This is a genomic window from Janibacter massiliensis, assembly GCF_900289115.1.
Classification (GTDB): domain Bacteria; phylum Actinomycetota; class Actinomycetes; order Actinomycetales; family Dermatophilaceae; genus Janibacter_A; species Janibacter_A massiliensis.
In genome coordinates, this window is sequence record NZ_LT985196.1 from 1,619,769 (window position 1) to 1,735,111 (window position 115,343).

Sequence of the window (115,343 nt, forward strand, 5' to 3'; positions counted from 1 at the left end):
TCGACAGGACGACGGTGACGGCGACGAGCACGGTGAGCAGGACGTTCGTCGCGAGCACCGGCATGCCGGTGGCGCGGGCGTACTCCTCGTCCTGCGCGACGGCGAAGAACCGGCTGCGCATGACGACGACGGTGAGCACGACGAGGGCCGCGAGCCACGCGAAGGCCGTGAGGTCGGCGTGCGTCACCGTGTTGATCGCCCCGAAGAGGTACGACGCGAGGCTCGCTGATCCGCCGCCCGGCGCCTTGGCGAGGATGACGACGCCGGCGGCGATGCCCCCGTAGAACATCACCGCGAGGGCCAGGTCGCCCCCGGTGCGGCCCGTCCGACGCAGCAGCTCGATGATGACGGCGGCCACGACGGTGGCCAGCAGGGCGGTCCACACGGGGGAGGTCCGTGTGAGAACGCCGATCCCGACGCCCGCGAGGGCCACGTGGCCCATGCCGTCACCGATGAGCGACATCGAGCGCTGGACGAGGAAGATCCCGACCAGCGGCGCCGTGATCCCCACGAGCAGGGCGGCGATGAGGGAGTTGCGGACGAAGTCGAGGGCGAGCAGATCGATGACGTCGATCATCGGACCTCCCGGAGACGGTGGTCGCCGACGATCCGGCCGGCCTCGACCTCGACGACCCGGGTCGTCAGGTCCGTGAAGGCCGCGAGCTCGTGGGTCACGACGACAAGGGTGGCGCCCCGCTCGACGAGACGGGCGAGGACCGCGACGAGGACCGCCTGGTTCGCGGTGTCCACCCCGGCGGTCGGTTCGTCGAGAAGGAAGAGCTCGGGCTCGCAGGCGAGGGCGCGCGCGATGAGGACGCGGCGCTGCTGACCCCCGGACAGCTGTCCCACCTGGGCGTCGGCCCGGTCGCCGAGGCCGACGACTCGGATCGCCTCGGTCACCGCGGTGCGCTCGCCCGCGGTGAACGGGCGCCACGGCGCCCACCACGGGGTCCGCGCGAGGCGTCCGGTCGCGACGACCTCCCGGACGGTCGAGGGGATCGCGGTCGCGACGCTCTGCCGCTGCGGGACGTACCCCACCCGGTGGTGCTCGGTGAACGACCGGCGCGGGGCGCCGAGGATCTCGCACACCCCGCCGGTCTGGTCGGCGAGGCCGAGGATCCCCTTGACGAGGGTCGACTTGCCCGAGCCGTTGGGCCCCGTGACGACGAGGACCTCGCCGCGGGGCACGGCGAGGTCGACGTCGCGCAGGGTCGTCCGGTCGCGGTAGCCGAAGGAGGCCTCACGCAGGACGAGGACCGGTTCACCCGCTGGGGCTGCGGTCACGAGCAGGACTGCCCCTTCACGAGGGTCTTGAGGTTGGAGCGCATGACCGAAACGTAGTCGTCGCCGGCCGACTCGTCCGTCAGCCCCTCGAGCGGGTCGAGGACCGCGACCGTCGCGCCGGTCTCCGCCGCGATCGTCTCGGCCGTCTTCCTCGGGACGAGGGTCTCGGCGTAGACCGTTTTCACCCCGTGCTCCTTGACGTGCTCGACGACCTCCGCCATGTCCTTGGCGCTCGGCTCGGCCTCCGGGTCGAGGGTGATCGACTCCTGCTCGAGCCCGTAGGCATCGGCGAGGTAGCCGAACGCGGCGTGACCCGTGACGAGCTCCTTGCTCCGACAGGTCCTCAGGCCGTCCTCGAACTCCCTGTCGAGGGTGGTGAGCTCCTTGCGGTAGCGCGTGGCGTTGGCGCGGTAGTCGTCCGCGTGCTCGGGGTCGACCTCGGCGAGCCGGGTCGCGACCGCGTCGACGACGTCCGCGTACTTCATCGGGTCGAGCCAGAAGTGCGGGTCCTTGCCGCCCTCCTCGCCGTGCTCGTGGTCGTGACCGTCCTCGGTGGCCGCGAGGTCGAGGTGGGCTGCAGGGGTGACGTCGAACGCCGTGTCGCGCGCCTGCTTCGCCGCGTCGTCGACCGCCGGCTGGAAACCACTCTGGTAGACGACGAGGTCCGCCTTCGCCACGGCGACGGTGTCCCTGGGGGAGAGCTCGAGGTCATGAGGCTCGGCGCCCGGCTTCGTCAGGTTGGTCACCGCGACGTGGTCGCCACCGACCTGCTCCACCGCGTGCTGTAGCGGGTAGAAGGAGGCCATCACGCTCACCTTGGGCGTGCCGTCGGCGGACGTGGTTCCGTCGTCGCTGCCGCACGCGGTGAGCGGCGTAGCGGTGAGGCAGAGGGCGGCGGCGGTCGCGAGAACGGGTCGGAGGCGCATGACGACCACCCTCATAAAAATGAGAGTGATTGTCAAAAGCAGGTGGTGGCCTTCAGCGCGGCACGGCCCGGACGGCGCAGATCGCGACGAGGAGGAAGATCACCGACACCTGCATCAGGCGCTCGGACGGTGACCGCCGACTCCACCCGAGGGCCAGCACCCAGGCGAGGACGACGATGACCGGGACGATGAGCAGCCACCCGGGGGGCGGGAGGAAGGAGCCGGCGAGGACGAGCGCGACGACGATCGCCATGAGGACGAGCGGGTGGATGCTCGTGAGCGCGCGCGCCAGCGGGCCGCTGGCCCGTTCGAAGGAGCTCGGGCCGCCGTGCGGGCACGGCGCGTCGGGGTCGACGGGGGCAGGCGCGTCGTGGGGCTCGGACATCATCCGGCAAGGCTAGCCGCGGCGGTTAGCCTTGCCCGCATGGCCAAGCAGACCTCCACCGTGGACACCGTCGTCAGCCTCTGCAAGCGACGGGGGTTCGTGTACCCCTGCGGAGAGATCTACGGCGGCACCCGCTCCGCGTGGGACTACGGGCCCCTCGGCGTCGAGCTCAAGGAGAACATCAAGCGGCAGTGGTGGAAGTCGATGGTGCACGGCCGTGACGACGTCGTCGGCCTCGACTCCTCGATCATCCTTCCGCGCGAGACCTGGGTCGCCTCGGGCCACGTCGGCACGTTCACCGACCCGCTCGTCGAGTGCCTGCACTGCCACCGGCGGCGCCGTCAGGACCACCTGCAGGAAGCGTACGCCGAGAAGGCAGCGAAGAAGGGTCGAGAGATCGACCCCGACTCCGTCCCGATGGAGGAGATCGTCTGCCCCGACTGCGGGACCAAGGGCCGGTGGACCGAGCCGCGCGACTTCCAGATGATGCTCAAGACCTACCTCGGGGTCATCGAGGACGAGAGCGGGCTGCACTACCTCCGCCCGGAGACGGCCCAGGGCATCTTCCTCAACTTCCTCAACGTCCTGGGCACCTCGCGCCGCAAGCCACCGTTCGGCATCGCGCAGACGGGCAAGAGCTTCCGCAACGAGATCACCCCGGGGAACTTCATCTTCCGGACCCGGGAGTTCGAGCAGATGGAGATGGAGTTCTTCGTCAAGCCCGGCGAGGACGAGGAGTGGCACCAGTACTGGATCGACGAGCGCACCCGCTGGTACACCGACCTCGGCATCGACCCGGACAACCTTCGCCACTACGAGCACGCGAAGGAGAAGCTGTCGCACTACTCCAAGCGCACCGTGGACATCGAGTACCGCTTCAACTTCGCCAGCAGCGAGTGGGGCGAGCTCGAGGGCATCGCGAACCGCACCGACTTCGACCTCTCGACCCACTCGAAGCACTCGGGCACGGACCTCGTGTACTTCGACCAGACGACGGGGGAGAAGTACACCCCCTACGTCATCGAGCCTGCGGCCGGGCTGTCCCGCTCGCTCATGACGTTCCTCATCGACGCCTATGCCGAGGACGAGGCCCCGAACGCCAAGGGCGGGGTCGACACCCGCACGGTGCTGCGCCTGGACCACCGGCTCGCGCCGGTCAAGGCAGCGGTCCTGCCGCTGTCGCGCAACGCCGACCTCTCGCCGAAGGCCCGCGAGCTGGCCGCCCAGCTGCGCAAGAGCTGGAACGTCGACTTCGACGACGCCCAGGCGATCGGCAAGCGGTACCGCCGGCAGGACGAGATCGGCACGCCGTACTGCATCACCGTCGACTTCGACACCCTCGAGGACCACGCGGTGACGATCCGCGAGCGCGACACGATGACCCAGGAGCGGATCGCCCTCGACCAGGTCGAGGGGTGGCTCGCTCAGCGGCTCGTCGGCTGCTGATGACGATCGTCGCCGAGCGGGACGGCGGATCCGCTCCTGCGCCGCTCCTGCCACCCCTACGGATCGGCAGGCACGAGATCGGGTCGCCGGTCGTGCTCGCGCCGATGGCGGGGATCACCAACCGCGCGTTCCGCCGGCTGTGCCGGCAGTACGGGAACGACGGCCTCGCCGCGGGGGGCGCCGGCGGGGCGAGCAGCCTGTACGTGAGCGAGATGGTGACCTCCCGGGCGCTCGTCGAGCGCAGCCCCGAGACGATGCGGCTCATCGAGCACGACGGCGACGAGCACCCGCGCAGCGTGCAGCTGTACAGCGTGGACCCGGCGACGACCGCCGCGGCGGTGCGGATGCTCGTCACCGAGGACCGCGCCGACCACATCGATCTCAACTTCGGCTGCCCGGTCCCGAAGGTGACCCGCAAGGGCGGCGGGTCGGCCCTGCCGTGGAAGCGTGACCTGTTCCGCGCGATCGTCGGTGCTGCCGTGACGGAGGCCGCCCGGCGTGACGTGCCGGTCACGGTGAAGATGCGCAAGGGCATCGACGACGAGCACCTCACGTTCCTCGACGCCGCCCAGGCCGCCGTGGAGGAGGGCGTCGCGGCCGTCGCGCTCCACGGCCGCACGGCCGCGCAGTCCTACTCGGGCCAGGCCGACTGGTTGGCGATCCGCCAGCTCAAGGAGGCCGTCACGAGCGTCCCCGTCCTCGGCAACGGGGACATCTGGTCGGCCGAGGACGCGCTGCGGATGGTCGCGGAGACCGGGTGCGACGGGGTCGTCGTCGGCCGGGGGTGCCTTGGGCGCCCGTGGCTCTTCACCGACCTCGCGGCGGCCTTCGCCGGGACGACGGCCCGGGTGCGCCCGACGCTCGGGGAGGTCACCGACACCCTGCGCCGGCACGCCGAGTACCTCACCGAGTTCTACGACGGGGACGAGCTGCGCGCCTGCCGGGACATCCGCAAGCACATCGCGTGGTACCTCAAGGGGTTCCCCGCCGGGTCGGAGGTGCGCAACCGGCTCGCGCTCGTCGACTCGCTCGCCGCGCTCGACGAGCTCATCGCGACGACGGACCCGGACATCCCCTGGCCCGGCGAGCCCGCCGAAGGGCCGCGCGGGCGCGCCGGGTCCCCGCGGACCGTCGCCCTGCCGGAGAACTGGCTGGCCAGCCGCGAGCTCGACGAGACGCAGCGCGCGACGGTCGCCCAGGCCGAGCTGTCCGTCTCCGGGGGCTGAGGGACGGCGATGGGGTACGAGCCGCGCGACCGGGAACGCTGGGTGGCCGAGGACCCCGTTCACAAGCGCGCGGACCGGGACGATTTCGCCCGGGACCGCGGGCGGCTCATCCACTCCGCGGCACTGCGTCGGCTGTCGGCGAAGACGCAGGTCCTCCAGCCCGGCAGCGACGACTTCGTCCGGACCCGGCTGACCCATTCGCTGGAGGTCGCCCAGATCGGCCGGGAGTTCGGCAGCGCCCTCGGGTGCGACGGTGACGTCGTCGAGGTCGCCTGCCTGGCCCACGACATCGGCCACCCGCCGTTCGGCCACAACGGGGAGAGCGCGCTCGCGCAGGTCGCGGCGGGCATCGGCGGGTTCGAGGGCAACGCGCAGACGCTGCGGGTGCTCACCCGGCTCGAGGCCAAGCGCTTCCATCCGGACGGCCGGTCGGCCGGGCTCAACCTCACCCGGGCGAGCCTCGATGCCGCCACGAAGTACCCGTGGCGCAGCGCGGACGCGCCGGAGGGCAGCGGGAAGTTCGGGGCGTACGACGACGACCTCGACGTGTTCGGGTGGATCCGTCAGGACGCTCCCGATGGCCGCCGCTGCCTCGAGGCCGAGGTCATGGACTGGAGCGACGACGTCGCGTACTCCGTCCACGACGTCGAGGACGCAGTGGCCTCGGGCCTGCTCGACCTGCGCGCCCTGCGTGATCCCGGGGACGTCGACGCCGTCGTCACGGTGGCGGGCGAGGCGTACGCGCCGGACCTGGGCGCCGACGCGCTGGGGGCGGCCCTGGAGCGCCTGCTGGCCACCGGGTGCGTCCCGGCGTCCTTCGACGGCTCCCGGCGGGACCTGGCAGCCCTGAAGGACATGACGAGCCGGCTCGTCGGACGCTTCGTCCAGGCCGTCGAGGAGGCCACGCGCGCCGTGCACGGGCCTGCGCCGCTGCGTCGGTACGAGGCGGACCTCGTCGTCCCCGACACGGCTCGTGCCGAGGTCGCCGTCCTCAAGGCGGTCGCCGCCCACTTCGTCATGCGGGCCGACGCCCGGGCCGAGGTGTACGCGCACCAGCGCGAGGTCGTCCGAGACCTGGCGACGTGGTTCGCGCAGGACCCCCCGGCGCGGCTCGACGCCGACCTCCTGCCCGATCTCGCCGCGGCCGGCGACGAGGCCGGGCGCCTGCGGGTCGTCGTCGACCAGGTCGCCTCGCTCACCGACACCAGGGCGATCGAGCTCCACGCCCGGATCGCCTCGGGGGACTGCTCCCCGTTGACGTCGAAGGCCCGACGGGGTGTGATCGGCGCACAGCCCGAACCGGATGAGGGGGACTGATGGCGGTGGGACAGGGCGCGGATCCGGCAGGTGTCGCGACGGCACCGACTGCCGCGCGCGGAAGGGTGCAGGGGGGATCGATGAGAGCCGTCGGAGCGATCGCGGTCGTGGCGCTCGGTCTGTCGGCGTGCGCCACCGGCGAGTCGCCTCCCGCAGCGACGCCCGCCGGCGCCGTGGTGCTGCGGCAGAACGTCCCGGCGGAGATCGAGACGTCGACCGTCGTCGCGACGAACGTCGACGGCAACGACGTCACTCTCGGCATCAGCGACGGCGGGGCGATCGCGAAGCCCACCCCGACGTCGGAGGGATCGTCGGTGACGATCGCGGGGGACATCTGGCAGGTGCGGGCGGTGTGGTCCGAGGGCGAGCCGGCGGACGCCCCGGGCGCCTCCGCCGGGCGCGTCATGCTCGTCCCCGCCGGCTGATCCGCTCCCCGGCGCCAGGCCTGCCGCGGCCGCCGCCTCCGGTGCCTAGACTCGGCGGGTCGAGCGACGAGGAGGTGCGATGGCTGAGCGGAACGGTCGGATCCGGTCCGAGGACGTCGAGGCCGTCAAGGAGCGCACCTCGATCACCGACATCGTGCGTGAGCACGTCACGCTCCGCCCGGCCGGGCCGGGGTCGATGAAGGGGCTGTGCCCGTTCCACGACGAGAAGACGCCGAGCTTCACCGTGCGCGAGACGGTCGGTGCCTACCACTGCTTCGGCTGCGGCGAGGGCGGGGACGTCATCTCGTTCGTCCGCGCCGTCGACCACCTGAGCTTCACCGAGGCCGTCGAGCACCTCGCGAGCAAGCTCGGCATGGAGCTGCGGTACGAGGAGGGCGCCGGCCCGCGGCGCGAAGGGCTCGGACTGGGTCGACGTGCCCGGCTCGTCGAGGCGCACCGGGCTGCCGAGCAGTTCTACGCCCAAGCGCTCGTCGCCGGGGGAGAGGCGCGCATCGGGCGGGACTTCCTGCGGGGCCGGGGCTTCGACCGTGCCGCGGCGGAGCGCTTCGCCGTCGGGTACGCGCCCCGCGGCGGCGACGACCTCGCGCGGCACCTCCTCGAGCGAGGCTTCACCGAGGACGAGGTGACGACGGCGGGGCTGTGCGGACGCTCGCAACGGGGCCTCTACGACCGCTTCCGGGGCCGGCTCGTCTGGCCCATCCGGGACATCACCGGTGACACGGTCGGGTTCGGCGCCCGGCGCCTGCACGACGACGACCGCATCGCCGCGAAGTACCTCAACACGTCCGAGACCCCGATCTACAAGAAGTCCCACGTGCTCTACGGGCTCGACCTGGCGAAGAAGGAGATGTCCCGCAGCCGCCGGGCCGTCGTCGTCGAGGGGTACACCGACGTCATGGCGGCGCACCTGGCCGGGGTCGGGGAGGCCGTCGCGACGTGCGGCACCGCCTTCGGTGTCGACCACGTGAAGATCATCCGGCGGATCCTGCGCGACGAGGCCGACCTCGCGCCGGCCCGGGTCGTCTTCACCTTCGACGGCGACGAGGCGGGCCAGAAGGCGGCGATGAAGGCGTTCGGCGAGGACCAGCGGTGGGCCAGCCAGTCCTACGTCGCGGTCGCTGAGGCGGGCATGGACCCGTGCGACCTCCGCCAGGCCAAGGGCGATCCGGCCGTGCGCTCGCTCGTCGAGCACGCCGTGCCCATGTTCGAGTTCGCGGTCCGCACGACCTTGGCGCGCTTCGACCTCGCCTCGGCCGAGGGGCGGGTCGCCGCCGTGCGGGCGGTCGCGCCGATCGTCAACGGCATCCGCGACACGGGGCAGCGGACGGAGTACGTGCGCACCGTCGCGGGCTGGGTCGGGGTCGAGCCGGAGCAGGTGCGGGGCGAGCTCGCCCGGGCCGCCCGGCAGGCGCAGACGGGCCAAGACCGGACCGGCCAGCCGCGACCCGGGCAGCTGCGCCCGGGGTCGACCGCCGCCCCGATCGAGCCGGCGGCGCTGCCCCGGCCGGACCTGCGGGACCCGGTCGTCAACGCCGAGCGGCAGCTGCTGCAGGCACTCCTGCAGTTTCCGGCGCAGTTCGAGCCGGCCGCCCTTGACGCGATCGACCCGGCGGGGTTCCACGCCCCGGCGCACCGTGCCGTCTTCGGTGCGATCCGCGCGGTCGGCCCGATCGACCGCGGCACGAGCCACGCCGGGTGGGCCGCGGCGGTCAGCGAGGCCGCGGCCGTGCCGGTGCGCCCGCTGCTCGCGGAGCTCGCCGTCGCCCCGCTGCCCGTCCGCTTCGACGTCTCGAGCGGCCTGCCCCCACGTCGCTACCTCGATTCCCTCGTCAACCGGGTCCGTGAGGTCGGCCTGACGATGCGGATCGGCGACGCGATGTCCACGCTGCGGCGCTTGGACTCCGATCCCTCCGCGGACCGGGCCGAGGCCCGCGCCGCGTCGACCCGGCTCATGGAGCTGCAGCAGCAGCTCGCCCGACTCCGTGCGGAGGTCACCGAATGAGGAACCCGTTCCGTCGCCGCAGCCGGATCGACGGTGCTGCCCGCGAGGCCCTGCGCAGCGCGGGCGCCGGTCGCGTCGTCGCGTGGGCGACCGACGGCTCCGGCGGGGTGGTCGTCGCGACCGTCGCCGAGCTCGCGGTCGTCGACGCCGGCGGCGCGATCTCGCTCACGCCGTGGCACGAGGTGCTCTCGGGGCGGTGGGTGGCTGACGAGGACGCACTCGTCGTGACGACCGTCGACGGGCAGCAGCGGATGCTCGCCGTCGACGAGGACTCGGGTCTGCTCGAGGCGTTGCGGGAGCGGGTCCAGACGTCGGTCGTGACGAGCGAGTCGCTCGCCCGGGGACGCACGTTCGTCGCGATCCGCCAGGACCTCACGACGCGGGCGCTGCTGGAGCAGGTCGTCCGATCCGGCCGGCTCGTGCCTGAGGATCGCAGGAGCCCGGAGGAGCAGGAGATGCTCGCCACCCTCCGGGAGCGCATCGGGGCCCCTGCCTGACCGGCGCACCGGATTCGGAGCCGCGTCCCCCCTTTGCTATCGTTGCCCAGCGCTCGTCGCGATCCCCTGTAGCTCAATTGGCAGAGCAGCCGACTGTTAATCGGCAGGTTGTTGGTTCGAGTCCAACCGGGGGAGCTTCCGTCGACCAAGGCCCCCGCAGCACGACGCCAGCGGGGGCCTTCGTCGTCGGCACGGGGCGGTAGCTCAGTCGGTCAGAGCAGCGGACTCATAATCCGTCGGTCCTCGGTTCAAGCCCGAGTCGCCCCACCGAGCAGGCGTCACCCGTGTGACGGGTGGTGCGGCTGTGCGCTCTCGTGCACAATGGGACTCACAACCGCACACGCTGGTGCTGCAGGCACCGAGCCGCCTCGGGTGGATGGCCGTGGGGAAGACGTCCACCACACCCTGAGGAGCATCGGATGTCCGCACGAAGCACGCAGCACCTGACCCGCGGGGTGGTGTTCGTCCACTCGACCGCGAGCGCGCTCTGCCTTCACATCACGTGGGCGCTGGAGTCGATTCTCGGTACCCGCGTGACGCTCGACTGGTCCCCGCAGCCTGCTGGCCGGGGTCTGGTCCGCACGGAGTTCTCGTGGACCGGCCCGGTCGGGTCGGGCGCGAAGATCGCCAGCGCCCTGCGCGGGTGGGACGACGTCCGGTACGAGGTGACCGAGGAGCCCAGCCCCGGCGTCGACGGGTCCCGGTGGCAGCACACCCCCTCGCTCGGCATCCACCACTCGTGGATCTCCGCCAGCGGCGACGCGGTCGTCAACGAGGACCGGCTCAAGGAGGTCCTCCTCCTGGCCCAAGGGTCGTCGGAGGCGATCGAGGACATGCTCGGTGAGCTCCTGGGCGCCGACTGGGACGCCGAGCTCGAGCCCTTCCGCCACGCCGGCGAGGGTGCCCCCGTCCGCTGGCTGCACAAGGTCGGCTGACCCGGCCTCGCGGTCCCCGAACGCTTCCGCACCGGCTCAGGGACGGTGCGGAGGCGTTCCGTGCTCAGCGTCCCCGCCCGCTCGATCGGCCTGCGTCGCGGTGTCCTGCTGGGCCCGGCGCACCGCCGATACGAGATCGCCCACCGTGCGCGCGCCGTGGATCTCGGCGTCCGTCAGCTCGACGTCGAAGGTCTGCTCGGTGAGCATCGCCAGCGTGAGCAGCCCGAGGTCGTCGAACCCCACGCTCGTGAGGTCGACGTCGTCGCCGAGCTCGTCGGCACCGACCGTGCACTCCCGCTCCGCGGCGCAGAGGGCGCGGATGCGGGCTGCCGGGTCACCTTCGCCGCCGTCCGACGCCGCGGTCTCGTCGGTCGCCGGATCCTCGGACCCGGTGAGGCCGAGGGCGCGCAGCGACTCCGCAAGCGATTCCGACACGTCAGCGAGCCGCCGCGGTCAGTCGGTCCCCGACTCGATCGCGGCCGCGTCGAGCCACTGCTCGCCCTCGGACTCGCTCGCGCCGCCGGTGATCGCGCCCGCACGGCCCGGCTCGAGCTCGCCGATGAGCTGGGTGTGGTTCGCGAGCAGCTGGCCGCGGGAGGCGTACGTCTCGAGCTTGCTCCGGCTGTCGGCGATGTCGAGGTTGCGCATCGTCAGCTGGCCGATCCGGTCGAGCGGGCCGAAGGCAGCATCCGTCGTCCGCTCCATCGACAGCTTGTCCGGGTGGTAGCTGAAGCCCTCGCCGCGGGTGTCGACGATCGAGTAGTCCTCGCCGCGCCGCAGCCGCAGGGTGACCTCGCCGGAGACGACGGAGGCGACCCAGCGCTGGATCGACTCGCGCGCCATGAGGGCCTGCGGGTCGAACCACCGGCCCTCGTACATCAGCCGCCCGAGACGACGCCCGTCGGCGTGGTAGCTGGCGATCGTGTCCTCGTTGTGGATCGCGTTGAGCAGCCGCTCGTAGGTGATGTGCAGCAGGGCCATGCCGGGCGCCTCGTAGATGCCGCGGCTCTTGGCCTCGATGACCCGGTTCTCGATCTGGTCCGACATCCCCAGGCCGTGACGCCCGCCGATGCGGTTGGCGGCATCGACGAGGGCGACCACGTCGCCACCGAACTCCTCACCGTTGATGGCGACCGGGCGGCCCTGCTCGAAGCGAACCGTGACGTCCTCGGTCTCGATCTGCACCGCCGGGTCCCAGAAGCGGACGCCCATGATCGGCTCGACGAGCTCGACGCTCGTGTCGAGGTGCTCCAGGCGCTTGGCCTCGTGCGTCGCGCCCCAGAGGTTGGCGTCGGTCGAGTACGCCTTCTCCTTGCTCGCCCGGTACGGCAGGTCCCGCTCGGCGAGCCACTGGCTCATCTCGTCGCGACCGCCGAGCTCGGTGACGAAGGCCTCGTCGAGCCACGGCTTGTAGATCCGCAGGTCCGGGTTGGCCATGAGGCCGTAGCGGTAGAACCGCTCGATGTCGTTGCCCTTGTACGTCGACCCGTCGCCCCAGATGGAGACCCCGTCCTCGGCCATGGCGCGCACGAGCAGCGTCCCGGTGACGGCCCGACCGAGCGGCGTGGTGTTGAAGTACGTGCGCCCGCCGGAGCGGATGTGGAACGCACCGCAGGCGATCGCCGCGAGGCCCTCCTCGACGAGCGCCGCGCGGCAGTCGACGAGGCGCGCGACCTCGGCCCCGTACTCCTTCGCGCGGTCGGGGACGGACGCGATGTCCGGCTCGTCGTACTGGCCGAGGTCGGCCGTGTACGTGCACGGCACCGACCCCTTCTCGCGCATCCACGCGACCGCGACCGAGGTGTCGAGACCGCCGGAGAAGGCGATGCCGACACGTTCACCGACAGGGAGGGAAGTGAGGACCTTGGACACGAGGGTCAGCCTAGGGCCAGAGCCGCGTCAGCCGTCGGCCGGCTCAGACGTCCTCGCCGCCCTCGTTGCCCGACTCCCCGGCGGTGACGTCGAGCAGGCGGTAGCGCTGCGCGGCCCGGGCCGGGACGTCGGCGTCGATCCACCCGCGCGCGGCGAGCATCTGCAGCGCTCGGACGGTGATCGAGGGACCGTCGACGTGGAAGAACCGGCGTGCCGCGGGCCGGGTGTCGGAGAACCCGAAGCCGTCGGTCCCCAGCGCGGAGAACTCCTCCGGGACCCACGGACGGATCTGGTCCGGCACGGCCTTCATGTAGTCGGTCACCGCGACGACCGGACCGTGGGTGTCCTGCAGCTGGCGGGTGACGAACGGGGTCCGCCGCGGCCGGTCGGGGTGGAGGAAGGCGTCCTCGTCGCACGCCATCGCCTCGCGCCGCAGCTCGGCCCAGCTCGTCACCGACCACACGTCGGCGACGACGCCCCAGTCGTCGCGCAGCAGTCGCTGGGCCTCCAGCGCCCACGGCATCGCGACACCGCTGGCGAGCAGCTGGGCGCGCGGGGGAGTGCCCTCGAGGCCGGCGTCGTCGCCGGGCGCGTAGCGGTACAGGCCCGCCAGCAGGGCGTCGACGTCGAGACCCTCGGGCTCCGCGGGCTGGTGGACGGGCTCGTTGTAGAGCGTGAGGTAGTACATGACGTTGCGCTCGGTCGCGCGCGCCTCGTCGTCCTGCGCGGGGTCGCCGCCGTACATCCGCTCGATGCCCGCCCGCATGATGTGGGCGATCTCGAAGGCCCATGCCGGGTCGTACGAGACGACGGCCGGGTTCGTCGAGGCGAGCAGCGGGGAGTGCCCGTCCGCGTGCTGCAGGCCCTCGCCGGTGAGCGTCGTCCGACCGGCGGTCGCGCCGAGGACGAACCCGCGGGCCATCTGGTCCCCGGCCGCCCACAGGCCGTCGCCGGTCCGCTGGAAACCGAACATCGAGTAGAAGATGTAGACCGGTACGAGGGGTTGCGCGTGCGTCGCGTAGGCCGTGCCGAGTGCGGTGAACGCCGCGACCGACCCCGCCTCGTTGATGCCCGTGTGGACCAGCCGCCCCTCCTCGGACTCCTTGTAGGCGAGCATGAGGTCGGCGTCGACCGAGGTGTAGCGCTGGCCGTGCGGGTTGTAGATCTTCGCCGTCGAGAACATCGCGTCGAGCCCGAAGGTGCGGGCCTCGTCGGGGATGATCGGGGCGATCCGCTCGCCCAGGCCGGGGGTGCGCATGAGGTCCTTGAGGAGGCGCACCCACGCCATCGTCGTCGCCACCTCCTGCTTGCCGGACCCCTTGGCCAGGCCGCGGTAGTCCTTCTCGGCGGGCAGCTCCGGGACCGAGTAGAGGACCCGGCGCTGCGGGACCGCGCCGCCGAGCTTCCGGCGCCGCTCGAGCATGTACTCGATCGTCTCGTCGCCCTCCGGCGGCCGGTGGTACGGCGGGAGGTAGGGATCCTTCTCAAGGGTGGCGTCGTCGATGGGGATGGACAGGCTGTCCCGCAGGCCCTTGAGGTCGGTCAGCGTCAGCTTCTTCATCTGGTGCGTCGCGTTGCGGCCGGCGAACTGCGAGCCGAGCCCGTACCCCTTGATCGTCTTGGCGAGGATGACCGTCGGCTGGCCCGTGTGGCGCACCGCCGCCCGGTACGCCGCGTAGACCTTGCGGTAGTCGTGACCACCGCGCTTGAGCTTCCACCAGATGTCGTCGTCGGACCAGTCCGCGACCATCCGCCGGGTGCGCGGGTCGCGGTCGAAGAAGTGCTCGCGGACGTAGGCGCCGTCGTTGGCGCGGAAGGTCTGGTAGTCACCGTCCGGCGTCTGATTCATGAGGTTGACCAGCGCGCCGTCGGAGTCGGCGGCGAGCAGCGGGTCCCACCCGCGGCCCCAGACGACCTTGATGACGTTCCAGCCGGCGCCCCGGAAGAAGGACTCGAGCTCCTGGATGATCTTGCCGTTGCCCCGGACCGGCCCGTCGAGCCGCTGCAGGTTGCAGTTGACGACGAAGGTGAGGTTGTCGAGCTCCTCGTTCGCGGCCACCTGCAGCAGGCCGCGGCTCTCCGGCTCGTCCATCTCGCCGTCGCCGAGGAACGCCCACACGTGCTGGTCGCTCGTGTCCTTGATGCTCCGGTTGTGCAGGTACCGGTTGGCCTGGGCCTGGTAGATGGCGTTCATCGGACCGAGTCCCATCGACACGGTCGGGAACTCCCAGAAGTCGGGCATGCCGCGCGGGTGCGGGTAGCTGGGCAGACCCCGGCCGGCGCCGGAGGCGGGGTGGCTCTTCTCCTGCCGGAAGCCGTCGAGGTCCGCCTCGGACAGGCGGCCCTCGAGGAAGGCGCGGGCGTACATGCCGGGGGAGGCGTGGCCCTGGAAGAAGATCTGGTCGCCCCCGCCCGGGTGGTCCTTGCCGCGCCAGAAGTGGTTCATCCCCACCTCGTAGAGCGTGGCCGCCGACGCATAGGTGGAGATGTGCCCCCCGACGCTCACCCCCGGCCGCTGCGCGCGGTGGACGAGGACGGCCGCGTTCCAACGGAGGAAGGCGCGGTAGCGGCGCTCGATGTCCTCGTCGCCGGGGAACCACGGCTCGTGCTCGACCGGGATCGTGTTGACGTAGTCCGTGGTCGTCAGCGACGGGACCCCGACGTTGAGCTCGCGCGCGCGCTCCAGGAGCCGGAGCATGACGTATCGCGCCCGCGCGCGCCCGCTGTCGTCGATGAGCCCCGTGAGGGACTCGAGCCACTCGTTCGTCTCGTCCGGGTCGATGTCCGGCAGGTGGGTCGGGATCCCGTTGAGGATCGGCCCCCAGTCGTCGCGGCGGTCGGGCACGTCGTCGTCCTCTCGATCGTCGATCCGCGGCCGGTGGGCCCGCGGCTGACGACGACCATCCTCGCACCCGACGTGTCGCCGGTCACATCGGCCCGGGTGGGCCGCGGGTCGCGCCGGGGCGGGAGACTGAGCCCATGGACGGCATCACGCTCGACGAGGCCGGCGGGGCCGTGCCCTGGCGCCGGGTGCATCCCCGGCTCGCCACGGGCCGCCGGATCGCGGTCCTCCTCGGGCTGGCGCCGGTGCTGCTCGGCGCCGGGGTGCTGGCGTGGGTCCACCCCGCGTGGGGCCTGCCCGTGCTCGCGGGCATCATCGTCGTCCTCGCGTGGGTGTGGTGGCTCGTCGGGCGACAGGTCGCCGCCATCTCGTACGTCGAGCTCGAGGACGACCTCGTCGTGCGCACCGGCCGGGTGTGGCGCACGCTGTCGTCGATCCCGTACGGGCGCATCCAGTACGTCGACCTCTCCGCCGGGCCGATCGCCCGCCGGCTGGGCTATGCGCGCCTCGAGGTCCACACCGCCTCGCCGTCGACGAGCGGGGCCATCCCCGGGCTGCCGACCGCCGAGGCCGAGCGCCTGCGCGCGCGGCTGTCCGACCGGGGCGAGGCCCTCCGGGCCGGGCTGTGACCGCCCTCGGCGCCGACGACCGCTGGCGTCGGTTCCACCCGCTGTCGACGCTCATGCGCGGCGGCCTCGTGCTCTTCGGCGTGCTGGCGTGGGTCGTGGGGACGCTCACGGACGACGTCGTCGGCAGCGCCTCCGCAGGCGAGTGGGACCTCGTCCGGGGGCACCTCGGCCCCGCGGTCGGGGCGCTCGCCCTCGTGCTCCTCGGGGCGATCGGCGTCGGGTCGATCGGCTGGCTCACATCCGCCTACCGGGTCGGCTCCGCCGAGCTCGAGCTGCGCACGGGCATCCTCACCCGCACCGTCCGCCGGGTGCCCTACGACCGGGTCCAGTCCGTCGACCTCGTGCGCCCCGTCCTCGCCCGGCTCATCGGTCTCGTCGAGCTGCGGGTGGAGTCGGCGGGCGGGGCGGACTCGCACGTCAGCCTGGCCTACCTCTCGCGCCGGGACGCCGACGCGCTCCGGGCCGAGATCCTCGCCCGCGCCGGGGACGAGGTCCCACCGCCCACGCCGGGTGCCCGGCCCGACGGCCGCGAGGACGACGGCCTCGAGCGCGACGTCCTCAACCGCGCCCCCGCCGCGCGGGTCCTCGCATCGGAGCTGCTCGACCCGTGGAGCCTGCTCGTCGTCGCGGGCGGCGCGCTCGCCCTCGGGTCGGCGGCCGCGGGACGGCCCGAGGCGCTGCCGGCGCTCGTCCCGCTCGTCGTCGGCGTGGGCCCGGCGAAGGTCCGGGCGTTCCTGCACCGGTGCGGTTTCTCCGCCCGGAGGGGACCCGGGTGGGTGCGGACCTCCTCCGGTCTCACCGACACCCGGACCGCGACGGTCCCGCTGCACCGGGTCCAGGCGGTCGGCGTGGTGCAGCACGCGCTGTGGCGGCCAGCGGGCTGGTGGCGGGTCGAGGCGAACGTCGCGGGAACGGTCGCTCGCGACGACGAGGGGATCGCCGCCTCGATGCTCGCCCCCGTCGCCTCCGGGGCCGAGGCACGACGGACGATCGCGGCCGTCCTCGACGCCGAGACGGCGGGCGCCGTCGACGGCCTCCTCGCCGGTGTCGCGGCGCGCACGGTCGCCACCCCGCGGCGTGCCCGATGGCTCGCGCCCATCACCTGGCGGACCCGTGGCGCCGTCCTGACCCGCTCGGCCGTTGTCGTCCGCACCGGACGCTGGCGCCGCACCGTGGCGGTGGTGCCGTACGCGCGCATCCAGTCCCTCGCCGTCACCGACGGCCCGGTCGGTCGGCGCCTGCGGCTGGCCACCGTGCAGGTCGCGACGACGAGCGGCCCGGTCGCCTGCCGGATCCCGGACATCGACACCGGGGACGCCGCGCGGCTGGAGCGCGCGCTGTCGACCCGCGCGGCGGACGCCCGAGACGCGATGCGCTTGCGCCGGGGGCGGCGAAGGGGTGAACTTGACCCGATGACTGCTCACACGGAGGGAACAGGGGCCGTGCCGGCCGAGGAGACGAACGCGATCACGGACCGTCTCGGCTTCCGGCTCGGTCAGGTCGTGCAGGAGTACGGCTGGGACGACGACGTCGACGAGGGGCTGCGCGAGCAGATCGAGGACGTCGTCGGTGAGCCGTTGGAGGACGAGGACTACACCGGTGCCGTCGACGCGGCGATCCTGTGGTGGCGCGACGGCGACGGCGACCTGACGGACGCGCTCGTCGACGTCCTCGGCACGCTGGACGAGGCCGGGGCGGTCACCCTGCTCACGCCGCGGTCGGGCACCGACGGCGAGGTCGACCCGAGCGAGATCGAGGACGCCGCGAAGACCTCGGGCCTGCGGGTGTCGAGCACGATCAAGGCCGGTGCCGAGTGGACGGCGACCCGGCTCGTCGCGCCGAAGCGCTGACGCTGGCAGGATGGCGGGCATGAGCGACAACGCTGCCCCCGCCGTCGGCCAGGACGCCCCCGACTTCACGCTGAAGAACCAGAAGGGCGAGGAGGTCACGCTCTCCTCGTTCCGCGGCGAGAAGAACGTCGTCGTCGTCTTCTACCCGTTCGCCTTCTCCGGCATCTGCACCGGTGAGCTGTGCGAGATCCGCGACGACCTCGGCGCCTTCGAGTCCGACGACGTCCAGGTGCTCGCCGTCTCCTGCGACCCGATGTTCTCCCTGCGCGCCTTCGCCGACCAGGAGGGCTACTTCTTCCCCCTGCTGTCCGACTTCTGGCCGCACGGCGAGGTCGCCAAGGCCTACGGCGTCTTCAACGAGGACGCGGGCATGGCGATCCGCGGCACCTTCCTCGTCGACCGCGACGGCAAGATCGCGTGGTCCCTCGTCAACGCCCCGGGTGAGCGCCGCGACTTCGCCGGGTACCGCGAGGCGCTCGAGGGCCTGTCCTCCTGAGCGAGTGGGGGCCGGCCCGCCTGTGGTGGGCCCGGCACCGGCTCCTCGGGGCGAGCCAGTCGAGGCGGTACCGCCTCGCGCTGACCTACGAGCTCGCGCGGCGACGCGCGTACGCGCGCGGGGTCGTCCTCGGGGAGCCGTTGCAGATGCTGCGCGACGGCCGGTTGGAGGTCGGGCGCGACGTCCTGCTCGAGCCGTGGGTGTGGCTCACCGGCGGTGAGTCCGGCCGGATCACGATCGGCCGAGGCACCTTCCTCAACCTCGGCGTCATGATCGCCGCGCTCGAGAAGGTGTCGATCGGGCAGGACTGCATGATCGCCAACCACTGCTTCGTCGGCGACAGCGATCACCGCTTCGACGACCCGACCCGGCCGTTCACGGCCCAAGGATTCGTCTCGAAAGGCCCGACGAGGATCGGCGACTCCTGCTGGCTCGGGGTCGGGGCCGTCGTGACGAGCGGGGTGAGCATCGGGGACCGCTGCGTCATCGGGGCGAACGCGGTCGTCACCCGCGACGTCCCCGCCGGAAGCATCGCCGTCGGGGCCCCCGCGCGGGTCGTCGGACGCACCGACGGCACGGTGGACCACCGGCCGACCTGAACGGGGCGACCGCGGTCCGGCCGCGCCTGCCACAATGGGCGCCCACCCTGGGGCCTGTAGCTCAGCTGGTAGAGCACCGCGTTTACACCGCGGGTGTCGTCGGTTCGACCCCGGCCGGGCCCACATGAGCCTCACCCTCGGTGACGTCGTCGCCGTCCTCGACAGGCACCACCCACCCGAGACCGCCCAGTCGTGGGACCGCGTCGGACTCGTCACCGGGGATCCCACCCACCCCGTCCGCCGGATCCACGCCGCGGTCGACCCGACCCTGGCCGTCGTCGACGAGGCCCGGCGGCTCCGGGCCGACCTGCTCGTCACCCACCACCCCCTGCTGCTGCGCGGCGTCCACTCGGTGGCGACGACGAACGCCAAGGGGCGGACCGTGACCGACCTCATCTGCAGCGGGGTGGCGCTCTACGTCGCGCACACCAACGCCGACGTCGCCGACCCGGGGGTGAACACCGCGCTCGCCGACGCGCTCGGTCTGCAGCACGTCGAGCCGCTCGTCGTCGAGGAGGGCCAGCCGCTCGGACGGGTCGGGGAGCTGCCCGCGGGGGAGACCCTGGCGGCGTTCGCCGAGCGGCTCGACACCGTCCTGCCGTCCGCGCCGGGCGGGATCCGGGTCGCTGGCGACCCGGGCGCCGTGGTCCGTCGGGTCGCGGTCCTCGGCGGAGCGGGCGACTCGGCCTTCGACGCCGTCCGGGCGAGCGGGGCCGACGTCTACGTCACGGCAGACCTGCGGCACCACCCGGTCCTCGAGGCGCGGGAGGAGGCGGCAGGCGGACCGCCGTACCTCGTCGACGCCGGCCACTGGGCCACCGAGTCCCTCTGGCTGCGCACCGCGCTCGACCGGCTCGTCGCCGCCCTCGTCGCGGACGGGCATGACGCGGCTACCGTGGAGACCCACGTCAGCGAGGTCCGGACCGACCCGTGGACGTTCACCGTCGGCGCCACCGGGCCCGGCGTGCCGACGACAGGAGAGCACCGATGAAGGCCGACCCGTTCCACCAGGCCCGGCTGCTCGACCTCCAGCGCCTCGACACCCGGCTGGACCAGATCGCCCACGCCCGCACGCGACTGCCCGTCCTCGCCGACCTCGAGAAGGCGACCGCAGCTCATGCCTCGGCCCACGACGACCTCGTGCGCGCCCAGACGGCCCTCGGCGACCTCGAGCGCGAGCAGGCCCGGGCGGACGCCGACGTCCAGCTCGTCCGGGACCGCGCGGAGCGGGACCGCTCGCGCCTGGCCGCAGGGACGGGGACGGCCAAGGACCTCCAGGCCATCCAGCACGAGCTGGACAGCCTCGCCCGGCGCCAGTCCGAGCTCGAGGACGTCGAGATCGAGGTCATGGAGCGGGTCGAGGCGGCCCGGGATCGTGCCGACCGCCTGCGTGCCGTCGCCGACGAGCTCGCCGCGAAGGTCTCCGAGCTGACCCAGGTCCGCGACGCCGAGATCGCCCGGCTCGACGCCGAGCTCGAGGAGGTCGCCGCCCCCCGCGAGGAGCTCCGGGCCGGCATCGACGACGGGCTCGTGGGCCTGTACGAGTCGCTGCGGTCGAGGACGGGAGGGGTCGTCGCCGCCCCGCTCGAGGGCCGGTCGTGCGGCGGCTGCCGGATCCAGCTCAACCCCGTGGACCTGCGCCGCATCGCCGACGCCCCCTCGAACGAGGTGCTCCGCTGCGACGAGTGCGACCGGATCCTCGTCCGCGTGCCGGAGGGCGCGTGATCCCGGGCGCGCCCCGTCTCGACCGCGACGAGGTCCCCGCGACGAGGCCGCACCGGGGCCGTCGCACCCGGGTCCTCCTCGTCCGGCACGGCGTGACGCCGTTCACCGAGCAGTCCCGGCTCGACGGCCGTGGGGGAGCGGACCCGTCGCTGTCGCCGACCGGCCGTGCCCAGGCGCTGCGGGCCGCGGAGATCGTGACGCAGCTCCTGCGGACCGGCGAGGGTCGTGGGACGGCCCCGGCTCGGCTCGTCACCTCGGACCTGGCCCGCGCACGCCAGACGGGTGCGGTGCTCGCCGAGCACGTGGGCGTCGCCCCGGAGGTCGATCGGCGGTTCGACGAGCAGAGCTTCGGGGACTGGGACGGGGTGTCGATCGGGGAGATCCTCGACGGGCCGGACGCGGCGGCCCTGGCGACGATGCGCGTCGACAGCGGGTACGCCCGCCCCGGCGGGGAGACCCACGCCGAGATGACGGCGCGCGTCCTCGAGGCGTACACCGAGGCCGTGGCACCGGGTGGGACCGTCGTCGTCGTGTGCCACCGGAAGCCGATCATGGCGATGCTCGGTCATGTTCTCGGTCTGCCGCTCGAGGCGCAGTGGCGGCTGGCCGCGGACCCCGGGTCCGTCAACGGCATCGACGCATGGAGCGACGGGACGTCGGTGGTCGCCTTCACGAACCGGACCTGACGTGCCGGACTGGGTGCTCCACTGGGGTCTGCTCGGTCTCGTCGTGTACGGCGTGATCTCCGCGTACGTCCCGGTGTTCAACGCCGAGGGCGTCGCCATCGTCCTGGGCCTCACCACCCCCGCGTGGGTCGGGCTCGAGCGTGCGTTCACCACGCCGAGCTGGGTGATGGGGGTGGCCGCGCTGACGACCGGGATCGTCGCCGGGAAGGGGTCGCAGTTCGTCGCCGTGCGGCACGGGGCGCGCTGGGCCTCCGGCTGGCGCAAGGACCGTCCGCAGCGGCAGCGCAGGGAGCCGGGCCGGGTGCGGGCCTGGGCGACCCGCTGGACGGAACGCTCCCTCGCCGTCCTCGACCACCCCGCCCGGGGATCGGGCGTCATCCTCATCAGCTCGGCTGTCGGCTTCCCGCCCGCGGCCGTCGTCGCGGTCGCGGCCGCCACCAGGCGGGTCCCGCTTGCCGGCTTCCTCGGGTGGAGCTGGCTCGGGTACGCGATCCGGCTCGGGGCGTCGGCCGCCCTCGTCGCGATGGCGCGCTGACGCCCGTTCGACACCTGTAGTTCACCGCCCGGACCGTCCCGTGTGGGTCCATGGGGCGGTACGCGAACGTGCGATGACGGGACCACCCATGTGCGACGACCACACCCATGACCACGACCACCGCACCCACCCCGCGCCCACGCCGGGCCTGCGCGCCGAGCTGACCCGGCGCGGCATCCTCAGCGCCGCCGGTTCGGGCCTGCTCATGGCCTCGCTCGGCGGGCCCGCCCTGGGAGCGGTGAGCACGGGAGCGACGCTCGCAACCGGCGCGTCCCGGACCTCGCGGCTGACCCGCGGCACGACCCTGCTGCACGCAGACCTGCACAACCACTCGCTGATTTCCGACGGCGACGGCGATCCCGCCGCCGCCTTCGGCTCGATGCGCGCGGCCGGCCTCGACGTGGCCGCCCTCACCGACCACTCGACGATCTCCGGCAACGACCTGGCCGACGCGATCGCGGCCGGGCTGCCGCCGGAGGTGGCGAAGGTCGGCGGACTCACCCCGACCGCCTGGCGTCGCACGAAGGCGCTCGCCGACGCCGCGGACGAGGCGGGCGCGTTCACGGCGCTGCGCGGTTTCGAGTGGTCCAGCCCCCTGCTCGGGCACGTCAACGTGTGGTTCACCGAGGACTACGTCGACCTGCTCGAGGCGCCGACGATGCTCACCCTGTGGGGGTGGCTCCAGCGCTCCCCGTCGTCGTGGCTGGGCGGCGGAGGGGACGGGATCGCCGGCTTCAACCACCCCGGTCGCGAGCCGCTGCGGTTCGCCGAGTTCATCATGGACCGCCGCGTGCGCGAGCAGGTCGTGTCGATGGAGATCTTCAACCGGGGCCGAGACTTCCTCTTCCACAACTGGTCCAAGGGCGCGTCGTCGCCGCTCGTCGCCTGCCTCAACAAGGGCTGGCGGACCGGTCTGCTCGGGGTCACCGACGAGCACGGCACGGACTGGGGCTTCCCCGAGGGCAAGGGCCGGACGGGCCTGTGGGTCACCCGTCACGACCGCGCGGGTGTCCGGGAGGCGATGCAGGCCCGTCGGTTCTTCGCGACCCGCACCTCGGGCCTGCGGCTCGATGCGACCGCGACCCTCGACGGCAGCACCGCCCGCATGGGCGGGGGTCTGCTCGGGCGTGGGGGCGACGTCCGGATCGACCTCGATCTCGAGCGGGACGCCGAGTGGCGCGACAAGACGCTGCACGCCCAGGTGCTCCGCCCGGGCCCGCGTGTGCCCGAGGTCGTCCACGTCGAGCCGTTCCGTCCGGGCCGGCGGGTGTCCTTCACCGTCCCCATGGACGTCGAGGACGGTCGATGGTTCGTCGTGCGGGTGAGCGACCCGACGGGGGTCAACGCCTCGCCCGGCCCCGCCGGCCACCCGTGCAACGACCTCGGGGTCGCCTACACGAGCCCGTGGTGGATCACGCCCGTCTGAGCGACGAGGCCGTGAGCGCCCCGCCCCCGCCGCCCGCACCGGGCCGGCGGGGGCGGGCCGTTGTGGGAGGGTGACGGCATGTCCCGTGCGACCCCGCTGCGCTCCACCCCCGAGACGATCGAGGCGGCCGCCCAGGTCGGGCTGCCGGCCATCTTCGACGCGATCCGGCGACGGTTCGAGGTCCCCGAGGCCTTCCCGCCGGAGGTGCTCGCAGCGGCCGAGCGGGTCGCCGCCGACCCGCTGGACCTGCCGACCGACGACCTGACCGACGTCCCGTTCCTCACCATCGACCCCCCGGGCTCGATGGACCTGGACCAAGCGATGCACCTCGAGCGCGACGGCGACGGCTACCGCGTGCGCTACGCGATCGCGCACCTCCCGTCGTTCGTCGAGCCCGGCGGCCCGATCGACCTCGAGGCCCGCCGACGCGGGCAGACCGTCTACGCCCCGGACATCCGCACCCCGCTGCACCCGCCGGTCTTCAGCGAGGGCCGCGCCAGCCTGCTGCCCGGGCAGATCACCCCGGCGTACGTCTGGGACCTGCGGCTGGACGGCAACGGCGAGGGGGTGGCGACGTCCGTCCGCCGCAGCCTGATCCGCAGCGTCGACCGCCTCGACTACGCCGGGGTCCAGGCGAGCCTCGACGCGGGCGCCGCCGACGAGCGCCTGCAGCTGCTCGCCGAGGTCGGGCCCCTGCGGCTGGCGCTGGAGCGGGCGCGCGGGGGCGCGGCGCTGCCGATGCCCGAGCAGGAGATCGAGCGGACCGACGAGGGCTTCGAGCTTCGCTTCCGTCCCCAGCTGCCGGTCGAGGACTGGAACGCCCAGATCTCCCTCATGACCGGGATGGCCGCGGCCGAGCTGATGATCGAGGCGCGCATCGGCATCCTGCGGACGATGCCGCCCCCGACGGACGAAGCGGTCGCCCGGGTGCGGCGGCAGGCCCGAGCGCTGGGGGTGGAGTGGCCCGAGACGAGCGGCCACGGCGAGTTCCTCCAGACCCTCGACCGCCGCGACCCCCGCCACCTGGCGGTCATCGACGCCGCGGCGGTCCTCTTCCGCGGAGCGGGGTACACGGCCCTCGACGGCGAGGTCCCGGCTGAACGGGAGCACGCGGGGGTCGCCGCGCCGTACGCGCACGTCACGGCCCCGCTGCGGCGGCTCGTCGACCGCTTCGGCCTCGTCGTCGCCGAGGCCGTCTCGAACGGCCGCGAGGTGCCGGGCTGGGCCCGGGAGGCGCTGCCGACGCTGCCGGAGATCATGGCGGCGTCCGACAAGCGGGCCAAGGGGGTCCAACGGGCCTGCACCGACGCGGTCGAGGCCGCGGTCCTGGCGCACCGGGTCGGGCAGACCTTCGAGGCCAGCGTCGTCGACCGGTCGGAGAAGGGCCCCAGCGCGGTCGTCCAGATTCTCGACCCGGCCGTCGTCGCCACCGCCGAGGGCGACGCGCGTCCCGGCGAGCACGTCACGGTCCGCCTCGCGTCCGTCGACCCGGCGAACGGCCGGATCGAGCTCGTCATCGTCTGAGCGCACCGCGCGGGTGCACCGGGCCCGTACACTTCGGCGGAGGATGAGTCGGCCGGACGGTCGCGTCGGGGTCCGCCCCGCCGAGGAAAGTCCGGGCTCCGAAGGGCAGGGTGGTGGCCAACAGCCACCCGGGGTGACCCGCGGGACAGTGCCACAGAGAACAGACCGCCGACGGACCACCGGGTGACCGGCAGGCGTCGGCAAGGGTGAAACGGTGGTGCAAGAGACCACCAGCGGCCTGGGTGACCAGGTCGGCTCGGCAAACCCCACCCGGAGCAAGCTCAGACAGTGTGCGTCCGAGGGCGGCCCGCCCGAGCACACGGGTAGAGCGCTGGAGGCAGTCGGCAACGGCTGCCCGAGATGGATGGCCGTCACCGCGACGTCGGCAACGACCCGCGGGACAGAACCCGGCTTACAGGCCGACTCATCCCACCCGTCGGCGGAGCCACCACGCCGCGGCGGCGGCCGCGAGGACGGCCAGCCCGGCGGCGACGGACGCCAGTGGCAGGACCGCGGCGACGACGAGGCAGCCGAGCAGGCCGATCGCCGGCAGAGCGCGGTCCGTGGGGGAGGCGGACAGCGTCCACGCGCTCGCGTTGGCGATCGCGTAGTAGACGAGCACGCAGAAGCTGGAGAAGCCGATCGCCCCCCGCACGTCCCCGGCGACCGTGATGACGGCGACGACGAGGGCGACCGCGAGCGTCGCCCGGTGCGGGACGCCGTGGGTGCTGTGGACCGCGCTCAGGCCGCGGGGGAGGTGCCCGTCGCGGGCCATCGCGAGCACGGTGCGAGACACGCCGAGGAGGAGCCCGAGGAGGGCCCCTCCGGCGGCAGCGACGGCGGCGATCCGCACGACCGGGGCGAGCCACGGCCATCCCGTCACCGCGGCGGCGTCCGCGAGCGGCGCAGAGCGTCCCGAGAGCCACTCGGGACCGAGCGCCGTCAGCAGCGCGGCTGCGACAGCGAGGTACACCAGGAGCACGATCGAGAGGGCGACGACCACGGCTCGCGGGATGGTCCGCTCGGGGTCGCGCACCTCCTCGCCCAAGGTCGCGATCCGGGCGTACCCGGCGAAGGCGAAGAAGAGGAAGCCCGCGCCCTGGAGGACGCCGAGTGGCGCGACGGCCTCCCCGAGCGAGGGATCGACGAAGCGGCCCGGCGGGCTGATCAGGAGCGCCGCCACGAGCGCGGCGAGGACCACGAGCACGAGGGCGACGACGAGGCGGGTCACCGCCGCCGACCGCTGGACGCCCAGGTAGTCGATCGCCGCCACGACCATCACCACGAGCGCTCCGACGAATCCCCCGTGGCCGGGCCAGACCGCCTCGCCGACGACGAGCGCCATCGCCGAGCAGCTCGCGGTCTTGCCGGCGACGAAGGCGCTGCCCGCGAGGTACCCCCAGTACGGGCCGAGACGTTCGCGTCCGTAGACGTAGGTCCCGCCGGACTCGGGGTAGCGGGCGGCGAGCCGCGCCGAGGACAGGGCGTTCGCGGCCGCGATCACCGCCGCGATCGCGAGGGCGAGCAGGAGGAGATGGCCCGCCGCCTCGGCGGCCGGGGCGAACGCGACGAAGACCCCCGCGCCGAGCATGGACCCGAGGCCGACGAGGACCGCATCGTGCAGCCCGAGCCGGCGCTGCAGGCGATCACCGGCCGTCGGCCTCGTCATCGTGGTGCTCAGTCCCCGGCGGCGACCGTCGCGGCCCCGATGATCCCGGCGCGGTTCCGGCGTGCGGCGGGGACGATCGGGGTACGCAGGTCGAGCAGCGGGAGGTACTTGTCGGCGTGCTTGCTGACGCCGCCGCCGACGACGAAGAGGTCGGGGGTGAAGAGCCGCTCGACGTGCGCGTAGTACCGCTGCAGCCGGGCCGCCCACTCCGACCACGACAGGCCCTCCGCCTCGCGCACGGAGGCGGCCGCGCGGGACTCCGCGACGGCCCCGTCGATCACGAGGTGGCCGAGCTCGCTGTTCGGCACGAGGACCCCGTCGTGGAGGAACGCCGACCCGATGCCGGTGCCGAGGGTCGTGAGGATGACGAGGCCGTCGACGCCCTTCGCGGCACCGTGGCGCAGCTCGGCGACCCCGGCGGCGTCGGCGTCGTTGAGGAGGGCGACCCGCGTCCCGAGCCGCTCGCCGAACAGGGTGGCCGCGTCCGTCCCGACCCACGAGGGATCGATGTTGGCCGCGGACAGGACCGTCCCGCGCACGACGACGCCCGGGACCGTGACACCGACGGGCAGGCCCGCGGGGACCTGCGGAGCGGCCCGGCGCACCGCGTCGACGACCTCCGCGACGGTGTCGGCGATCGCCTCGGGCGTCGAGGGCCGCGGGGTGGGGATCCGGACCCGGTCCCCGGCGAGCTCGCCGGCCGTGAGGTCGACGAGGGCGCCCTTGACGCCGCTGCCGCCGATGTCGACGCCGATCGCGTGGGTGGTCATGCGGCCTCCTCGTCGAGGGTGAGGATCTCGGCACCGTCGTCGGTGACGAGGATGGTGTGCTCGAACTGCGCCGACCGGCGGCGGTCCTTCGTCACGATCGTCCAGCCGTCGTCCCACTGCTCCCACTCCGGGGTGCCCAGGTTGAGCATCGGCTCGATCGTGAAGGTCATGCCGGGTTCGATGACCGTGTCGTACCCGGGTGCGGCGTCGAAGTGCGGGATGACCAGACCCGAGTGGAACGCCTCCCCGATCCCGTGGCCCGTGTAGTCGCGCACGACCCCGTAGCCGAACCGGGCCGCGAACTTCTCGATGACGCGTCCGATGACGTTGATCTGGCGGCCGGGGCGGACGGCCTTGATCCCCCGCTCCATCGCCTCCCGCGTGCGCTCGACGAGCAGCCGGGACTCCTCGTCGACCTCGCCGACGAGGTACGTCGCGTCCGTGTCGCCGTGGACGCCGCCGACGAACGCGGTGATGTCGATGTTGACGATGTCACCGTCGCGCAGCGGTCGGTCGTCCGGGATGCCGTGGCAGACGACCTCGTTGACGGAGGTGCACACGCTCTTGGGGAATCCGCGGTAGCCGAGGGTCGAGGGGTAGGCGCCGTGGTCGAGGAGGAACTCGTGGGCGACCCGGTCGATCTCGTCGGTGGTCACGCCGGGGGCGATGGCTTCGGACGCGGTCCGCAGCGCCCGGGCCGCGAGGCGTCCGGCGACCCGCATCCGCTCGATCGTCTCGGCGTCCTTGACCTCGCCGCCGCGCCACGGGGCCGGGGCGGGCAGGTCGACGTACTCCGGGCGGGGGATCGAGNGCACCTGAGGATGCTGAAGTGCCTTGGTGTATTTTTCGCGAACTGCGTGTTATGTGGTGCAGGGCGTGGCTGACGAGATAGGAGTTCTCGTGGGCTCGGCATACGAGATAGGAGTCCGTCTCGTGGGCTCGGTGGACGGGAGCATACGGTGAGTCTTGCAGAGCGTCCGGCAGCGCCGGGCGGGCCCGAGGAGACGAGCGAGGACACCGTGAACTACTGGTACGACATCAACACCGGCACCGTCGAGACGGATGACACGAAGGGGCCCTCGGACGACCTCATGGGCCCGTACGGCAGCGAGGCGGAGGCCCGCAACGCCCTCGCCACCGCCCGGGCGCGCACCGAGAAGTGGGACGAGGAGGACCGCGCCTGGCGCGGCGACACCGACGAGGAGACGCCGGCCTGAGGTCCGCCAGGACCGGTTCCCGCAGGGCCGTCAGCCCAGGCTGGCGGCCCTGCGGTGCGTCATCACCACGTAGCCGGCGGTGGGCGACCACGGGTGCCGGTCCCAGGTCGCCCAGCGGTCGGCAGCGGTGAACCCCGCCGCGTGGGCGAGCCGGTCGTAGTCCTCGGGTCGCACACGTGCGGCACCGCGGGGGATCTCCGCGCCCTCGACGCCCCAGCCCGCGACGAGGTGGCCGCCGGGACGCAGGTGCGCCGCGAGCCGCTTGAGCACGGCGTGCAGGGTGCCGTCGGCGAGGTAGGGGACGACGTTGCCCGCGAGCAGCACGAGATCGAAGGCCTGCCCGGGCAGCTCGAGCGTGCTCAGGTCGGCGACGACGTGGGTGGTGGCCGGGTCGGTCTCGTCGGCGACCCCGATCATGTGCGGGTCCGCGTCGACGCCGACGACGTCGCAGCCCGCACGCGTCAGGGTGGCGGCGATCCGGCCCGTGCCGCAGCCGGCGTCGAGGACCCGGGAGGGTGGGGGCGCGAGCTCGAGGACGACCCGTGCCTCGGCGTCGAGGTCGGCCCCGCCGGCGATCATCGCCGCGACCCGCGCGTGGTAGGCGCGGGCGCTCGCCGACGAGGTGCCGAGGGCGGCCCAGCGGGTGTGTGCGTCCATGGGTCCGAGCGTAGGAGCGGGCGCGCCGCGACGCACGAAGGCCACCGCGTCGTCGTTGACGGCGGTGGCCCGGGGCGGCGTCGGATCGACGCGGGGGCGGAGCTCAGGCGGCGCGGCGCGCGGGGCGGCTGGTCCGGGCGGTCCGGCGGCGGGTCGGGCGCGCCTGCGCGAGGGAGCGCCAGCCGTGGCTGCGCATCCGCTGCTCGGTGAGCGGGCGGCCGGAGTCGAGGTCTGCGAGGACGAGGGCGTAGGTGTTCATGCCTCCACGGTGCACCGCCCGACCGTGAAGCACAAGGCGATGATGCTGCACGACACATCAGCGCCGCTGAAGTGTCGATACCCTCCACGCATGATCGACGTCCACCGCCTCCGCATTTTCCGGTCCGTCGTCGCCAACGGGTCGATCCAGGCGGCGGCGGATATCCTCGGCTACACGCCGTCGGCCGTGAGCCAGCACGTCTCGGCGCTCCAGCGGGAGACCGGGATCACCCTGGTCGAGCGGTCCGGGCGCGGGATCCGCGTGACTGCGGCGGGGGAGACCCTCGCGGCGGCCGGCACGGACGTCATGCGTGATCTGGCGCGGCTGGAGGGGGTCGTCGACGACCTGCGCCTCGGTCGGACCTCCCGCCTGACGATCGGCTACTTCTCGAGCGCAGGGCGGGCCTGGATGCCGGGCATCGTCGCGCGGCTGCGTGCGGAGTTCCCCGACGTCCTCCTCGAGCTCGAGCTCAACGAGGTCCCCGGGGAGCAGACGGCACCGGACATCGACGTGACGATCGAGGTCGCGGGCGTCGACGAGCGCGAGGGGTACGAGCGCACCCACCTCGTGACCGACCCGTACGTCGTCGTCGTCCACAAGAGCCATCGGCTCGCGCGACGACGCTCCGTGCTGCTGGGGGAGCTGGCCACCGAGCGGCTCGTCGACAACGACTACGAGGACACCCCGTGGCACCACGTGCTCGACCGCGCGTGCGAGGCCGCAGGGTTCACGCCGCGGTACGTCGTCCAGTCGCAGGACCACCACACGGCGCTCGCGTTCGTCGCCGCCGGGGTCGGTATCACCGTCCTGCCCCGACTGGCCGCGCTCGAGCTGCCCCGCGACACCCGCGTCATCCGGCTGACGCGGCCGCAACCCGTGCGGGAGATCGTCGTGCTGACCCGCGCCACGGTGGCCCATCGGCCGGTCGTCCGGCGGGCCGTGGAGCTGCTGCTGCAGCGGACCCCGCACGACTGAGGCTCACTCGGGGAAGGAGTGCTCCTCGCCCGGGAAGCTCCCGTCGGCGACGTCCCGCGCGTACTGCCGGGCCGCGTCGGTCAGGGTCGTGCGCAGGTCGGCGTACTGCTTGACGAAGCGCGGCATCCGCCCGCCTCGCAGACCCGCGAAGTCCGTCCACACGAGCACCTGCGCGTCGCACCCCGGGCCGGCGCCGATGCCGACCGTCGGCACCCGCAGCGCGTCGCTCACGGCCTGGGCGGCCGGTGCCGGCACCATCTCGAGGACGACCGCGAAGCACCCGGCCTCCTCCAGCGCCCGGGCGTCGGCCACGAGCCGCTGCGCGGCCTCGCCGCGGCCCTGGACGCGGTACCCGCCCAAGGTGTGCTCGCTCTGCGGGGTGAACCCGACGTGACCCATGACGGGGATCCCGGCGCGCACGAGCGTCTCGACCTGGGGGACGACCTCGGTCCCGCCCTCGAGCTTGACCGCGTGGGCCAGGCCCTCCTTCATGAGGCGGGTCGCGCTCGCGAGAGCCTGCTCCGGGCCGGCCTCGTACGTGCCGAAGGGAAGGTCCGCGACGACGAGGGCCCGACGGACCGCGCCGGAGACCGCACGCACGAGCGGCACCATGTGCTCGAGGGTCACCGGGACGGTCGTCTCGAAGCCGTACACGTTGTTGCCGGCGGAGTCGCCGACGAGCAGGACGGGGATCCCGGCCTCGTCGAAGATCGCCGCGGTCGCCATGTCGTAGCTGGTGAGCATCGCCCAGCGCTCGCCGCGGTCGGTCATCGCCTGGAGATGGGGGATCCGGATCCGCTTGGGCCCACCGGCCGGCGGAGCCCCTGCGCCGTAGGGCGCGGTCGACTCGGGCGCGGGGCTCGTCGCGGGGTCCTGGCTCATGCCCGCCAGCCTAGGGGCGAGCGTCGTGTCGCGGGGCGCACGGTCGGGGCCCGTCGGGGTCGTGCGGCAGGATGAGGGTCATGAACCGACAGCAGGAGTTCGTCCTCCGCACGATCGAGGAGCGGGACGTCCGGTTCGTCCGGCTCTGGTTCACCGACGTCCTCGGGATGCTCAAGTCGGTGGCGATCGCGCCGGCGGAGCTCGAGAGCGCCTTCTCCGAGGGGATCGGCTTCGACGGCTCGGCGATCGAGGGGTTCGCCCGGATCTACGAGGCGGACATGCTGGCCAAGCCGGACCCGTCGACCTTCCAGGTGCTCCCGTGGCGGGGCGAGCGTCCCGGCACGGCGCGGATGTTCTGCGACATCACCCTCCCCGACGGCTCCCCGAGCCGGTCCGACGCCCGGCACGTGCTGCGGAGGGCCCTCGACCACGCCTCGGACCTGGGGTTCAGCTTCTACACGCACCCGGAGATCGAGTTCTTCCTCCTCCGCCGAGGGGAGCTCGGCGGCCAGCCGGAGCCCATCGACCAGGCGGGCTACTTCGACCACGTCCCCAACGGCACGGGCCACGACTTCCGACGTGCGGCGATCACCATGCTCGAGTCGGTCGGCATCTCCGTCGAGTTCAGCCACCACGAGGGCGCGCCGGGCCAGAACGAGATCGACCTCCGCTTCGCCGACGCCCTCTCGACGGCGGACAACATCATGACCTTCCGCACGGTCGTCAAGGAGGTCGCGCTCGAGCAGGGCATCTATGCGACCTTCATGCCGAAGGTGTTCGCCCAGCACCCCGGATCCGGGATGCACACCCACATGTCCCTCTTCGAGGGGGACCGCAACGCTTTCTACGAGGCCGGCGCGCCCTACCAGCTGAGCAGGACCGGACGGCAGTTCATCGCCGGGCTCCTGCGCCACGGCCGCGAGATCACCGCCGTGACGAACCAGTGGGTCAACTCGTACAAGCGCCTGTGGGGCGGGGGAGAGGCGCCGGCGCACCTGACCTGGGGCCACAACAACAGCTCGGCGATGGTGCGGGTGCCGATGTACAAGCCGAACAAGGACCAGAGCAGTCGCGTCGAGCTGCGCACCATCGACCCGGCGTGCAACCCCTACCTCGCCTTCTCCGTCGTCCTCGCCGCGGGTCTGAAGGGCATCGAGGAGGGCTACGAGCTGCCGCTGGAGACCGAGGACGACGTGTGGAGCCTCACCGAGCGGGAGAGGCGCGCCGCGGGGATCGAGGCCCTGCCCGCGAGCCTCGCCGAGGCGATCTCCGCGATGGAGGACAGCGAGCTGGTCGCGCAGACCCTCGGCGAGCACGTCTTCGAGTTCTTCCTCCGCAACAAGCGCGCGGAGTGGGAGGCGTACCGCCACCAGGTGACCCAGTACGAGCTCGACCGGCTCCTGCCCCAGCTGTGACCGGTGGCAGGCCCGGCGGCCGGAGGAACGACTCGGCCCAGCGCCGCCTGATCCGGCTCGGGTTCACCGACCCGGGCAGGGCCGCGACGCTGCTGGGGGACCCCTCGCTCGAGGGTCTGGGGATCGCGGACACGGGGACGCCGGACCCGGTGACGGGCGCGCTCGCCACGGTCGCCGGCCCGGACCAGGCGCTGCTCGGCCTCGTCCGTCTCGTCGAAGCCGCCCGGGCGGCCGGGGACGACGTCGGCCCACCCCTGGTCGAGGCGCTGCGGGACGACGCGACGGCCCGGGCCCGGCTCCTGGCCGTCCTCGGGTCCTCGACGGCGCTCGTCGACCACCTCGTGGCGCACCCCCGCCAGTGGCGGGAGGCGGTGACGGCCTCGCACCGACCGGCCGAGTCCCGCGTGACCGAGCTCGTCGACCTCGTCACCGATCCCGGGTCCCTCGACGGGGAGCCGGCGGACCTCTCGCCGCTCGACGCGCTGCGGATCGGCTACCGCCGTCAGCTCCTGGGGATCGCGGCGATCGACGTCGCCTCCGACGACCCGGTGGCGCTCCTGCCGGACACCGCGGCCGCGCTCGCCGACCTCGCCGGGGCCGCCCTCGAGGCCGCACTGCGCATCGCCCGTGCCGAGGTCGAGGGATCCGACGCGTGCCGGCTGGCGGTCATCGGCATGGGCAAGGCCGGCGGTCGCGAGCTCAACTACGTCTCCGACGTCGACGTCATCTTCGTGGCCGAGCCCGCGGACGGCGTCGAGGAGGACGATGCGCTCGCCGCCGCGACGAAGGTGGCGACCCGCCTCATGCACGCGTGCTCCGCCTCCACCGGCCACGGCACCTTGTGGCCGGTGGACGCCGCGCTGCGTCCCGAGGGCAAGCAGGGGCCGCTCGTGCGGACCGTCGCCAGCCACCGGGCCTACTACGAGCGGTGGGCCAAGACATGGGAGTTCCAGGCGCTGCTCAAGGCCCGACCGATGGCCGGCGACCCGGAGGTCGGGGCGGCCTACCTCGAGGCCGTCACCCCGCTGGTGTGGGAGGCCGCCTCTCGTGAGAACTTCGTCGAGGACGTCCAGGCGATGCGGCGCCGCGTCGAGGAGCACGTCCCGGCGGCCGAGGCATCCCGGCAGATCAAGCTCGGCCCCGGGGGGCTGCGGGACGTCGAGTTCAGCGTCCAGCTCCTCCAGCTCGTCCACGGTCGCTGCGACGAGTCCCTTCGTTCCCGGACGACGCTCGACGGGCTCGCCTCGCTCGGGCGCGGCGGCTACGTCGGTCGAGAGGACGCGCGGACCCTCGACGAGGCCTACCGCTTCCTGCGCACGATCGAGCACCGGGTCCAGCTCCACCGGCTGCGGCGGACCCACCTCATGCCGACGACGGACGACGACCTGCGCCGGCTGGGCCGTTCGCTCGGGCTTCGGGAGGCCCCGGCGGACTCGATCGTCCGCCGTCGCCGGGAGGTCTCGCTGCAGGTCCGCGAGGTCCACCAGCAGATCTTCTACCGCCCTCTCCTGGCCGCGGCCGCGCGGCTGTCGGCCGACGAGGCCAGGCTCTCGCCCGACGCGGCGCTCGAGCGACTGCGGGCCCTGGGGTTCCGTGACCCGAAGGGGTCGATGCGCCACCTCGAGCGGCTCACGGGTGGGGTCTCGCGCACCGCGGCGATCCAGCGCCAGCTCCTGCCGGTCATGCTCGGGTGGTTCGCGGAGGAGGCCGACCCCGACGCCGGCCTGCTCGCCTTCCGGAAGGTGAGCGACGCGCTCGGGTCGACCCCGTGGTACCTGAAGATGCTGCGCGACGAGGGCCGCGCCGCCGAGATCCTCGCCCACACCCTGGGACGCAGCCGGTTCACCGGCGAGATGCTGCTCACCGCGCCGGACGCCGTCCGCATGCTCGGGGAGCCCGACGGGCTGGTCCCGCGCGGCCGGGCCGAGCTGCTGGCGCAGATGCAGACGGCGGCAGGGCGACAGGGGAGCTCCGAGGACGCGATGGACGCCGCCCGGGCCATCCGGCGCCGGGAGCTGTTCCGCATCGCCGTGGCCGACCTCGAGGGGGAGATCGGCATCGACGAGGTGGGCACCGCGCTCACCGATCTGACCTCGGCGCTCGTCGACGTCGCGCTCGACCTCGCGTGCGCGGCCGTGGCGACCGAGCTCGGGCTGGACGGCGGACTCGGCGTCGACGTCCTCGTCGTCGGGATGGGACGCTTCGGTGGCCGGGAGCTCGGGTACGCCTCGGACACCGACGTCGTCTTCGTCCACCGCGCCCACGAGGGCACGGACGAGGGGACGGCGGCCGAGCGGGCGCTCGCGGTCGTGACCCGGCTGCGCCAGCTCACCGAACGCCCGGGGCCCGACCCCGCGATCCAGCTCGACGCCGACCTCCGGCCAGAAGGCCGCAACGGGCCGATGACCCGCTCGCTCGAGGCCTTCCGGCAGTACTACGAGCGCTGGTCGCTGACGTGGGAGGCCCAGGCCCTCGTCCGGGCCACGCCCATGGCCGGGCCCCAGGCGCTCGCCGACGCGCTCGTGGCCCTCATCGACCCGCTCCGGTGGCCGGCGCACGGGCTCAAGCCCGAGCAGGTCCGGGACATCCGGCGTCTCAAGGCCCGCATGGAGGCCGAGCGGCTGCCCCGGGGCGCCGACCGCAAGACCCACTTCAAGCTCGGTGCGGGTGGCCTGTCCGACGTCGAGTGGACGGTGCAGCTGCTCCAGATGGAGCACGCCCACGAGCACCCCGAGCTGCGGACCACGTCGACCACGGCGGCGCTCGACGGCCTCGTCGCGACCGGGCTGCTCTCCGAGGCGGACGCGGGTGTCCTGCGCGAGTCGTGGTGCCTGGCGTCGCGGCTGCGCAACGCCGGGGTGCTCTTCCGTGGCCGCCCGGTCGACGCCGTCCCCTCCAACCTGCTCGACATCGACGGGATGGGGCGGATCATCGGTCTGCAGCCGCAGGCGGGCGAGGAGCTGGGGGACCGCTACCGACGCGCGGCTCGGCACGCGCGGGCCGTCGTCGACCGGATCTTCTACGGCGAGACCTGAGCGCTCGCGTCCACGGACGGGACGGCCGCGGTCACCCGGCGCCGCCCTCCCTAGACTCCCGCCCATGCTGAGCACGACCGACCTTCGTGGCACCACGCTGTCGACCGCGGCCCTGCGTGCCGCGATGCCGCGCGGCGGTCATGACGTCGAGTCGGTCCTCGACGTCGTCCGGCCCATCTGCGACGACGTGCGGGACCGCGGTGCGGACGCCCTCCTCGAGCTCGGCGAGCGCTTCGACGGTGTCCGCCCGCAGCGGTTGCGGGTGCCCGCGAAGGTCCTCACGCTCGCCCTCGAGCGGCTGGACCCGGCGGTCCGTGCGGCCCTCGAGATCTCGATCGAGCGCGCCCGGAAGGTGCACGCCGACCAGCGGCGCACCGACACGACGACCGAGGTCGTGCCGGGCGGCCGGGTGACCGAGCGCTGGGTGCCCGTGGCGCGCGTCGGCCTCTACGTCCCCGGCGGCCGCGCGGTGTACCCCTCGTCCGTCGTGATGAACGTCGTCCCGGCGCAGGCGGCGGGCGTCGGGTCCCTCGTCGTCGTCAGCCCGCCGCAGACGAACGCGGACGCCGCGCTCCACGGGTACCCCCACCCGACGATCCTCGCGGCCTGCGCCCTCCTGGGTGTCGACGAGGTGTACGCGGTCGGTGGGGCGCAGGCGGTCGCAGCCCTGGCCTACGGCTTCACCGACAGCACCGCCGACGACCCGGCGACCGAGGTCCCGCCGGTGGCGCTGGTCACCGGCCCCGGCAACATCTACGTCACCGCGGCGAAGCGACTCCTGCGCGGGGTCGTCGGCATCGACGCCGAGGCCGGCCCGACCGAGATCGCCGTCCTCGCCGATGACACTGCCGACCCCGCCCACGTGGCCGCGGACCTCGTGAGCCAGGCCGAGCACGACCCCGACGCGGCGTCGGTGCTCGTCACCCCGAGCGAGGCGCTCGCCGAGGCCGTGCGCGCCGAGACCGCCCGCCGCGCCGCCGCCACGAAGCACTCCGAGCGAGTGACCACGGCGCTGTCCGGAGCGCAGTCGGGCATCGTCCTCGTCGACGACCTCGACGCCGGCGTCCGGGTCGTCGACGCCTACGCCGCCGAGCACCTCGAGGTCATCACGGCCGACGCGGCCGCGGTCGCGGCGCGGGTCCGCAACGCGGGCGCGATCTTCGTCGGTGCCCACTCGCCCGTGAGCCTGGGCGACTACGCCGCCGGGTCGAACCACGTGCTCCCGACCGCCGGCTCGGCCCGGTTCGCGAGCGGGTTGTCGGTCCAGTCGTTCCTGCGCGGGATCCACGTCGTCGAGTACGACGCCGCGGCGCTCGCGGAGGTCGCCCCGCACGTCGTCGCCCTCGCCGACTCCGAGGACCTGCCCGCCCACGGCGAGGCCGTCCGCGCCCGGACGGGGGAGGACGGGTGAGCGCCGCCGCGGAGATCGGGCGGCTGCTGCGCGAGGACCTGCGCGGCCGCACCGCGTACGGCGCCCCGCAGCTGGAGGTCCCCGTCCGGCTCAACACGAACGAGAGCAGCTATCCGGTCCCGCACGAGGTGGTCGAGGCGATCGTCACCGCGGTCCGCGACATCGCCCGGGATCTCAACCGATACCCGGACCGGGACTTCGTCGCGCTGCGCGACGATCTCGCCGCCTACCTGTCGGCCGAGGGGACGCCGGTGCGCGCCGACCAGGTGTGGGCGGGCAACGGCTCGAACGAGGTCCTCCTCCACCTCCTCCAGGCGTTCGGCGGGCCGGGCCGGGTGGCGCTCGGGTTCACGCCCGCGTACTCGATGCACCCGATCATCACGACGACGACGGGCACGACGTGGGTCGACGGGATGCGCGGGGTCGCCAGCGACGGTTCGCCGACCGAGACCCCCTTCGACCTCACCGCCGAGGCCGCCGTCGAGCAGGTCCGGCGCCACCGGCCCTCGGTCGTCTTCCTCTGCTCACCGAACAACCCGACGGGCACGGCGCTGGAGCCCGACGTCATCGAGGCCGTCCACGACGCCGCCCCCGACGCCGTGGTCGTCGTCGACGAGGCCTACGCGGAGTTCCGACGACCCGGTCGGCCCAGCGCGCTCGAGCTCCTCCAGGGACGGCCCCGGCTCGTCGTCACGCGGACGATGAGCAAGGCCTTCGCGCTCGCCGGCGCACGCCTGGGGTACCTCGCCGCCGACCCGGCGCTGGTCGAGGCGCTGCTCCTGGTCCGCATGCCGTACCACCTCTCGTCGCCGACCCAGGCGGTCGCCCGCGCCGCGCTCGCGCACGCCCCGCGGATGCTCGCGACCGTCGAAGCGATCAAGGCCGAGCGGGACCGGATCCTGCAGTCCCTGCCGGGCCTGGGGTTCGCACCCGTCCGGAGCGACGCCAACTTCGTCCTCTTCGGCGGCGTCCGTGACGCGGCCGCGACGTGGCAGGCTCTCCTCGACGCGGGTGTGCTCGTCCGGGACGTGGGCATCGCCCACCACCTCCGGGTGACGGCGGGCACCCCCGCCGAGACGACGCGGTTCCTCGACGCGCTCGCCGCCCTCCCCGCCGACCACCGCGGCGGACCGACCCGAACGGAGCTCCCGTCATGACCGCCAGCCCGGGCAGCCGCACGGCGACCGTCACCCGCACCACGTCCGAGAGCTCCGTGGAGGTCCGCGTCGACCTCGACGGCACCGGCCATGGGGAGGTCTCGACCGGCATCCCGTTCTACGACCACATGCTCCTGTCGCTGGCGAAGCACTCGCTCATCGACCTCGTCGTCCGGGCCGACGGGGACACCCACGTCGACGCGCACCACACGGTCGAGGACGTCGCGATCGTCCTCGGCCAGGCCGTCCGGCAGGCCCTCGGCAGCAAGGCGGGGATCCGTCGCTTCGGCGATGCGACCGTCCCGCTCGACGAGGCGCTCTGCCTCGCCGTCGTCGACGTCGCCGGCCGTCCGTACGTCGTCCACGAGGGCGAGCCCGCGGGCCAGGAGCACGTCATCGTCGGCGGGAGCTTCGTCGGCTCGCTCACCCGTCACGTGCTCGAGTCGTTCGCGTTCAACGCGCAGATCGCGCTGCACGTGCGGGTCCTCGCCGGCCGCGACCCGCACCACGTCATCGAGGCCCAGTTCAAGGCGCTCGCCCGTGCCCTGCGTGCGGCGATCGAGCCCGATCCGCGGGTCGAGGGCATCCCGAGCGCCAAGGGAGCGCTCTGAGATGACGGCGTCCCCCCACGGCATGCTCCTCGTCCGGGGGGCTCCCGACGCCGCGACGGCGTGGGCCCGTCGCGGTCTGTCGGCGACCCGGGTCGAGCGGCTCGGCGACTGGTGCGGCCTCGTCCCGGCGGAGGCCTCGACCCGCACCGAGCCGCCGTACGACGACCCCATGGTCGCCCTCGTCTCCCGGCCGCTGGCGGCCGACCTGCGCCCGGGCCTGGGGTTCTTCGCCACCGGCGACCGGTCGGTCGTCACGCTCCGCGCGGGCGGGCTGCACCCCGGCGCGCGCTGGCTGGTGCGGGTGGTCGGTGCCGGCCTCGTGCAGACACCTCGCCTCCGGCGGCTCCGCCCGGGGGACCTCCTCGCGCACGCCACGGGCGACAGCGCGCCCGTCCTCGCCGCGCTGCGGGACGAGGACGCCTCGCCGCTGGCCTGGCTCGCGGGGCTCGTCGGCGCGCTCGGCCTGCCGGGCGCCGAGCTCCTCACCGCCGGGGCTGGCCCGGCCGCCGTCCACGTCGAGCCCGAGCCCGGTCGCGCGTCACGCTTCACCACCGCGATCGCCGGAGCCGTCGAGCGCCGGACGGGGGCCGGGGCTCGTGCCTGACGTCGTCGTCCTCGACCACGGCAGCGGCAACGTCCGCTCGGCCGTCCGCGCCCTCGAGCACGTCGGGGCGCGCGTCGAGCTCACCGCCGACCGGGACGCCGTCCTGCGGTGCGACGGTCTCCTCGTGCCCGGCGTCGGGAACTTCCACGCGTGCGCCGCGGGGCTCGCTGCCGTCGACGGTCCGCGCCTCATCGACCGGCGACTCCTCACCGCCGCGCCGGTCCTGGGGATCTGCGTCGGGATGCAGGTGATGTTCGAGGACTCCGACGAGCCCGCTGCGACACCGGAGGCCGGGACCGGGCAGTGGCCGGGGCGGGTGCGCCGCCTCGCCGCCGACGTCGTCCCGCACATGGGGTGGAGCCACGTCCGCGTCCCCGACGGCAGCGTCCTCTTCGACGGGGTCGCCGACGAGCGGTTCTACTTCGTCCACTCCTATGCGGCGACGTCGTGGGACCTGGCCCCGCCGAGCGGCGCGATGGCCGCACGGGCGCCGCGGGTGACGTGGGCGCACCACGGGGGAAACTTCGTCGCCGCCGTCGAGAACGGTCCGCTGTCCGCCACGCAGTTCCACCCCGAGAAGTCGGGCGAGGCCGGGCTGCGCCTGCTGGAGAACTGGGTGAGGTCCCTGTGAGCACCGACGTCCTCGAGCTGCTGCCCGCGGTCGACATCGTCGACGGTCGGGCGGTCCAGCTCGTCCAAGGGGTCTCCGGCAGCGGCGGGGAGTTCGGCGACCCGGTCGAGGCCGCCCTGCGCTGGCAGGAGCAGGGGGCGCGGTGGCTGCACCTCGTCGACCTCGACGCCGCGTTCGGCCGGGGCAGCAACGCGCAGGTCGTCGCCGAGATCGTCGGGCGGCTCGACCTCGCCGTCGAGCTCACCGGGGGCATCCGTGACGACGCGAGCCTCGAGCGCGCGCTCGGCACCGGGTGTGCCCGCGTGAACATCGGGACCGCGGCGATCGAGCACCCGGAGTGGACCACCCGGGCGATCGCCGAGCACGGTGACCGGATCGCCGTCGCCCTCGACGTGCGGGGCCGGTCCCTGGCCGCGCGCGGCTGGACCGAGGACGCCGGCGACCTCGATGCGGTGCTCGACCGACTCGAGGCCGCGGGCTGCCCGCGCTACGTCGTCACGGACGTCCGCAAGGACGGGATGCTGCAGGGCCCGAACCTCGACCTGCTGCGCGAGCTGTGCGGCCGGACCGACGCCCCGGTCGTCGCCTCCGGCGGGGTGTCGAGCCTGGCCGACCTCGCGGCCCTGCGCGAGCTCGTCCCGCTCGGGGTCGAGGGCGCGATCATCGGCTCCGCGCTCTACCGCGAGGCGTTCACGCTGACCGAGGCGCTCGAGACCGCCGGACGGCCATGACCGGGCGTGACTCCGGTGGCGTGCCGTGGGCGGGGCGCGAGCTGCCGGGCAGCGGGCTCGAGCACGACACCGGGGCGGCCGATCCAGCCGTCCGCGGGGCGCTCGCGGCCGGGGACGTCGACGCGCTCGCGGCGGTCCTGCCGGGCGCGCGTCTGCTCGTCCCGGTCGTCGCGGCGGCGGCCGAGGTCGACGAGAACGGCGCGGACAAGGTGAGCGAGATGGCAGCCGTGACCCTCGTCGCGCCCGACGGGCGGCGCGCTCTGCCCGCCTTCACCGGCACCGACGCCCTCGCCGCGTGGGACCCCTCGGCCCGGCCCGTCCCCGTCACCGCGCAGCGGGCGGCGCAGGCGGCGCTCGGTGAGGGCTGCGAGCTCCTCGTCCTCGACCCGGCGGGGCCGACGGCCCGGGAGCTGCCCGGCTCCCTCGTGTGGGCGCTCGCCGACGGCCGGGAGTGGATGGACCCCGCCGTCGACGAGCACGTCCGCACCACCGTCGCGGCCTGCCTCGCGGACGTCCCGCAGGTCCGGACCCACCACCTGGAGCCGACGGGGTCCGGCACGCTCCGGCTGGTCCTCGAGCTGGTCCCGGGGCTCGACGCCGACACCGTGTCACGGATCGTCGGCGAAACGGGGGAGCAGATCGCCGCGGACGACGGGGTGCGCCGTCGCGTGGACGGGATCGCGGTCGCGCTGCGCTGACGGGTGGCCCGGGGACCCCGGTGTCGATCCGCCGACGACGTGCCCCACGATGGCCTGATGGACCTGCGCCCGTACCGCGACGTGCTCGCCATCCCGCGCGTCCGGCAGGCGCTCCTGCTCGGTGTGCTCGTCCGGACGCCGATCGCCGCGAGCTTCATCGTCCTCACCCTCCACGTCGTCACGGCCCTGCACCGCACCTACGGCGAGGCGGGGGTCGTCACGGCGGCGTCGACGATCGCCGTCGCGGTCGCCGGGCCGTGGCGCGGACGGATCGTCGATCGTCGCGGCCTCCGGCGGGCGTTCGTGCCCTCGCTCGTCGTCACCGCCCTCGTGTGGGCGGTCGCCCCGTTCCTGGGCTTCCTCCCGCTCATCGCGCTCGTCGTCCTGGCGGGCCTGTTCCAGATCCCCGTGTGGGGTGTGATCCGCCAGATGATCCTCCATGCGGCGCCCGCCGAGCGTCATCGTTCGGCGCTCTCGCTGGACAGCATCGCGACGGAGATCGCCTTCATGGTCGGGCCGGCCGTCGGCGTCCTCGCCGCGACCAGATGGGACACACGGGTCGTGCTGCTCGTCGTCATGGGTCTCGTCGTGCTCGGCGGGGCGCTCATCGCGCTCGTCGACCCGCCGCTGGCGCACGAGGACGAGGAGGGCGCGCAGGTGGCCACCCGCGAATGGCTCGGACCCGCCGCGGCGGCGGTCCTGGCGATGACCATCGGGACGACCCTCATCCTCTCGGGCACCGACGTCTCGGTCGTCGCCCTGATGAAGGACGCGATCGGCGACCCGGACGGCACGGCCCTGGTCATGGCGCTGTGGGCTGGCGGATCGCTCGTCGGTGGGCTGTTGTACGGGGCGATCAACCGTCCCGCGCCGGCGGCGGCCGTCCTCGCGGGCCTGGGCCTGCTCACCCTCCCCGTCGGTCTGGCGAGGACGACCACCCAGGCGGCGTGGCTCGTCATCGGTTGCGGGCTGCTCTGCGCACCGATGCTGACGATCACCGCCGAGAAGCTCGCCGCGATCGTCCCCGCCCGGGCGCGAGGCGAGGCGATGGGGTGGCACGGCTCCGCCATCACCTCGGGCAGCGCGGTCGGAGCACCCCTCGCTGGCGTCGCGATCGACCACGTCGCCCCGGCCGCGGGGTTCGTCGCCGTGGGAGCCTCGGGGGTGCTCGTCGCGCTCCTCGCCTCGGCCGCGATGAGGGCCGGGCGTCGCCGGGCGGTGTGATTTCCGCGGGGGGAGGCGCGGCTGGTACGGTGGCGCAACCGGCCGGACCATGCAGTCCCGCTCGGACGCCCCGATGGGGTGCCCCGGGGGTCCGGTGCCAAGCGAGACGTCACCGTCTCCACCCGCGTCGATCACGATCGCCGGGTCACAGGTCCGATGTCGGGCATCCCGTGCTCGATATCTCGTCCGTGTCTGGTGACGGTCTCTCGTGGCATCGAGAGGCCGTTTTTCAGTTCTCGGACGAAGGAGCATCACATCAGCGAGCCACGGATCAACGACCGCATCCGGGTCCCCGAGGTGCGGTTGGTCGGCCCCAACGGCGAGCAGGTCGGCATCGTGCGCGTCGAGGACGCCCTGCGCCTGGCGGCGGAGGCGGATCTCGACCTCGTCGAGGTCGCCCCGATGGCCAAGCCTCCCGTCGCCAAGCTCATGGACTTCGGGAAGTTCAAGTACGAGGCCGCGATGAAGGCCCGCGAGTCCCGGAAGAACCAGGTCAACACGGTCATCAAGGAGATCAAGCTCCGACCGAAGATCGACACGCACGACTACGAGACGAAGAAGGGCCACGTCGTCCGCTTCCTCAGCGCCGGCGACAAGGTGAAGGTCACGATCATGTTCCGGGGACGCGAGCAGTCCCGGCCCGAGCTTGGTTTCCGCCTCCTGCAGAAGCTCGCCGAGGACGTCGCGGAGCTCGGCTTCGTCGAGTCCCAGCCGAAGCAGGACGGCCGGAACATGGTGATGGTCCTCGGCCCGACGAAGAAGAAGTCCGAGGCCCGCGCCGACAAGCGCCGCGCGGACAAGGCGTCGGCGGAGACCGCGGCCGAGGCCGCACCGCAGGAGCCGGCGCAGGGCTGATCCCGCGCCACCCGACCACTGCACGATCCCAGAGAAGGAGTTCGGCCATGCCGAAGAACAAGACGCACAGCGGCGCCAAGAAGCGCTTCCGCATCACCGGCAGCGGCAAGATCATGCGCCAGCGCGCCAACCACGTCCACAAGTTCCACGAGAAGACGCCGCAGCACGCCCGTCGCCTCGCGAACGACGTCGAGCTCGCCCCGGCCGACGTCAAGAAGGTCAAGAAGCTTCTCGGCAAGTGATTGCCCGGCCCGGCGCCTGCCGCCGGGCCCCCACGAACCCCACGACACACAAGGAGAACTCACGTGGCACGCGTGAAGCGGGCAGTCAACGCCCAGAAGAAGCGCCGGGTCGTCCTGGAGCAGGCCAGCGGGTACCGCGGCCAGCGCAGTCGGCTCTACCGCAAGGCCAAGGAGCAGGTCACCCACTCCCTCGGGTACGCCTACCGTGACCGCCGCGCCCGCAAGGGAGACTTCCGCAAGCTGTGGATCCAGCGGATCAACGCCGGCGCTCGGGCGAACGGCATGACCTACAACCGGTTCATCCAGGGCCTCAAGGCCGCCGAGATCGAGGTCGACCGCCGGATGCTCGCCGAGCTCGCGGTCAACGACGAGGCCGCGTTCGCAGCGCTCGTCGAGATCGCCCGCGCGAACGTGCCTGCCCAGGCGCCGACCGCCGACGACGCCGCCTGATCATCGCTTGCCGACGACGCCGGGAGAGCCCGTGCTGACCAATCCCCGAGCCGATCGGGTGCGGTCCGTGCGTGGGCTCTCCCGGCGTCAGTCGCGTGAGCGGTCCGGGTTGTTCGTCGCCGACGGCCCGCAGTCGGTCCGCGAGGCGGTGCGCCACGCACCTGGGGCCGTGCGTGACCTCTACGTCACCCCGGCCGCGCGCGAGCGGCACGCCGACATCGTCACGGCGGCGCGGGCTGCGGACATCGAGCTCCGAGAGTGCAGCGAGGAGGTTCTCGCTGCGATGTCGGGGACCGATGCGCCGCAGGGCCTGCTCGCGGTGTGCGCCGTCGATCGCCCTCGGCTGGCGGACGTGCTCGCGCGACGCCCTCGCCTGCTCGTCGTCCTCGTCCACGTCCGCGATCCGGGGAACGCCGGAACCGTCATCCGCGCCGCGGACGCCGCCGGCGCCGATGCGGTGCTGGTCACGACCGAGTCGGTCGACGTGCACGCCCCGAAGGTGGTCCGGTCGACGGCGGGCTCGAGCTTTCACCTGCCGATCGTCACGGGACTCGAGCCGGCCGCGCTGCTCGCCGAGCTGGCGGCGGCCGGGGTCCGCACGTACGCCGCGGACGGGCGCGGGGAGGTGACCGTCGACGAGGTCGACCTGACCGTCCCGCATGCGTGGGTCATGGGGAACGAGGCGTGGGGACTGACGGACCGGGTGCGGGAGGCGTGCGACGAGGTCGTCCGGGTGCCGATCCACGGGCTCGCGGAATCGCTCAACCTCGCGATGGCGGCGACGGTGTGCCTGTACTCGTCGGCGCGGGTGGAACGCCCCACGGGGCAGTCATGACCGGTCCCGACGGGGTCGAGGTCCGGCCCAACGCGCCCGACCTCACCATGGACGAGGCCGAGCGCGCGGCGGCATCGCTGCCGGACGGGCTCCTCGTCGTGCAGCGGGGCGGGCGGACCGTCAGCGTCAACGCCCGTGCGGCTGACGTCCTCCGCCGCCGACCCGAGGACCTCGTCGGGCGCCTGGTGCTCGACGTGCTCGACCTGCGGACCGCAGAGGGCACCTCCTACTGGTCGTCCCCGGACCCGTGGTCGGTCGTGCGCTCGGTCACCGGCCACCGGGAGCGGCTGCTCGTGCTGGGGACGACCCAGGTCCTCGTCACGGCACGGTATGTCCGCCGGCCGGGGGAGACGGAGGTCGCCACCGTGCTCCTGGGCTTGCGCGACGCCCACGAGCGGCTCCGGGTCGAACGGGAACGCGCGTTCCTGCTCGCCGCGACCGCGCACGAGCTGCGGACCCCGCTGGCGAGCGTGCGCGGCTTCAGCGGCCATCTGGTCCAGCACTGGGACGAGCTGGGGGAGGATGAGCGGATCGCGCTGCTGCGCACGATCGAGGCAGAGGCCGACCACGTCTCCCGCCTGGTCGAGGATCTGCTCCACGCGTCGGCGTCCGGCGCGGCCGCCCTGCCGGCGCGGCCGAGGGACGTACCCCTGTCCGCCATCCTCCCCTGTCATCGGGACTCCCTGCGCACCCGCGCGCGCCTCGGCGCGCACGACGTCGTCCTCGCGGATCCCGGCGACCTCGCCGTCCGGGCCGATCCGGACCGGCTCAACCAGATCCTCACCAACGTCCTGTCGAACGCCGTACGGCACGGTGCGCCACCGATCCACGTGACCGCGTGGGCCGATGGCGACGAGGTGGTCATCGAGGTCCGCGACCACGGCCCGGGGATCACGCCGGAGCACGCCCGGCTGGCGTTCGTACGACAGTGGCGCGCGGGGCCGTACGCGGGCGCCGGCATCGGGTTGCACCTCACCCAGGCGCTCGTCGCGGCCCACGGGGGCAGCGTGGAGTTCGTCCCGGTCGACGGCCCCGGCGCTGCCGTGCAGGTTCGCCTGCCGAGGTCCTGAGAGACCAGGGGGCGGGGTTCCGTCGTCCACAGGCCGTCCTGCGAGGGGTGGGTTGTCCACAGGTGGGGTTGGGTGGCGGAGTGCTGTCGGCGGTCGAACGTATGTTCGTCTTACGGCGATCGCACCGGTGACTGGTCACGCGCAGGGGGTTCCTGCGGGTGGGTTGTGTGGTGCGGTGCACGCGGGCCTGGACGAGCTGGAGCGGGCGTTGGACGCGCTGGCGGGTGTGTCGGGGGTGGGTGCGGGNCCGACCACCTCCACGACAAGACCGCCGCGACCGTGCTGGTCACCACCCGCCTGAGCGACCTGCAGGACGAGACGACCGCGGTGGCATCCACCCCGACCGGGCACACCCTCACCGCCGGCGAGGCCCGCCGGGTCGCCTGCGGCGCCGGGATCATCCCCGCCGTCCTCGGTGGGGACTCCCAGCCGATCGACCTGGGCCGCCAGAACCGGTTCTTCACCATCACCCAGCGCGCCGCCCTCGCCCTCACCTACGACACCTGCGCCGCACATGGGTGCGACATCCCGTTCGCGTGGACCGAGACCCACCACCTGCACGCCTGGCGCGACGGCGGACGCACCGACCTGACCAACGCCGTCCCCCTGTGCGGCCACCACCACCGAGCGCTCGACCGCGGCTACACCCACACGATCCGAAGAGAGGGCAGACGCGTGGTCATCCAGCTCGCACGGCCCCGGACGTAACGGTTCCACCGGGCATGGACGCCTCGCCCGCCGGGGAGGTCTGCCGGCACCGGGGGCACAGGCCCCACCACGTCACCTCGGCCTCGTCGAGCGCGTACCCGTGCTCGTCCGAAGGGGTCAGGCACGGTCGGTGGTCGACCGCACAGTCGACGTCCTCGACCGCACCGCACGACCGGCAGGCGACGTGGTGGTGGTTGTCGCCGACGCGCAGCTCATAGCGGGTGGGGGAGCCCGCCGGCTCGATCCGGCGGACGAGTCCGGCCTCCGTCAGCGCGGCGAGCACGTCGTAGACCGCCTGGGTCGAGACCTTCCCGACGGCCGCACGGGTCGCGGCGGCGACGGTCTCGACGTCCGCGTGCGGGTGCTCGGCAAGAGCGGCGAGGACGCCGAGTCGCGGGGCCGTGACCCGCAGGCCTCGTTCGCGCAGCGCCGTCTTTGCATTCATGGGGGACCACCGTCCCAACTTTTCTGGAACGAGTCAAGAAACGGCCGGCCGCCGGTGGCGCTGGACGTCCGGACCGCCGGTAGGACCAGCCTCATAGACTCGCGGCGATGTCTGCTCCCAACAAGAACCACGACCCGGTCGAGGTCGCCGCGCTCGCCCCCGCCGCGATCGAGGCAGCTGTCGACGACGCGCTCGCCGCGATCGCGGCTGCCGACTCCCTCGACGAGCTCAAGCGGCTACGCCCTGCCCACCAGGGCGACCGTTCGCCGCTCGCCCTGGCCAACCGCGAGATCGGCGCGCTGCCGCCGAGCGCGAAGGCCGACGCCGGCAAGCGGGTCGGTCAGGCCCGCGGTCGCGTCGGGCAGGCGTTCGCGGACCGCCAGACGCAGCTGGAGGCCGAGCGGGACGCACGCATCCTCGTCGAGGAGGCCCAGGACGTCACCGCCCGCGTGGCGCGTCGGCCCGTGGGGCGCCGGCACCCGATCGAGCTGATGAGCGAGCGGATCGCCGACCTCTTCGTCGGCATGGGCTGGGAGATCGCCGAGGGGCCCGAGGTCGAGGCCGAGTGGTTCAACTTCGACGCCCTCAACTTCGACGCGGACCACCCGGCCCGGCAGATGCAGGACACCTTCTACCTCGAGCCCAGCGACGGCGGCCTCGTCATGCGGACCCACACCTCGCCGGTGCAGGCGCGCGCGATGCTCGAGCGCGGGGTCCCGATCTACATCGCCGCCATCGGACGGGTGTTCCGCACCGACGAGCTCGACGCGACCCACATGCCCGCGTTCCACCAGGTCGAGGGACTCGCGGTCGACGAGGGGATCACCATGGCCCATCTCAAGGGCACCCTCGACCGGCTCGCCACCGAGCTCTTCGGCGAGGGCATCACGACCCGCTTGCGCCCCTCCTACTTCCCGTTCACCGAGCCGAGCGCCGAGATGGACCTGCGCTGCTTCGTCTGCCGCGGCGCCGACGCCGACTGCCGCACCTGCAAGGGCACCGGCTGGATCGAGTGGGGCGGCTGCGGGATGGTCAACCGCAACGTCCTCACGGCCGTCGGCGTCGATGCCGACCGGTACACGGGGTTCGCCTTCGGCATGGGCATCGACCGCGCGCTGATGTTCCGGACCGGGGTGTCCGACATGCGCGACATGATCGAGGGAGACGTGCGCTTCGACGCGCAGTTCGGGATGGAGATCTGATGCGGGTGCCCGTCGAGTGGCTGTCCCAGGACGTCGAGGTCCCGGCGGGGACGACCGGCGAGGAGGTCGCGGCGGCGCTGGTGCGCGTCGGTCTCGAGGAGGAGGGGCTGCACGGCGGCGGCGTCACCGGCCCCCTCGTCGTCGGTCGGGTCCTCACGCGCGAGCCGGAGCCGCAGAAGAACGGCAAGACGATCAACTGGTGCACGGTCGACGTCGGTGGCGCGAACGGCACGGGGGAGCCCCAGGGCATCGTCTGCGGTGCCCACAACTTCGACGTCGGCGACCTCGTCGTCGTCATCCTCCCCGGTGGGGTGCTGCCCGGGGGGTTCGAGATCTCCGCGCGCAAGACGTACGGCCACGTCTCCGCCGGGATGATCTGCTCGGCCGTGGAGCTCGGGATCGGCGACGATCACGACGGGATCCTCGTCCTCACGGGCCGGCCGGACGCCGACGAGCTCACCCCGGGGCAGGACGCGATCCCGCTGCTGGGCCTCGACCGCGAGACGGTCGAGATCAACGTCACCCCGGACCGCGGGTATTGCTTCTCCATGCGCGGCGTCGCGCGCGAGTACTCCCACGCGACCGGTGCCCGGTTCACCGACCCTGCGGCCGGTCCGGCGGGACGGGCGCCCGCGGCGAACGACGCCGGTCACCCGGTCCGGCTCGAGGACGAGGCCCCGATCCGGGGGCGCGCCGGCTGCGACCGGTACGTCGCGCGGGTCGTCCGGGGGGTCGACGTCTCCGCACCCACCCCGGCGTGGATGGCGACGCGGCTCACCGAGGCCGGCATGCGGCCGATCTCCCTGCCCGTCGACGTGACGAACTACGTCATGCTCGCGCTCGGACAGCCGCTGCACGCGTTCGACCTCGGCACCGTCGACGGTCCGATCGTCGTCCGCCGCGCCCGCGCCGACGAACGGATCACGACCCTCGACGACGTCGAGCGGACCCTCTCCGCCGAAGACCTCGTCATCACGGAGGGCGGGGAGCGGCCGCTCGCGATCGCCGGGGTCATGGGCGGCGCCGACAGCGAGATCGGCCCGGACACCCGAGACGTCCTCATCGAAGCCGCCCACTTCGACCCCGTGAGCATCGCCCGGTCCGCGCGGCGCCACCGGTTGCCGTCCGAGGCATCGCGCCGCTTCGAGCGCGGCGTGGACCCGCAGCTGCCGCCCGCGGCGGCCCAGCTCGCGGTCGAGCTCCTGACCGAGCACGGCGGCGGTACCGCCGATCCCGGGGTGACCGACGTCGGCACCCCGGCCGCCCCGGCCGTGATCGAGCTGCCGCTCGACATGCCGAGCCGGATCGTCGGGGTCGACTATCCCGCGGCCTCCGTCGAGCGTGTCCTCACGGCCATCGGCGCGACGGTCGAGGACCGCGGTGACGGCAGCCTCCGGGTGACCCCGCCGACGTGGCGCCCCGACCTCACGACCGGCGAGGACCTCGTCGAGGAGGTCGCCCGGATCGAGGGATACGACGCGATCCCCTCGCTCCTGCCCACCCCTCCCGGCGGCAGCGGGCTCACGCATCGCCAGCGCGTGCGGCGCATCGTGGCCGACCTCCTCGCCGCCCAGGGCCTGAGCGAGGTGTGGGCCGCGCCGTTCGTGGGCGACGCCCAGCACGCGGCACTCGGCCTCGACCCGGCAGCCGAGGCGGCCGCCACCGTCCGGGTCGCCAACCCCCTGTCCGCGGAACAGCCGCTGCTGCGCACCCGGGTCCTGACGACGATGGTCGAGGCCCTGCGCCGGAACATCGCGCGCGGGACGACCGACCTTGGGTTGTTCGAGATCGGTCTCGTCGTCCAGCTGGACGGGGACCAGCGGCCCGCGCCGACCGTGGATGTCGGCGTGCGGCCCGGGGACGACGTCCTCGCCGCCATCCATTCGGCGGTTCCGCACCAGCCGCGTCACCTCGGCCTCCTGCTCGCCGGCGACCGTGACCGCGCGGGCTGGTGGGGCCCGGGGCGTCCGGCGGACCTCGGTGACGTCCTCGAGCTGGTGGACGCGGTGGGGGAGGCGCTGGCGGTCGAGCTCACGGTCAGCGCGGCCGACGCCGCTCCGTTCCACCCGGGGCGGTGCGCCCGGATCGCCCTTGCCGACGGGACCCTCGTCGGGCACGTCGGTGAGCTCCATCCGAAGGTCACGGCATCGACCGGCCTTCCGGCGCGCACGGTCGGTGGTGAGCTCGACCTCGACGTCCTCACGACCGCGAGCGGCCAGCCGGTCCGCGCTCGCACGTTGTCGACCCACCCGCCCGCGCGCACCGACGTCGCGCTCGTCGTCGGCGAGGATGTCGCGGCGGCGGCGGTCGAGGCGGCGCTGCGGCAGGGTGCGGGCGATCTGCTCGAGGACGTCGCCCTCTTCGACGTCTACCGCGGCGACCAGGTCGGCCCCGGTCAGAAGTCGCTTGCCTACCGCCTCACCTTCCGCGCCGACCGGACCCTGAAGACCGAGGAGGTCAGCGACCTGCGTGACGCGGCGGTCGCCCGGGCCGCGGCCGCGGTGGGGGCGCAGCAGCGCGCCTGAACGGTCAGCGCAGCGCGTGCCGGGTGGCCCGCACCGCGGTGTCGACGACCCCCTCGAGGGGCCCGCGCGCGAAAGGGCCGGTCGGCACCGCGGTACGCCAGAGGGTGGGCAGCACGAACGCGAGGACCAGGAGCCCGGCGAGGAAGGGCCAGCTGTCGTCGAGCGACCCGGGCGGGAGGGTGGACAGGTACCAGACCATCGCGGCGATCTGGACGGCGTACAGCGTGAGGGTCATCGCGCCGACCGCGTCGAGCCGGGCGAGGACCACGGCCGGGATGACGGGCGCGCACGCCCGGCAGACGAGGAGCACCGCCAGGGCGAGGCAGGTCGTCAGCGCCGTCTCGGCGTACGTGCCGGAGTACGGCGAGGCGTCGATGCGGTTCACGTGGCTCAGCACGGCCAGGGTCGCGGCCGACGCCACGAGGACGGACGCGCCGCCGATCTCGAGCATGGGACGGCGCCTCGACCGGAGAGCCCGGACCGCGAGCGCGCCGACGAGGCCCCAGAGCACCATCGACGCCACCCGGTACGGGTGGCCGACGACGAGGAGCTCGTACCACCAGCCGGGCGACCCCAAGGACGTCAACGTCGCCCCATGGGCCCGCGTGAGGGCCGGGGTCGCTACGGCGAGGGCGATGACCAGGGCAGCGAGGGCGCCCGACGGCAGGCGGGTCAGGGCCGCCAGGATCGCCATCGCGATCCCCAGGGGGACGAGGACGATGACGACCTGGTGGTCGGGAAGATCGAGGAGGACCCCGAGCCCGATGACGAGGGCCGCGCGCACGAGGGCCCCGGCGACGTGCGGCAGCGGGCGGGTTCGCGCATCCGACGCGCGCCACGACAGCTCGGCGCCGACGCCCGCGAGCATGGCGAACAGCGCCGCCGTGAGCCATTCGGTCGCCTGGAGGGGGACTGCCACCGGTCCGCCGGGGGCGAGGTGCGCGATGAGCATCGACACGACGGCCACCGCCCGTGCGAGGTCGACGCCCCGGTCACGGGCGGCAGGTGGGAGGACCTCGATCGTCACCGGGACACGGTAGACCGGGCCGGGACCGCGGGGAGAGCGAATCCACGCCGACCCGATCTGTATAGGCTTGCATCGTCATGCATGACTGCGCACCCGGTCGAGGAAGGGCCGGGCGAGGAGAGGAGGAGCTGGTGAGCCCACGCATCGCCGTCGTCGGCGCGAGCGGGTACGCCGGGGGTGAGGCGGTCCGTCTCGTCACCGCGCACCCCGACCTCGAGCTCGGCGCCGTCACCGCCGGGGGGAACGCCGGCCGTCGCCTCGGCGAGATCCACCCGCACCTGCGCGCCGTCGCCGACGTCGTCCTCGAGGAGACGACGCCCGAGGTCCTCGTCGGCCACGACGCCGTCATCCTCGCCCTCCCGCACGGCCACTCGGCCGCGCTCGCGGCAGCCCTGCCTGACGAGACCGTCGTCGTCGACTGCGGTGCCGACCACCGCCTTGCGGACGCCGCGGCCTGGGACGCCTTCTACGACACCCCGCACGCGGGGACCTGGCCCTACGGGCTGCCCGAGCTCGCCCTCGCGGACGGGGCACGGGGTCGCGACGCGCTCGCCGGTGCGACCCGGATCGCCGTCCCCGGGTGCTACCCGACGGCGGTCACCCTGGCCCTCGCGCCGGGCCTCGCGGCCGGCGTCATCGCGCCCGAGGACGTCGTCGTCGTCGCTGCGAGCGGCACCTCCGGCGCCGGCAAGGGACTCAAGCCGCACCTCCTCGGCGCGGAGGTCATGGGCGCGATGTCGCCCTACGGCGTCGGCGGGGTGCACCGCCACACCCCCGAGATCGAGCAGAACCTCACCCGAGCGGCGGGCGCGCCCGTCACCGTGTCATTCACCCCGACCCTCGCTCCGATGAGCCGCGGGATCCTCGCGACGTGCACCGCCCGGATCGCGCCCGGCGCGGACGCCGCCGCCGTGCGCAAGGCGTGGGCCGCCGCCTACGCGGACGAACCCTTCGTCGAGCTCCTGCCGGAGGGCGCGTGGCCCCGCACGAGCGACGTCCTCGGGGCGAATCTCGCCCTCGTGCAGGTCGTCGTCGACGACCGGGTGGGCCGGGTCGTCGCGGTCGCCGCGATCGACAACCTCACCAAGGGCACGGCGGGCGCCGCCGTGCAGTGCATCAACCTCGCGCTCGGCCTCCCCGAGCGCGCGGGGCTGCCGACGATCGGAGTCGCCCCATGACCTCCTCCGGCATCACCGCGCCCGCCGGTTTCCGCGCCGCCGGCGTCGCCGCCGGCCTCAAGGCGAGCGGGTCTCCCGACGTCGCCCTCGTCGTGAACGACGGGCCTGACCGGGTCGCGGCGGTCGTCCTCACCCGCAACCGGGTCCAGGCGGCGCCGGTCCGGTGGACCCGGCAGGTTGTCGCCGACGGCCGGGTCGACGCCGTCGTCCTCAACTCGGGCGGCGCGAACGCGTGCACCGGGCCCGGCGGGTTCCAGGACACCCACCGCACCGCGGAGCACGTGGCGCAGGTGCTCGACCTCAGCGCGGGGGACGTCGCGGTGTGCTCGACGGGCCTCATCGGCGAGCGACTGCCGATGGACCGGCTCCTGGCGGGGGTGGACGCGTGCGCCGCGGCCCTGTCCGCGACCGGGGGCGCGGACGCCGCGCGGGCCATCATGACGACCGACACCGTTCCGAAGGAGGCCGTCGCCGCGGGCGACGGGTGGACCATCGGCGGCATGGCGAAGGGCGCCGGCATGCTCGCCCCCGCGCTCGCGACGATGCTCGTCGTCGTCACGACGGACGCCGTCCTCGAGGAGACCACCGCCGACGAGGCGCTGCGGGCCGCGACAGCGCTGACCTTCGACCGGGTCGACGCCGACGGGTGCATGTCGACGAACGACACGGTCATCCTGCTCGCCTCCGGGGCATCCGGCGTCACCCCCGACCCCGCGGAGTTCCGTGCGGCCCTCGTCGATGTCTGCGATGAGCTCGCCCGCGCCCTCGTCGCCGACGCGGAGGGCGCCAGCCACGAGGTCGACGTCGTCACCGTCGGCGCTGCGACCGAGGCCGATGCGCTCGAGGTCGGCCGCACCGTCGCGCGCAACGCCCTCGTCAAGACCGCTGTCTTCGGCAACGACCCGAACTGGGGCCGTGTCCTGGCTGCCGTCGGGACGACCGAGGCCGCGTTCGACCCGGACGAGGTCGACGTCACCATCAACGGTGTGACCGTCTGCCGCGCCGGCGGCGTGGGGGAGGACCGCTCACTCGTCGACCTCACCCCCCGGCGGGTCGAGATCCGGATCCACCTCCACGCCGGGGACGCCACCGCCACGATCCGCACCACAGACCTCACCCACGACTACGTCCACGAGAACTCGGCCTACTCGACATGACCAGCACACCCGCTCCCACGTCCCCGACCCAGGCCCTTCGGGGCGCCATCGACGCCGCCAACCTGCGGGTGGCCCGCAGCAAGGCGGAGACCCTCATCGAGGCGCTGCCCTGGCTCGAGGAGTTCCGCGGCGCGCTCGTCGTCGTCAAGTACGGCGGCAACGCGATGACCGACGACTCGCTCAAGGCGGCCTTCGCGCAGGACATCGCCTTCCTGAGGTACGCGGGGCTGCGCCCGGTGGTCGTCCACGGCGGCGGGCCTCAGATCGCCGCGATGCTCGGGCGGCTGGGCCTGGAGTCGGAGTTCCGTGGCGGGCTGCGGGTGACGACACCCGAGGTCATGGACGTCGTCCGGATGGTGCTCACGGGGCAGGTGCAGCGCGAGCTCGTCGGCCTGCTCAACCAGCACGGTCCGATCGCCGTCGGCCTCTCGGGGGAGGACGGCGGGCTGTTCGGCGCGGTCCGGCGGGACGTCGTCGTCGAGGGGGTGCGGCACGACGTCGGCCTCGTCGGGGACGTCGTCGAGGTCGACCCGTCCGCGGTGCAGGACCTCCTCGACGCCGGGCGGGTCCCGGTCGTCTCGACGATCGCGCCGGAGCTCTCGGTCGGCACCGGCGTCCTCAACGTCAACGCCGACACCGCAGCGGCCGCGCTCGCCGTGGCCCTGGGGGCCCGCAAGCTCGTCGTCCTCACCGACGTCGAGGGGGTTTACGCCCGCTGGCCGGACCGGGACTCGCTGCTGTCCCGGATGACCGTCGCCGATGCGAAGGATCTCCTCACCCGGGTCGACGCGGGCATGATCCCCAAGCTCGAGGCCTGCATCCGCGCGGTCGGGTCCGGGGTGCCGCAGGCGCACGTCGTCGACGGCCGGGCCGCGCACTCGATCCTCCTCGAGGTGTTCACCGACGAGGGGACGGGCACGATGATCGTTCCGGACACGACGGACGACGGCGCCGAGGAGGGGGCCGAGTGAACAGCACGGGTACCGACGCGGGTCTCGAGGCGTACGAGCAGTCGCTGCTGGGCGTCTTCGGACGGCCTGCGCTCGTCATCGACCACGGCGAGGGGTGCCACCTCGTCGACGTCGACGGGCACCGGTACCTCGACCTCATCGGCGGCATCGCCGTGAGCGCGCTGGGGCACGGGCACCCGGCCCTCACCGACGCGATCGCGCGCCAGGCGGCATCGCTCCTGCACGCCTCGAACCTCGTGACGACCCCCCAGCAGATCGAGCTCGCGCAACGGCTCCTGCGGGTCGCGGGGGCGCCCGAGGGCTCTCGCGTCTTCCTGTGCAACTCCGGCACCGAGGCGAACGAGGCTGCGATCAAGCTCGCCCGGCGCACGGGCCGGACCGGCATCGTCGCGGCCGAGGGGTCCTTCCACGGCCGCAGCACCGGCGCGCTCGCGCTCACCCACCGCCCGGCGTACCGGGAGCCGTTCGCCCCGCTCATCCCCGGTGTCACCCACGTGCCCCACGGGGACGTCGACGCACTGGCGGCCGCCGTCGGACCCGACACCGGTGCCGTCATCCTCGAGGCGATCCAGGGGGAGGCCGGCGTCATCGACCCGGGCGGCGACTACCTCGTGCAGGCCCGGCGGATCACCGCGGACGCCGGCGCGCTGCTCGTGCTCGACGAGGTCCAGACCGGCGTCGGCCGCACCGGCGACTGGTTCGCCTTCCAGTCGGCGGGGATCGTGCCCGACGCGATCACCGTCGCCAAGGGTCTCGGCGGCGGAGTGCCCGTCGGCGGGCTCGTGACGATGGGTGAGGCCGTCTCCGGCCTGCTCACCGTCGGGCAGCACGGGTCGACCTTCGGCGGGAACCCCCTCGCCTGTGCGGCGGCGATCGCCGTGCTGACGACGATCGAGGGGGACGGTCTCCTGCAGCGTGCGAGCCGCCTCGGGGACGCCGTCCGCGCACGGGTCGCCGCGCTCGGCGACGACCGCCTCGTCGAGGTCCGCGGCCGTGGGCTCCTCCTCGGCCTCGAGCTCTCCGCGCCGGTCGCCCCGGACGTCGTCACCGCCGCCCGGGCCGCCGGGTATCTGGTCAACGCGCCACGGCCGACGACGATCCGGCTCGCCCCGCCGCTCGTCGTCGACGAGGGCGACCTTCTCGGGTTCGTCGACCGCCTACCAGACCTCCTCGACGCGGTGTCCTGCCCCCACCCGACCGATCCGAGCGGAGCTGCCCGATGACGCCCCGACACCTCCTCGCCGACGACGACCTGAGCCCCGCCGAGCAGGCGCAGGTCCTCGACCTCGCGGCCCGGCTCAAGGCCGACCGGTTCGTCGAGCGCCCGCTCGAGGGCCCGCGCGGGGTCGCACTCATCTTCGACAAGCCCACCCTGCGCACCCAGCTGTCGTTCACGGCCGGCGTCGCCGAGCTCGGCGGTGCGCCCGTCCTCGTCGACGGCCGCCTCGCGGGCATCGGGGAGCGGGAGCCGATCGCCGACACCGCGTGCGTGCTCGGTCGGCAGGTGTCCGCGATCGTGTGGCGCACCCACGGTCAGGGCCGGATCGAGGAGATGGCGCGGTGGGCCGGGGTCCCGGTCGTCAACGCGCTCACGGACGACTACCACCCCTGCCAGCTGCTCGCCGACCTCCTCACGGTGCGGGAGGCCTTCGGCGACGTGGCCGGTCGCACCCTCGTCTACCTCGGTGACGGCGCGAACAACATGGCCCACTCCTACCTTCTCGCGTGCGCGACGGCGGGGATGGACGTGCGGATCGTCTCGCCCGCCTCCCACCGACCGGACCCCGGGGTGCTCGCGCGGGCCCGGGACCGGGCCGCCGAGACGGGGGGAGCCTGCACCGTCACCGACGACCTCGCTGCGGTCGACGGCGCCGACGTCGTCGTCACCGACACGTGGGTGTCGATGGGTCAGGAGTCGCAGGCGGGCGAGCGCAAGGGGGAGGCCTCGCCGTTCGTGCCCTTCCGGGTGACCGCCGACGTCATGGCGCGAGCGGCGGCGGGCGCGATCTTCCTCCACTGCCTGCCCGCCTACCGCGGCGTCGAGGTCGCGGCCGAGGTCATCGACGGGCCGGCATCACGGGTGTGGGACGAGGCCGAGAACCGGCTGCACGCGCAGAAGGCGGTGCTCACCTTCCTCCTGCGGGCGGCATCGGGGGACGGCGCGTGATCGCGCAGACCCGCGCGGCCCGACGGGCCCGGATCGTCGAGGTGCTCGGCACGCGGGCGGTGCGCTCGCAGACCGAGCTGCTGTCGCTCCTTGCGCAGGACGGCATCGAGGTGACGCAGGCGACGCTCTCGCGCGACCTCGACGAGCTCGGTGCCGAGCGGGTGCGCCACGGCGGCGGCCTCGTCTACGCGATCCCCGGGGAAGGTGGCGACCGCACCCCGCGCGCCCCCCGAGACCCCGACGAGGTCTCCGGCCAGCTCGCCCGGGCGTGCGCGGACCTGCTCGTCACGGCGACCCCGGCCGCGAACCAGGTCGTCCTGCGCACCCCGCCCGGCGCCGCGAGCTACCTCGCGCACGCCCTCGACCAGGCCCGCTGGGAGGAGATCCTCGGCACCATCGCCGGGGACGACACGATCCTCCTCGTGACGGCCGACCCGTCCGCGGCCGACGCGCTCGCGACCCGGCTCCTGCGGACCGCCGACAGCACCCAGACCACGACCGACGACACCCGGGAGAACCAGTGACGACCGAACCGACCGGCCAGCAGGACCAGGGGCGCGTCGCGCTGTGGGGCGGGCGCTTCGCCGGGGGGCCGGCCGATGCGCTCGCGGCGCTGAGCAAGAGCACCCACTTCGACTGGCGCCTCGCCCCGTACGACATCGCCGGATCCCGCGCGCACGCCCGGGTGCTCCACGCCGCGGGGATCCTCTCCGACGAGCACCTCGAGCAGATGCTCGACGGGCTCGCCCGGCTGCTCGCCGACGTCGAGAGCGGGGCGTTCGTCCCGGCCGAGGACGACGAGGACGTCCACACGGCGCTCGAGCGCGGCCTCATCGAGCGCGCCGGCGCCGACGTCGGTGGTCGGCTGCGGGCGGGCCGGTCCCGCAACGACCAGGTGGCGACCCTCTTCCGGATGTACCTGCGCGACCACGCCCGGATCGTCGCCGGGCACCTGCTCGATCTCGTCGGGGCGCTGCTCGATCAGGCCCACGCACACCGGAGCGCTGCCATGCCCGGCCGGACCCACCTCCAGCACGCGCAGCCCGTCCTCCTGGGGCACCACCTCATGGCGCACGCGTGGGCGATCGTCCGTGACGTCGAGCGGCTGCTCGACTGGGACCGGCGGACCTCGCTGGCGCCGTACGGCTCCGGTGCGCTCGCCGGCAGCTCGCTCGGGCTCGACCCCGACGCGGTCGCGGCCGACCTCGGGTTCGAGCACGGGGTCGAGAACTCGATCGACGGCACGGCGTCGCGGGACTTCGTCGCCGAGCTCGCGTTCGTCGCCGCGATGGCGGCCGTCGACGTCTCGCGTCTGTCCGAGGAGGTCATCCTCTGGGCGACGAAGGAGTTCGGGTTCGTGACGCTCGACGACGCGTACTCGACGGGGTCGAGCATCATGCCGCAGAAGAAGAACCCCGATGTCGCCGAGCTCGCTCGCGGCAAGGCGGGGCGCCTCGTCGGAGATCTCGCCGGCCTGCTGACGACGCTCAAGGGGCTGCCGCTCGCGTACAACCGTGACCTCCAGGAGGACAAGGAGCCGGTGTTCGACGCGGTCGACACCCTCGAGCTGCTCCTGCCCGCCGTCACCGGCATGGTCGCGACGCTCCGCTTCGACACCGACCGGATGGCCGCCCTCGCACCGGAGGGTTTCTCGCTCGCCACCGACGTCGCGGAGTGGCTCGTCCGGGAGGGCGTCCCGTTCCGGGTCGCCCACGAGGTCGCCGGTGCCTGCGTGCGTACGTGCGAGGAGCGCGGGATCGAGCTGTGGGACCTCTCCGACGAGGACCTGCGGGGCATCTCCGAGCACCTCACGCCGGGCGTGCGGGAGGTGCTCTCCGTCGAGGGATCGATGGCCTCGCGCGACGGGCGCGGCGGGACCGCCCCGGTGCGGGTCGCGGAGCAGGCCCAGCGCCTTGCGGCCCGCCGGGACGAGCTCGCGTCCTGGGCGGCGACGCGGATCGAGGCACGCTGACCGGGCTGCGTCCCGCCCGCCGGGACGAGCTCGCGGCAGCCGCACTCGACGTCGCGCCGCGTCTCCTGGGCGCCCACCTGCGGCACGGTGAGGTGACGATCCGGCTCACCGAGGTCGAGGCGTACGAGGGGGAGTCCGACCCCGGGTCGCACGCGTTCCGCGGCAGGACCGCGCGGACCGCATCGATGTTCGGTCCGGCCGGGCACCTCTACGTGTACTTCACCTACGGGATGCACCACTGCGCGAACGTCGTCTGCGGCCCGGAGGGACGGGCGTCGGCTGTCCTGCTCCGGGCCGGGGAGGTCGTCGAGGGGCATGAGACCGCCCGGCAGCGGCGGCCGCGCTCGAGCGCGCGGGACCTCGCCCGCGGCCCGGCGCGCTTGGCGCAGTGCCTCGGGCTCGACCTGTCGGACGACGGTCTCGACCTCTGCGCCGGTGGCTCGACCGGGGTCGACCTGCCGGCCGAGCCGCCGGGGGAGGTCCGCACCGGCCCGCGGGTCGGGGTGAGCGGGCCGGGAGGGGACGGCGAGACGTTCCCGTGGCGGTTCTGGCTCGCGGACGACCCGTACGTCTCGGCGTACCGACCCGCGGTCAGACGGCGCCGCGACGAGTGAGGGCGCGCCCCTCGCACCTCGGGTCGGCGAGGGGCATCCGACCATCCGAGGGGAGGGTCGACGTCCGGTCGAGCGGGTGAGGCGTGGCAGGCTTGCCGGGCGGCATCCGCCGCGAGAGACGGGAGGCAGACGGTGAGCAGCATCCTCGACGAGCTCCGCTGGCGCGGGGCGATCGCACAGTCGACGGACGAGGAGGCGCTGCGCGCGGCGTTCGAGGCCGGCCCGGTCACCGTCTACTGCGGGTTCGACCCGACGGCGCCCTCGCTGCACTTCGGGAACTTCGTCCAGCTCGTCGCGCTCCGGCGGATGCAGCGGGCGGGCCACCGGGTCATCTGTCTCGTCGGCGGGTCCACAGGTCTCATCGGTGACCCCCAGCCGACGAGCGAGCGCGTGCTGAGGACGAAGGAGCAGACGGCGGAGAACGTCGCCCGGATCAAGGACCTCGTGCGGCCGTTCCTCGACTTCGACGGGGACAACCCCGCCCTGCTCGTGGACAACCTCGACTGGACCGCCCCGATGTCCGCGCTCGACTTCCTCCGTGACATCGGCAAGCACTTCCGCGTGAACCAGATGCTCCGCAAGGACGCGGTGGCGGCACGGCTCGGGAGCCAGGAGGGGATCTCCTACACGGAGTTCAGCTACCAGATCCTCCAGGCGCTCGACTACCTGCACCTGTACCGCGCGCACGGCTGCACCCTGCAGATCGGCGGGTCGGACCAGTGGGGCAACCTCACCGCCGGCGTCGACCTCGTCCACCGGGTCGAGGGCGCGACCGTGCACGCGATGACCTCGCCCCTGCTGACGGACGCGAACGGGGTCAAGTACGGCAAGAGCGAGGGCAACGCGATCTGGCTGTCGGCGGAGCTGACGAGCCCGTACGCCTTCCACCAGTACTTCCTCAACGTCGACGACGCGACGGTCGGGACGCTCCTGCGGATCTTCAGCGACCGGTCTCGCGAGGAGATCGAGGACCTCGAGCGCCAGGTGCGCGAGGAGCCGTTCCGCCGGGGGGCGCAGCGCGCCCTCGCCGACGACGTGACGGCGCTGGTCCACGGCGAGCCGGCGACCGCAGCTGCGCGCGACGCGGCGTCCGCCCTCTTCGGGAAGGGCGACATCACCTCGCTCGACGCCGCGACGCTGCGGGATGCGACGGGCGAGCTCCCGGGCGCGGACCTCGCTCCGGGGACGACGCTGCTCGACGCCCTCGTCGCCTGCGGGCTCGTGGACTCCCGCAAGTCGGCCAAGCGAGCCGTCGACGAGGGCGGCGTCTCGGTCAACGGCACGCGGGTGGACGACCCGGCTCGCGTCCTCCGGGAGGAGGACTACCTGCACGGCCAGGTGGCTCTCCTGCGGCGCGGCAAGAAGGCAATGGGCGTGGCTCGCCACCCGTGAGTCGCCGAATCCCGTTGTGCCGCAGGCGAGCCCGCCCGCTGCGACGTGCCGCGCGCGCTTCGGCGGGTCCCGATTTGCGCGATCGCCAGACCGTGCTCTACTGTTCTCCGAGTCAGCCCGCGAGGGAGGAACGGACACCACAGCGGTGGCTCTGCGAGTCACACGAAGTAGGCCGGTCCCAGGGCAGACCCGACGAGCTCGGAGCGGTTCACACCGAACAGAGTGAGTTTGGACAGCAGCCGAAAGGCTGCTACGGTACGGCCCGCCGCAGAGATCCAAGCGCGATCACACCGACTGCTCGTAAAGCAGATCACGGAGTTGACGCCCAAGCATGGAAGCGGTAAGTTGGAATGGTTGCCCCAAAGCAAGGCTCACTGAGCCGAGCAGAGGTGCGCGTCCGAACCTTGAGAACTCAACAGCGTGTCAAAAATCGATGCCAATAACCTCGTCACGAGGCCGGCCGAGACGCTCCACCAGGAGCGAGGACGTCGACGTCGTACGAAAATCCTTTGGTTGACAACGATCATCTAGCAATAGCTAGTTGTTCTTGCTCAGTCAGTGAAACAACCCTTCGAGGGTACGGATTTCTCATGACTTGGTCATGAGAGTCAAACATCAACGGAGAGTTTGATCCTGGCTCAGGACGAACGCTGGCGGCGTGCTTAACACATGCAAGTCGAACGGTGAACTCGGAGCTTGCTCCGAGGGATCAGTGGCGAACGGGTGAGTAACACGTGAGTAACCTACCCCTGACTCTGGAATAAGCGCTGGAAACGGCGTCTAATACCGGATACGAGACGAAGAGGCATCTCTATCGTCTGGAAAGTTTTTCGGTCTGGGATGGACTCGCGGCCTATCAGCTTGTTGGTGAGGTAACGGCTCACCAAGGCAACGACGGGTAGCCGGCCTGAGAGGGCGACCGGCCACACTGGGACTGAGACACGGCCCAGACTCCTACGGGAGGCAGCAGTGGGGAATATTGCACAATGGGCGAAAGCCTGATGCAGCGACGCCGCGTGAGGGATGACGGCCTTCGGGTTGTAAACCTCTTTCAGCAGGGAAGAAGCGAAAGTGACGGTACCTGCAGAAGAAGCACCGGCTAACTACGTGCCAGCAGCCGCGGTAATACGTAGGGTGCGAGCGTTGTCCGGAATTATTGGGCGTAAAGAGCTTGTAGGCGGTTTGTCGCGTCTGCTGTGAAAATCCGGGGCTCAACCCCGGACTTGCAGTGGGTACGGGCAGACTAGAGTGTGGTAGGGGAGACTGGAATTCCTGGTGTAGCGGTGAAATGCGCAGATATCAGGAGGAACACCGATGGCGAAGGCAGGTCTCTGGGCCACTACTGACGCTGAGAAGCGAAAGCATGGGGAGCGAACAGGATTAGATACCCTGGTAGTCCATGCCGTAAACGTTGGGCGCTAGGTGTGGGACTCATTCCACGAGTTCCGTGCCGCAGCTAACGCATTAAGCGCCCCGCCTGGGGAGTACGGCCGCAAGGCTAAAACTCAAAGGAATTGACGGGGGCCCGCACAAGCGGCGGAGCATGCGGATTAATTCGATGCAACGCGAAGAACCTTACCAAGGCTTGACATATACCGGAAACACCTAGAGATAGGTGCCCCTTTTGGTCGGTATACAGGTGGTGCATGGTTGTCGTCAGCTCGTGTCGTGAGATGTTGGGTTAAGTCCCGCAACGAGCGCAACCCTCGTTCTATGTTGCCAGCGCGTTATGGCGGGGACTCATAGAAGACTGCCGGGGTCAACTCGGAGGAAGGTGGGGATGACGTCAAATCATCATGCCCCTTATGTCTTGGGCTTCACGCATGCTACAATGGCCGGTACAGAGGGCTGCGAAACCGCAAGGTGGAGCGAATCCCAAAAAGCCGGTCTCAGTTCGGATTGGGGTCTGCAACTCGACCCCATGAAGTCGGAGTCGCTAGTAATCGCAGATCAGCAACGCTGCGGTGAATACGTTCCCGGGCCTTGTACACACCGCCCGTCAAGTCACGAAAGTCGGTAACACCCGAAGCCGGTGGCCCAACCCTTGTGGAGGGAGCCGTCGAAGGTGGGACTGGCGATTGGGACTAAGTCGTAACAAGGTAGCCGTACCGGAAGGTGCGGCTGGATCACCTCCTTTCTAAGGAGCACTGGTCGCGACAGCGATCCAGAGCCTGGTCTGCCGGCGCACGTCCGGCAGCAGGTGCTCATGGGTGGAACATCGATTATTTGGCATCGCGCAGACTCGTCTCGTCAGTACAAGCCCTTCGGGCAGTGGAACGCGGACGAGCCGGCACGGTGCCTGACACGTTGTTGGGTCCTGAGGGCTCGGGCGCAAGTTCGACCTCACGACCGGTACGCCGGCCAGGACCTCTGTCTCCAGACGAACCACCGCAGCTGCGGCAGGCGCTGGGTCAGCAGAGGGCCGCCCGTATGTTGAGAACTACACAGTGGACGCGAGCATCTTTGTGGCTCAAGTTTTTAAGGGCACACGGTGGATGCCTTGGCACCAGGAACCGAAGAAGGACGTAGGAATCTGCGATAAGCCTCGGGGAGTCGATAACCAGACTGTGATCCGAGGATTTCCGAATGGGGAAACCCGGCTGGAGGCAAGTCCAGTCACTCCCGTCTGAACACATAGGACGGGTAGAGGGAACGTGGGGAAGTGAAACATCTCAGTACCCACAGGAAGAGAAAGCAACCGCGATTCCGTGAGTAGTGGCGAGCGAAAGCGGAACAGGCTAAACCGACCATGTGTGATAGCTGTCAGGCGTTGCATGGTCGGGGTCGTGGGACCTCTCACTCGAAGCTGACACTTCGAGATGGAGTCAAAAATTCGTGTCATAGTCGAAGGGCATTGAAAGGCCCGGCACAGAGGGTGCTACCCCCGTAGACGAAATGGCGCGAACTCCAGAGGGTCATCCCAAGTAGTACGGGGCCCGTGAAATCCCGTACGAATCTGGCAGGACCACCTGCTAAGCCTAAATATTCCCTGGTGACCGATAGCGGACAAGTACCGTGAGGGAAAGGTGAAAAGTACCCCGAGAGGGGAGTGAAATAGATCCTGAAACCGTGTGCTTACAATCCGTCGGAGCCTCCTTGCGGGGTGACGGCGTGCCTTTTGAAGAATGAGCCTGCGAGTTAGTGCTCAGTGGCAAGGTTAACCCGTGTGGGGAAGCCGTAGCGAAAGCGAGTCCGAATAGGGCGACAGAGTCGCTGGGTCTAGACCCGAAGCGGAGTGATCTACCCATGGCCAGGTTGAAGCGACGGTAAGACGTCGTGGAGGACCGAACCCACTTAGGTTGAAAACTGAGGGGATGAGCTGTGGGTAGGGGTGAAAGGCCAATCAAACTCCGTGATAGCTGGTTCTCCCCGAAATGCATTTAGGTGCAGCGTCACGTGTTTCTTACCGGAGGTAGAGCTACTGGATAGCCGATGGGCCTCACCAGGTTACTGACGTTAGCCAAACTCCGAATGCCGGTAAGTGAGAACGTGGCAGTGAGACTGCGGGGGATAAGCTCCGTAGTCGAGAGGGAAACAGCCCAGATCACCAGCTAAGGTCCCTAAGCGTGTGCTAAGTGGGAAAGGATGTGGAGTTGCATTGACAACCAGGAGGTTGGCTTAGAAGCAGCCACCCTTTAAAGAGTGCGTAATAGCTCACTGGTCAAGTGATTCCGCGCCGACAATGTAGCGGGGCTCAAGCACACCACCGAAGCTGTGGCATTGACACATTGCATGGCCTTACGGTCCAAGCGTGTTGATGGGTAGGGGAGCGTCGTGTGGCGAGTGAAGCGGCGGAGTGATCCAGCCGTGGACGCCACACGAGTGAGAATGCAGGCATGAGTAGCGAAAGACGGGTGAGAAACCCGTCCGCCGAATATCCAAGGGTTCCAGGGTCAAGCTAATCTGCCCTGGGTAAGTCGGGACCTAAGGCGAGGCCGACAGGCGTAGTCGATGGACATCCGGTTGATATTCCGGAACCGGCGAAGAACCGCCCATGACGAACCTAGTGATGCTAAGCGCCCAAAGCTCTCAAGGTCTTCGGACCAGCGAGAGTGGAGCGCGCGACCCGATCTAGTAGTAGTCAAGCAATGGGGAGACGCAGGAAGGTAGCCTCCGCGTGGCGATGGTTGTCCACGTCCAAGGGTGTAGGGAGTGAGGTAGGCAAATCCGCCTCACATGTTCCTGAGACCTGATAGTGACCGCGTATGCGGGAAGCAGGGTGATCCTATGCTGCCGAGAAAATCCTCTAGCGAGGTTCTAGCCGCCCGTACCCCAAACCGACTCAGGTGGATAGGTAGAGAATACCAAGGCGATCGAGTGAATCATGGTTAAGGAATTCGGCAAAATGCCCCCGTAACTTCGGGAGAAGGGGGGCCCGGATTCTGAAGTCCATACGGACTAGGATGATGGGCCGCAGAGACCAGGGAGAAGCGACTGTTTACTAAAAACACAGGTCCGTGCGAAGTCGCAAGACGATGTATACGGACTGACGCCTGCCCGGTGCTGGAAGGTTAAGAGGACGGGTTAGCCGCAAGGCGAAGCTCAGAATTTAAGCCCCAGTAAACGGCGGTGGTAACTATAACCATCCTAAGGTAGCGAAATTCCTTGTCGGGTAAGTTCCGACCTGCACGAATGGCGTAACGACTTCTCCACTGTCTCAACCGTGAACTCGGCGAAATTGCACTACGAGTAAAGATGCTCGTTACGCGCAGCAGGACGGAGAGACCCCGGGACCTTCACTACAGCTTGGTATTGGTGATCGGGACGGCTTGTGTAGGATAGGTGGGAGACTGTGAAGCATGCACGCCAGTGTGTGTGGAGTCATCGTTGAAATACCACTCTGGTCGTTCTGGTTGTCTAACCTCGGTCCGTGATCCGGATCAGGGACATTGCCTGGTGGGTAGTTTAACTGGGGCGGTTGCCTCCCAAAATGTAACGGAGGCGCTCAAAGGTTCCCTCAGCCTGGTTGGCAATCAGGTTTCGAGTGTAAGTGCACAAGGGAGCTTGACTGTGAGACAGACATGTCGAGCAGGGACGAAAGTCGGAACTAGTGACCCGACGGTGGCTTGTGGAAGCGCCGTCGCTCAACGGATAAAAGGTACCCCGGGGATAACAGGCTGATCTTCCCCAAGAGTCCATATCGACGGGATGGTTTGGCACCTCGATGTCGGCTCGTCGCATCCTGGGGGTGGAGTTGCTCCCAAGGGTTGGGCTGTTCGCCCATTAAAGCGGTACGCGAGCTGGGTTTAGAACGTCGTGAGACAGTTCGGTCCCTATCCGCTGTGCGCGTAGGAAACTTGAGAAGGGCTGACCCTAGTACGAGAGGACCGGGTTGGACGAACCTCTGGTGTGTCAGTTGTCCTGCCAAGGGCACCGCTGATTGGCTACGTTCGGAAGTGATAACCGCTGAAAGCATCTAAGCGGGAAGCACGCTTCAAGATGAGGTTTCCATGGACTTTGTCCGAGAGGCTCCCAGTAGACGACTGGGTTGATAGGCCAGATGTAGAAGTGCAGCAATGCATGTAGCTGACTGGTACTAATAAGCCGATAACTTGATACACACCGAAAGCGTGTTCGCGTCCACTGTGCAGTTCCCGAGATACGGTCGGGTAGACTGACATCTCCATAGAGTTTCGGCTGTCATAGCGAGGGGGAAACGCCCGGTCCCATTCCGAACCCGGAAGCTAAGCCCCTCAGCGCCGATGGTACTGCACTGGAGACGGTGTGGGAGAGTAGGACGCAGCCGGACAATCATTCAGAAACGCCCTCCCGGTTCGCCGGGAGGGCGTTTTCTGCGTTGTACCTGTTACACCCGCTGTCCGGCCTGGTGGTCGGTGGTGGGCTGAGGCGAGAGGATCGATCCATGGGTGACGACAACGGCCAGCGGCCACGACGGACCGGGAAGCCCGGCGGCGAGGGAGGGCGTGCGGGCGGCCATCGGGAGGCGTCGGGGCGTGGGGCGTCAGGCCCTCGTGGTCCCCGCGGGGACGCACGCGGCGGTACCGGTGCGCGCCCCGAGTCGGGAAGCCGGAGGCCGGCTCGTGCCGGCGCCGACCGGAACGTGGAGGCCACCGGCCCGCGCCTCGTGCCCAGGGAGGGTCGTAAGCCCGAGCCGGCGATCCCCGACGAGGTCACGGGCAAGGAGCTCGATCGGGCGGTGCACCAGCAGCTGCGAACGTTGAGCAAGGAGAATGCGGACGGCGTCGCCAAGCACCTGGTCATGGCCGCAGCCCTCATGGAGGCCGACGACCTCGACGGTGCGCTCGCCCATGCGGAGACGGCGGCCCGCCGTGCGGGTCGGGTTCCGGCTGCACGGGAAGCCCTGGGCCTCGTTGCCTACCGGCTCGGCGACTTCGCGCGCGCCCTGTCGGAGTTCCGCACGGTCCGACGTCTGGGGGGCTCCTCGCACCTGCTGCCGCTCATGGTGGACTGCGAGCGGGGGTTGGGCCGGCACGAGCGTGCCCTCGAGCTCGCCTCGAGCCCGGAGGCGGCGACTCTCGGACCGGCGGAAGCGCTCGAGCTGACCATCGTCCGCTCGGGTATCCGTCTCGACCTCGGCCAGGCGGAAGCTGCTCGGCTGGAGCTGGAGGTCCCCGCGCTTCGAGGTCGCCTTCGACCCGAGCTGGCGCGGCTCTACTACGCCTACGCCGATGTCCTGCTCGCCCTGGATCGCGTCGACGAGGCGCGGGAGTGGTTCGGCAAGGCGGCGGAAGCGGACGTCGAGCTGACGACGGACGCCGACGACCGGCTGGCCGAGCTCGAGGGCGTCGTCGTCATCGAGGAGTGATGACCCGGGTACCTCGCCCCGTCCTCGGGGTGGTTCTCGACGTCGACGGGGTCCTGCTCCACGGCCGCACCCCGGTTCCGCGCGCCGCCGAGGCCGTGGCTGGGCTCGAGGTCCCGGTGGTCATCGCGACGAACAACGCCTCGCGCTCGTCCGATGACGTCGCTGCCCTGCTGTCGACGACGGGCATCCGCTGCGCGCCGGACCAGGTCCTCACCAGCGCCCGCGTCGCTGCCAACCACGTCCAGCGCGAGCACCCTGGGGCTCGTGTCCTTTCCGTCGGTTCCCGCGCGCTCGGTGAGGAGCTCGTGCGCGTAGGGCTGGTGCTCGTCGAGGACCCGCTGGCCGCGGACGTCGTGGTGCAGGGCTTCGCGCCGGGGACGACCGCGGCTGACCTGGGGCGGGCCGTCGTCGCCGTGCGACGAGGCGCCGCGTGGGTGGCGACGAACGCGGACCCGACGCTGCCGTCGGAGCTCGGTCCGGTACCCGGCAACGGCGCGCTCATCGACGTCGTCGCCGCGGCGGCAGGGATGCGCCCGGTCGTCACCGGCAAGCCGTCGTCCACGTTCTACCGGGAGGCGCTGCGGCGCCTCGGCGATCCCGAACCGGCCCGGGTGCTCGCGGTCGGCGACCGACTGTCGACCGATGTCCGGGGCGCGAACGCAGCCGGGCTGAGCAGTGTCCTCGTGCGCACCGGGATCGATGCGACGACGCCGCTCGACGCAACCACCGTGCCCCGGGCAGACATCCCGGCCGCTGTCCTCGAGGACCTGGCGGGGCTGCCCGGCTTGGTCCTTCGGGGCGTCGGCCCCGTGGCGTACGGTGAACCGAACCATCCTCTCGACCGGAGGTCGCCGTGATCCCGCCCCTCACCCGCGCCGTGCTGCACCTCGGTCTGTCGACCACCGAGGCAGTCCTCGACCGTGCCCTCACCGTCGTCCGGCTCGCCGACACCCTCCTCGTCGCGGGTGCCCGCGACAACGCTGCGGCGGGTCGGGGCACGAGCCCGTGGCCGGCCGAGGACGAGGGCGATCTCGCGGCGGTGTCGCTCCGGCTGGCAGGGGACGAGGAGACCGAGACGCCGAATACCCCGGCACGGAAGACGGTGGCGAAGGCCGCGGCACGGAAGACCACGACCCGGAAGACCGCGTCGAAGAGCACGCCTCGGAAGACGGCGGCGAAGACCACGGCACGCAAGGCCGCGACGACGGTGACTGGGACGTCGACGGCGAACAAGGCCGCTGCTGCCAGGACGACTCCTGCGAAGACGCCCGGGCAGAACGCTGCTGCTGCGAAGACCTCGGCCAAGAAGACGCCCGCGCGGTCGTCCGCGAAGGCGGCCGCCACGGGCGCCGCGAAGAACGCCGAGAAGGGTCGGACGCCGCGCCAGACCACCCCGCGGTCCGACGCGTGAGCGAGCTGCGACCGGGTCCGGTGCCGGGACCGCCGCCCGCCGGCGGTCCGACGCTCCACTCGCCGCCGGCGACGAGCGCCACGACCGCAGGTGTCCCGCAGACCGGGGACACCGTCATCGACGGGGCTCTCGCCGAGCTCGCCGCCGCCGAGACGGGTGACCTCGATGCGCAGCTGAGCGCGGCGGAGGAGCTCCACACGCGGCTCCGGGCTCGCCTGTCCGACCTCGGGGAATGACCGAGCGCCTCGACGTCCACCTCGTGCGGGCCGGCCTCGCCCGGTCACGCGGGGAGGCCACCCAGCTCGTGCGCTCGGGCGCGGTGACCGTCAACGGCGGCCCGGCCCGGCGCGCGTCCCATCCCGTCGAGGACGACGACGCGGTGGAGGTGGAGCGCGACGGTCCGGCGTGGGTCGGCCGCGGCGCGTTCAAGCTCGAGGGCGCGCTGGCCGGGCTCGGCCGGGACGCCCCGACCGTCGGGGGCGCCCGGTGCGTGGACGTCGGCGCCTCGACGGGAGGGTTCACCCAGGTCCTCATCCGCAGGGGTGCGGCGAGCGTCGCCGCGATCGACGTCGGCCACGGCCAGCTCGCTCCCGTGGTGGCGGACGACCCGCGCGTCACCGACCACTCCGGAACGACCGTCCGCGGCCTGGACCCGAGCGCCGTCGGCGGGCCCTTCGACGTGCTCGTCGCCGACCTCAGCTTCGTGTCCCTCGGCACCGTCGCGGAGGACCTCGCCGGGCTCGTCCGCGCCGGCGGGCACGCGATCGTCCTCGTGAAGCCCCAGTTCGAGGTCGGTCGCGAGCGCCTGGGGAAGAACGGCCTCGTCCGGTCCGCGTCCGCTCGTCGCCACGCGGTCCTCGAGGCCGCGCACGCCCTCGCCGCTGCCGGGCTCCAGCCGCGGCGGGCCCTGCCGAGCCCCGTGGTCGGCACGACGGGCAACCGCGAGTACCTCCTGTGGCTGACCCGTACGGCAGACCTGGACCCGGACGCCACCGGTCCGGCCCCGACCGGGGCCAGCAGCGCCCTGACATGGCAGGCTCTGGAGATGGAGATCGACCGGATCGTCGCGACGGAGGAGGGCTGATGGCGCCGCAGCGCAGGATCCTCCTGGTCGCGCACCCGAGCCGGGCCGAGGCGTTCGACAGCGCGCGCGCCGTCACCGCCCGCGTTCGGGCCGCGGGAGTCGAGGTCGCCGTCGACCCCGAGCAGCCCGGTGCCGATCAGCTCCTGGCCCTCCCCGGCGTCGTCTCCGCCGATCCGCAGCAGCCGGCGCGCGGGTGCGAGCTCGTCTGCGTGCTGGGCGGCGACGGGACGATCCTGCGCGGTGCCGAGCTCTCCCGCGACCTCGGCGTGCCGCTCATCGGCGTCAACCTCGGCCACGTGGGGTTCCTCGCCGAGTCCGAGCGCGACGCCCTCGACGTCACCGTCGACCGGATGCTCGCCCGGGACTACGTCGTCGAGGACCGGATGACCCTCGAGGTCGTCGCCACCCACGCGGGGCGCGAGATCTTCCGCGGCTGGGCCCTGAACGAGGCGACCGTCGAGAAGGCAGCCCGCGAGCGGATGCTCGAGCTCACCGCCGAGATCGACGGCCGGCCGCTGTCCACCTGGGGCTGCGACGGCGTCGTCATTGCCACCCCGACCGGCTCGACGGCCTACGCCTTCTCCGCCGGTGGGCCGGTGATCTGGCCCGACGTCGAGGCGATCCTCCTCGTCCCCATCAGCGCGCACGCCCTCTTCGCCCGGCCCGTCGTCCTGGGGCCCCGTTCCCGCCTGGCGGTCGAGGTCGTCCCGCACACGGACGGCCTCGGGGTCGTCTGGTGCGACGGCCGCCGTGCCGTGGACCTCCCGCCCGGTGCCCGGATCGAGGTCACCCAGTCGGCGATCCCGGTCCGTCTCGCGCGGCTGAGCGACGCCCCGTTCACCGACCGCCTCGTCGCGAAGTTCGACCTGTCCGTCCACGGCTGGCGCGGCCGTGCCCGGGAGGACCGCTCGTGATCCGAGAGGTCCGTCTGCGTGACCTCGGCGTCATCGCGGAGGCCGAGCTCTCCCTCGCCGACGGTCTCACCGTCATCTCCGGCGAGACCGGCGCCGGCAAGACGATGGTCGTCACCGCCCTCGGGCTACTCGCGGGGGGCCGAGCGGACACGGCCGTCGTCAGGTCCGGGACGCAGCGGGCCCTCGTCGAGGCCGTCCTCGAGGTGCCCGCGCCGCACGCCGTCCGGGACCGCGTCGACGAGGCCGGGGGAGACCTCGACGGTGACGAGCTCGTCGTCGTCCGCACGGTCGCCCCGAACGGACGCGGTCAGGCACACCTCGGAGGCCGGCGGGTTCCCGTGTCCGTGCTCGGCGAGATCGGGGAGCACGTCGTCGCGATCCACGGTCAGGCCGACCAGTGGCGCCTGCGCCGGAGCGACGAGCACCGCGCCGTCCTCGACGTCTTCGGCGGCCCGACGGTGGCCGCGGCGATCGAGCGCGTGGCCCTCGCCTGGGAGGCGCTGCGGGCGGCGACCGAGGAGATCGAGCGCCTGCGCGCGGACGCCCGGGACCGGGCTCTGGAGCGCGAGGTCCTCCTCGAGCGGCTCGAGGAGATCGCGCGTGTCGAGCCCCTGCCCGACGAGGACGACCGGCTGCGGATCGAGGACGACCGGCTCGCGTGGGCGGACGACCTGCGTGCCGCTGCCGCGTCCGCGCGCGACGCGCTCCTCGGGGACGACACGGGCAGCGGCCACGACGTCGCAGCGCTCGTCGGTGGCGCTCGGGGCCACCTCGGACGGGTCCGCGAGCACGACCCGCAGCTCGCCGAGCTCGACGACCGCCTGGCCGAGGTCGCGACCCTGGCCCAGGAGGTCGGGATCGACCTCGCCTCCTACGCCGACCGCGTCGACGTCGACCCGGAGCGCCACGCCTGGGTGCAGGAGCGCCGGGCCGTCATCGCCGCGCTCGTGCGACGGCACGGTGACACCATCGCCGACGTCCTCGCCTCCGGCGAACGGGGCGCGTCGCGCATCGCCGAGATCGACGCGGCCACCGATCTGCTCGAGGGAGCCGACGAGCGTCTCGAGCTGCTGCGTGGGGCCTACGCCACCGCTGCCGACGAGCTCACCGCGCTGCGCACGGCCGCCGCGGCTCGGCTCGAGGCCGCCGCGACCGCCGAGCTCGTCACCCTCGCCATGCCGAGGGCGCGCCTGGCGATCGCCGTCGGCGACGGCCCGGACGGGCCGCGGGGGCGAGACCGCGTCGAGATCCTCTTCTCGGCCAATCCCGGGTCGGATCTGCTGCCGGTGACGAAGGCCGCCTCAGGCGGCGAGCTCTCCCGGATCATGCTCGCCCTCGAGGTCGCGCTCGCCGGTCCAGCACCCACGCAGCGGGGGAGCGGACCGACCTACGTCTTCGACGAGGTCGACGCGGGCGTCGGCGGGCGGGCGGCGCTCGACATCGGCTCGCGGCTGGCGGCCCTGGCCCGCTCGCACCAGGTCGTCGTCGTCACCCACCTCGCCCAGGTCGCCGCGCACGCCGACCGGCATCTCGTCGTCCGCAAGTCCACCGACGGTCAGGTGACCCGCAGCGACGTCGTCGATCTCGACCCGGCCGAGCGAGTGGCCGAGCTCGCCCGGATGATGGGCGGCGACGAGGGCGAGACGGCCCGCGCCCACGCCCAGCAGCTGTTCGACGACGCGCAGACCGCCGTCGCGGACGCCCGAGCGGAAGGAACCGCCCGATGAGCCGGATCGTGCTCCTGCACCCGTCGACCGGTCCCGCGGGACTGCGGCAATCGCTCACCGACGCCGGTCACCTCGTCATCACGCTGGGCCCCCCGGCGGGGCCGGCGTCCGCACGTGCCCTCCGGCGGGCTGCTCGCGGGACCGACGCGGTCCTGCTCGACGCCCGCGCCGGCGGCACGGCAGCCGCGGTCGCCAGCGTCCTGTTGGCCGCCCTCGACCGCCCGCGGGTCGTCGCCCTCGCCGACGGTGCGACGACCACCCCGGCCCTCGCCGTCCTGGCGCGCCGGGCCGACCTCGTCATCGCCGCCGACGGCTCCACCGCCGACCGGGCGCACGTCGTCCGCTCGCGGCGCGTCGAGGTGGCCGCCCACCCGTCGGCGGTCGAGCTGGCGGGGTGGCTCACCGAGCCGCTCGCGTGACGTAGGGTTGAAGCCCGTGGCGAGCCTGACGAAACACATCTTCGTGACCGGGGGCGTGGCCTCCTCCCTCGGCAAGGGGCTCACCGCCTCGAGCCTCGGCAACCTGCTCCGCAGCCGCGGGCTGCGGGTCACGATGCAGAAGCTCGACCCGTACATCAACGTCGACCCCGGCACGATGAACCCGTTCCAGCACGGCGAGGTGTTCGTCACCGAGGACGGCGCCGAGACCGACCTCGACATCGGGCACTACGAGCGCTTCCTCGACGTCAACCTCGAGGGGTCGGCCAACGTCACGACCGGGCAGGTGTACAGCTCGGTCATCGCGCGCGAGCGGCGCGGAGAGTACCTCGGCGACACCGTCCAGGTGATCCCGCACATCACGAACGAGATCAAGGACCGGATGCGGGCCCCCGCCGCGGGCAGCCCCGGCATCGAGGACCGCGACGCGCCGGACGTCATCATCACCGAGATCGGCGGGACCGTCGGTGACATCGAGTCCCTCCCGTTCCTCGAGGCGGCCCGCCAGGTGCGGCACGAGATCGGCCGGGACAACAGCTTCTTCCTCCACGTCTCCCTCGTGCCCTACCTCGCCCCGAGCGGTGAGCTGAAGACCAAGCCGACCCAGCACTCGGTCGCGGCGCTGCGGCAGGTCGGCGTCCAGCCCGACGGGCTCGTCCTGCGGGCCGACCGGGACATCCCCGAGGGGATCAAGCGCAAGATCTCGCTCATGTGCGACGTCGCCGAGGACGCGGTCGCCGCGTGCGTCGACGCGCCGAGCATCTACGACATCCCGAAGGTCCTCCACGCCCAGGGGATCGACGCCTACGTCATCCGCCGCCTCGACCTCGGGTTCCGTGACGTGGACTGGACCGACTGGGACCGGCTCCTGCAGCGGGTGCACGACCCGGCGCACGAGGTCGAGGTCGCGCTCGTCGGCAAGTACATCGACCTGCCCGACGCGTACCTGTCGGTCACCGAGGCGCTGCGGGCCGGCGGCTTCCACCACGACGCCCGGGTCCGCATCCGCTGGGTCGCCTCCGACGACTGCCAGGACGACGCGTCCGCCTCCAAGGCCCTCGGCGGGGTCGACGCCGTCCTCGTCCCGGGCGGCTTCGGGGTGCGGGGCATCGAGGGCAAGATCGGGGCGCTCACGTGGGCGCGCACGCGGGGGGTCCCGACGCTCGGCATCTGCCTGGGCCTGCAGTGCATGGTCATCGAGTTCGCCCGCGAGGTCGCGGGGATCGCCGACGCCTCCTCGAGCGAGTTCGACCCCGGCACGACCGCCCCGGTCATCGCCACCATGGAGGAGCAGAAGGCGTTCGTCGAAGGCCAGGGTGATCTCGGCGGCACCATGCGCCTGGGCGCGCAGTCGGCAGACCTCCTTGCCGGGTCGGTCGTCGCCGAGGCGTACGGCGCGAGCACCGCCGTCGAGCGGCACCGGCACCGCTACGAGGTGAACAACGAGTACCGCGACCGGCTCACGGCCGCGGGCCTCGTCGTCAGCGGCACGCACCACGAGTGGGGCCTCGTCGAGTTCGTCGAGCTGCCGCGCGAGGTCCACCCCTACTACGTCGCCACCCAGGCCCACCCGGAGTTCCGCTCCCGGCCGCACCGCGCCCACCCGCTCTTCGCGGGCCTCGTCGGCGCGGCGCTCGAACGCCAGCGCGAGCAGCGGCTCGTCGAGGTCGACCCGCACGCCGGCGGTCACCACGAGGCCGGCGCGTGAGCGAGGCGCTCGCCGACCGGCCCGAGCAGCCCGAGGTCCTGTCCACGGAGCGGGTCTTCGACGGCAAGGTCTGGGACGTCGACCGCGACACCTTCGCCTTCCACGGCGACGAGCTCGTCCGAGAGGTGGTCCGCCACCCGGGGGCGGTCGCGATCCTCGCGCTCGACGACGAGGACCGGGTCGTCCTCGTGCAGCAGTACCGTCACCCGGTCGCGGCGCACGAGTGGGAGCTGCCGGCGGGTCTGCTCGACATCGCGGGGGAGGACCCCCTCGAGGCGGCTCGACGCGAGCTCGCCGAGGAGGTCGACCTCGTCGCGGACACGTGGAACGTGCTCGTGGACCACCGCCCCTCGCCCGGCGGCATGGACGAGGCCCTGCGGATCTACCTCGCGCGTGACCTCCGCGACGTCGCCGACGACGAGCGCTTCGAGCGCGAGGGCGAGGAAGCGCAGATGCAGCGCCGCTCCGTCCCGCTCGACGAGGTCGTCGACGCGGTGCTCGAGGGGCGTATCCACAACGGCACCCTCATGGTCGGGCTGCTCGCCGTGCGCGAGCTGCGCGCTCGCGGCTGGGCCGGTCTCCGCCCGGCCGACGTGCGCTTCGACATCCACCCCCGGGTGGGCGACTGAGCCCCACGGGCGTGCTCACTGGTAGGTGATGAGCGCCGGGAAGGGCTTCACCTGCTCGACGGTCTGCCGCGGGGTGAGCATCGGGGTGTCCTCGTCGATGAAGTTCTTCCACCCGAGGTGGACCCCCGCGGGCATGTCCTGACGGATCGCGCGCCAGGTGTCGAACTTCATCCCCGGCGTCCCGGACCCGTCGACGTGGATGACGGTCGCGAGCTCGTCCCACGAGGCGAGGCGCCCGCGGTGACGGATCATGTCGAGACGGAACTGATGGATCGTGAAGATCTTCTGCGGCAGGTTCTTCCGCGTGACGAGCGCCGCCAGCCAGTCGCCGACCTCGTTGATCTCCGCGACGTCGACCGATCCGATCTGCTGCAGCGGGAGCTGGTCCTTCGTCAGCTTCCACTCGGGGTCGAGCGCGAGCCCGACGTGCGGCCGGGCGAGGAGGCGCTCGTACTTCTTCGCCTGGTCGAGCATGCTCGCGCGCCCCGGCTGGAGGTCGAGGATGACGAGGATGCCGGCCTTCTCGGCCGCGTCCACCCACGGCTCGATCCACCCCGGCGGCATGACACCGGAGTAGAGGTTGTCCTTGCCGGGGCTGCCGAGCGCGGTTGTCGCGATGATCTCGAAGGCCGGCTGGACGGGGCCGTCGACGAGGCTCGCGTAGTCCTTCGCGTAGCGCTTGGCCAGCTTGACGGCTCCACCGGGCCCCTGCTCGCCGAGCACCCCGAGCGCGGGGGTCCGCGGTTGGCCGTAGAGCGCGACGAGGTGGCGGCCCGGGAAGGGCAGGACCCCGCCACCGGGCAGCTCGCGCGCTCCGAGCGCCATCGTCAACCGGTGCTCGACGGCCTCCGGGGACGAGCTCGACCCGTCGGGCCCGAGGCCGGGGCCGATGGCCACGACACGGGTGTCGCCGACGTCCTTGCGGAAGTCCGCGAGCCGGTCGGTGCCTCGTGGGTCACCCGCGACGACGACGGGCTCGCCGGCGCCGGCGGCGCGCGCCGTCGCGACGGCGAGGGTGTACGAGGGATCGTCGAGACGTGCCTTCGTGGCCACGAGCAGGGTGAGGCCCCGGGCGGGATCGTCGACCCGCACGTCCGGATCTTCGGTGGTGGCCTCGCGGTCCCCGAGGCGGTCGCCCCAGCCGCCCTCGGGCTCTCCCACGGTGCGGACGACCTCGGTGCCCAGCCGCTCGAGCTCCTCGGTGAGGCCGTCGGCGTCACCCGGCAGGGCGGGGACCCGCAGGCGCTGCGCGACCTCCGCCGCCGCGGCGTGGTCGGCCTCGCCAGCGGCCACGACGGCGACGCGGGCCCGCTCGAACAGACCCGCGCTGACGAGCAGGGCTGCTCGGGCGCCCGAGGCGGCGACGACGTCCGGGTCCCGCAGGACCACATGCGCGTCGGGGTCAGGTGCCGCGGCGCTCTGGCCGGGTGCGTCACCGCCGGAGCACGCGGCAAGGGCCAACGAACCGACGCCGAGACCGGCGCCGAGGAGCGAACGACGGGTCAGGGGGGAGGGCACAGGTGGACCTTCCGGTCGGGAGGGTGGCGGACCAGCGGCGACGCCGAGCGTCGACCACCGTACCGGCACACGGCGCGGCGGCGGGAGCGGCGAGGTCCGTAGGATGACGGCGCCGTCACCCTCGGCACCCCCGACCTAAGGACGCTGTCGTGCTGCGCACCCACACCGCCGGATCGCTCCGGATCGACCACGCCGGTCAGACCGTCACCCTCTCGGGGTGGGTGGCCAAGCGGCGGGATCACGGTGGGGTCGCGTTCGTCGACCTGCGGGACGCCAGCGGCGTCGTCCAGGTCGTCGCTCGGGACGAGGTCCTCACCGGGGCGGCGCACGACCTGCGCAACGAGTTCTGCGTCACCATCGTCGGCGAGGTGACCGCGCGCGACGCCAAGGACGTCAACCCCGACCTGCCGACCGGCGAGATCGACGTCGTCGCCCGGTCGATCGAGGTGCTCAGCCCGAGCGCGCCGCTGCCGTTCCAGATCGACGAGCGGGTCACGGTCGGCGAGGAGGCGCGCCTGAAGCACCGCTACCTCGACCTGCGCCGCCCGGGCGCGCACAACGCCGGGCACGCTCTCCGCCTGCGCAGCAAGGTGAGCGCGGCGGCTCGCCGCGTCCTCGAGGCCCGCGACTTCGTCGAGATCGAGACGCCGACGCTCACCCGGTCCACGCCCGAGGGGGCCCGCGACTTCCTCGTGCCCGCGCGGCTCGCGCCCGGCTCCTGGTACGCCCTCCCGCAGAGCCCACAGCTCTTCAAGCAGCTGCTCATGGTCGCCGGGATGGAGCGGTACTACCAGATCGCCCGCTGCTACCGGGACGAGGACTTCCGCGCCGACCGGCAGCCGGAGTTCACCCAGCTCGACATCGAGATGTCCTTCGTCACCGAGGAGGACGTGCTCGAGCTCGGCGAGGCGCTCGCGAAGGAGATCTGGGCGCTCATCGGGGTCGACCTGCCGACGCCCTTCCCGCGGATGTCCTACACCGAGGCGATGGAGCGGTACGGCACCGACAAGCCCGACCTGCGCTTCGGCCAGGAGCTCGTCGACGTGACGGACTACTTCGGCGACACCCCGTTCCGGGTCTTCCAGGCCCCGTACGTCGGCGCGGTCGTCATGCCCGGTGGCGCGAGCCAGCCGCGACGCCAGTTCGACGCGTGGCAGGACTGGGCCAAGCAGCGCGGTGCCAAGGGCTTGGCCTACGTCACGGTCGGTGAGGACGGCGAGCTCGGCGGTCCCGTCGCGAAGAACATCAGCGACGACGAGAAGGCCGGTCTCGCGGCGAAGGTCGGCGCGAACCCCGGCGACTGCATCTTCTTCGCCGCGGGCCAGCCGAAGGTCTCGCGGGCGCTCCTGGGCGCCGCCCGGCTCGAGATCGGCAAGCGCTGCGAGCTCATCGACGAGGATGCCTGGTCGTTCCTGTGGGTCAATGACGCCCCGCTCTTCGAGCCCGCGGCCGACGCGGTCGCCTCCGGGGACGTCGCCGTCGGCGCGGGTGCCTGGACGGCGGTCCACCACGCCTTCACCTCCCCGAAGGCCGAGTACCTCGAGACCTTCGACACCGACCCCGGCAGCGCGCTCGCGTACGCCTACGACATGGTCTGCAACGGCAACGAGATCGGCGGCGGGTCGATCCGTATCCACCGCCGCGACGTGCAGGAGCGGGTCTTCGCGGTCATGGGCCTGTCGCCCGAGGACGCGCAGGAGAAGTTCGGCTTCCTCCTGGACGCCTTCAAGTTCGGTGCCCCGCCGCACGGCGGCATCGCCTTCGGCTGGGACCGGATCGTCATGCTCCTGGGCGGCTACGACTCGATCCGCGACGTCATCGCCTTCCCCAAGTCCGGCGGCGGGTACGACCCGCTGACGGACGCGCCCGCGCCGATCACGCCGGAGCAGCGGGCCGAGGCCGGGATCGACGCGACCCCGGAGGACGACGGGGACGCGCCTGCACCGCAGGGCGCGCGGGAGGTCAGCCCGAACGAGAGCTGACGGGCGCCGTCGCGCCCGCGGCGTAGTCTGCGGCGGGTGTCCGACCTCTTCAGCGCCGCGGACGGTCCGGCATCGGACGGCCCGACGCCGGCGCCGCTGCAGCCGCTCGCGGCGCGGATGCGGCCCCGCTCCCTCGGGGAGGTCCGCGGGCAGGAGGAGATCCTCCGGCCCGGCAGCCCCCTGCGCCGGCTCATCGAGGGCGCGGGCGGGGTGGCCGGCCCGCTGTCGGCGATCCTGTGGGGTCCGCCCGGGACGGGGAAGACGACGCTGGCGCACCTCGTCGCCGGGGCCGCGGACCGGGACTTCGTCGAGCTCTCGGCGGTCACCGCCGGGGTGAAGGACGTGCGGGCGGTCATGGACGCGGCGATCCGGACCCGGTCGATGTACGGACGCCAGACCGTCCTCTTCCTCGACGAGATCCACCGCTTCACGAAGGCCCAGCAGGACGCGTTGCTGCCCGGGGTCGAGGACCGGCTCGTCATCCTCGTCGCGGCGACGACGGAGAACCCGAGCTTCTCGGTCATCGCGCCGCTGCTGTCCCGGTCGGTGCTCGTCACCCTCGAGCCGCTCGGCGACGACGACGTCGCGGCGCTCCTGGACGCGGCGGTGTCGGACGAGCGGGGGTTGCGTGGCGCGGTCGCGCTCGCCGACGACGCCCGGGACCACCTCGTTGCCATCGCCGGCGGGGACGCCCGGCGGGCCCTGACCTCCCTCGAGGCCGCGGCGGGGGTCGCGACCGACGCAGGGGCGGACGCGATCTCCCTCGCCCACGTCGAGCAGGCGGTGGCGCGGGCCGCCGTCCGGTACGACCGCACGGGCGACCAGCACTACGACGTGGCCTCGGCCTTCATCAAGTCGATGCGTGGCTCCGACGTCGACGCGGCGCTGCACTACCTCGCCCGGCAGCTCGAGGCGGGGGAGGACCCGCGGTTCATCGCGCGGCGGATCGTCATCGCCGCGAGCGAGGACGTCGGCATGGGCGACCCGACGGCGCTGCAGACCGCGGTCGCCGCGATGCACGCGGTCGCCCAGATCGGGATGCCCGAGGCCCGGATCGTCCTCGCCCAGGCCGTCGTCCACCTTGCGCTCGCACCCAAGTCGAACGCGGCCTACGTCGGGATCAACGAGGCGATCGCGGACGTCCGGGCCGGGCTCGCCGGGCCGGTTCCGCCGCACCTGCGGGGGAGCGGCTACACCCCGGCGGCGTCCCGGGCGGCGGGCAGTTCCGGGGGTCAGCAGCGCGGCGGGTACGCCTACGCCCACGACGAGCCCGAGGGCGTGGCCGCTCAGCAGTACCTGCCCGACGCGCTCGACGCGCGGATGGCCGACCACTCGTACTACCGCCCGACGGACCGCGGCTTCGAGGCTCGGCTCCAGGAGCGCTGGACCTGGTTGCGCGGCATCCTTCGCGGCACCCGTCGCTGACCTCGGCGGCGGCGCCTGCCCGGCGGCCTAGACTCGGGCCCACCATGGAAACCGCCGAGATCCGTCGCCGCTGGCTCGCCTTCTTCGAGAAGAATGGCCACACGGTCGTCCCGTCCGCCCCGCTCATCCACGAGGACCCCACCCTCCTCTTCGTCAACGCGGGGATGGTGCCCTTCAAGCCGTACTTCCTCGGCCAGGAGACCCCCGCGTGGCAGCGGGCCACGAGCGTCCAGAAGTGCGTGCGCACGGGCGACATCGACGAGGTCGGCAAGACCTCGCGGCACGGCACGTTCTTCCAGATGAACGGCAACTTCAGCTTCGGCGACTACTTCAAGGCCGGGGCCATCGAGCTCGCGTGGGAGCTGCTCACGAGCAGCCTCGACGACGGCGGTTACGGCCTGGCGAAGGACCGCCTGTGGGTCACCGTCTTCGAGGACGACGACGAGGCGGCCCGGCTGTGGACCGAGCTCACCGACGTCCCGGCCGAGCGCATCGTGCGCCGCGGCATGGCCGACAACTTCTGGTCGATGGGCGTCCCCGGCCCGTGCGGGCCGTGCAGCGAGATCTTCTACGACCGCGGACCGGAGTACGGGCACGAGGGCGGCCCGGCGGTCGACGAGGACCGCTACATGGAGGTGTGGAACCTCGTCTTCATGGAGTCCGAGCGCGGCGAGGGCTCCGGCAAGTCGGGTTTCCCCGTCCTCGGTCCGCTGCCGAAGAAGAACATCGACACCGGGATGGGCCTGGAGCGGATGGCCTCGATCCTCCAGGGCGTCGACAACATGTACGAGATCGACGAGGTCTTCCCCGTGCTGGCGAAGGCCGCCGAGATGACCGGCAGGCGCTACGGCGAGCGCTCGGGCCAGACCGCGGGTGACTCCCACCCCGACGACGTGCACCTGCGGGTCGTCGCCGACCACGTCCGCTCCTCGCTCATGCTCATCGGCGACGGGGTCACGCCCGGCAACGAGGGCCGTGGGTACGTCCTGCGCCGCATGCTGCGCCGCGCGGTCCGCGCGATGCGCCTGCTCGGGTACGACGAGCCGGCCCTGCCGCACCTCCTGCCCGTGTCGATGGAGCGGATGAGTCGGTCCTACCCCGAGCTGCGGGACGGCTTCGAGCGGATCTCCCAGATCGCCTACGCCGAGGAGGTCGCCTTCCGCCGCACGCTCGCGCAGGGCACGACGATCCTCGACACGGCTGTCGCCCGGACGCGCTCCGCGGGCGGCGACACCCTCGGCGGCGAGGACGCCTTCGCCCTCCACGACACCTACGGCTTCCCCATCGACCTCACCCTCGAGATGGCGGCCGAGCAGGGGCTGTCCGTCGACCGCGAGGGCTTCACCCGCCTCATGCAGGAGCAGCGCGAGCGGGCGAAGGCCGACGCGAAGGCGAAGAAATCCGGCCATGCGACGACGGAGGTGTGGAAGGAGCTGCGGGCGCTCGGGGAGACCGAGTGGAAGGCCTACGAGGCGCTCGAGACCGAGGGCTCGGTCGTCGGCATCGTCTCCGACGGCGTCCAGGTCCAGGAGGTCCCGTCCGGCTCGCGGGTCCAGGTCGTCCTCGACCGCACGCCCTTCTACGCCGAGTCCGGCGGTCAGATCGCCGACTCCGGGGTCATCGAGCTCGGCGGTACGCGCCTGGTCGTCCGGGACGTCCAGCGCCCGGTCAAGGGGCTCGTCGTCCACACCGTCGAGGTGAAGGGTGACGGACTGCGGATCGGCGCCGCCGCGCACGCCAAGGTCGACCCGATGTGGCGGGTCGAGGCCTGCCAGGCCCACTCGGGAACCCACGTCGTCCACGCCGCGCTGCGTGAGGTGCTCGGCCCGTCCGCGCTGCAGTCCGGGTCGTACAACAAGCCGGGTTACCTCCGGCTCGACTTCGCGTGGAACCAGGGCCTCTCGGCGGAGACCCGCAGCGAGATCGAGGAGGTCGCGAACACGGCGGTCCGCGACGACCTGCCCGTCTCCGCGATGTGGATGACCCTCCCCGAGGCCCGGGAGATGGGTGCGCTCGCCCTGTTCGGCGAGACCTACGGGGAGCAGGTCCGCGTCGTCGAGATCGGCGGCCCGTGGTCCCGGGAGCTGTGCGGTGGCACCCACGTGCGGCACTCCAGCCAGGTCGGTCCGCTGACGCTCACGGGGGAGGCCTCGGTCGGCTCGGGCGTGCGGCGTCTCGAGGCCTTCGTCGGGATGGAGGCGCTGCGGTACCTCGCCAAGGAGCGGGCGATCGTCGCGGAGCTGTCCTCGCTGGTCAAGGCGCAGCCGGGCGAGCTCGTCGAGCGGATCTCCGACGTGCTCGGGCGGGTCAAGGACGCCGAGCGACAGGTCGAGCAGCTCCGCCGGGAGCAGGTCCTCGCCGCTGCCGGGTCGATCACCGACCACGCGAAGGACGTCACCGGCGTCACCCTCGTGGCGCACCACGCCCAGGGCGCGTCCGCGGACGACGTCCGGGCGATGGTCCTCGACGCGCGCGGCCGGCTCGGTGAGGAGCGCCCGGTCGTCGTCGCCGTCGCCGGTGACGCGGGCGGCCGACCGGTCGTCGTCGTCGCGACGAACGCGCTCGCGCGCGAGTGGACGCTCCAGGCCGGCGCGCTCGTCAAGGTCGCGGCGCAGACCCTCGGCGGCGGGGGCGGCGGCAAGCCGGACCTGGCACAGGGCGGCGGCCAGGACGCGACGAGGATCGGCGATGCGCTGGCCGCGATCGAGCGGGCCGTCGCAGATCGTGGCTGAGCCGCGCCGCGGGGTGCGCGTCGGCGTCGACGTCGGCTCCGTCCGGGTCGGGGTCGCGCGCAGCGACGCCGACGGGATCCTCGCCACGCCGGTCACGACGGTCGCCCGGGACGTCGCCGCGGAGCAGGCCGCCGGCGGCGACCCGGACGTCGGCCCGGTGGTGGCGATCGTCGAGGAGCTCGAAGCGCTCGAGGTCGTCGTCGGCCTGCCCCGGACACTCGCGGGCGAGGACGGTCCCGCCGCGCAGGCGGCGCGTCGCTATGCTCACGTTCTTGCGAGCCGGGTGGGCGATCGTCCCGTCCGGCTCGTGGACGAGCGGTTGACGACGGTCGACGCCCACCGCGGCCTCAGGGACAGCGGTGTGCCCGGTCGGCGGCACCGGGAGGTCGTCGACCAGGCGGCCGCAGTGCTCATCCTCCAGGCCGCGCTCGACGCCGAGCGGGCCGCCGGTCGCCCGCCGGGCGAGCGTGTGGGGTCAAGGCGCCGGAAGGCGCGGACGAAGGACAGGGACGGATGACCGAGCCGGGCCTCGACGATTCGATCTTCGGGACACGCGGGGATGCCCCCCGCACCCGCCGGGAGCGGCGCCACCTCAGCCGTCCCGCCCGCCAGCGGCGCGGACGCGCCCTCATCGTCCTCGTCATGACCGCGGCCCTCGTGTCGTGCGGGGCGTTCCTGGCCTGGGGATCGATCAGCCCGGTCCTCGACCAGATCCCCGGCGTCGGGGGGTCGAGCGTGGAGGACTTCGAGGGCCCGGGGTACGGCTCGGTCGAGGTGACGATCGCGCCGGGCCAGAACGGTGACGCGATCGGCCGGACGCTCCAGGAGCGCGGCGTGGTCAAGTCGGCCGGCGCCTTCGTCCAGGCGGCGACCGCCTCGCCCGACGCGGCCGCGATGATCCAGCCGGGCACCTACACGCTCCAGCGGGGCATGCGTGCCAGCGACGCCCTCACCGCCCTCACCGACGGCAAGCACCGTTCCGCGGGCGTGACGATCGCCGAGGGGAAGTGGGCATCGGAGATCTACCAGATCCTCGGCAAGGCGACGGGCCACCAGGCGTCCGAGTACGAGGCCGCCGTGGCCTCCGGCAAGGTGAAGCTCCCCGCCGAGGCGAACGGCAGGATCGAGGGCTGGCTCTACCCCTCGACGTACGACTTCGACAAGAAGACGCCCGTGGTGACGCAGCTCAACACGATGATCGAGGAGACCGAGAAGGAGCTGAAGAAGGCGAAGATCCCGCGGGCCCGGTGGAACCGGACCCTGACGATCGCCTCGATCATCGAGGGCGAGGCGGGTTCCGCGGACCGGACCAAGGTCGCGCGCGTCATCCTCAACCGCTTGGACACCACGGGCGCTCCGGTCTACGGGCTGCTCCAGATGGACAGCACCATCCACTACCTCACGCAGAAGCGCGGGACGATCACGACGTCGGACAAGGACCGCAACTCCGACAGCCCGTACAACACGTACAAGGTGCCGGGCCTGCCCCCGGGCCCGATCAACAACCCGGGCGCGGAGTCGATCGAGGCCGCAGGCGACCCGGCGTCGGGCGACTGGCTCTACTTCGTCACCGTCAACGGGGACACGGGCGAGACGAAGTTCGCGACGACCTTCGCCGACCACCAGCGCAACGTCGCGGAGTTCCAGCGGTGGTGCAACGAGACCCCGGACTCGGGGTGCTCGAACGAGTGACCGCTGCGGGGGCGCCGGTCCAGCGGGCCGCGGTGCTGGGTGACCCGATCGAGCACTCGCTGTCTCCGGTCCTCCACACGGCGGCGTACGAGGCCCTCGGGCTCACCGGCTGGCACTACGACCGACGCCGCGTCGGCGCTGCCGAGCTCGCGGGCGTCGTCGCCGAGCTCGGGCAGGAGTGGCGCGGGCTGTCGTTGACGATGCCGCTGAAGGAGGCCGCGTTCGACGTCGCCACGGAGGTCTCGGAGCGCGCGCGCCGGGCGCGATCGATCAACACGCTCGTCCGCCGGGCCGACGGGGGATGGGCCGCCGACAACACCGATGTCATCGGCATCCACCGCGCGCTCGGCCTCGGCGAGACCGAGCTCCCCCGGGCCACCGTGCTCGGGGCCGGGGCCACGGCGCGCTCGGCCGTCGTCGCCCTCGCCGGGACGGTCAGTGGGTCGATCAGGGTCGCGGCGCGAGATCCGCGGAAGGCGTCCGTCGCGCTCGCCGAGCTCTCCCGGGACCTGCCGATCGAGGTGTGCCCGCTCGAGGAGTGGGCCGACGACCCCGGGCAGGCCGTCGTCAGCACCCTCCCGCCCGGGGGGTCCCACGCCGTGGCGGCGTGCGTCCGGACGCCGTCGGACCCCGCCCCCGTCCTCCTCGACGTCGTCTACGCCGGGTGGCCGACGCCGCTGGCCCGGGCCGCGACGGCCGTCGGGTGGCGGGTCGTCGGGGGCCTGGAGATGCTCATCCACCAGGCGGCCGCGCAGGTCGAGCTCATGACGGGCCGGAAGGCCCGCGACGAGGTCGTCGCCGCGATGCGATCCGCAGCGCGGACGGCGAGCGACGACGACTGACGCCCGTGGGAGGATGCGCCCCATGCTCCGCTGGTTGACCGCAGGTGAGTCGCACGGCCAGGCCCTCGTGGCCGTCCTCGAGGGACTGCCCGCCGGGGTCGAGGTGACGACCGGCGATGTCGCCGACGCGCTCGCCCGGCGCCGGCTGGGCTACGGCCGCGGCGCCCGCATGTCCTTCGAGCGCGACGAGGTGACCTTCCTCGGCGGCGTCCGGCACGGGTCGAGCATCGGTTCCCCGCTCGCCGTGATGATCGGCAACACCGAGTGGCCGAAGTGGCAGACGGTGATGTCCGCCGACCCGGTGGAGGCCGCAGACCTCGCCCGGGCGAACGACGTCGGCGCCGAGAAGGAGCTGGCCCGCAACCGACCGCTGACCCGTCCCCGGCCCGGCCACGCCGACCTCGTCGGGATGCAGAAGTACGGCTTCGACGAGGCCCGACCCGTCCTCGAGCGAGCCTCCGCGCGCGAGACCGCGGCACGGGTCGCCCTGGGGGAGGTCGCGGCGCGCTTCCTCGAGCAGGCCTACGGCATCCGGCTCGTCTCGCACACGGTCTCCATCGGGACGGCCGCCGTCGCCGGCGACGCGCCGCTGCCCACCCCCGACGACGTGGCTGCGCTGGACGCCGATCCGGTGCGCACGCTCGATCCCACCGGCAGCGCCGCGATGGTCGCCGAGGTCGACGCCGCGAAGAAGGACGGGGACACCCTCGGCGGAGTCGTCGAGGTCCTCGCCTACGGCCTGCCCCCGGGCCTGGGCTCCCACGTCCACTGGGATCGCCGGCTCGACGCGCGGCTGGCCGCGGCGCTCATGGGCATCCAGGCGATCAAGGGCGTCGAGGTCGGCGACGGCTTCACGACCGCCACGCGCCGAGGCTCGGCCGCGCACGACGAGATGGAGCGTGACGCCGAGGGCACCGTCCGTCGTCGGAGCGGACGGGCGGGTGGGACCGAGGGCGGCATGTCGACCGGAGACGTCCTGCGGGTGCGTGCCGCGATGAAGCCGATCAGCACCGTCCCGCGCGCCCTCGACACGATCGACGTCACGAGCGCCGACGCCGCGACGGCGATCCACCAGCGCTCGGACGTCTGCGCCGTGCCCGCCGCGGGGGTTGTCGCCGAGGCGATGGTCGCCCTCATCGTCGCCGAGGCGTGCATCGAGAAGTTCGGGGGCGACAGCGTCACCGAGACGGCCTGCAACATGCGGACCTACCTCGAGTCGATCCCCGAGCTCATGCGGACGTGGGACCGGTGACCGTCCCCGATCAGGTCGTCCTCATCGGCCCGCCGGGAGCGGGCAAGTCGACGACGGGGGCGCGGGTCGCCCGCGCTCTCGGCCTCGAGATCCTCGACACCGACGCCATGGTCGAGCAGCGCGCGGGCAAGCCCGTCGCCGACATCTTCGTCGAGGACGGCGAGCCCGTATTCCGGGATCTCGAGCGCGAGGTCACCCTCGAGGCGCTTCGGCACGGTGGCGTCGTCTGCCTCGGCGGTGGGGGGCCGATGACCCCGGAGATCGCGGCCGCCCTCGACGGCCGGACGGTCGTCCTGCTCGACGTCGGGATCGCGGACGCCGCCCGCCGGGTCGGCTTCGACCGGTCGCGCCCGTTGCTGGCCGTGAACCCGCGGGCCCGGTGGATCGAGCTCATGGCCGCCCGCCGCCCGACGTACGAGCGGCTGGCGACGCGCGTCGTCGACACTGCCGGTCGGACCCCGGCCCAGGTCGCCTCCGCGGTCCTCGAGGCGATCGGGGCGGACGACCGCGAGGCCGGGCGATGAGCGAGGTCACCCGCATCCCGGTGGGGGAGGACTACGAGGTGGTCGTCGGGCGCGGCGTCTCGAGCCATGTCGCCGGACTGCTCCCCGACGCCGTCCGCCAGGTCCTCGTCGTCCACCCGCAGGACCTCGCCGCGCTCGCCGATCCGGTGATCGCCGCGCTGCGTGACGCCGGGCTCATCGTCCACGCCGCCGGGGTCCCCGACGCAGAAGCCGCCAAGGCGGTCCAGGTGGCCGCCGACCTGTGGTCCCGCCTGGGCCAGGCAGCCTTCACCCGTTCCGACGCGGTCGTGGCCGTCGGCGGCGGGAGCGTCACCGACCTCGCCGGCTTCGTCGCGGCGACCTGGCTGCGCGGGGTGGCGGTCGTCCACGTCCCGACGACGGTGCTCGGCATGGTCGACGCGGCCGTGGGGGGAAAGACGGGGATCAACACGCCGGAGGGCAAGAACCTCGTCGGCTCCTTCCACCCGCCGGCCGGGGTCCTCTGCGACCTCGACACCCTCGACACCCTGCCGGAGGTGGACCGGGCCGCGGGCCTGGCGGAGGTCGTCAAGGGTGGCTGGATCGCCGACCCCGTCATCCTCGACCTCGTTGAGAAGCACGGGCGCGCGGCGCTCGACCCGTCCTCCCCGGTCCTGCGGGAGCTGGTCGAACGGAAGATCTCCGTCAAGGCGCGCGTCGTCGCGGCCGACCTCAAGGAGTCCTCGCTGCGCGAGATCCTCAACTACGGGCACACCTTCGGCCACGCGATCGAGCTCGCGGAGGGGTACCGGATGCGTCACGGCGACGCGGTCGCGATCGGGATGGTCTACGCCGCGGAGCTCGCGCACGCCGCGGGCACCCTCGGCGTCGAGGACGTGGCGCGCCACCGTGCCGTCAACGAGCGGCTCGGACTGCCGACCCGGTGGACGGGGACGGCGGGCTTCGACGAGCTGCGGGTCGCGATGGGCCGGGACAAGAAGACCCGAGGCGCGACGTTGCGCTTCGTCACCCTCACCTCCGCCGGGCACCCGACCCGGCTGGTGGGGCCGGACGAGGCTCTCCTACGGACCGCCTACGAGGCCGTCACCGCCTGACGGACCGCTGGCCCGGCGGTCGGCGGCCGTCAGTTGGGGGCCGCGGCTGCCGGGTGCTCCTCCTCGACCCCCACCAGGTCCTTCATCACGCCCTCGACGTCCTCGCGCACGGCCGGTCCCACGGCGCCCCAGCCGTCCTCGTAGCCGTAGACGGTGCGCAGCGGGACCGCGTTCCGGTTGACGTCCAGCAGCTCGATCTGGTCGGCGTCGACGAGCCCGGGGTGCCACTCGCCGCACGCCTCCGACACCTTGAGCAGGTCGCGGCGCAGGGTGTTGATGTAGCTGGCGACCCGCGGCGCCTTCGTCTCCGGCACGAGCCCCCGCTCGAGCCACTGGTTCTGCGTCGCGACCCCCGTCGGGCATTTGTCGGTGTGGCACTTCTGCGCCTGGATGCAGCCGATGGCGAGCATCGCCTCGCGACCGACGTGGATGACGTCGACGCCGAGCGCGAGGGCGACCATGGCGGTGTCGGGCAGGCCGAGCTTGCCGCTGCCGATGAACGTCACGTCGTCGGTGAGCCCGGCCCGGGCGAAGAGGGAGTAGACCCGGGCGAAGCCGACCCGGAAGGGGAGGGCGACGTGGTCGGAGAAGATGAGGGGGGCCGCGCCGGTGCCACCCTCGCCGCCGTCGATCGTCACGAAGTCGACACCGCGGTCGCGCCGGGACATCTGGTCGACGAGGTCGTGCCAGACGCCGAGGTCGCCGACGGCCGACTTGATGCCCACCGGCAGGCCCGTGCGGTCCGCGATCGTCTCCACGAGGTCGAGCATCGAGTCGACGTCGGAGAACGCCGTGTGCCGCGAGGGGCTCGCGCAGTCCTGGTCCCGCGGGATGCCGCGGACCCGGGCGATCTCGTCGGTGATCTTCGCCGCGGGCAGCAGGCCACCCAGGCCGGGCTTGGCGCCCTGGGAGAGCTTGATCTCGATCGCCCGGACCGGGGCGGAGGCGACGACGTCGACGAGGCGCTCGAGGTCGAACCGGCCCTGCTCGTCGCGGCAGCCGAAGTAGGACGTGCCGATCTGGAACATGAGGTCGCCACCGCGGCGGTGGTGGTCCGACAGCGCGCCCTCGCCGGTGTTCTGGTAGGCGCCAGCAAGCCGGACGCCCTCGTTGAGGCTGCGGATGGCGGCACCGGACAACGAGCCGAAGGACATGCCCGAGACGTTGACGAGCGAGTCGGGCCGGAACGCGTGACGCCGACCGCGCGGACCGCCGATGACCTTCGCTGCCGGCAGCCGCACGAGATCGTCGTGGCTGCCCTTCGCGCCGTGGGCCAGCCGGGAGGACGGGGCGACGTCCGAGAACGTCCGGTGCTTGATGATCGTGTACCCCTCGGCGCGCTCGACGTCGTTGTCCGTGCCGAAGCCCGCGTAGTTGTTCTGCTGCTTCGCGCTCGAGTAGATCCACGCCCGCTGGTCACGACTGAACGGGCGTTCCTCGTCGTTGCTCGTGACGATGTACTGGCGCAGCTCCGGGCCGATCGTCTCGAGGGCGTAGCGGGCGTTCGCGATGACGGGGAAGTTGCGCTTGAGCGCGTGGGTGCGCTGCGTCAGGTCGCGGGCGGCCAGCGCGGCGATCCCGGTCGCGGCGGCCGTGCCGAGCGTGGTCCAAGGCTTCATGCCCGCGAGTCTGCCCCGCGATCGCGCCCCGGTCGACCCGTCCCACCGGCCGGTTAGGATGATCGTCGGCCGTCTTCGCCCCATGGGGTGGACGCGCCTCGACCTGGTCCCAACCCGAAAGCGATCCCTCCGTGGCGACGACGAACGACCTCAAGAACGGCATGGTGCTCAACCTCGACAACCAGCTCTGGTCCGTCGTGGAGTTCCAGCACGTCAAGCCCGGCAAGGGCCCGGCGTTCGTCCGCACGAAGCTGAAGTCGGTCACGAGCGGCAAGGTCGTCGACAAGACCTTCAACGCCGGGACCAAGGTCGAGACGGCGAACGTCGACAAGCGGACGATGCAGTTCCTCTACAACGACGGCACGGACTACGTCTTCATGGACCCCGACACCTTCGACCAGATCCCGGTGAGCCCGGATGTCGTCGGTGACGCGGCGAAGTACATGCTCGAGAACCAGGAGGCGGTCGTCGCCCGCCACGACGGCGCCGTCCTGTTCATCGAGCTGCCGGCCTCGGTCGTCCTCGAGATCACGTACACCGAGCCGGGCCTGCAGGGTGACCGGTCGACCGGTGGCACGAAGCCGGCGACGCTGGAGACCGGCGCCGAGATCCAGGTCCCGCTGTTCGTCGAGCAGAACACGAAGGTCAAGGTCGACACCCGCGACGGTTCGTACCTCGGCCGCGTGAACTGAGTTGGCGGCCCGCACCAAGGCCCGCAAGCGGGCGCTCGACGTCCTATTCGAGGCCGAGCAGCGCCGCGTCGACCCCGTCGCGCTCGTCCGCGACCGGAGCGAGGCCCCGGTGACCGAGGCCCCGCTCAACCCGTACACGGTCCAGATCGTCGAGGGCGTGACCGAGCACGGGGCGCAGATCGACGACGCGCTGCGCACCTACAGCCAGGGGTGGACGCTCGACCGGATGCCGGACGTCGACCGCGCCATCCTGCGGATCGGGGCGTGGGAGATCCTGCACAACGAGCAGGTGCCCGACGCTGTCGCGATCTCCGAGGCGATCGGGCTCGCGACCGAGCTGAGCACCGACGACTCGCCCCGGTTCGTCCACGGCCTCCTGGCGCGCGTCGCGGAGGTCAAGGACACCCTCAGCTGACCTCCCCGAGACCACACCAGACCCCCGAAGGAGCAGGCCTTGGCACAGGACCACACGCCCAGGTACACGAAGGCGGGCGAGGGGTACGAGCGGGACATGACGTACGTCCCGGACCGGATCACCGCGCAGCCGGGGGCCAGCCGCGACCCGCGCGGTCATGACAAGAAGCCCGCGGAGATCACCGCGCCCACCTGGCCGGTCGAGCCCGGGCGCTACCGTCTCGTCGCCGCGAAGGCGTGCCCGTGGGCCAACCGCTCGATCATCGTCCGCAACCTGCTCGGGCTGGAGGACGTCATCAGCCTGGGGATGCCCGGGCCGACGCACGACGCCCGGAGCTGGACGTTCGACCTCGACCCCGGCGGGGTCGACCCGGTGCTGGGCATCGAGCGTCTCCAGGAGGCCTACTTCCTCCGGTTCCCGGGCTACGAGCGCGGGATCACCGTGCCGACGATCGTCGACGTGCCCAGCGGCGAGATCGTCACCAACGACTTCCCGTGGATCACCCACGACTTCTTCTTCGAGTGGCGCGAGTACCACCGCGAGGACGCGCCGAACCTGTGGCCGGAGGACCTGCGCGAGGAGATGGAGGAGGTCATGCGCCGCGTGTTCACCGAGGTGAACAACGGCGTGTACCGCTGCGGGTTCGCCGGGTCGCAGGAGAGCTACGACGCCGCCTACGAGCGGCTGTGGACCGCCATGGACTGGCTCGAGGAGCGGCTGGCCGACCGGCGTTACCTCATGGGGGAGTCGATCACGGAGGCCGACGTCCGGCTGTTCACGACGCTCGCCCGCTTCGATGCGGTCTACCACGGGCACTTCAAGTGCAACCGGCAGAAGCTCACCGAGATGCCCAACCTGTGGGGCTACGCACGGGACCTGTACCAGACGCCGGGGTTCGGCGAGACGATCGACTTCGACCAGATCAAGGCGCACTACTACGTCGTCCACACCGACGTGAACCCGACGGGCATCATCCCGCAGGGTCCCGACCCCGCGGTGTGGGAGACCCCGCACGGACGGGGCTGATCCCGACCGCGTGACCGGCCGCCAGCGTACCTGAGGGGCGCTGTAGGGTTCGGTACCGAACGACATCCTTTAACGACCGTCCCGTGAGGCGGAGAAGGAGGTCCCGGCACCATGTGCCCCGACTCCGGCGTGCCCGCGCCACCTGATGACGCCGTCGTCGGCGACGCCCGCGAGGTGATGTCCTCCGGCGACATCGCCCGGGCCCTGCGCCGCATCGCTCACGAGCTGCTCGAGCACAACAAGGGCGCCGACGACCTCGTCCTCCTGGGGATCCCCTCCCGCGGCGTCGGCCTCGCCCGTCGGCTCGGGGCCCTCGTCGAGCAGATCGAGGGCACGACCGTCCCGACCGGCGCCCTCGACGTGACGATGTACCGCGACGACCTGCGCGGCCGCCCGACCCGTGCCCCTCACCCGACGACCATCCCCGAGAGCGGGATCGACGGCCGGACGGTCGTCCTCGTCGACGACGTCCTCTACTCCGGGCGGACGGTGCGCGCCGCGCTCGACGCACTCGCCGACTACGGCCGTCCCCGCGCCGTCCGGCTGGCCGTCCTCGTCGACCGCGGCCACCGCGAGCTGCCGATCCGCGCCGACCACGTCGGCAAGAACCTGCCGACGGCGCATGCCGAGCGGGTCCGGGTCCGCCTGACCGAGCACGACGACGTCGAGGACTCCGTCGCCATCACCGGGGGTGGGCGATGACCCGGCACCTGCTGTCGATCGCAGACCTCGACGACGCGGCGCTGCGTGCCGTCCTCGACACGGCGGCCGAGATGCACGAGGTCCAGCACCGCGAGGTGAAGAAGATCCCCACCCTGCGCGGTCGGACGATCATCAACCTCTTCTTCGAGGACAGCACCCGGACCCGCAGCAGCTTCGAGGTCGCCGGCAAGTGGATGAGCGCCGACACGATCAACATCACCGGCAAGGGCAGCTCGACGAGCAAGGGCGAGTCCCTGCGGGACACCGTGCGGACGATCGCCGCCATGGGCGTCGACGCGATCGTCATGCGTCACTCGGCATCGGGGGCTGCCCACCAGGTCGCCCGGTGGTTCGACGAGACGGGCACCCGGGTCAGCGTCGTCAACGCCGGCGACGGGCTGCACGAGCACCCGACCCAGGCCCTCCTGGACGCGTACACCCTCGAACGCCGGCTCGGCTCACTCGAGGGCCGGCACGTCGCGATCGTCGGCGACGTGACGCACAGCCGCGTCTTCCGCAGCAACCTGCTGTCCCTGCCCCGACTCGGGGCCCGGGTCACCGTCGTCGCCCCGCCGACGCTCATGCCGAGCGGCTCGCGGGCCTGGGCGCAGCGGGATGGGTTCACCCTCAGCCACGACCTCGACGACGTGCTCGCCGAGGGGGTCGACGCCCTGATGATGCTCCGGGTCCAGAAGGAGCGGATGACCGGCGGCTTCTTCCCGACCCCGCGCGAGTACACCGTCGGCTACGGCCTCACCCGCGGCCGTCTCGAGGTCCTGAGCACTCACCGGCCGGACGCGGTCATCCTCCACCCCGGCCCGATGAACCGCGGGCTCGAGATCGCCGCGGACGCCGCCGACGCCGCGAGCTCGCTCGTCCTCGACCAGGTGAGCTCGGGGGTCGCGGTCCGGATGAGCGTCCTGTACCACCTGCTCGCCTCGGCGGAAGGAGCCGCTGCATGACCCGCCTGCTCATCACCGGGGCCACGCTCGCGGACGGTACCGGGGCCGACGTCCTCGTCGAGGACGGGACGATCCGCGAGGTCGGCACCGTCTCCGCCCCCGCCGGCCTGGGCGACGACGAGCGGGTCGCCGCCGACGGACTCGTCCTCCTCCCCGGGTTCGTCGACCTCCACACCCACCTGCGCGAGCCCGGACGGGAGGACGCCGAGACCGTACGCACCGGGACCCGCGCCGCCGCCGCCGGTGGCTTCACCGCGGTCCACGCGATGGCGAACACGAACCCCGTCACCGACACCGCGGAGGCGGCCGAGCGAATCCTCGACCTCGGGGTCGCGGCCGGGTACGCCGACGTCCGACCGGTCGGCGCGGTGACGAAGGGTCTGGACTCCGCCGAGCTCGCCGAGCTCGGGCTCATGCACCGCAGCCGGGCCCGGGTCACCGTGTTCTCCGACGACGGCCGGTGCGTCCACGACTCCCGGGTCATGCGGCGTGCTCTCGAGTACGTCCGGGCCTTCGGCGGCGTCGTCTCGCAGCACGCGCAGGACCCGGCGCTCGCCGGGCCGGAGGCGTGCTGCCACGAGGGCGAGCTGTCCGGCCGGCTGGGCCTGCCGGGCTGGCCCAGCGCCGCGGAGAGCACGATCGTCGCCCGTGACGCCGAGCTCGCGCGGCACACCGGCAGCCGGGTCCACGTCGCCCACGTCACGAGCGCCGAGGGGCTCGACGCCGTGCGCTGGGCCAAGCGCCGGGGGATCGACATCACGTGCGAGGTGACGCCCCATCACCTCCTGCTGACGACCGACCTGCTCACCGGCTACGACCCCGTGTACAAGGTCAACCCGCCGCTGCGACCGACCGAGGACGTCGAGGCGCTGCGCGAGGGACTCGCGGACGGCACGATCGACACGGTCGCGACCGACCACGCGCCGCACGCGCCGCACGACAAGGAGCACGCCTTCGTCGACGCCGCGTTCGGGATGCTCGGGCTGGAGACCGCCTTCGCCGTCGTCCACGACGTCATGGTCGCCACCGGCCGGATGTCGATGGCCGACCTGGCCCGGGTCATGGCCACCACCCCGGCGCACATCGGACGGGTCGCGGACCACGGTCGCCCGGTCGCCCCCGGCGAGCCGGCGAACCTCGTCCTCGTCGACCCGGCCGCGACCATCACCGTCGACGCCGGCGCGTCGGCCTCGCTCTCCCGCAACAACCCGTACGACGGGCGCACCCTCTCGGGTGCCGTCCGCACCACCTTCCTGCGGGGCCGTGCCACGGCCCAGGACGGAGTCCCCACCGGTGACTGACACCCAGCACCCGCCCCTGCCGACCGACGAGCTCCCGCCCGTCGCGGTCCTCGTCCTCGAGGACGGCCGCACCTTCGCGGGTCGTCCCTTCGGGGCCGTCGGCGAGACGATCGGCGAGGTCGTCTTCTCGACCGGCATGACCGGCTACCAGGAGACGCTCACCGACCCGAGCTACCACCGCCAGGTCGTCGTCATGACCGCGCCGCACATCGGCAACACGGGCTGGAACGACGAGGACGACGAGTCGAGCCGGATCTGGGCCAGCGGCCTGGTGCTGCGCGACCCCGCGATCCGCCCCAGCAGCTGGCGCTCCACCGGCACCCTCGAGGACGCCCTGTCCGCCCAGGGGATCATCGGGATCAGCGGCATCGACACGCGGGCGCTGACGCGCCACCTGCGCGAGCGCGGGACGATGCGCGCCGGCGTCTTCTCCGGCGACGCGGCCCGTCGTCCGGCGTCCGAGCTGCTCGAGGCCGTCCGTTCCGCCCCGACGATGGCCGGGTCGGAGCTCGCCTCGCAGGTGAGCACGAGCCAGGCGTACGTCGTCCCGGCCGAGGGGGAGCGGCGCTTCACCGTCGCCGCGATCGACCTCGGGATCAAGACGATGACGCCCCGCCGCATGGCGGAGCGCGGCATCGAGGTCCACGTCCTGCCGGCCACGGCGACCGCGGAGGACGTCCGCGCCGTACCGTCCGCGACGGGCGGCCAGGGCCCCGACGGGGTCTTCATGTCGAACGGTCCGGGCGACCCGGCGACCGCGCCGCAGGCCGAGCTGCTGCGCGAGCTGCTCGCGGACGGGACGCCGTACTTCGGCATCTGCTTCGGCAACCAGATCCTCGGCCGGGCCCTCGGCTTCGGCACCTACAAGCTCCGCTACGGCCACCGCGGGATCAACCAGCCCGTGAAGGACCTGACGACCGGGAAGGTCGAGATCACGGCCCAGAACCACGGGTTCGCCGTCGACGCGCCGTTGGGGGAGACGGTCACCGCCCCCGCCGACGCGCAGCACGGCACCTCCTTCGGCCGGGTGCGCGTCAGCCACGTCGGCCTCAACGACGACGTCGTCGAGGGCATCGAGTGCCTCGACATCCCGGCGTTCTCCGTCCAGTACCACCCCGAGGCCGCGGCCGGCCCGCACGACGCCGCCTACCTCTTCGACCGGTTCGTCGAGCTCCTGCAGCGCCGCCGCACCGCCCACGCCGACACGACCGACCAGCACGGGGAGAACGCCTGATGCCCAAGCGCACCGACATCTCGAGCGTCCTCGTCATCGGGTCCGGCCCGATCGTCATCGGCCAGGCCTGCGAGTTCGACTACTCCGGCACCCAGGCCTGCCGCGTGCTGCGCGAGGAGGGCGTGCGCGTCGTCCTCGTCAACAGCAACCCGGCGACGATCATGACCGACCCCGAGTTCGCCGACGCGACGTACGTCGAGCCGATCACCCCCGAGGTCGTCGAGAAGATCATCGAGAAGGAGCGCCCGGACGCAGTCCTCGCGACGCTCGGCGGCCAGACGGCGCTCAACACCGCGATCGCCCTCCACGAGAACGGCGTGCTCGAGAAGTACGGCTGCCCGCTCATCGGCGCGAACGTCGAGGCCATCCAGCTCGGCGAGGACCGCGAGCGCTTCAAGGGCGTCGTCGAGCGGTGCGGTGCCGAGTCGGCCCGCTCGCGGATCTGCCACTCGATGGACGACTGCCTCGAGGCGGCCGCCGACCTGGGCTACCCGGTCGTCGTCCGGCCGAGCTTCACCATGGGCGGTCTGGGCTCCGGGTTCGCGCACGACGAGGCGGACCTGCGGCGCATCGCCGGTGCCGGGCTGCAGTACAGCCCGACGACCGAGGTGCTGCTCGAGGAGTCGATCCTCGGGTGGAAGGAGTACGAGCTCGAGGTGATGCGCGACAACGCCGACAACGTCGTCGTCGTGTGCTCCATCGAGAACCTCGACCCGATGGGGGTCCACACGGGCGACTCGATCACCGTCGCACCGGCTCTGACCCTCACCGACCGCGAGTACCAGCGGATGCGCGACGTCGGGATCGCCGTCATCCGCGAGGTCGGCGTCGAGACCGGCGGGTGCAACATCCAGTTCGCGATCAACCCCGCCGACGGCCGGATGATCGTCATCGAGATGAACCCCCGCGTCTCGCGTAGCTCCGCGCTCGCCTCGAAGGCCACCGGGTTCCCCATCGCGAAGATCGCCGCGAAGATGGCGATCGGCTACACCCTCGACGAGGTCCCGAACGACATCACGAAGGAGACGCCGGCGAGCTTCGAGCCGACGCTCGACTACGTCGTCGTCAAGGTGCCCCGCTTCGCGTTCGAGAAGTTCCCCGCGGCCGACCCCGGTCTGACGACGACGATGAAGTCCGTCGGCGAGGCGATGAGCCTGGGGCGCAACTTCACCGAGGCCCTGCAGAAGGCGCTCCGCTCCGCCGAGCGCGCGGGCAGCTCGTTCCACTGGGAGGGCCCGACGCCGACGCCGGAGGAGGCCCGCGCGCTCCTGGCCACCGCGGTCATGCCGACCGACGGGCGGATCGTCACCCTCCAGCAGGCGATGCGGGGCGGGATCACCGTCGAGCAGGCCCACGAGGCGACGGGGATCGACCCGTGGTTCCTCGACCAGATGGCCCTGATCAACGAGCTCGCCGACGAGATCGCCGCCGCCCCCGAGCTGTCGGTGGAGCTGCTCCGCCTGGCCAAGCGGCACGGCTTCTCCGATGCCCAGCTCGCTCAGCTGCGGACGATGCCGGAGGCTGTCGTCCGGGGCGTGCGGCACGCGCTGGGCGTGCGACCGGTCTACAAGACGGTCGACACCTGCGCCGCGGAGTTCGCCGCCCGCACCCCGTACCACTACAGCACCTACGACGAGGAGAGCGAGGTCGCGCCGCGGGAGACCCCGGCCGTCATCATCCTCGGCTCCGGCCCGAACCGGATCGGTCAGGGCGTCGAGTTCGACTACTCGTGCGTGCACGCGAGCTTCGCCCTGCGCGAGGCCGGCTACGACACGGTCATGGTCAACTGCAACCCGGAGACGGTCTCGACCGACTACGACACGAGCAGCCGGCTCTACTTCGAGCCGCTGACGCTCGAGGACGTCCTCGAGGTCGTCCACGCCGAGACCCAGGCCGGGCCGGTCGCGGGGGTCGTCGTCCAGCTCGGCGGGCAGACGCCGCTCGGGCTCGCGCAGGCACTCAAGGATGCGGGTGTCCCCGTCGTGGGCACCTCGCCGGAGGCGATCGACCTCGCCGAGGACCGTGGCCACTTCGGTCGGGTCCTGGCCGAGGCGGGTCTCAACGCGCCCAAGCACGGCACGGCCTTCAGCGCCGCCGAGGCGATCGAGATCGCCCGTGAGATCGGGTACCCCGTGCTCGTCCGGCCCTCGTACGTCCTCGGTGGGCGGGGCATGGAGATCGTCTACGACGACGAGCGCCTCTCGGAGTACGTCACCCGTGCGACCGTCGCCTCGCCGGAGCACCCCGTCCTCGTCGACCGCTTCCTCGACGACGCGATCGAGATCGACGTCGACGCGCTGTTCGACGGCGAGGAGATGTACCTCGGCGGGATCATGGAGCACATCGAGGAGGCTGGGATCCACTCCGGCGACAGCAGCTGCACACTGCCTCCGGCGACCCTCGGGGCCGGGGAGCTCGAGCGCGTGCGGGAGGCGACCCGTCGCCTCGCGGAGGGCATCGGCGTGCGCGGCCTGATGAACGTCCAGTACGCCCTGGCCCAGGACGTCCTCTACGTCCTGGAGGCCAACCCCCGGGCGTCGCGGACCGTGCCCTTCGTGGCGAAGGCGACGGGAGTCCCGATCGCCAAGGCCGCGGCCCGGATCATGCTCGGGGCGACCATCGCCCAGCTGCGCGAGGAGGGCATGCTGCCCACGGGCGTCGACGGCGGCGCGCTCCCGGCGCACGCCCCGATGTCGGTCAAGGAAGCCGTGCTGCCGTTCAAGCGGTTCCGGACGAAGGAGGGCGAGGTCGTCGACTCCCTCCTCGGCCCGGAGATGCGCTCGACGGGCGAGGTCATGGGCATCGACACCGACTTCGGCTCCGCGTTCGCCAAGAGCCAGCTCGGCTCCGTCAGCGGGCTGCCGACGAGCGGCACGGTCTTCGTCTCGGTCGCCAACCGGGACAAGCGCGCCATGCTCTTCCCGATCAAGCGGCTGGCCGACCTCGGGTTCGCCATCGTCGCGACCGAGGGGACGGCAGCCGTCCTGCGGCGCAACGGGATCGAGTGCGAGGTCGTCGGCAAGCACAGCGCGCGCGGCGAGGGAGAAGCGAGCATCATCGACCGGATCCTCGCCGGCGAGATCGACCTCGTGTTCAACACCCCGTCCGGTCAGGACGCCAGGGCCGATGGGTACGCGATCCGTGCGGCGATCACCTCGATGGACAAGCCGATCGTCACGACGGTCCAGCAGCTCGGGGCCGCGGTGCAGGGCATCGAGGCGCGCCTGCACGGTGAGCTGCGGGTCAAGCCCCTCCAGGAGCACGCCCGAGATCTCGACCTGTACGGGTCGCGCTCGTGACCGGACGGGCGTACGACGCGGCCTTCGACGCGGTCCTCTCCCGGCTCGACCCGGAGCGGATCCATCGGGCGGCGTCCACCACGTGGCGGGGCCTGACCCGCGTCCCCGGGGTGAGCGACCTCGCCCGGCGGGCGGTCGTGCCGACGTCCGTCCCCACCCGCCCCGTCCTGGGCAAGGAGATCGCGCCGCTCGGCCTCGCCGCGGGGTTCGACAAGAACGGCGAGGGGATCGACGCCCTCGCGGCCCTGGGCTTCGGGGCGGTCGAGATCGGCACGGTCACCGGTCGCCCGCAGCCGGGCAACCCCCGACCGCGGCTGTTCCGGCTGCCGGCCGACCGGGCGATCGTCAACCGGATGGGGTTCAACAACGACGGGTCCGCGGCGGTCGCCGAGCGCCTCGCCCGGCGCGCCGACCGTGAGCACGCCGACGTCCTCCTGGGGATCAACATCGGCAAGACGAAGGCGGTGCGGGTCGAGGACGCCGTCGAGGACCACCGGCTGAGCACCCGCCGGCTCGCCCGGTTCGCCGACTACCTCGTCGTCAACGTCAGCTCGCCGAACACCCCGGGCCTGCGCGACCTCCAAGCGGTGGAGCCGCTCCGGCCGATCCTCGCCGGGGTGCGTGACGAGGCGGCGGACGCGACGGGCCGGGAGGTGCCGATCCTCGTGAAGATCGCTCCCGACCTGGCCGACGACGACATCGCGGCCGTGGCCGGCCTCGTCCGCGAGCTGGGCCTGGCGGGGGTCGTGGCCACCAACACGACGATCACCCGGGACGGCCTGCGGACGGACGCACGCGAGGTCGAGGCGCTCGGCGCCGGCGGGCTCTCCGGGCCGGTCCTGCGGACCCGCGCCGTGGAGGTCCTGCGCCTCCTGCGCACCGAGCTCGACCGGGATCGCACCGTGATCAGCGTCGGGGGCGTCGACTCCGCCGCGGACGTGGAGCACCGGCTCTCCCTCGGCGCCGATCTCGTGCAGGCGTACACGGCCTTCGTCTACGAGGGGCCCCAGTGGCCCGGTCGGGTCCTCGCCGACCTCGCGGCGGGGGAGCGGTCGTGACCGCGCCGTTCGGTGCGCGCCTCGCCGGGGCGATGGCCGAGCACGGTCCGCTGTGCGTCGGGATCGACCCCCACCGGGGCCTGCTCGAAGCGTGGGGCCTGCCGTACGACCTGTCGGGCCTCGAGCGCTTCGCCCGGACCTGCGTCGAGGCCTTCGCCGGGCGGGTTGCCGCGGTGAAGCCGCAGTCGGCCTTCTTCGAGGTCTTCGGCGCTCGCGGGATCGCGGTCCTGGAGTCGGTCGTCACCGACCTCGTCCAGGCCGGCACGCTCGTCGTCCTCGACGTCAAGCGCGGGGACATCGGATCGACGATGACGGCGTACGCCGAGGCCTTCCTCGCGCCGGACGCGCAGTGCGCGCCGGACGCGATCACCCTGTCGCCGTACCTGGGGTACGAGTCGTTGCGCCCGGCGCTCGACCTCGCCGCGGCCACCGGGCGGGGCGTCTTCGCGCTCGCGCTCACCTCGAACCCGGAAGGGCGCAGCGTCCAGCACGCGGTCCTCGACGGCCGGAGCGTCGCGGCATCGATCGCCGCGGGCGCCGCCGGCGACAACGCGGCCGCCCGCAGCCGAGGCGAGCTCGGCAGCGTCGGGCTCGTCGTCGGTGCGACGGTCGGGGCGGCCGTCCACGACCTGGGCATCGACCTGGCGGCCGTCGGGGGGCCGATCCTCGCACCGGGCTTCGGAGCGCAGGGCGGTCACCCCGAGACCGCCCGCGCGGTCTTCGGGGACGCCCTGCCGTCCGTGCTCGCCTCGTCCTCCCGGGAGGTCCTCCGGCACGGCCCCGACGTCGGGGCGCTCGCCAGGGCCGTCACCGCCCACGCGGACGAGCTCGCTGCGGCGTTCGGGGTGGCATGAGCAAGGTCACGTCACCGCTGCATTCTCACCCTCAGGGGTGGGGCGGATCTAGCATGGTCGTCACCCTCCCGCCCCTCGACCTGCAGGAACTCCACATGGCACTCCCCACCCTCACCCCTGAGCAGCGCACTGCAGCCCTGGCGAAGGCAGCCCGCGCGCGCCGGGAGCGCGCCGAGGTCCAGCACCGCCTCAAGCACGGCGGGGCCTCGATCGCGGACGTCATCGCCGAGCGCACGAGGAACCAGGCCGTGGGGAAGATGCGGGTCACCGCACTCCTTCGGGCCATGCCGGGGGTCGGTCCGGCCCGCGCCCGTCAGATCATGGAGGAGATCGGCATCGCGCAGTCCCGGCGGGTCGGCGGGCTGGGGACGAACCAGGTGGCCGAGCTCGTTCGACGGTTCGAGGGCGGATGAGCGAACCCGAACGTCCGGGCCGGCTCGTCGTCGTGGCCGGGCCCACCGCGGTCGGCAAGGGCACCGTCGCCGCGTACATCCGGGAGCACCACCCGCAGGTGTGGCTCTCGGTCTCGGCGACGACCCGTCCGCCCCGCCCCGGAGAGATCGACGGCGTCCACTACTTCTTCGTCGACGATGCCGAGTTCGACCGGATGGTCGACGACGGCGAGCTCCTCGAACACGCCGTGGTCCACGGCCGCGCCAGCTACGGCACGCCGCGGGCGCCGGTCGAGGCCGCGATCGCGGCGGGCCGGTTGCCCCTGCTCGAGATCGACCTGCAGGGCGCGCGGCAGGTTCGCGAGACCGCGCCGGACGCTCTCTTCGTCTTCCTCGCCCCACCGAGCTGGGACGAGCTCGTCGACCGGCTCGTCGGGCGGGGCACCGAGACGGAGGAGGAACGGGCCGCCCGGCTCGAGACCGCGAAGGTGGAGCTGGCCGCCCAGCGGGAGTTCGACGTGACGATCGTCAACGACGACGTCGAGCGTGCCGCGGCCGAGCTCGTATCATTGATGGAATCGCAGGCGCGCTGACGCGCGTCGCACCCCGTCCAAGTACCCCCGATCGCCCCCACCGGGCGAGGATCGAGAAGCCCGTGTCCGGCACCCAGGCCAACCCCATCGGCATCACCAACCCGCCGATCGACGACCTCCTGACGAAGGCGGACAGCAAGTACGCCCTCGTCATCTACTCGGCCAAGCGCGCGCGGCAGATCAACGCCTACTACGGCCAGCTCCAGGAGGGTCTGCTCGAGCACGTCGGTCCCCTCGTCGAGTCCGAGCAGCACGACAAGCCGCTCTCGATCGCCCTGCGCGAGATCGATCAGGACCTGCTCACCTGCGAGCCGACGCAGGCCTGAGCCAGCCGTCGAGGAGGGGCGGGATGCGCGTCGTCCTGGGTGTCAGCGGCGGGATCGCCGCGTACAAGGCGGCGTTGCTGCTGCGCCTGTTCACCGAGTCGGGTGACGACGTCACCGTCGTGCCCACCGAGGCCGCGCTGCGGTTCGTCGGCGCCCCGACGTGGGAGGCCTTGTCCGGGTCGCCCGTGCAGACGGGTGTGTTCGAGCGGGTGGACGAGGTCGTCCACGTCCGGCTCGGCCAGGAGGCCGACCTCGTCGTCGTCGCCCCCGCCACCGCCGACCTGCTCGCCCGCGCCGCGCACGGTCAGGCGGACGACCTGCTGACGACGACCCTCCTGGTCGCGCGGTGCCCCGTCGTGCTCGCACCCGCGATGCACACCGAGATGTGGGAGCACCCGGCGACGGTCGCGAACGTCGCCACCCTTCGCTCCCGGGGCATCCACGTCATCGAGCCCGCGAGCGGTCGCCTGACCGGCACCGACACCGGCCCCGGCCGGCTGCCGGAGCCGCAGGACATCCACGCCGCGGCCCTCGCCGTCGTGGGCCACCTCCCCGCCGAGGGTGCGGCCGCAGGAACGTCGCCGGAGCAGGACCTGCGCGACGTCCGGGTCCTGGTCACCCTCGGCGGGACACGCGAACCGATCGACCCGGTCCGCTTCCTCGGCAACCGCAGCTCGGGCAAGCAGGGCGTCGCGATCGTCGAGGAGGCCCTCTCCCGAGGGGCGAGCGTGACCGCCGTCGTCGGCTCGACCGAGGTCCCGCTGCCCGCCGGCTGCACGGTCGTCGACGCCCCGACCGCGCTCGACATGGACGCCGCCGTCCGCGCCCACGAGGACGACGCCGACGTCGTCGTCATGGCCGCCGCCGTCGCCGACTTCCGGCCACGCACGGTCGCGGCCGCGAAGATCAAGAAGCGCTTCGGCGAGGGCGAGCCCGAGGCCCCGACGATCGAGCTCGTCCGCAACCCCGACGTCCTCGCCGGCCTCGTGGATCGGCGGGGGTCGGCGGACGCGCCGCTCGTCGTCGGGTTCGCGGCGGAGACCGGGGATGCCGCCGGTGGGGTCCTCGACCACGCCCGGGCGAAGCTGGCCCGGAAGGGCTGCGACGTGCTCGTCGTCAACGAGGTCGGTCCGGACAAGACCTTCGGTCGCGACGAGACGGTCGTGCACGTCCTGCGGCGGGGCACGGAGGACGCGGTCGAGATCGCGGGGTCCAAGCGCGAGGTGGCGCGCCGGATGTGGGACGTCCTGCGGTCCCTCGCGCCCCGTCGCTAGACTACGAAGAACGCCGCGGCGACGCGGTTCGCAGACCTGCCGGGGGCGTCCTGCCCCGGCTCACGCCAACGACAAGGAGTCCCGGAGTGTCCGGTCGCCTGTTCACGTCCGAGTCCGTCACCGAGGGCCACCCCGACAAGATCTGTGACCAGATCTCGGACTCGATCCTCGACGCCATGCTCGAGCAGGACCCGAAGAGCCGGGTCGCCGTCGAGACGATGGTCACGACGGGCCTCGTGCACATCGCCGGCGAGGTGACGACCCAGTCCTACGTCGAGATCCCGCGCCTCGTCCGTGAGGTCGTCGCCGGGCACGTCGGCTACGACTCGTCGGACAAGGGCTTCGACGGTCGGTCCTGCGGCGTCTCCATCTCGATCGGCCAGCAGTCGCCCGACATCGCGCAGGGCGTCGACACGGCCTTCGAGAGCCGGACCGGTGGCGTCGACCCCAAGGACAAGCAGGGCGCGGGCGACCAGGGCCTGATGTTCGGGTACGCGTGCCAGGACACGCCGGAGCTCATGCCGCTGCCGATCTACCTCGCGCACCGGCTCTCCGAGCGGCTGACGGCGGTCCGCAAGGACGGCACGCTGGCCTACCTCCGCCCGGACGGAAAGACGCAGGTCACCATCGAGTACGACGGGCACACCGCTGTCAGGCTCGACACGGTCGTGCTGTCCACGCAGCACTCCGAGGAGGTCGACTCGGGCGACGAGCTCGGATCCGCGATCCGCGAGCACGTCATCGGCCCGGTCATCGACGAGTTCCACGCCTCGGGCGGCTCGATCGACGTGTCCGACTACCGCACGCTCATCAACCCGACCGGCAAGTTCGTCATCGGCGGCCCGATGGGCGACGCCGGTCTCACGGGCCGGAAGATCATCGTCGACACCTACGGCGGCATGGCCCGCCACGGTGGCGGCGCCTTCTCGGGCAAGGACCCGTCGAAGGTCGACCGCTCGGCCGCGTACGCGATGCGCTGGGTCGCCAAGAACGTCGTCGCCGCCGACCTCGCCGAGCGCTGCGAGGTCCAGGTCGCGTACGCGATCGGCAAGGCGCAGCCGGTGGGCCTCTACGTCGAGACCTTCGGCACCGAGAAGGCCCCCGTGGACAAGATCCAGGCGGCCGTCGACTCCGTCTTCGACCTTCGGCCGCTGGCGATCGTCGAGGACCTCGACCTGCTCCGCCCGATCTACGCCCCGACCGCCGCCTACGGCCACTTCGGCCGCCGGATGGACGTCAAGGGCCAGAAGGGCTTCACCTGGGAGGAGACCAACCGCGTCGAGGAGCTCCAGCGCGCGGTCCGCGGCTGACCCGGCTGCACGGTCGTCCCGGAGGCGCCGATCCCCTCGAGGGGTCGGCGCTTCCGGCGTCCGCGGGGGCTGTCGGTCGACCGGGGTAGTTTCGCCGGCGTGACGACGACACCGGCCGGCCCCGTCGCCGCGGTGCTCGTGGACACGGGGCTGGCGCACCTGGACCGGTCGTTCGAGTACGCGATCCCCGCTGAGCTCGACGACCAGGTCGTCCCCGGGTGCCGCGTCGCGGTGCGCTTCGCCGGGCGCGACCGACCCGGGTACGTCGTGGAACGCCGTGCCGTACCCGAGCACGGAGGCCGTCTGACGCCGATCCGCGCGGTGCGCTCGCCCGAGGCCGTCCTCACCACGGCGATCCTCGCGGTCGCCACGGAGATCGCGGGCCGGTACGCCGGCACGGTCGGAGACGTCCTGCGGCTGGCCGTCCCGCCCCGGCACGCCCGCGCCGAGGCGGCGCTCGACGCGAAGGGCGACCCCCCGACTGCACCGGCTCCGGCGCCCGCCACCGCCGACGCCGCCGACGCGGTGTGGGCCGCCTACCCGGCCGGGGCGGCGCTCCTGGCGCACCTGCGGTCCGGCGGTTCCCCGGGCGCCTCGTGGGCGGTCGCTCCGGTCGCCGGCCCCGCGGGCAGCTGGCCGGCCGGGCTCGCGGCCGCCGTCGCTGCGACCTCCGCCTCGGGACGGGGAAGCATCGTCGTCGTTCCCGACGCCCGGGACGTGCGCCGGGTCTCCGCGGCGATCGAGGAGCGCCTCGGCCCAGACGCCCACGTCGTCCTCACCGCCGACCAGGGACCCCAGGCCCGGTACACCGCGTGGCTGAAGGTGCTGCGGGGTCACGTGCGGGTCGCCGTCGGAGCGCGGGCCGCGGCGTTCGCGCCGGTCGCCGATCTCGGACTCGTCGCGTGGTGGGACGACGGCGACGACCTGCACGCCGAGCCACGTGCGCCCTACCCGCACGTCCGGGAGGTCCTGCTCGCCCGCGCCCGGGCGGAGGGCGCGGCGGTCCTGGCGGCCGGGTTCACGGTGACGACGGACGTCGCCCGCCTCGTGCACTCCGGTGTGCTGCGCCCGGTCGACCACCCGGACGGCCGGGGGAGTGCGGCGCCCGTGCGCGTCGCGGGTGAGGGTCACGACGCCGAACGGGACGGACCGGCGGCGCGGGCGCACCTCCCCGGGGCCGCCTGGCGCGCGGCCAAGGAGGCGATCTCCCGCGGGCCCGTCCTCGTCCAGGTGCCCCGCCGCGGCTACGTCCCGTCCGTCGCGTGCGCCGCCTGCCGCGTGCCCGCGCGGTGCGCCCGCTGCGGCGGACCGCTGGCGATCCCCGCCCCCGGCGCCGTGCCCGCCTGCCGGTGGTGCGCGCAGGCCGCCCCCGGCCACCGGTGCACCGCCTGCGGGGCGGATGCGCTGCGGGCCACCGTCGTCGGCGCCCGTCGGACGGCCGAGGAGCTCGGGCGGGCCTTCCCCGGCGTCCCGGTGATCACCTCGGGGGCGGGCGAGGTGCGGGCGACGGTCCCGGACGAGCCAGCGCTCGTCATCGCGACCCCGGGCGCCGAACCCGTGGCCGACGGCGGGTACGCGGCGACGCTCCTGCTCGACGCGTGGGCGCTCCTCGATCGTCCCGACCTGCGGGCCGCCGAGGAGGCCCTCCGGCGATGGACCGCGGCGCAGGCCCTGACGCGCGGCCGGGAGGCGGGCGGTCAGGTCGTCCTCTGCGGCGCGCCGACGCACGTGACGCTTCCGGCGGTCGAGGCGCTCGTCCGGGTCGCCCCCCGTTGGTTCGCCGAACGGGAGCTCGCCGAGCGGGCCGAGCTCGGCCTGACGCCGGCGGCGTGGGGAGCCGTCGTCACCGGCCCGGACGACGCCCTCGCCCGGCACGCGGCGATGCTCACCCAGGGGCTCGACCCCGCAGCAGGTGTCACCGTCCTCGGACCGCTGCCGGGTGACCCGGCCCGGCTCCTGCTGCAGGCGCCGTGGTCCGCGGCTCCTGTGATGGTCGACCGGCTGGCTGCGATCCGCCGCCGGGAGGCGGCGGACAAGGTGGCCCATCCGGTGCGGGTCGTCGTCGAGCCACCGTCGGGGACGGCCTGAGCGCGGGGCCGACGGGCGCGGACGGCCTAGACTCCGGCCGATGCGTCTCCTGTTCGCGGGCACCCCAGAGGTCGCCGTCCCCAGCCTCCGCGCCCTCCTCGACTCCCGGCACGAGGTCGTCGCCGTCCTCACCCGCCCCGACGCCCGCGCCGGGCGGGGCCGGAGCCTGCGCCCCTCGCCCGTCGCCGAGGTCGCCCGCGAGGTCGGGCTGCCCGTCCTCGCCCCGGCGAGCGGCCGCGACCCGGCCCTCGTCGCCGACGTCGCAGCGCTCGACGTGGACTGCGCGCCCGTCGTCGCGTATGGGCAGCTGCTGCCCCGCGACCTCCTCGACGTGCCCACCCACGGGTGGATCAACCTGCACTTCTCCCTCCTGCCCGCCTGGCGGGGCGCCGCGCCGGTCCAGCGCGCGATCATCGCCGGGGACGAGATGGGGGGAGCGAGCACCTTCGTCATCGAGGAGGGCCTCGACACCGGGCCCGTCCTCGGCGTGATGACGGAGGCGATCGGCCCCCGGGACACCGCGGGCGACCTCCTGGGACGACTGGCGGTGGCCGGAGCGCCGCTGCTCGTCCGGACGCTCGACGCGATCGAGAACGGGACCGTCCAGGCCCGGCCGCAGCCCGCCGACGGGGTCTCGTACGCGGCCAAGGTGGAGGCCGACGACGCCCGCGTCGACTGGCGCCTCCCGGCCGTCGCGATCGACCGTCTCATCCGGGGGTGCACCCCGGTGCCCGGGGGATGGTCGACCTTCCGTGGTGAGCGGATCAGGCTCGGACCCGTGGAGCCGACGCTCGACGGGCTGCCCGACGGCACCCCGCTCGCACCCGGTGAGATCGTCGCGGGGAAGAACGCCGTCCACGTCGGGACGGGGACGGCCCCCGTCCGGCTCGGGCTCGTCCGGGCGCACGGGAAGAAGGAGATGGACGCGGCCGCCTGGGCGCGGGGCGTGCGCGTCGACGCGGGCGAACGCATGGGGGAGGACGCGTGAACGACCGTTCCCGTGGACCCCGCCGACCCGCCCGCAGCCGCACCGCGCCCGCCCACCGCCGCCGACGCGGCGACCCGGCGCGGCGCGCCGCGTACGACCTGCTGCGCGCCGTCGACGAGGGCGCGTACGCCAACCTCGAGCTCCCGCAGCTGCTGCGTCGCCACCGCCTGAGCGGGCGCGACGCCGCCTTCGCCACCGAGCTCGCGTACGGCACCCTGCGCATGCGGGGGCTCTACGACGCCGTCGTCGAGATCGCCGCGGGTCGCCCGACCGGCCGCATCGACCCGCCCGTCCTCGACGTCCTGCGCCTGGGCGTCCACCAGGTTCTCGGGATGCGCGTACCGATCCACGCCGCCGCCGACGAGACCGTGGCGCTGGCTCGGGAGGTCACGGGCGTGGGGGCGAGCGGGCTCGTGAACGCGGTCCTGCACCGCGTGGGTGAGCGGGACCGGGACGCCTGGGTGGCGGCCGTCGTCGGGGAGCGCGAGGGGTCGCCGCGGCTCGCCCTCGTCCAGTCCCATCCGACGTGGATCGTCACCGCGCTTCGCCAGGCGCTGCTGGGGCACGGCGCGGCGACCAAGGCGGACGCCGACGCGGTGCTCGAGTCGCTCCTGGCGGCCGACAACGACCCGGCCCGGGTCGACCTCGTGGCCCGCCCCGGCCTGGCGACCATCGCAGAGCTCGTCGCCGCAGGGGCGCAGCCGAGCACGCTGTCGCGGGTCGGTGCCGTCCTGCCGACGGGCGCGCCCGGTGAGATCGCCGCTGTGCGCGAGCGCCGGGCGGCCGTCCAGGACGTGGGCTCCCAGCTCCTCACGCTCGCGCTCGTCGACGTGCCGCTGGCCGAGGGCGTGCCCGAGGGGACGTGGCTCGACCTGTGCGCCGGGCCCGGCGGGAAGGCGGGTCTGCTCGGCGCGCTCGCGACCGAGCGCGGCGCGGACCTCGTCGCGAACGAGATCGCTCCTCACCGTGCGGACCTCGTCCGCTCGACGCTCGAGCCGCTCACGGCCCACGCCGCCGCCCGCGGCCGCCGGATCGAGGTCCGCACGGGCGACGGCCGGGAGTTCGGGGCGCAGGAGGCGGGCCGGTACTCCCGGGTCCTCGTCGATGCCCCGTGCACCGGCCTCGGGGCCTTGCGGCGGCGCCCCGAGGCGCGCTGGCGCCGGTCGCCCGACGACGTCGTCGCGCTCGCCCCGTTGCAGCGGGAGCTGCTGCGCAGCGCGCTCGACGCGGTCGTGCCCGGCGGGGTCGTGGCCTACGCCACGTGCAGCCCCCACCTGCAGGAGACGACCTTCGTGGTCCGGGACGTGCTCAAGCGCCGTGACGACGTCGAGCAGCTGGACGCCCGCGCGTTCCTGCGGGACGCAGCGGGCGAGCCGGTGGCCGCCACCGGAGCAGGGCCAGCGGCCCAGCTGTGGCCGCACGTCCATGGGACGGACGGCATGTTCGTCGCCCTCCTCCGGCGGCGCGCGTAGGGTCGGGGCGTGCGCGTCCTCCTCACGGCGATCCACGTCACCGACCCGGCCCGGGCCCACCGGTTCTACACGCAGGTCCTCGGCTTCGTCGACGTGCTCGTCGCGCCGGAGCACGAGCTGTACGTCGTCGGGCCGCCGGACGACCCGACCGGCGGGTGCCAGATCTCGCTCGAACCGCGCGACCGCCCCGAGATCCGCGCGGCCGCCGAGGAGGTGTACTCCCGCAAGAGCGCCGTCGTCATGCTCGCCGTGGACGACGCCGAGTCGGAGTACCACCGGCTCGGTCGGCTCGGGGTCACCTTCCACGAGCACCTGACGAAGGACCACCTGGGCCTGCACTTCGAGATCGACGACACCGTCGGGAACGTGCTCGCGATCCACACGGCCTGACGCGCCGCCCGGACGAGGACCTACCCTTGGCGCCCGTGCAGATCTCCCCGAGCATCCTCTCCGCCGACTTCGCCAACCTCGAGGCCGAGCTGCGGGCCATCGGCAACGCCGACTGGGCCCACGTCGACGTCATGGACGCCCACTTCGTGCCCAACCTCACGCTGGGCCTGCCCGTCGTCGAGTCCCTCGTCGCGGTGTCGCCGATCCCGATCGACTGCCACCTGATGATCGAGGACCCCGACCGCTGGGCCCCGCCGTACGCCGCGGCCGGCGCCCAGAGCGTCACCTTCCACGTCGAGGCCGCGGCCGACCCGCGGCGGCTGGCCCGGGACATCCGGGCCGCGGGCGCCCGGGCGACCATGGCCCTCAAGCCGGGTACCCCCTGGGCGCCGTACGAGGAGCTCCTGCCCGAGCTCGACATGGTCCTCGTCATGACGGTCGAGCCGGGGTTTGGCGGGCAGTCGTTCATGGCCGACCAGATGCCGAAGGTCGCCGCGGTCCGCGAGTCCGTCCGGCGCCACGGCGGACAGGTCTGGGTCCAGGTCGACGGCGGGGTCTCGGCCCGGACGATCGAGCAGTGCGCGCAGGCGGGCGCCGACGTCTTCGTCGCCGGGTCGGCCGTGTACGGCGCGGAGGACGCTGCCGCCGCGGTCGACGAGCTGCGCGCCCTCGCGACGGCGCACGCGCACTGAGGGCCGGCGCCCGTCCAGCCGGCGAACCCCGCCGACGACGTGCCCGCCCGCGGACGTACCCTCGGTGCCCGTGAAGACCTTCGACGAGCTGTTCGCCGAGCTGTCCGAGAAGGCCCGGACGCGGCCCGCCGGGTCCGGGACCGTGGCCGCCCTCGACGCGGGCACCCATGCGATCGGCAAGAAGGTCGTCGAGGAGGCGGCCGAGGTGTGGATGGCCGCCGAGCACGAGGGCCGCGAGCGCACCGCGGAGGAGATCAGCCAGCTGCTGTACCACCTCCAGGTCCTCATGATCGCCAACGACCTGGACCTCGCCGACGTCTACACCCACCTGTGAGGCCAGCCGTGCGCATCGCCGTCCCGAACAAGGGCTCCCTGTCCGAACCCGCCGTCGCCATGCTCAGGGAGTCGGGCTACCGCGTCCGCCGCGACAGCAAGGAGCTCGTCGTCACCGACGCCGACAACGGTGTCGAGTTCTTCTACCTCCGTCCGCGGGACGTCGCCGTCTACGTCGGCGCGGGCACGGTCGATGCCGGGGTCACCGGCCGCGACCTCCTCCTCGACTCCGGCAGCGACGCGATCGAGGCGCTCCCGCTCGGGTTCGGGCGCTCGACGTTCCGCTTCGCCGGGGTGCCCGGGGACGCCTCGGACGTCTCGGACCTCGCGGGGCGGCGCATCGCGACCTCCTACGCGGGACTGGTCCGAGCCCACCTGGCCGAGCACGGGGTCGAGGCCGAGGTCGTTCGCCTCGACGGCGCGGTCGAGACCGCGATCACCCTCGGCGTCGCGGACGTCATCGCCGACGTCGTCGAGACGGGCACGACGCTGCGCAACCAGGGCCTCACGGTCTTCGGCGACCCGATCCTGCGCAGCGAGGCCGTCCTCATCCGCGATCCCGCGTCGAGCGAGCAGGCGGCCATCGACGTCCTCGTCCGGCGCCTCACCGGCGTCGTCACTGCGCGCACCTACGTCATGCTCGACTACGACTGCCCGGCCGCGCTCGTGGACCGTGCGTGCGCGATCACGCCGGGGCTCGAGTCGCCCACCGTCTCCCCGCTGCAGAACCCCGACTGGGTCGCCGTGCGCGCGATGGTCCCGCGTCGGGGCACGAACGCGATCATGGACGAGCTGTACGAGCTCGGGGCCCGGGCGATCCTCGTCACCGACATCACTGCGTGCCGGCTGTGAGCCCCGGCAGCAGGCACCCGGGCCCGGGCCTGCACGAGATCGCGCCGGGGGAGGTGCCCGGCGTCGACGAGGCGCCCTTCGTGCCGCGCCGCGGACGGACGACGGCGATCATCGCCACCGTCGCGACGCTCGTCGTCTTCGGCGGCGTCGCCCTGCTCGTCCCGGGCCCTGAGGCCGGGGGCGCGTTCGGCCCCGCGGACCGTTTCGGGACCATCGTCATCGGTCTGATGATCGCGGCGTTCCTGCTGAGGTACGCGATGATCCGCGCGACCCCGACCGACAGAGGCCTCGTCGTGCGCAACCTGTTCCTCACGACGACGGTCCCTTGGGACCGGATCGAGCAGGTCCGCCTGCCCAGCGGTGCGCCGTGGCCGCGGCTCGACCTCGTCGACGGCGACGAGATCGCCGTCATGGGTGCGCAGCGCGCGGACGGGCAACGGGGTCGTGCCGAGGTGCGCCGGCTCGCGACGGTCGTGGCCAGCCGCACCGGCCGGATCCACGACGGGGACTGAGTCCTCAGGTCTGCAGGACCAGGTCCCCGGGGAGGGGGCCACGCAGCACCGCGTCCTCCTGGGCCGACCAGACGCGCGCCCACCGCGCGTACTCCGGGCCGTCCCGGTCGATCGCCCGCTGCAGCCGCGTCGCCTCGGGCGCCTCGAGCCAGACGACGACGGGGTCGAGGTCGCGGACGTGGCTGCTCGACCCGCACCCCTCGAGCAGGAGGAGGTCGGCCCCCGGCGGCGTCGTCCGAGGTGACCCGGGCGTGGACTGCTGCCAGTCCCACGTGCCGTGGCACCCCACGCCGGTCGACAGGAACGGGCGGACGAGCCGGGTCGAGACCTCCGACGCGGCTGCGGCGAGCCCGGTCCACCCGGGGTAGACGTCGTCCATCCGCACGAGCGCCACGGCCCGCCCCGTCGCGTCGAGGAGGTCCCGCAGGTCGTCGGCCAACGACGACTTCCCGGCGCCGCTGCGGCCGTCGACGAGGACGAGCTCCCGTGCCCGCGCCCGGAGTGCCACCCGGTCCACCACGGCGCAGAGTGCGCGCCGGCGTGCCGCCTCGTCTCCGGGAGGGGTCGTCATCCCGCGGATCGTAGGTCAGGCCCTACGATCCCGCCGTGACCTCCGCAGCCCAGCCGCCGGCCGACCCCGCCCCGAACCGGGTCGCGGTCCGGGTCATCCCCTGCCTCGACGTCGACGAGGGCCGGGTCGTCAAGGGCGTGAACTTCGCCGGCCTGCGCGACGCGGGGGACCCCGTCGAGCTGGCCCGACGGTACGGCCGCGAGGGCGCGGACGAGCTGACCTTTCTCGACGTCACCGCGAGCAGCGGCGAGCGTGCGACGACCTACGACGTCGTCGCGCGGACCGCCGAGGAGGTGTTCATCCCGCTCACCGTCGGCGGCGGGGTGCGCGAGGTGGCCGACGTCGACCGTCTGCTCCGGGCCGGCGCCGACAAGGTCGGCATCAACACCGGGGCGATCGCACGGCCCGAGGTGATCGACGAGATCGCCGCCCGGTTCGGCGCTCAGGTCCTCGTGCTGTCGGCCGACGTCCGCCGCCGGCGCGCGGCCGACGGTCGGGTCGACCCGGGCGGCGGCTTCGAGGTGACGACCCACGGCGGCCGGCGCGGGACCGGCATCGACGCGGTCCAGTGGTGCGCGGAGGCGGCCCGGCGCGGCGCGGGGGAGATCCTGCTCAACTCGATGGACGCCGACGGGACGAAGGCGGGATTCGACCTGGAGCTCATCCGGCTCGTGCGGGCCGCCGTCGACGTCCCGGTCATCGCCTCCGGCGGGGCGGGGGAGCTGGCGCACTTCGCGCCCGCCGTCGACGCGGGGGCGGACGCGGTGCTCGCCGCGAGCGTCTTCCACTTCGGTGAGCTGGCGATCCCCGGCGTCAAGGACGCGCTCGCCGCGGCCGGTCACCCCGTCCGTCGCGGGGTGTCGGCGGGCTGATTCCGGGCCCCTCGGGACCGCGGCCTCAGATCCCGAGGTCGGCGGTCCGCAGCGCCGCGATGTCGGCGGGACTGCCGTCGAGCTCGACGTCGGCCACGGACTGACGCCCGAAGGCGAAGAGGAGGAGCTCGCCGGGCGTGCCGTGGACGGTGACGCTCCGACCCCCCTTGCCGTCCTTCGCGGTGATCCTGCCGTGCCCCGAGTCGAGAATCATCCCGACCGGCGCCGAGCGGCCCAGGAGACGGCCCATCCGCCTGAGCGCGGCCCACAGCTGCTTCTGGCTCTGCTCGTCGACGGTCCGGCGGGTCGCCCCGGTCCCGGCCCGCAGCACGTCCTCGTGGTGGACCCACATCTCGACGAGGTTCATCGCGTCGT

The 115,343-nt window shown here is 72.8% G+C and carries 108 protein-coding genes, 3 tRNA genes, 3 rRNA genes and 1 other RNA gene (2 of these 115 cut by a window edge); 96 read left to right on the top strand and 19 right to left on the bottom strand.

The features are described from left to right. The 4 genes in view from DAA34_RS07910 to DAA34_RS07925 are tightly spaced (at most 52 nt apart) and all read right to left on the bottom strand, a layout consistent with a single transcriptional unit that may run on beyond the window. Window positions 1–577, bottom strand: the 5' portion of a protein-coding gene (locus DAA34_RS07910; protein ID WP_106818361.1) for a metal ABC transporter permease. Its footprint begins 398 nt before the window's first position; the window shows 577 of its 975 coding nt (coding positions 1–577); the start codon lies at window positions 575–577; its stop codon lies beyond the left edge, outside the window. Next, the gene (locus tag DAA34_RS07915) at window positions 574–1,284 is read right to left on the bottom strand and encodes a metal ABC transporter ATP-binding protein (protein WP_106818362.1); all 711 of its coding nucleotides are present in this window, start codon (window positions 1,282–1,284) and stop codon (window positions 574–576) included. Before DAA34_RS07915 ends, DAA34_RS07910 begins: the two co-directional genes overlap by 4 nt. Further along, window positions 1,281–2,210 carry a metal ABC transporter substrate-binding protein gene (locus DAA34_RS07920; RefSeq protein ID WP_106819970.1) on the bottom strand — a complete coding sequence of 310 codons (930 nt, stop codon included), beginning with the start codon at window positions 2,208–2,210 and terminating at the stop codon, window positions 1,281–1,283. Before DAA34_RS07920 ends, DAA34_RS07915 begins: the two co-directional genes overlap by 4 nt. Before the next feature lie 52 nt (window positions 2,211–2,262). Then, the gene (locus DAA34_RS07925) at window positions 2,263–2,595 is read right to left on the bottom strand and encodes a hypothetical protein (protein ID WP_158707678.1); all 333 of its coding nucleotides are present in this window, start codon (window positions 2,593–2,595) and stop codon (window positions 2,263–2,265) included. A gap of 39 nt (window positions 2,596–2,634) precedes the next feature. Between DAA34_RS07925 and DAA34_RS07930 the strand changes: the two genes are divergently transcribed. The 9 genes from DAA34_RS07930 to DAA34_RS07970 all read left to right on the top strand — a co-directional run bounded on the left by DAA34_RS07930 (window position 2,635) and on the right by DAA34_RS07970 (window position 10,464). Further along, complete coding sequence (locus tag DAA34_RS07930; protein ID WP_106818364.1) at window positions 2,635–4,041, top strand: glycine--tRNA ligase; 1,407 nt, start codon at window positions 2,635–2,637, stop codon at window positions 4,039–4,041. Beyond that, complete coding sequence (gene dusB, locus DAA34_RS07935) at window positions 4,041–5,267, top strand: tRNA dihydrouridine synthase DusB (RefSeq protein WP_106818365.1); 1,227 nt, start codon at window positions 4,041–4,043, stop codon at window positions 5,265–5,267. Before DAA34_RS07930 ends, dusB begins: the two co-directional genes overlap by 1 nt. A gap of 9 nt (window positions 5,268–5,276) precedes the next feature. Continuing rightward, window positions 5,277–6,584: a deoxyguanosinetriphosphate triphosphohydrolase gene (locus tag DAA34_RS07940; RefSeq protein WP_106818366.1), complete on the top strand. Its 1,308-nt coding sequence runs from the start codon at window positions 5,277–5,279 to the stop codon at window positions 6,582–6,584. A gap of 80 nt (window positions 6,585–6,664) precedes the next feature. Then, window positions 6,665–7,009: a hypothetical protein gene (locus tag DAA34_RS07945; protein ID WP_106818367.1), complete on the top strand. Its 345-nt coding sequence runs from the start codon at window positions 6,665–6,667 to the stop codon at window positions 7,007–7,009. A gap of 79 nt (window positions 7,010–7,088) precedes the next feature. Beyond that, the gene (dnaG, locus tag DAA34_RS07950; RefSeq protein ID WP_106818368.1) at window positions 7,089–9,032 is read left to right on the top strand and encodes a DNA primase; all 1,944 of its coding nucleotides are present in this window, start codon (window positions 7,089–7,091) and stop codon (window positions 9,030–9,032) included. Beyond that, the gene (locus tag DAA34_RS07955; RefSeq protein ID WP_106818369.1) at window positions 9,029–9,529 is read left to right on the top strand and encodes a hypothetical protein; all 501 of its coding nucleotides are present in this window, start codon (window positions 9,029–9,031) and stop codon (window positions 9,527–9,529) included. Before dnaG ends, DAA34_RS07955 begins: the two co-directional genes overlap by 4 nt. Before the next feature lie 62 nt (window positions 9,530–9,591). Next, a tRNA-Asn gene (locus DAA34_RS07960) sits at window positions 9,592–9,664 on the top strand. Between the two features lie 58 nt (window positions 9,665–9,722). Further along, a tRNA-Ile gene (locus tag DAA34_RS07965) sits at window positions 9,723–9,796 on the top strand. Between the two features lie 152 nt (window positions 9,797–9,948). Continuing rightward, window positions 9,949–10,464: a DUF3145 domain-containing protein gene (locus tag DAA34_RS07970; RefSeq protein WP_106818370.1), complete on the top strand. Its 516-nt coding sequence runs from the start codon at window positions 9,949–9,951 to the stop codon at window positions 10,462–10,464. A gap of 36 nt (window positions 10,465–10,500) precedes the next feature. On the opposite strand, the gene DAA34_RS07975 is transcribed toward DAA34_RS07970, so the two are convergent. Genes DAA34_RS07975 through aceE form a run of 3 tightly spaced genes read right to left on the bottom strand, consistent with a single transcriptional unit; the run spans window position 10,501 to window position 15,181 of the window. Then, window positions 10,501–10,899: an acyl carrier protein gene (locus DAA34_RS07975; protein ID WP_106818371.1), complete on the bottom strand. Its 399-nt coding sequence runs from the start codon at window positions 10,897–10,899 to the stop codon at window positions 10,501–10,503. 18 nt (window positions 10,900–10,917) lie between these two features. Further along, window positions 10,918–12,336 (bottom strand): argininosuccinate synthase, encoded by a 1,419-nt coding sequence (argG, locus tag DAA34_RS07980; RefSeq protein ID WP_106818372.1) that lies wholly within the window; start codon window positions 12,334–12,336, stop codon window positions 10,918–10,920. Between the two features lie 43 nt (window positions 12,337–12,379). After that, window positions 12,380–15,181, bottom strand: a complete 2,802-nt coding sequence (gene aceE / locus DAA34_RS07985) for a pyruvate dehydrogenase (acetyl-transferring), homodimeric type (RefSeq protein ID WP_106818373.1) — start codon at window positions 15,179–15,181, stop codon at window positions 12,380–12,382. Between the two features lie 134 nt (window positions 15,182–15,315). Here aceE and DAA34_RS07990 point away from each other — a divergent pair, with 134 nt between their 5' ends. The 12 genes from DAA34_RS07990 (at window position 15,316) to rnpB (ending at window position 25,079) form a co-directional block, all read left to right on the top strand. Beyond that, a complete protein-coding gene (locus tag DAA34_RS07990) occupies window positions 15,316–15,807 on the top strand; it encodes a PH domain-containing protein (RefSeq protein ID WP_106818374.1) in 492 nt (163 codons plus the stop codon). Continuing rightward, on the top strand, window positions 15,804–17,657 hold the full coding sequence (locus tag DAA34_RS07995; RefSeq protein ID WP_106818375.1) for a DUF3052 family protein: 1,854 nt from the start codon (window positions 15,804–15,806) through the stop codon (window positions 17,655–17,657). The genes DAA34_RS07990 and DAA34_RS07995 overlap by 4 nt, the downstream gene beginning before the upstream one ends. Before the next feature lie 19 nt (window positions 17,658–17,676). Next, entirely contained in the window at window positions 17,677–18,153 is a 477-nt protein-coding gene (locus DAA34_RS08000) for a peroxiredoxin (protein ID WP_106818376.1), read from the top strand. A gap of 146 nt (window positions 18,154–18,299) precedes the next feature. Further along, window positions 18,300–18,752, top strand: a complete 453-nt coding sequence (locus DAA34_RS08005) for an acyltransferase (protein ID WP_106818377.1) — start codon at window positions 18,300–18,302, stop codon at window positions 18,750–18,752. A 50-nt stretch (window positions 18,753–18,802) separates the two neighbouring features. Further along, window positions 18,803–18,875: transfer RNA gene (locus tag DAA34_RS08010), tRNA-Val, on the top strand. A 1-nt stretch (window position 18,876) separates the two neighbouring features. After that, window positions 18,877–19,743, top strand: a complete 867-nt coding sequence (locus DAA34_RS08015) for a Nif3-like dinuclear metal center hexameric protein (protein ID WP_106818378.1) — start codon at window positions 18,877–18,879, stop codon at window positions 19,741–19,743. Beyond that, entirely contained in the window at window positions 19,740–20,477 is a 738-nt protein-coding gene (locus DAA34_RS08020) for a zinc ribbon domain-containing protein (protein ID WP_106818379.1), read from the top strand. Before DAA34_RS08015 ends, DAA34_RS08020 begins: the two co-directional genes overlap by 4 nt. Next, the gene (locus DAA34_RS08025) at window positions 20,474–21,163 is read left to right on the top strand and encodes a histidine phosphatase family protein (RefSeq protein WP_234354167.1); all 690 of its coding nucleotides are present in this window, start codon (window positions 20,474–20,476) and stop codon (window positions 21,161–21,163) included. Before DAA34_RS08020 ends, DAA34_RS08025 begins: the two co-directional genes overlap by 4 nt. A 1-nt stretch (window position 21,164) precedes the next feature. Then, window positions 21,165–21,698 carry a hypothetical protein gene (locus DAA34_RS08030; RefSeq protein WP_106818380.1) on the top strand — a complete coding sequence of 178 codons (534 nt, stop codon included), beginning with the start codon at window positions 21,165–21,167 and terminating at the stop codon, window positions 21,696–21,698. A 73-nt stretch (window positions 21,699–21,771) separates the two neighbouring features. Beyond that, window positions 21,772–23,124 (top strand): CehA/McbA family metallohydrolase, encoded by a 1,353-nt coding sequence (locus tag DAA34_RS08035; RefSeq protein ID WP_199847443.1) that lies wholly within the window; start codon window positions 21,772–21,774, stop codon window positions 23,122–23,124. A 78-nt stretch (window positions 23,125–23,202) separates the two neighbouring features. Then, entirely contained in the window at window positions 23,203–24,648 is a 1,446-nt protein-coding gene (locus DAA34_RS08040) for an RNB domain-containing ribonuclease (RefSeq protein ID WP_106818381.1), read from the top strand. 44 nt (window positions 24,649–24,692) lie between these two features. Further along, window positions 24,693–25,079, top strand: an RNA gene (rnpB, locus tag DAA34_RS08045) — RNase P RNA component class A. Here rnpB and DAA34_RS08050 read toward each other — a convergent pair. From DAA34_RS08050 to map, 3 genes are read right to left on the bottom strand one after another with little or no spacing between them, the layout of a single operon-like run. After that, window positions 25,073–26,317 carry an APC family permease gene (locus DAA34_RS08050; protein WP_106818382.1) on the bottom strand — a complete coding sequence of 415 codons (1,245 nt, stop codon included), beginning with the start codon at window positions 26,315–26,317 and terminating at the stop codon, window positions 25,073–25,075. The genes rnpB and DAA34_RS08050 overlap by 7 nt on opposite strands. A gap of 8 nt (window positions 26,318–26,325) precedes the next feature. Further along, a complete protein-coding gene (ppgK, locus tag DAA34_RS08055) occupies window positions 26,326–27,087 on the bottom strand; it encodes a polyphosphate--glucose phosphotransferase (protein WP_106818383.1) in 762 nt (253 codons plus the stop codon). Then, on the bottom strand, window positions 27,084–27,902 hold the full coding sequence (map, locus tag DAA34_RS08060; RefSeq protein ID WP_106818384.1) for a type I methionyl aminopeptidase: 819 nt from the start codon (window positions 27,900–27,902) through the stop codon (window positions 27,084–27,086). The genes ppgK and map overlap by 4 nt, the downstream gene beginning before the upstream one ends. Window positions 27,903–28,046: 144 nt before the next feature. On the opposite strand from map, the gene DAA34_RS08065 reads away from it, so the two are divergent. Beyond that, window positions 28,047–28,304, top strand: coding sequence for a methionine aminopeptidase (locus DAA34_RS08065; protein WP_325027427.1), 258 nt, complete (start codon window positions 28,047–28,049; stop codon window positions 28,302–28,304). Between the two features lie 30 nt (window positions 28,305–28,334). Here DAA34_RS08065 and DAA34_RS08070 read toward each other — a convergent pair whose 3' ends face one another. Then, on the bottom strand, window positions 28,335–28,961 hold the full coding sequence (locus DAA34_RS08070) for a class I SAM-dependent methyltransferase (protein WP_106818386.1): 627 nt from the start codon (window positions 28,959–28,961) through the stop codon (window positions 28,335–28,337). Between the two features lie 103 nt (window positions 28,962–29,064). Further along, window positions 29,065–29,220 carry a hypothetical protein gene (locus DAA34_RS12140; protein ID WP_158707679.1) on the bottom strand — a complete coding sequence of 52 codons (156 nt, stop codon included), beginning with the start codon at window positions 29,218–29,220 and terminating at the stop codon, window positions 29,065–29,067. A 90-nt stretch (window positions 29,221–29,310) separates the two neighbouring features. Between DAA34_RS12140 and DAA34_RS08075 the strand changes: the two genes are divergently transcribed. Further along, window positions 29,311–30,195, top strand: coding sequence for a LysR family transcriptional regulator (locus tag DAA34_RS08075; RefSeq protein ID WP_106818387.1), 885 nt, complete (start codon window positions 29,311–29,313; stop codon window positions 30,193–30,195). Between the two features lie 3 nt (window positions 30,196–30,198). On the opposite strand, the gene panB is transcribed toward DAA34_RS08075, so the two are convergent. Next, window positions 30,199–31,077 (bottom strand): 3-methyl-2-oxobutanoate hydroxymethyltransferase, encoded by an 879-nt coding sequence (panB, locus tag DAA34_RS08080; protein WP_106818388.1) that lies wholly within the window; start codon window positions 31,075–31,077, stop codon window positions 30,199–30,201. Window positions 31,078–31,157: 80 nt separating this feature from the next. On the opposite strand from panB, the gene glnA reads away from it, so the two are divergent. From glnA to DAA34_RS08160, 16 genes are all read left to right on the top strand, one after another. Then, window positions 31,158–32,492, top strand: a complete 1,335-nt coding sequence (gene glnA, locus DAA34_RS08085) for a type I glutamate--ammonia ligase (RefSeq protein WP_106818389.1) — start codon at window positions 31,158–31,160, stop codon at window positions 32,490–32,492. Beyond that, window positions 32,489–35,527, top strand: coding sequence for a bifunctional [glutamine synthetase] adenylyltransferase/[glutamine synthetase]-adenylyl-L-tyrosine phosphorylase (locus tag DAA34_RS08090; protein WP_106818390.1), 3,039 nt, complete (start codon window positions 32,489–32,491; stop codon window positions 35,525–35,527). Before glnA ends, DAA34_RS08090 begins: the two co-directional genes overlap by 4 nt. A gap of 64 nt (window positions 35,528–35,591) precedes the next feature. Further along, window positions 35,592–36,938, top strand: coding sequence for a histidinol dehydrogenase (gene hisD, locus DAA34_RS08095; protein WP_106818391.1), 1,347 nt, complete (start codon window positions 35,592–35,594; stop codon window positions 36,936–36,938). Next, window positions 36,935–38,095 (top strand): histidinol-phosphate transaminase, encoded by a 1,161-nt coding sequence (locus DAA34_RS08100; protein WP_106818392.1) that lies wholly within the window; start codon window positions 36,935–36,937, stop codon window positions 38,093–38,095. Before hisD ends, DAA34_RS08100 begins: the two co-directional genes overlap by 4 nt. Continuing rightward, window positions 38,092–38,706 carry an imidazoleglycerol-phosphate dehydratase HisB gene (gene hisB, locus DAA34_RS08105; protein ID WP_106818393.1) on the top strand — a complete coding sequence of 205 codons (615 nt, stop codon included), beginning with the start codon at window positions 38,092–38,094 and terminating at the stop codon, window positions 38,704–38,706. Before DAA34_RS08100 ends, hisB begins: the two co-directional genes overlap by 4 nt. A gap of 1 nt (window position 38,707) precedes the next feature. Then, the gene (locus tag DAA34_RS08110) at window positions 38,708–39,310 is read left to right on the top strand and encodes a hypothetical protein (RefSeq protein WP_106818394.1); all 603 of its coding nucleotides are present in this window, start codon (window positions 38,708–38,710) and stop codon (window positions 39,308–39,310) included. Then, window positions 39,303–39,941 carry an imidazole glycerol phosphate synthase subunit HisH gene (gene hisH, locus DAA34_RS08115; protein WP_106818395.1) on the top strand — a complete coding sequence of 213 codons (639 nt, stop codon included), beginning with the start codon at window positions 39,303–39,305 and terminating at the stop codon, window positions 39,939–39,941. The genes DAA34_RS08110 and hisH overlap by 8 nt, the downstream gene beginning before the upstream one ends. Continuing rightward, window positions 39,938–40,672 carry a bifunctional 1-(5-phosphoribosyl)-5-((5-phosphoribosylamino)methylideneamino)imidazole-4-carboxamide isomerase/phosphoribosylanthranilate isomerase PriA gene (priA, locus tag DAA34_RS08120; protein WP_106818396.1) on the top strand — a complete coding sequence of 245 codons (735 nt, stop codon included), beginning with the start codon at window positions 39,938–39,940 and terminating at the stop codon, window positions 40,670–40,672. Before hisH ends, priA begins: the two co-directional genes overlap by 4 nt. After that, entirely contained in the window at window positions 40,669–41,370 is a 702-nt protein-coding gene (locus tag DAA34_RS08125; protein ID WP_106818397.1) for an SseB family protein, read from the top strand. The genes priA and DAA34_RS08125 overlap by 4 nt, the downstream gene beginning before the upstream one ends. A 57-nt stretch (window positions 41,371–41,427) precedes the next feature. Further along, window positions 41,428–42,594 (top strand): MFS transporter, encoded by a 1,167-nt coding sequence (locus DAA34_RS08130; protein ID WP_106818398.1) that lies wholly within the window; start codon window positions 41,428–41,430, stop codon window positions 42,592–42,594. Window positions 42,595–42,789: 195 nt separating this feature from the next. After that, window positions 42,790–43,449: a translation initiation factor IF-3 gene (infC, locus tag DAA34_RS08135; protein ID WP_407657018.1), complete on the top strand. Its 660-nt coding sequence runs from the start codon at window positions 42,790–42,792 to the stop codon at window positions 43,447–43,449. Between the two features lie 47 nt (window positions 43,450–43,496). Further along, on the top strand, window positions 43,497–43,691 hold the full coding sequence (rpmI, locus tag DAA34_RS08140) for a 50S ribosomal protein L35 (RefSeq protein ID WP_106818399.1): 195 nt from the start codon (window positions 43,497–43,499) through the stop codon (window positions 43,689–43,691). A gap of 63 nt (window positions 43,692–43,754) precedes the next feature. Next, complete coding sequence (gene rplT / locus DAA34_RS08145; RefSeq protein WP_106818400.1) at window positions 43,755–44,141, top strand: 50S ribosomal protein L20; 387 nt, start codon at window positions 43,755–43,757, stop codon at window positions 44,139–44,141. 58 nt (window positions 44,142–44,199) lie between these two features. Next, a complete protein-coding gene (locus tag DAA34_RS08150; protein WP_234354168.1) occupies window positions 44,200–44,976 on the top strand; it encodes a TrmH family RNA methyltransferase in 777 nt (258 codons plus the stop codon). Further along, window positions 44,973–46,046 carry a sensor histidine kinase gene (locus tag DAA34_RS08155; RefSeq protein WP_106818402.1) on the top strand — a complete coding sequence of 358 codons (1,074 nt, stop codon included), beginning with the start codon at window positions 44,973–44,975 and terminating at the stop codon, window positions 46,044–46,046. The genes DAA34_RS08150 and DAA34_RS08155 overlap by 4 nt, the downstream gene beginning before the upstream one ends. 165 nt (window positions 46,047–46,211) lie before the next feature. Then, complete coding sequence (locus DAA34_RS08160) at window positions 46,212–46,754, top strand: HNH endonuclease signature motif containing protein (RefSeq protein WP_158707680.1); 543 nt, start codon at window positions 46,212–46,214, stop codon at window positions 46,752–46,754. Here the strand turns inward: DAA34_RS08160 and DAA34_RS08165 are convergent. After that, window positions 46,726–47,199, bottom strand: coding sequence for a Fur family transcriptional regulator (locus DAA34_RS08165; RefSeq protein ID WP_106818404.1), 474 nt, complete (start codon window positions 47,197–47,199; stop codon window positions 46,726–46,728). The genes DAA34_RS08160 and DAA34_RS08165 overlap by 29 nt on opposite strands. Window positions 47,200–47,306: 107 nt before the next feature. Here DAA34_RS08165 and pheS point away from each other — a divergent pair, with 107 nt between their 5' ends. Together pheS and pheT are read left to right on the top strand one after the other, a co-directional pair. Beyond that, the gene (pheS, locus tag DAA34_RS08170) at window positions 47,307–48,401 is read left to right on the top strand and encodes a phenylalanine--tRNA ligase subunit alpha (protein WP_106818405.1); all 1,095 of its coding nucleotides are present in this window, start codon (window positions 47,307–47,309) and stop codon (window positions 48,399–48,401) included. Continuing rightward, window positions 48,401–50,926 carry a phenylalanine--tRNA ligase subunit beta gene (gene pheT, locus DAA34_RS08175; RefSeq protein WP_106818406.1) on the top strand — a complete coding sequence of 842 codons (2,526 nt, stop codon included), beginning with the start codon at window positions 48,401–48,403 and terminating at the stop codon, window positions 50,924–50,926. The genes pheS and pheT overlap by 1 nt, the downstream gene beginning before the upstream one ends. Window positions 50,927–50,930: 4 nt before the next feature. On the opposite strand, the gene DAA34_RS08180 is transcribed toward pheT, so the two are convergent. Beyond that, window positions 50,931–51,953 carry a heparan-alpha-glucosaminide N-acetyltransferase domain-containing protein gene (locus DAA34_RS08180; protein ID WP_106818407.1) on the bottom strand — a complete coding sequence of 341 codons (1,023 nt, stop codon included), beginning with the start codon at window positions 51,951–51,953 and terminating at the stop codon, window positions 50,931–50,933. Window positions 51,954–52,084: 131 nt separating this feature from the next. On the opposite strand from DAA34_RS08180, the gene argC reads away from it, so the two are divergent. From argC to DAA34_RS08290, 22 genes are all read left to right on the top strand, one after another. Then, window positions 52,085–53,131: an N-acetyl-gamma-glutamyl-phosphate reductase gene (argC, locus tag DAA34_RS08185; RefSeq protein WP_199847444.1), complete on the top strand. Its 1,047-nt coding sequence runs from the start codon at window positions 52,085–52,087 to the stop codon at window positions 53,129–53,131. Then, entirely contained in the window at window positions 53,128–54,288 is a 1,161-nt protein-coding gene (gene argJ / locus DAA34_RS08190) for a bifunctional glutamate N-acetyltransferase/amino-acid acetyltransferase ArgJ (protein ID WP_106818409.1), read from the top strand. The genes argC and argJ overlap by 4 nt, the downstream gene beginning before the upstream one ends. After that, entirely contained in the window at window positions 54,285–55,259 is a 975-nt protein-coding gene (gene argB / locus DAA34_RS08195) for an acetylglutamate kinase (RefSeq protein ID WP_106818410.1), read from the top strand. Before argJ ends, argB begins: the two co-directional genes overlap by 4 nt. Next, complete coding sequence (locus DAA34_RS08200) at window positions 55,256–56,482, top strand: acetylornithine transaminase (protein ID WP_106818411.1); 1,227 nt, start codon at window positions 55,256–55,258, stop codon at window positions 56,480–56,482. Before argB ends, DAA34_RS08200 begins: the two co-directional genes overlap by 4 nt. Next, a complete protein-coding gene (gene argF, locus DAA34_RS08205) occupies window positions 56,479–57,426 on the top strand; it encodes an ornithine carbamoyltransferase (protein ID WP_106818412.1) in 948 nt (315 codons plus the stop codon). Before DAA34_RS08200 ends, argF begins: the two co-directional genes overlap by 4 nt. Next, window positions 57,423–57,950 carry an arginine repressor gene (argR, locus tag DAA34_RS08210; RefSeq protein WP_106818413.1) on the top strand — a complete coding sequence of 176 codons (528 nt, stop codon included), beginning with the start codon at window positions 57,423–57,425 and terminating at the stop codon, window positions 57,948–57,950. The genes argF and argR overlap by 4 nt, the downstream gene beginning before the upstream one ends. Continuing rightward, entirely contained in the window at window positions 57,947–59,398 is a 1,452-nt protein-coding gene (argH, locus tag DAA34_RS08215; protein ID WP_106818414.1) for an argininosuccinate lyase, read from the top strand. The genes argR and argH overlap by 4 nt, the downstream gene beginning before the upstream one ends. A gap of 5 nt (window positions 59,399–59,403) precedes the next feature. Continuing rightward, the gene (locus tag DAA34_RS08220; RefSeq protein ID WP_234354273.1) at window positions 59,404–60,012 is read left to right on the top strand and encodes a DNA-3-methyladenine glycosylase; all 609 of its coding nucleotides are present in this window, start codon (window positions 59,404–59,406) and stop codon (window positions 60,010–60,012) included. A gap of 132 nt (window positions 60,013–60,144) precedes the next feature. After that, the gene (gene tyrS, locus DAA34_RS08225; protein WP_106818415.1) at window positions 60,145–61,404 is read left to right on the top strand and encodes a tyrosine--tRNA ligase; all 1,260 of its coding nucleotides are present in this window, start codon (window positions 60,145–60,147) and stop codon (window positions 61,402–61,404) included. Between the two features lie 615 nt (window positions 61,405–62,019). Beyond that, window positions 62,020–63,541 (top strand): 16S ribosomal RNA (locus tag DAA34_RS08230). Window positions 63,542–63,872: 331 nt separating this feature from the next. Beyond that, a 23S ribosomal RNA gene (locus tag DAA34_RS08235) occupies window positions 63,873–66,964 on the top strand. Between the two features lie 72 nt (window positions 66,965–67,036). Next, window positions 67,037–67,153, top strand: a 5S ribosomal RNA gene (rrf, locus tag DAA34_RS08240). The 16S, 23S and 5S rRNA genes sit together here, the layout of an rRNA operon. Window positions 67,154–67,465: 312 nt before the next feature. Further along, the gene (locus DAA34_RS08245) at window positions 67,466–68,191 is read left to right on the top strand and encodes a tetratricopeptide repeat protein (protein WP_234354170.1); all 726 of its coding nucleotides are present in this window, start codon (window positions 67,466–67,468) and stop codon (window positions 68,189–68,191) included. Beyond that, window positions 68,191–69,048, top strand: a complete 858-nt coding sequence (locus tag DAA34_RS08250) for an HAD-IIA family hydrolase (RefSeq protein ID WP_106818416.1) — start codon at window positions 68,191–68,193, stop codon at window positions 69,046–69,048. The genes DAA34_RS08245 and DAA34_RS08250 overlap by 1 nt, the downstream gene beginning before the upstream one ends. Beyond that, a complete protein-coding gene (locus DAA34_RS08255) occupies window positions 69,045–69,602 on the top strand; it encodes a hypothetical protein (RefSeq protein ID WP_106818417.1) in 558 nt (185 codons plus the stop codon). Before DAA34_RS08250 ends, DAA34_RS08255 begins: the two co-directional genes overlap by 4 nt. Next, window positions 69,599–69,838 (top strand): hypothetical protein, encoded by a 240-nt coding sequence (locus tag DAA34_RS08260; RefSeq protein ID WP_106818418.1) that lies wholly within the window; start codon window positions 69,599–69,601, stop codon window positions 69,836–69,838. The genes DAA34_RS08255 and DAA34_RS08260 overlap by 4 nt, the downstream gene beginning before the upstream one ends. After that, window positions 69,835–70,686 (top strand): TlyA family RNA methyltransferase, encoded by an 852-nt coding sequence (locus DAA34_RS08265; protein WP_106818419.1) that lies wholly within the window; start codon window positions 69,835–69,837, stop codon window positions 70,684–70,686. Before DAA34_RS08260 ends, DAA34_RS08265 begins: the two co-directional genes overlap by 4 nt. Beyond that, window positions 70,686–71,600: an NAD kinase gene (locus DAA34_RS08270; RefSeq protein ID WP_106818420.1), complete on the top strand. Its 915-nt coding sequence runs from the start codon at window positions 70,686–70,688 to the stop codon at window positions 71,598–71,600. The genes DAA34_RS08265 and DAA34_RS08270 overlap by 1 nt, the downstream gene beginning before the upstream one ends. Continuing rightward, window positions 71,597–73,327: a DNA repair protein RecN gene (gene recN, locus DAA34_RS08275; RefSeq protein WP_106818421.1), complete on the top strand. Its 1,731-nt coding sequence runs from the start codon at window positions 71,597–71,599 to the stop codon at window positions 73,325–73,327. Before DAA34_RS08270 ends, recN begins: the two co-directional genes overlap by 4 nt. Then, a complete protein-coding gene (locus DAA34_RS08280) occupies window positions 73,324–73,746 on the top strand; it encodes a hypothetical protein (protein ID WP_106818422.1) in 423 nt (140 codons plus the stop codon). Before recN ends, DAA34_RS08280 begins: the two co-directional genes overlap by 4 nt. A gap of 16 nt (window positions 73,747–73,762) precedes the next feature. Then, complete coding sequence (locus DAA34_RS08285) at window positions 73,763–75,472, top strand: CTP synthase (protein WP_106818423.1); 1,710 nt, start codon at window positions 73,763–73,765, stop codon at window positions 75,470–75,472. Beyond that, window positions 75,469–76,101, top strand: coding sequence for an NUDIX domain-containing protein (locus tag DAA34_RS08290; protein ID WP_106818424.1), 633 nt, complete (start codon window positions 75,469–75,471; stop codon window positions 76,099–76,101). The genes DAA34_RS08285 and DAA34_RS08290 overlap by 4 nt, the downstream gene beginning before the upstream one ends. A gap of 15 nt (window positions 76,102–76,116) precedes the next feature. On the opposite strand, the gene DAA34_RS08295 is transcribed toward DAA34_RS08290, so the two are convergent. Further along, a complete protein-coding gene (locus tag DAA34_RS08295; protein WP_158707681.1) occupies window positions 76,117–77,619 on the bottom strand; it encodes a cell wall-binding repeat-containing protein in 1,503 nt (500 codons plus the stop codon). Window positions 77,620–77,768: 149 nt separating this feature from the next. Here DAA34_RS08295 and aspS point away from each other — a divergent pair, with 149 nt between their 5' ends. From aspS to aroB, 9 genes are read left to right on the top strand one after another with little or no spacing between them, the layout of a single operon-like run. Continuing rightward, entirely contained in the window at window positions 77,769–79,601 is a 1,833-nt protein-coding gene (aspS, locus tag DAA34_RS08300) for an aspartate--tRNA ligase (RefSeq protein WP_106818426.1), read from the top strand. Window positions 79,602–79,637: 36 nt separating this feature from the next. Then, window positions 79,638–81,026, top strand: coding sequence for a replication-associated recombination protein A (locus DAA34_RS08305; RefSeq protein ID WP_234354171.1), 1,389 nt, complete (start codon window positions 79,638–79,640; stop codon window positions 81,024–81,026). Between the two features lie 44 nt (window positions 81,027–81,070). Then, the gene (alaS, locus tag DAA34_RS08310; RefSeq protein ID WP_106818427.1) at window positions 81,071–83,758 is read left to right on the top strand and encodes an alanine--tRNA ligase; all 2,688 of its coding nucleotides are present in this window, start codon (window positions 81,071–81,073) and stop codon (window positions 83,756–83,758) included. Continuing rightward, window positions 83,751–84,275, top strand: a complete 525-nt coding sequence (gene ruvX, locus DAA34_RS08315; protein ID WP_234354172.1) for a Holliday junction resolvase RuvX — start codon at window positions 83,751–83,753, stop codon at window positions 84,273–84,275. Before alaS ends, ruvX begins: the two co-directional genes overlap by 8 nt. Then, entirely contained in the window at window positions 84,272–85,450 is a 1,179-nt protein-coding gene (gene mltG, locus DAA34_RS08320) for an endolytic transglycosylase MltG (RefSeq protein ID WP_106818429.1), read from the top strand. Before ruvX ends, mltG begins: the two co-directional genes overlap by 4 nt. Then, window positions 85,435–86,292: a shikimate dehydrogenase gene (locus tag DAA34_RS08325; RefSeq protein WP_106818430.1), complete on the top strand. Its 858-nt coding sequence runs from the start codon at window positions 85,435–85,437 to the stop codon at window positions 86,290–86,292. Before mltG ends, DAA34_RS08325 begins: the two co-directional genes overlap by 16 nt. 22 nt (window positions 86,293–86,314) lie before the next feature. Then, window positions 86,315–87,544 (top strand): chorismate synthase, encoded by a 1,230-nt coding sequence (aroC, locus tag DAA34_RS08330; protein WP_106818431.1) that lies wholly within the window; start codon window positions 86,315–86,317, stop codon window positions 87,542–87,544. Further along, entirely contained in the window at window positions 87,541–88,068 is a 528-nt protein-coding gene (locus DAA34_RS08335; RefSeq protein WP_199847445.1) for a shikimate kinase, read from the top strand. The genes aroC and DAA34_RS08335 overlap by 4 nt, the downstream gene beginning before the upstream one ends. Then, complete coding sequence (gene aroB / locus DAA34_RS08340; protein ID WP_106818433.1) at window positions 88,065–89,141, top strand: 3-dehydroquinate synthase; 1,077 nt, start codon at window positions 88,065–88,067, stop codon at window positions 89,139–89,141. The genes DAA34_RS08335 and aroB overlap by 4 nt, the downstream gene beginning before the upstream one ends. Window positions 89,142–89,170: 29 nt before the next feature. Here the strand turns inward: aroB and DAA34_RS08345 are convergent, their stop codons facing one another. Beyond that, window positions 89,171–90,760, bottom strand: coding sequence for an FMN-binding glutamate synthase family protein (locus DAA34_RS08345; protein WP_106818434.1), 1,590 nt, complete (start codon window positions 90,758–90,760; stop codon window positions 89,171–89,173). Window positions 90,761–90,891: 131 nt separating this feature from the next. On the opposite strand from DAA34_RS08345, the gene efp reads away from it, so the two are divergent. From efp to DAA34_RS08460, 23 genes are all read left to right on the top strand, one after another. Further along, window positions 90,892–91,452, top strand: coding sequence for an elongation factor P (efp, locus tag DAA34_RS08350; protein ID WP_106818435.1), 561 nt, complete (start codon window positions 90,892–90,894; stop codon window positions 91,450–91,452). Between the two features lies 1 nt (window position 91,453). After that, entirely contained in the window at window positions 91,454–91,867 is a 414-nt protein-coding gene (nusB, locus tag DAA34_RS08355) for a transcription antitermination factor NusB (RefSeq protein WP_106818436.1), read from the top strand. A gap of 96 nt (window positions 91,868–91,963) precedes the next feature. Next, the gene (locus tag DAA34_RS08360; protein WP_106818437.1) at window positions 91,964–92,893 is read left to right on the top strand and encodes a glutathione S-transferase family protein; all 930 of its coding nucleotides are present in this window, start codon (window positions 91,964–91,966) and stop codon (window positions 92,891–92,893) included. Window positions 92,894–93,004: 111 nt separating this feature from the next. Continuing rightward, entirely contained in the window at window positions 93,005–93,595 is a 591-nt protein-coding gene (gene pyrR, locus DAA34_RS08365; protein ID WP_106818439.1) for a bifunctional pyr operon transcriptional regulator/uracil phosphoribosyltransferase PyrR, read from the top strand. Beyond that, on the top strand, window positions 93,592–94,557 hold the full coding sequence (locus DAA34_RS08370) for an aspartate carbamoyltransferase catalytic subunit (RefSeq protein ID WP_106818441.1): 966 nt from the start codon (window positions 93,592–93,594) through the stop codon (window positions 94,555–94,557). Before pyrR ends, DAA34_RS08370 begins: the two co-directional genes overlap by 4 nt. After that, entirely contained in the window at window positions 94,554–95,858 is a 1,305-nt protein-coding gene (locus DAA34_RS08375; RefSeq protein ID WP_106818443.1) for a dihydroorotase, read from the top strand. Before DAA34_RS08370 ends, DAA34_RS08375 begins: the two co-directional genes overlap by 4 nt. After that, window positions 95,851–97,092, top strand: a complete 1,242-nt coding sequence (carA, locus tag DAA34_RS08380) for a glutamine-hydrolyzing carbamoyl-phosphate synthase small subunit (protein WP_106818445.1) — start codon at window positions 95,851–95,853, stop codon at window positions 97,090–97,092. Before DAA34_RS08375 ends, carA begins: the two co-directional genes overlap by 8 nt. Then, window positions 97,092–100,391: a carbamoyl-phosphate synthase large subunit gene (gene carB, locus DAA34_RS08385; protein WP_106818447.1), complete on the top strand. Its 3,300-nt coding sequence runs from the start codon at window positions 97,092–97,094 to the stop codon at window positions 100,389–100,391. The genes carA and carB overlap by 1 nt, the downstream gene beginning before the upstream one ends. Next, window positions 100,388–101,449: a quinone-dependent dihydroorotate dehydrogenase gene (locus DAA34_RS08390; protein ID WP_106818449.1), complete on the top strand. Its 1,062-nt coding sequence runs from the start codon at window positions 100,388–100,390 to the stop codon at window positions 101,447–101,449. Before carB ends, DAA34_RS08390 begins: the two co-directional genes overlap by 4 nt. Beyond that, on the top strand, window positions 101,446–102,303 hold the full coding sequence (gene pyrF, locus DAA34_RS08395; protein ID WP_267894612.1) for an orotidine-5'-phosphate decarboxylase: 858 nt from the start codon (window positions 101,446–101,448) through the stop codon (window positions 102,301–102,303). The genes DAA34_RS08390 and pyrF overlap by 4 nt, the downstream gene beginning before the upstream one ends. Window positions 102,304–102,398: 95 nt before the next feature. Then, on the top strand, window positions 102,399–102,716 hold the full coding sequence (mihF, locus tag DAA34_RS08400) for an integration host factor, actinobacterial type (RefSeq protein ID WP_106819987.1): 318 nt from the start codon (window positions 102,399–102,401) through the stop codon (window positions 102,714–102,716). Continuing rightward, on the top strand, window positions 102,713–103,288 hold the full coding sequence (gene gmk, locus DAA34_RS08405; protein WP_106818450.1) for a guanylate kinase: 576 nt from the start codon (window positions 102,713–102,715) through the stop codon (window positions 103,286–103,288). The genes mihF and gmk overlap by 4 nt, the downstream gene beginning before the upstream one ends. A gap of 62 nt (window positions 103,289–103,350) precedes the next feature. Then, window positions 103,351–103,614 carry a DNA-directed RNA polymerase subunit omega gene (gene rpoZ / locus DAA34_RS08410; protein WP_106818452.1) on the top strand — a complete coding sequence of 88 codons (264 nt, stop codon included), beginning with the start codon at window positions 103,351–103,353 and terminating at the stop codon, window positions 103,612–103,614. Between the two features lie 23 nt (window positions 103,615–103,637). Next, complete coding sequence (gene coaBC, locus DAA34_RS08415; protein WP_106818454.1) at window positions 103,638–104,888, top strand: bifunctional phosphopantothenoylcysteine decarboxylase/phosphopantothenate--cysteine ligase CoaBC; 1,251 nt, start codon at window positions 103,638–103,640, stop codon at window positions 104,886–104,888. An 86-nt stretch (window positions 104,889–104,974) separates the two neighbouring features. Continuing rightward, window positions 104,975–106,198, top strand: coding sequence for a methionine adenosyltransferase (gene metK / locus DAA34_RS08420; protein ID WP_106818456.1), 1,224 nt, complete (start codon window positions 104,975–104,977; stop codon window positions 106,196–106,198). Between the two features lie 99 nt (window positions 106,199–106,297). After that, a complete protein-coding gene (locus DAA34_RS08425; RefSeq protein WP_106818458.1) occupies window positions 106,298–108,286 on the top strand; it encodes a primosomal protein N' family DNA-binding protein in 1,989 nt (662 codons plus the stop codon). A gap of 40 nt (window positions 108,287–108,326) precedes the next feature. Further along, entirely contained in the window at window positions 108,327–109,274 is a 948-nt protein-coding gene (gene fmt, locus DAA34_RS08430) for a methionyl-tRNA formyltransferase (protein WP_106818460.1), read from the top strand. Continuing rightward, window positions 109,271–110,746, top strand: coding sequence for an RsmB/NOP family class I SAM-dependent RNA methyltransferase (locus DAA34_RS08435; protein ID WP_106818462.1), 1,476 nt, complete (start codon window positions 109,271–109,273; stop codon window positions 110,744–110,746). The genes fmt and DAA34_RS08435 overlap by 4 nt, the downstream gene beginning before the upstream one ends. Window positions 110,747–110,755: 9 nt before the next feature. Then, window positions 110,756–111,136 carry a VOC family protein gene (locus DAA34_RS08440; protein WP_106818464.1) on the top strand — a complete coding sequence of 127 codons (381 nt, stop codon included), beginning with the start codon at window positions 110,756–110,758 and terminating at the stop codon, window positions 111,134–111,136. 35 nt (window positions 111,137–111,171) lie between these two features. After that, entirely contained in the window at window positions 111,172–111,828 is a 657-nt protein-coding gene (rpe, locus tag DAA34_RS08445; protein ID WP_106818466.1) for a ribulose-phosphate 3-epimerase, read from the top strand. Window positions 111,829–111,898: 70 nt separating this feature from the next. Beyond that, on the top strand, window positions 111,899–112,162 hold the full coding sequence (locus DAA34_RS08450) for a phosphoribosyl-ATP diphosphatase (RefSeq protein ID WP_106818468.1): 264 nt from the start codon (window positions 111,899–111,901) through the stop codon (window positions 112,160–112,162). Window positions 112,163–112,170: 8 nt separating this feature from the next. Beyond that, window positions 112,171–113,013, top strand: a complete 843-nt coding sequence (gene hisG, locus DAA34_RS08455) for an ATP phosphoribosyltransferase (protein ID WP_106818470.1) — start codon at window positions 112,171–112,173, stop codon at window positions 113,011–113,013. After that, window positions 113,010–113,525 (top strand): PH domain-containing protein, encoded by a 516-nt coding sequence (locus tag DAA34_RS08460; RefSeq protein ID WP_234354173.1) that lies wholly within the window; start codon window positions 113,010–113,012, stop codon window positions 113,523–113,525. The genes hisG and DAA34_RS08460 overlap by 4 nt, the downstream gene beginning before the upstream one ends. A gap of 4 nt (window positions 113,526–113,529) precedes the next feature. Here the strand turns inward: DAA34_RS08460 and DAA34_RS08465 are convergent, their stop codons facing one another. Beyond that, a complete protein-coding gene (locus DAA34_RS08465; protein ID WP_106818472.1) occupies window positions 113,530–114,096 on the bottom strand; it encodes a nucleoside/nucleotide kinase family protein in 567 nt (188 codons plus the stop codon). 35 nt (window positions 114,097–114,131) lie between these two features. Here DAA34_RS08465 and hisF point away from each other — a divergent pair, with 35 nt between their 5' ends. Beyond that, complete coding sequence (gene hisF, locus DAA34_RS08470; RefSeq protein WP_106818474.1) at window positions 114,132–114,968, top strand: imidazole glycerol phosphate synthase subunit HisF; 837 nt, start codon at window positions 114,132–114,134, stop codon at window positions 114,966–114,968. Window positions 114,969–114,993: 25 nt separating this feature from the next. On the opposite strand, the gene DAA34_RS08475 is transcribed toward hisF, so the two are convergent. After that, window positions 114,994–115,343 carry the 3' portion of a TIGR03085 family metal-binding protein gene (locus tag DAA34_RS08475; RefSeq protein WP_106818476.1) on the bottom strand. The gene runs 286 nt beyond the window's last position, so 350 of the gene's 636 nt are visible here — the last part of the coding sequence; its start codon lies off the right edge, out of view; its stop codon occupies window positions 114,994–114,996.

Bases quoted from the DNA above. Each gene is read 5' to 3' on its own strand.
- DAA34_RS07920 (WP_106819970.1), bottom strand. From the start codon at position 2,210: ATGCGCCTCCGACCCGTTCTCGCGACCGCCGCCGCCCTCTGCCTCACC.
- DAA34_RS07925 (WP_158707678.1), bottom strand. From the start codon at position 2,595: ATGTCCGAGCCCCACGACGCGCCTGCCCCCGTCGACCCCGACGCGCCG.
- DAA34_RS07930 (WP_106818364.1), top strand. From the start codon at position 2,635: ATGGCCAAGCAGACCTCCACCGTGGACACCGTCGTCAGCCTCTGCAAG.
- dusB (WP_106818365.1), top strand. From the start codon at position 4,041: ATGACGATCGTCGCCGAGCGGGACGGCGGATCCGCTCCTGCGCCGCTC.
- DAA34_RS07940 (WP_106818366.1), top strand. From the start codon at position 5,277: ATGGGGTACGAGCCGCGCGACCGGGAACGCTGGGTGGCCGAGGACCCC.
- DAA34_RS07945 (WP_106818367.1), top strand. From the start codon at position 6,665: ATGAGAGCCGTCGGAGCGATCGCGGTCGTGGCGCTCGGTCTGTCGGCG.
- dnaG (WP_106818368.1), top strand. From the start codon at position 7,089: ATGGCTGAGCGGAACGGTCGGATCCGGTCCGAGGACGTCGAGGCCGTC.
- DAA34_RS07955 (WP_106818369.1), top strand. From the start codon at position 9,029: ATGAGGAACCCGTTCCGTCGCCGCAGCCGGATCGACGGTGCTGCCCGC.
- DAA34_RS07970 (WP_106818370.1), top strand. From the start codon at position 9,949: ATGTCCGCACGAAGCACGCAGCACCTGACCCGCGGGGTGGTGTTCGTC.
- DAA34_RS07990 (WP_106818374.1), top strand. From the start codon at position 15,316: ATGGACGGCATCACGCTCGACGAGGCCGGCGGGGCCGTGCCCTGGCGC.
- DAA34_RS08000 (WP_106818376.1), top strand. From the start codon at position 17,677: ATGAGCGACAACGCTGCCCCCGCCGTCGGCCAGGACGCCCCCGACTTC.
- DAA34_RS08005 (WP_106818377.1), top strand. From the start codon at position 18,300: ATGCTGCGCGACGGCCGGTTGGAGGTCGGGCGCGACGTCCTGCTCGAG.
- DAA34_RS08015 (WP_106818378.1), top strand. From the start codon at position 18,877: ATGAGCCTCACCCTCGGTGACGTCGTCGCCGTCCTCGACAGGCACCAC.
- DAA34_RS08020 (WP_106818379.1), top strand. From the start codon at position 19,740: ATGAAGGCCGACCCGTTCCACCAGGCCCGGCTGCTCGACCTCCAGCGC.
- DAA34_RS08035 (WP_199847443.1), top strand. From the start codon at position 21,772: ATGACGGGACCACCCATGTGCGACGACCACACCCATGACCACGACCAC.
- DAA34_RS08040 (WP_106818381.1), top strand. From the start codon at position 23,203: ATGTCCCGTGCGACCCCGCTGCGCTCCACCCCCGAGACGATCGAGGCG.
- DAA34_RS08050 (WP_106818382.1), bottom strand. From the start codon at position 26,317: ATGACGAGGCCGACGGCCGGTGATCGCCTGCAGCGCCGGCTCGGGCTG.
- ppgK (WP_106818383.1), bottom strand. From the start codon at position 27,087: ATGACCACCCACGCGATCGGCGTCGACATCGGCGGCAGCGGCGTCAAG.
- DAA34_RS08070 (WP_106818386.1), bottom strand. From the start codon at position 28,961: ATGGACGCACACACCCGCTGGGCCGCCCTCGGCACCTCGTCGGCGAGC.
- DAA34_RS12140 (WP_158707679.1), bottom strand. From the start codon at position 29,220: ATGAACACCTACGCCCTCGTCCTCGCAGACCTCGACTCCGGCCGCCCG.
- DAA34_RS08075 (WP_106818387.1), top strand. From the start codon at position 29,311: ATGATCGACGTCCACCGCCTCCGCATTTTCCGGTCCGTCGTCGCCAAC.
- panB (WP_106818388.1), bottom strand. From the start codon at position 31,077: ATGAGCCAGGACCCCGCGACGAGCCCCGCGCCCGAGTCGACCGCGCCC.
- glnA (WP_106818389.1), top strand. From the start codon at position 31,158: ATGAACCGACAGCAGGAGTTCGTCCTCCGCACGATCGAGGAGCGGGAC.
- hisD (WP_106818391.1), top strand. From the start codon at position 35,592: ATGCTGAGCACGACCGACCTTCGTGGCACCACGCTGTCGACCGCGGCC.
- hisB (WP_106818393.1), top strand. From the start codon at position 38,092: ATGACCGCCAGCCCGGGCAGCCGCACGGCGACCGTCACCCGCACCACG.
- DAA34_RS08110 (WP_106818394.1), top strand. From the start codon at position 38,708: ATGACGGCGTCCCCCCACGGCATGCTCCTCGTCCGGGGGGCTCCCGAC.
- DAA34_RS08125 (WP_106818397.1), top strand. From the start codon at position 40,669: ATGACCGGGCGTGACTCCGGTGGCGTGCCGTGGGCGGGGCGCGAGCTG.
- DAA34_RS08130 (WP_106818398.1), top strand. From the start codon at position 41,428: ATGGACCTGCGCCCGTACCGCGACGTGCTCGCCATCCCGCGCGTCCGG.
- rpmI (WP_106818399.1), top strand. From the start codon at position 43,497: ATGCCGAAGAACAAGACGCACAGCGGCGCCAAGAAGCGCTTCCGCATC.
- DAA34_RS08155 (WP_106818402.1), top strand. From the start codon at position 44,973: ATGACCGGTCCCGACGGGGTCGAGGTCCGGCCCAACGCGCCCGACCTC.
- DAA34_RS08165 (WP_106818404.1), bottom strand. From the start codon at position 47,199: ATGAATGCAAAGACGGCGCTGCGCGAACGAGGCCTGCGGGTCACGGCC.
- pheS (WP_106818405.1), top strand. From the start codon at position 47,307: ATGTCTGCTCCCAACAAGAACCACGACCCGGTCGAGGTCGCCGCGCTC.
- pheT (WP_106818406.1), top strand. From the start codon at position 48,401: ATGCGGGTGCCCGTCGAGTGGCTGTCCCAGGACGTCGAGGTCCCGGCG.
- argJ (WP_106818409.1), top strand. From the start codon at position 53,128: ATGACCTCCTCCGGCATCACCGCGCCCGCCGGTTTCCGCGCCGCCGGC.
- argB (WP_106818410.1), top strand. From the start codon at position 54,285: ATGACCAGCACACCCGCTCCCACGTCCCCGACCCAGGCCCTTCGGGGC.
- argF (WP_106818412.1), top strand. From the start codon at position 56,479: ATGACGCCCCGACACCTCCTCGCCGACGACGACCTGAGCCCCGCCGAG.
- DAA34_RS08250 (WP_106818416.1), top strand. From the start codon at position 68,191: ATGACCCGGGTACCTCGCCCCGTCCTCGGGGTGGTTCTCGACGTCGAC.
- DAA34_RS08265 (WP_106818419.1), top strand. From the start codon at position 69,835: ATGACCGAGCGCCTCGACGTCCACCTCGTGCGGGCCGGCCTCGCCCGG.
- DAA34_RS08270 (WP_106818420.1), top strand. From the start codon at position 70,686: ATGGCGCCGCAGCGCAGGATCCTCCTGGTCGCGCACCCGAGCCGGGCC.
- DAA34_RS08280 (WP_106818422.1), top strand. From the start codon at position 73,324: ATGAGCCGGATCGTGCTCCTGCACCCGTCGACCGGTCCCGCGGGACTG.
- alaS (WP_106818427.1), top strand. From the start codon at position 81,071: ATGGAAACCGCCGAGATCCGTCGCCGCTGGCTCGCCTTCTTCGAGAAG.
- mltG (WP_106818429.1), top strand. From the start codon at position 84,272: ATGACCGAGCCGGGCCTCGACGATTCGATCTTCGGGACACGCGGGGAT.
- aroC (WP_106818431.1), top strand. From the start codon at position 86,315: ATGCTCCGCTGGTTGACCGCAGGTGAGTCGCACGGCCAGGCCCTCGTG.
- aroB (WP_106818433.1), top strand. From the start codon at position 88,065: ATGAGCGAGGTCACCCGCATCCCGGTGGGGGAGGACTACGAGGTGGTC.
- DAA34_RS08345 (WP_106818434.1), bottom strand. From the start codon at position 90,760: ATGAAGCCTTGGACCACGCTCGGCACGGCCGCCGCGACCGGGATCGCC.
- DAA34_RS08360 (WP_106818437.1), top strand. From the start codon at position 91,964: ATGACGTACGTCCCGGACCGGATCACCGCGCAGCCGGGGGCCAGCCGC.
- pyrR (WP_106818439.1), top strand. From the start codon at position 93,005: ATGTGCCCCGACTCCGGCGTGCCCGCGCCACCTGATGACGCCGTCGTC.
- DAA34_RS08370 (WP_106818441.1), top strand. From the start codon at position 93,592: ATGACCCGGCACCTGCTGTCGATCGCAGACCTCGACGACGCGGCGCTG.
- DAA34_RS08375 (WP_106818443.1), top strand. From the start codon at position 94,554: ATGACCCGCCTGCTCATCACCGGGGCCACGCTCGCGGACGGTACCGGG.
- carB (WP_106818447.1), top strand. From the start codon at position 97,092: ATGCCCAAGCGCACCGACATCTCGAGCGTCCTCGTCATCGGGTCCGGC.
- mihF (WP_106819987.1), top strand. From the start codon at position 102,399: ATGGCACTCCCCACCCTCACCCCTGAGCAGCGCACTGCAGCCCTGGCG.
- gmk (WP_106818450.1), top strand. From the start codon at position 102,713: ATGAGCGAACCCGAACGTCCGGGCCGGCTCGTCGTCGTGGCCGGGCCC.
- coaBC (WP_106818454.1), top strand. From the start codon at position 103,638: ATGCGCGTCGTCCTGGGTGTCAGCGGCGGGATCGCCGCGTACAAGGCG.
- fmt (WP_106818460.1), top strand. From the start codon at position 108,327: ATGCGTCTCCTGTTCGCGGGCACCCCAGAGGTCGCCGTCCCCAGCCTC.
- DAA34_RS08465 (WP_106818472.1), bottom strand. From the start codon at position 114,096: ATGACGACCCCTCCCGGAGACGAGGCGGCACGCCGGCGCGCACTCTGC.